The organism is Kribbella sp. NPDC003505, from assembly GCF_040610875.1.
Classification (GTDB): domain Bacteria; phylum Actinomycetota; class Actinomycetes; order Propionibacteriales; family Kribbellaceae; genus Kribbella.
Map to the genome: position 1 here is coordinate 1 of NZ_JBEXNA010000019.1, position 113,884 is coordinate 113,884.

The 113,884-nt window shown below is 65.4% G+C and carries 113 protein-coding genes, 9 pseudogenes and 1 riboswitch (1 of these 123 cut by a window edge); of the genes and pseudogenes, 78 read left to right on the forward strand and 44 right to left on the reverse strand.

Going from position 1 to position 113,884, the window contains the following annotated elements; translation table 11 throughout:
- Positions 1-1,506: 1,506 nt before the first annotated feature.
- A complete protein-coding gene (locus ABZX12_RS40675) occupies positions 1,507-1,752 on the reverse strand; it encodes a hypothetical protein (RefSeq protein WP_355700972.1) in 246 nt (81 codons plus the stop codon).
- Here ABZX12_RS40675 and ABZX12_RS40680 point away from each other — a divergent pair.
- The 3 genes from ABZX12_RS40680 to ABZX12_RS40690 are packed head-to-tail and all read left to right on the forward strand — an operon-like array spanning position 1,655 to position 5,184.
- Positions 1,655-3,652: an MMPL family transporter gene (locus tag ABZX12_RS40680; protein ID WP_355700963.1), complete on the forward strand. Its 1,998-nt coding sequence runs from the start codon at positions 1,655-1,657 to the stop codon at positions 3,650-3,652. The genes ABZX12_RS40675 and ABZX12_RS40680 overlap by 98 nt on opposite strands.
- A 43-nt stretch (positions 3,653-3,695) precedes the next feature.
- Complete coding sequence (locus tag ABZX12_RS40685; RefSeq protein WP_355700828.1) at positions 3,696-4,124, forward strand: GNAT family N-acetyltransferase; 429 nt, start codon at positions 3,696-3,698, stop codon at positions 4,122-4,124.
- 34 nt (positions 4,125-4,158) lie between these two features.
- A complete protein-coding gene (locus ABZX12_RS40690; protein ID WP_355700829.1) occupies positions 4,159-5,184 on the forward strand; it encodes a hypothetical protein in 1,026 nt (341 codons plus the stop codon).
- 19 nt (positions 5,185-5,203) lie between these two features.
- On the opposite strand, the gene ABZX12_RS40695 is transcribed toward ABZX12_RS40690, so the two are convergent.
- Positions 5,204-5,380 carry a hypothetical protein gene (locus tag ABZX12_RS40695; RefSeq protein ID WP_355700830.1) on the reverse strand — a complete coding sequence of 59 codons (177 nt, stop codon included), beginning with the start codon at positions 5,378-5,380 and terminating at the stop codon, positions 5,204-5,206.
- 68 nt (positions 5,381-5,448) lie between these two features.
- Positions 5,449-6,129 carry a DUF5937 family protein gene (locus ABZX12_RS40700; RefSeq protein WP_355700831.1) on the reverse strand — a complete coding sequence of 227 codons (681 nt, stop codon included), beginning with the start codon at positions 6,127-6,129 and terminating at the stop codon, positions 5,449-5,451.
- Positions 6,130-6,545: 416 nt separating this feature from the next.
- Between ABZX12_RS40700 and ABZX12_RS40705 the strand changes: the two genes are divergently transcribed.
- On the forward strand, positions 6,546-7,775 hold the full coding sequence (locus ABZX12_RS40705; protein WP_355700964.1) for an MFS transporter: 1,230 nt from the start codon (positions 6,546-6,548) through the stop codon (positions 7,773-7,775).
- Here the strand turns inward: ABZX12_RS40705 and ABZX12_RS40710 are convergent.
- On the reverse strand, positions 7,713-8,345 hold the full coding sequence (locus tag ABZX12_RS40710; RefSeq protein WP_355700832.1) for a LysE family transporter: 633 nt from the start codon (positions 8,343-8,345) through the stop codon (positions 7,713-7,715). The two genes, ABZX12_RS40705 and ABZX12_RS40710, sit on opposite strands and share 63 nt — an antisense overlap.
- Before the next feature lie 268 nt (positions 8,346-8,613).
- Here ABZX12_RS40710 and ABZX12_RS40715 point away from each other — a divergent pair, with 268 nt between their 5' ends.
- The gene (locus ABZX12_RS40715; protein ID WP_355700833.1) at positions 8,614-9,423 is read left to right on the forward strand and encodes an IclR family transcriptional regulator; all 810 of its coding nucleotides are present in this window, start codon (positions 8,614-8,616) and stop codon (positions 9,421-9,423) included.
- 64 nt (positions 9,424-9,487) lie between these two features.
- Here ABZX12_RS40715 and ABZX12_RS40720 read toward each other — a convergent pair whose 3' ends face one another.
- Positions 9,488-11,137 carry a hypothetical protein gene (locus ABZX12_RS40720; RefSeq protein ID WP_355700834.1) on the reverse strand — a complete coding sequence of 550 codons (1,650 nt, stop codon included), beginning with the start codon at positions 11,135-11,137 and terminating at the stop codon, positions 9,488-9,490.
- 290 nt (positions 11,138-11,427) lie between these two features.
- Between ABZX12_RS40720 and ABZX12_RS40725 the strand changes: the two genes are divergently transcribed.
- The gene (locus ABZX12_RS40725; RefSeq protein ID WP_355700835.1) at positions 11,428-15,267 is read left to right on the forward strand and encodes a glycoside hydrolase domain-containing protein; all 3,840 of its coding nucleotides are present in this window, start codon (positions 11,428-11,430) and stop codon (positions 15,265-15,267) included.
- A 106-nt stretch (positions 15,268-15,373) separates the two neighbouring features.
- Positions 15,374-16,510: an enolase C-terminal domain-like protein gene (locus tag ABZX12_RS40730; protein WP_355700836.1), complete on the forward strand. Its 1,137-nt coding sequence runs from the start codon at positions 15,374-15,376 to the stop codon at positions 16,508-16,510.
- Here the strand turns inward: ABZX12_RS40730 and ABZX12_RS40735 are convergent.
- Together ABZX12_RS40735 and ABZX12_RS40740 are read right to left on the reverse strand one after the other, a co-directional pair.
- Positions 16,503-17,477: a sugar kinase gene (locus tag ABZX12_RS40735; protein ID WP_355700837.1), complete on the reverse strand. Its 975-nt coding sequence runs from the start codon at positions 17,475-17,477 to the stop codon at positions 16,503-16,505. The two genes, ABZX12_RS40730 and ABZX12_RS40735, sit on opposite strands and share 8 nt — an antisense overlap.
- Complete coding sequence (locus ABZX12_RS40740; RefSeq protein WP_355700838.1) at positions 17,474-18,124, reverse strand: 2-dehydro-3-deoxyphosphogluconate aldolase; 651 nt, start codon at positions 18,122-18,124, stop codon at positions 17,474-17,476. The genes ABZX12_RS40735 and ABZX12_RS40740 overlap by 4 nt, the downstream gene beginning before the upstream one ends.
- A 132-nt stretch (positions 18,125-18,256) precedes the next feature.
- Between ABZX12_RS40740 and ABZX12_RS40745 the strand changes: the two genes are divergently transcribed.
- Positions 18,257-19,063 carry an IclR family transcriptional regulator gene (locus ABZX12_RS40745; RefSeq protein WP_355700839.1) on the forward strand — a complete coding sequence of 269 codons (807 nt, stop codon included), beginning with the start codon at positions 18,257-18,259 and terminating at the stop codon, positions 19,061-19,063.
- 18 nt (positions 19,064-19,081) lie between these two features.
- Here ABZX12_RS40745 and ABZX12_RS40750 read toward each other — a convergent pair whose 3' ends face one another.
- A complete protein-coding gene (locus ABZX12_RS40750) occupies positions 19,082-19,549 on the reverse strand; it encodes a RidA family protein (protein WP_355700840.1) in 468 nt (155 codons plus the stop codon).
- Positions 19,550-19,814: 265 nt separating this feature from the next.
- On the opposite strand from ABZX12_RS40750, the gene ABZX12_RS40755 reads away from it, so the two are divergent.
- The 12 genes from ABZX12_RS40755 to ABZX12_RS40810 all read left to right on the forward strand — a co-directional run bounded on the left by ABZX12_RS40755 (position 19,815) and on the right by ABZX12_RS40810 (position 31,121).
- A complete protein-coding gene (locus ABZX12_RS40755) occupies positions 19,815-20,819 on the forward strand; it encodes a Gfo/Idh/MocA family oxidoreductase (protein ID WP_355700841.1) in 1,005 nt (334 codons plus the stop codon).
- Positions 20,816-21,535, forward strand: coding sequence for a creatininase family protein (locus ABZX12_RS40760; RefSeq protein WP_355700842.1), 720 nt, complete (start codon positions 20,816-20,818; stop codon positions 21,533-21,535). Before ABZX12_RS40755 ends, ABZX12_RS40760 begins: the two co-directional genes overlap by 4 nt.
- On the forward strand, positions 21,532-22,296 hold the full coding sequence (locus ABZX12_RS40765; RefSeq protein ID WP_355700843.1) for an amidohydrolase family protein: 765 nt from the start codon (positions 21,532-21,534) through the stop codon (positions 22,294-22,296). The genes ABZX12_RS40760 and ABZX12_RS40765 overlap by 4 nt, the downstream gene beginning before the upstream one ends.
- Positions 22,293-23,177 carry an amidohydrolase family protein gene (locus ABZX12_RS40770; protein ID WP_355700844.1) on the forward strand — a complete coding sequence of 295 codons (885 nt, stop codon included), beginning with the start codon at positions 22,293-22,295 and terminating at the stop codon, positions 23,175-23,177. The genes ABZX12_RS40765 and ABZX12_RS40770 overlap by 4 nt, the downstream gene beginning before the upstream one ends.
- A complete protein-coding gene (locus tag ABZX12_RS40775; protein ID WP_355700845.1) occupies positions 23,174-23,941 on the forward strand; it encodes an amidohydrolase family protein in 768 nt (255 codons plus the stop codon). The genes ABZX12_RS40770 and ABZX12_RS40775 overlap by 4 nt, the downstream gene beginning before the upstream one ends.
- Positions 23,942-23,955: 14 nt before the next feature.
- The gene (locus tag ABZX12_RS40780; protein ID WP_355700846.1) at positions 23,956-24,948 is read left to right on the forward strand and encodes a dihydrodipicolinate synthase family protein; all 993 of its coding nucleotides are present in this window, start codon (positions 23,956-23,958) and stop codon (positions 24,946-24,948) included.
- Between the two features lie 64 nt (positions 24,949-25,012).
- Positions 25,013-26,353 (forward strand): extracellular solute-binding protein, encoded by a 1,341-nt coding sequence (locus ABZX12_RS40785; RefSeq protein ID WP_355700847.1) that lies wholly within the window; start codon positions 25,013-25,015, stop codon positions 26,351-26,353.
- 10 nt (positions 26,354-26,363) lie between these two features.
- The gene (locus ABZX12_RS40790) at positions 26,364-27,242 is read left to right on the forward strand and encodes a sugar ABC transporter permease (RefSeq protein ID WP_355700848.1); all 879 of its coding nucleotides are present in this window, start codon (positions 26,364-26,366) and stop codon (positions 27,240-27,242) included.
- A 121-nt stretch (positions 27,243-27,363) separates the two neighbouring features.
- Positions 27,364-28,158: a carbohydrate ABC transporter permease gene (locus ABZX12_RS40795; RefSeq protein ID WP_355700849.1), complete on the forward strand. Its 795-nt coding sequence runs from the start codon at positions 27,364-27,366 to the stop codon at positions 28,156-28,158.
- A gap of 28 nt (positions 28,159-28,186) precedes the next feature.
- Positions 28,187-29,515: a histidinol dehydrogenase gene (gene hisD / locus ABZX12_RS40800; RefSeq protein ID WP_355700850.1), complete on the forward strand. Its 1,329-nt coding sequence runs from the start codon at positions 28,187-28,189 to the stop codon at positions 29,513-29,515.
- On the forward strand, positions 29,512-30,276 hold the full coding sequence (locus ABZX12_RS40805; RefSeq protein WP_355700851.1) for an SDR family oxidoreductase: 765 nt from the start codon (positions 29,512-29,514) through the stop codon (positions 30,274-30,276). The genes hisD and ABZX12_RS40805 overlap by 4 nt, the downstream gene beginning before the upstream one ends.
- A 14-nt stretch (positions 30,277-30,290) precedes the next feature.
- A complete protein-coding gene (locus tag ABZX12_RS40810; protein ID WP_355700852.1) occupies positions 30,291-31,121 on the forward strand; it encodes a 3-hydroxyacyl-CoA dehydrogenase family protein in 831 nt (276 codons plus the stop codon).
- A 51-nt stretch (positions 31,122-31,172) separates the two neighbouring features.
- On the opposite strand, the gene ABZX12_RS40815 is transcribed toward ABZX12_RS40810, so the two are convergent.
- The gene (locus ABZX12_RS40815; RefSeq protein ID WP_355700853.1) at positions 31,173-31,616 is read right to left on the reverse strand and encodes a 6,7-dimethyl-8-ribityllumazine synthase; all 444 of its coding nucleotides are present in this window, start codon (positions 31,614-31,616) and stop codon (positions 31,173-31,175) included.
- A 64-nt stretch (positions 31,617-31,680) separates the two neighbouring features.
- Positions 31,681-31,842, reverse strand: a riboswitch (FMN riboswitch).
- 1,024 nt (positions 31,843-32,866) lie between these two features.
- Here ABZX12_RS40815 and ABZX12_RS40820 point away from each other — a divergent pair.
- From ABZX12_RS40820 to ABZX12_RS40865, 10 genes and pseudogenes are all read left to right on the forward strand, one after another.
- Positions 32,867-33,085, forward strand: a complete 219-nt coding sequence (locus ABZX12_RS40820) for an RICIN domain-containing protein (RefSeq protein WP_355700854.1) — start codon at positions 32,867-32,869, stop codon at positions 33,083-33,085.
- A 56-nt stretch (positions 33,086-33,141) separates the two neighbouring features.
- Complete coding sequence (locus ABZX12_RS40825; protein ID WP_355700855.1) at positions 33,142-33,714, forward strand: RICIN domain-containing protein; 573 nt, start codon at positions 33,142-33,144, stop codon at positions 33,712-33,714.
- Between the two features lie 200 nt (positions 33,715-33,914).
- Positions 33,915-34,175: an RICIN domain-containing protein gene (locus tag ABZX12_RS40830; protein ID WP_355700856.1), complete on the forward strand. Its 261-nt coding sequence runs from the start codon at positions 33,915-33,917 to the stop codon at positions 34,173-34,175.
- Between the two features lie 17 nt (positions 34,176-34,192).
- A pseudogene (locus tag ABZX12_RS40835) lies at positions 34,193-35,420 on the forward strand (IS3 family transposase); the annotation flags it as partial.
- Positions 35,421-35,877: 457 nt separating this feature from the next.
- Entirely contained in the window at positions 35,878-36,213 is a 336-nt protein-coding gene (locus ABZX12_RS40840) for a hypothetical protein (RefSeq protein WP_355700857.1), read from the forward strand.
- The gene (locus ABZX12_RS40845) at positions 36,210-37,163 is read left to right on the forward strand and encodes a hypothetical protein (protein WP_355700858.1); all 954 of its coding nucleotides are present in this window, start codon (positions 36,210-36,212) and stop codon (positions 37,161-37,163) included. The genes ABZX12_RS40840 and ABZX12_RS40845 overlap by 4 nt, the downstream gene beginning before the upstream one ends.
- Positions 37,164-37,329: 166 nt before the next feature.
- Complete coding sequence (locus ABZX12_RS40850; RefSeq protein WP_355700859.1) at positions 37,330-38,235, forward strand: hypothetical protein; 906 nt, start codon at positions 37,330-37,332, stop codon at positions 38,233-38,235.
- A 576-nt stretch (positions 38,236-38,811) separates the two neighbouring features.
- Positions 38,812-39,063, forward strand: a complete 252-nt coding sequence (locus ABZX12_RS40855) for a hypothetical protein (RefSeq protein WP_355700860.1) — start codon at positions 38,812-38,814, stop codon at positions 39,061-39,063.
- Positions 39,064-39,145: 82 nt separating this feature from the next.
- Complete coding sequence (locus ABZX12_RS40860; protein ID WP_355700861.1) at positions 39,146-39,346, forward strand: hypothetical protein; 201 nt, start codon at positions 39,146-39,148, stop codon at positions 39,344-39,346.
- Positions 39,347-39,493: 147 nt separating this feature from the next.
- The gene (locus tag ABZX12_RS40865) at positions 39,494-40,042 is read left to right on the forward strand and encodes an RICIN domain-containing protein (protein WP_355700862.1); all 549 of its coding nucleotides are present in this window, start codon (positions 39,494-39,496) and stop codon (positions 40,040-40,042) included.
- Between the two features lie 623 nt (positions 40,043-40,665).
- On the opposite strand, the gene ABZX12_RS40870 is transcribed toward ABZX12_RS40865, so the two are convergent.
- The 4 genes from ABZX12_RS40870 to ABZX12_RS40885 form a co-directional block, all read right to left on the reverse strand.
- On the reverse strand, positions 40,666-40,923 hold the full coding sequence (locus ABZX12_RS40870; protein ID WP_355700863.1) for an RICIN domain-containing protein: 258 nt from the start codon (positions 40,921-40,923) through the stop codon (positions 40,666-40,668).
- 275 nt (positions 40,924-41,198) lie between these two features.
- Positions 41,199-41,717, reverse strand: a complete 519-nt coding sequence (locus ABZX12_RS40875; protein ID WP_355700864.1) for an RICIN domain-containing protein — start codon at positions 41,715-41,717, stop codon at positions 41,199-41,201.
- A gap of 373 nt (positions 41,718-42,090) precedes the next feature.
- Positions 42,091-42,771: a hypothetical protein gene (locus tag ABZX12_RS40880; RefSeq protein ID WP_355700865.1), complete on the reverse strand. Its 681-nt coding sequence runs from the start codon at positions 42,769-42,771 to the stop codon at positions 42,091-42,093.
- A gap of 1,220 nt (positions 42,772-43,991) precedes the next feature.
- Entirely contained in the window at positions 43,992-44,534 is a 543-nt protein-coding gene (locus tag ABZX12_RS40885; RefSeq protein ID WP_355700866.1) for a hypothetical protein, read from the reverse strand.
- A 144-nt stretch (positions 44,535-44,678) separates the two neighbouring features.
- Between ABZX12_RS40885 and ABZX12_RS40890 the strand changes: the two genes are divergently transcribed.
- From ABZX12_RS40890 to ABZX12_RS40900, 3 genes and pseudogenes are all read left to right on the forward strand, one after another.
- The gene (locus ABZX12_RS40890) at positions 44,679-44,945 is read left to right on the forward strand and encodes an MMPL family transporter (protein ID WP_355700867.1); all 267 of its coding nucleotides are present in this window, start codon (positions 44,679-44,681) and stop codon (positions 44,943-44,945) included.
- 61 nt (positions 44,946-45,006) lie between these two features.
- Positions 45,007-45,327, forward strand: a pseudogene (locus ABZX12_RS40895) (GNAT family N-acetyltransferase); the annotation flags it as partial.
- An 83-nt stretch (positions 45,328-45,410) separates the two neighbouring features.
- Entirely contained in the window at positions 45,411-45,908 is a 498-nt protein-coding gene (locus ABZX12_RS40900) for a hypothetical protein (protein WP_355700973.1), read from the forward strand.
- 19 nt (positions 45,909-45,927) lie between these two features.
- Here the strand turns inward: ABZX12_RS40900 and ABZX12_RS40905 are convergent.
- Together ABZX12_RS40905 and ABZX12_RS40910 are read right to left on the reverse strand one after the other, a co-directional pair.
- Positions 45,928-46,182: pseudogene (locus ABZX12_RS40905) on the reverse strand (YciI family protein); the annotation flags it as partial.
- A gap of 104 nt (positions 46,183-46,286) precedes the next feature.
- On the reverse strand, positions 46,287-46,523 hold the full coding sequence (locus ABZX12_RS40910; protein WP_355700965.1) for a hypothetical protein: 237 nt from the start codon (positions 46,521-46,523) through the stop codon (positions 46,287-46,289).
- A 316-nt stretch (positions 46,524-46,839) separates the two neighbouring features.
- On the opposite strand from ABZX12_RS40910, the gene ABZX12_RS40915 reads away from it, so the two are divergent.
- From ABZX12_RS40915 to ABZX12_RS40980, 14 genes are all read left to right on the forward strand, one after another.
- Positions 46,840-47,286, forward strand: coding sequence for an RICIN domain-containing protein (locus ABZX12_RS40915; RefSeq protein ID WP_355700966.1), 447 nt, complete (start codon positions 46,840-46,842; stop codon positions 47,284-47,286).
- Positions 47,287-47,380: 94 nt separating this feature from the next.
- Positions 47,381-47,935 (forward strand): RICIN domain-containing protein, encoded by a 555-nt coding sequence (locus ABZX12_RS40920; RefSeq protein WP_355700868.1) that lies wholly within the window; start codon positions 47,381-47,383, stop codon positions 47,933-47,935.
- Positions 47,936-48,035: 100 nt separating this feature from the next.
- Positions 48,036-48,302, forward strand: a complete 267-nt coding sequence (locus ABZX12_RS40925) for an RICIN domain-containing protein (RefSeq protein ID WP_355700967.1) — start codon at positions 48,036-48,038, stop codon at positions 48,300-48,302.
- The gene (locus ABZX12_RS40930) at positions 48,299-48,412 is read left to right on the forward strand and encodes a hypothetical protein (RefSeq protein ID WP_355700869.1); all 114 of its coding nucleotides are present in this window, start codon (positions 48,299-48,301) and stop codon (positions 48,410-48,412) included. Before ABZX12_RS40925 ends, ABZX12_RS40930 begins: the two co-directional genes overlap by 4 nt.
- Positions 48,413-48,738: 326 nt before the next feature.
- Complete coding sequence (locus ABZX12_RS40935) at positions 48,739-48,855, forward strand: RICIN domain-containing protein (protein WP_355700870.1); 117 nt, start codon at positions 48,739-48,741, stop codon at positions 48,853-48,855.
- A gap of 56 nt (positions 48,856-48,911) precedes the next feature.
- Positions 48,912-49,481 (forward strand): RICIN domain-containing protein, encoded by a 570-nt coding sequence (locus ABZX12_RS40940; RefSeq protein ID WP_355700871.1) that lies wholly within the window; start codon positions 48,912-48,914, stop codon positions 49,479-49,481.
- Positions 49,482-49,666: 185 nt separating this feature from the next.
- Positions 49,667-50,464, forward strand: coding sequence for a hypothetical protein (locus ABZX12_RS40945; protein WP_355700872.1), 798 nt, complete (start codon positions 49,667-49,669; stop codon positions 50,462-50,464).
- Complete coding sequence (locus tag ABZX12_RS40950) at positions 50,464-51,678, forward strand: hypothetical protein (protein WP_355700873.1); 1,215 nt, start codon at positions 50,464-50,466, stop codon at positions 51,676-51,678. Before ABZX12_RS40945 ends, ABZX12_RS40950 begins: the two co-directional genes overlap by 1 nt.
- A 318-nt stretch (positions 51,679-51,996) precedes the next feature.
- Complete coding sequence (locus ABZX12_RS40955; RefSeq protein WP_355700968.1) at positions 51,997-52,116, forward strand: RICIN domain-containing protein; 120 nt, start codon at positions 51,997-51,999, stop codon at positions 52,114-52,116.
- Positions 52,117-52,160: 44 nt separating this feature from the next.
- Complete coding sequence (locus ABZX12_RS40960; RefSeq protein WP_355700874.1) at positions 52,161-52,721, forward strand: RICIN domain-containing protein; 561 nt, start codon at positions 52,161-52,163, stop codon at positions 52,719-52,721.
- A 44-nt stretch (positions 52,722-52,765) separates the two neighbouring features.
- Positions 52,766-53,014, forward strand: coding sequence for a hypothetical protein (locus tag ABZX12_RS40965; protein WP_355700875.1), 249 nt, complete (start codon positions 52,766-52,768; stop codon positions 53,012-53,014).
- A 32-nt stretch (positions 53,015-53,046) separates the two neighbouring features.
- A complete protein-coding gene (locus ABZX12_RS40970; protein WP_355700876.1) occupies positions 53,047-53,820 on the forward strand; it encodes a hypothetical protein in 774 nt (257 codons plus the stop codon).
- Positions 53,821-54,520: 700 nt separating this feature from the next.
- Positions 54,521-55,744, forward strand: coding sequence for an ATP-binding protein (locus ABZX12_RS40975; RefSeq protein ID WP_355700877.1), 1,224 nt, complete (start codon positions 54,521-54,523; stop codon positions 55,742-55,744).
- Positions 55,745-55,971: 227 nt separating this feature from the next.
- Positions 55,972-56,145, forward strand: coding sequence for a hypothetical protein (locus tag ABZX12_RS40980; protein WP_355700878.1), 174 nt, complete (start codon positions 55,972-55,974; stop codon positions 56,143-56,145).
- A gap of 525 nt (positions 56,146-56,670) precedes the next feature.
- Here ABZX12_RS40980 and ABZX12_RS40985 read toward each other — a convergent pair.
- Positions 56,671-57,837, reverse strand: a complete 1,167-nt coding sequence (locus tag ABZX12_RS40985) for a hypothetical protein (RefSeq protein WP_355700879.1) — start codon at positions 57,835-57,837, stop codon at positions 56,671-56,673.
- 1,905 nt (positions 57,838-59,742) lie between these two features.
- Here ABZX12_RS40985 and ABZX12_RS40990 point away from each other — a divergent pair.
- The 4 genes from ABZX12_RS40990 to ABZX12_RS41005 all read left to right on the forward strand — a co-directional run bounded on the left by ABZX12_RS40990 (position 59,743) and on the right by ABZX12_RS41005 (position 62,281).
- A complete protein-coding gene (locus tag ABZX12_RS40990; RefSeq protein ID WP_355700969.1) occupies positions 59,743-60,669 on the forward strand; it encodes a helicase-related protein in 927 nt (308 codons plus the stop codon).
- A 229-nt stretch (positions 60,670-60,898) separates the two neighbouring features.
- Entirely contained in the window at positions 60,899-61,372 is a 474-nt protein-coding gene (locus ABZX12_RS40995) for a type IV toxin-antitoxin system AbiEi family antitoxin domain-containing protein (protein ID WP_355700880.1), read from the forward strand.
- Between the two features lie 232 nt (positions 61,373-61,604).
- Positions 61,605-62,111, forward strand: a complete 507-nt coding sequence (locus tag ABZX12_RS41000; protein WP_355700970.1) for a nucleotidyl transferase AbiEii/AbiGii toxin family protein — start codon at positions 61,605-61,607, stop codon at positions 62,109-62,111.
- 26 nt (positions 62,112-62,137) lie between these two features.
- Entirely contained in the window at positions 62,138-62,281 is a 144-nt protein-coding gene (locus tag ABZX12_RS41005) for a hypothetical protein (protein ID WP_355700881.1), read from the forward strand.
- Positions 62,282-62,634: 353 nt separating this feature from the next.
- On the opposite strand, the gene ABZX12_RS41010 is transcribed toward ABZX12_RS41005, so the two are convergent.
- The 4 genes from ABZX12_RS41010 to ABZX12_RS41025 all read right to left on the reverse strand — a co-directional run bounded on the left by ABZX12_RS41010 (position 62,635) and on the right by ABZX12_RS41025 (position 65,624).
- On the reverse strand, positions 62,635-63,177 hold the full coding sequence (locus ABZX12_RS41010) for a pyridoxamine 5'-phosphate oxidase family protein (RefSeq protein ID WP_355700882.1): 543 nt from the start codon (positions 63,175-63,177) through the stop codon (positions 62,635-62,637).
- Positions 63,174-63,680, reverse strand: coding sequence for a hypothetical protein (locus ABZX12_RS41015; RefSeq protein ID WP_355700883.1), 507 nt, complete (start codon positions 63,678-63,680; stop codon positions 63,174-63,176). The genes ABZX12_RS41010 and ABZX12_RS41015 overlap by 4 nt, the downstream gene beginning before the upstream one ends.
- 347 nt (positions 63,681-64,027) lie before the next feature.
- Positions 64,028-64,297 carry a hypothetical protein gene (locus ABZX12_RS41020; RefSeq protein ID WP_355700884.1) on the reverse strand — a complete coding sequence of 90 codons (270 nt, stop codon included), beginning with the start codon at positions 64,295-64,297 and terminating at the stop codon, positions 64,028-64,030.
- 367 nt (positions 64,298-64,664) lie between these two features.
- Positions 64,665-65,624, reverse strand: a complete 960-nt coding sequence (locus ABZX12_RS41025) for a hypothetical protein (RefSeq protein ID WP_355700885.1) — start codon at positions 65,622-65,624, stop codon at positions 64,665-64,667.
- A 122-nt stretch (positions 65,625-65,746) separates the two neighbouring features.
- On the opposite strand from ABZX12_RS41025, the gene ABZX12_RS41030 reads away from it, so the two are divergent.
- From ABZX12_RS41030 to ABZX12_RS41040, 3 genes are all read left to right on the forward strand, one after another.
- Positions 65,747-66,166 (forward strand): hypothetical protein, encoded by a 420-nt coding sequence (locus ABZX12_RS41030; protein WP_355700886.1) that lies wholly within the window; start codon positions 65,747-65,749, stop codon positions 66,164-66,166.
- 202 nt (positions 66,167-66,368) lie between these two features.
- Entirely contained in the window at positions 66,369-66,698 is a 330-nt protein-coding gene (locus ABZX12_RS41035) for a hypothetical protein (protein ID WP_355700887.1), read from the forward strand.
- 44 nt (positions 66,699-66,742) lie between these two features.
- On the forward strand, positions 66,743-67,021 hold the full coding sequence (locus tag ABZX12_RS41040) for a hypothetical protein (protein ID WP_355700888.1): 279 nt from the start codon (positions 66,743-66,745) through the stop codon (positions 67,019-67,021).
- Between the two features lie 259 nt (positions 67,022-67,280).
- Here ABZX12_RS41040 and ABZX12_RS41045 read toward each other — a convergent pair whose 3' ends face one another.
- The 6 genes and pseudogenes from ABZX12_RS41045 to ABZX12_RS41070 all read right to left on the reverse strand — a co-directional run bounded on the left by ABZX12_RS41045 (position 67,281) and on the right by ABZX12_RS41070 (position 71,131).
- A complete protein-coding gene (locus ABZX12_RS41045; RefSeq protein ID WP_355700889.1) occupies positions 67,281-67,910 on the reverse strand; it encodes a hypothetical protein in 630 nt (209 codons plus the stop codon).
- 129 nt (positions 67,911-68,039) lie between these two features.
- Entirely contained in the window at positions 68,040-68,252 is a 213-nt protein-coding gene (locus tag ABZX12_RS41050) for a hypothetical protein (RefSeq protein ID WP_355700890.1), read from the reverse strand.
- A gap of 265 nt (positions 68,253-68,517) precedes the next feature.
- On the reverse strand, positions 68,518-69,432 hold the full coding sequence (locus ABZX12_RS41055) for a hypothetical protein (protein WP_355700891.1): 915 nt from the start codon (positions 69,430-69,432) through the stop codon (positions 68,518-68,520).
- A gap of 484 nt (positions 69,433-69,916) precedes the next feature.
- A complete protein-coding gene (locus tag ABZX12_RS41060; RefSeq protein WP_355700892.1) occupies positions 69,917-70,396 on the reverse strand; it encodes an IS3 family transposase in 480 nt (159 codons plus the stop codon).
- A gap of 124 nt (positions 70,397-70,520) precedes the next feature.
- A pseudogene (locus ABZX12_RS41065) lies at positions 70,521-70,823 on the reverse strand (IS3 family transposase); the annotation flags it as partial.
- Entirely contained in the window at positions 70,820-71,131 is a 312-nt protein-coding gene (locus ABZX12_RS41070; protein ID WP_355700893.1) for a transposase, read from the reverse strand. The pseudogene ABZX12_RS41065 and the gene ABZX12_RS41070, both read right to left, overlap by 4 nt.
- A 118-nt stretch (positions 71,132-71,249) precedes the next feature.
- Here ABZX12_RS41070 and ABZX12_RS41075 point away from each other — a divergent pair.
- Positions 71,250-71,546: pseudogene (locus tag ABZX12_RS41075) on the forward strand (RICIN domain-containing protein); the annotation flags it as partial.
- A gap of 129 nt (positions 71,547-71,675) precedes the next feature.
- Here ABZX12_RS41075 and ABZX12_RS41080 read toward each other — a convergent pair.
- Positions 71,676-71,855 (reverse strand): annotated as a pseudogene (locus tag ABZX12_RS41080) (IS1380 family transposase); the annotation flags it as partial.
- A gap of 207 nt (positions 71,856-72,062) precedes the next feature.
- Between ABZX12_RS41080 and ABZX12_RS41085 the strand changes: the two are divergent.
- Positions 72,063-72,296: pseudogene (locus ABZX12_RS41085) on the forward strand (epoxide hydrolase N-terminal domain-containing protein); the annotation flags it as partial.
- Positions 72,297-72,348: 52 nt separating this feature from the next.
- Here the strand turns inward: ABZX12_RS41085 and ABZX12_RS41090 are convergent.
- Together ABZX12_RS41090 and ABZX12_RS41095 are read right to left on the reverse strand one after the other, a co-directional pair.
- Positions 72,349-73,392, reverse strand: a complete 1,044-nt coding sequence (locus ABZX12_RS41090; protein WP_355700894.1) for a hypothetical protein — start codon at positions 73,390-73,392, stop codon at positions 72,349-72,351.
- 37 nt (positions 73,393-73,429) lie between these two features.
- Positions 73,430-73,645, reverse strand: coding sequence for a hypothetical protein (locus tag ABZX12_RS41095; RefSeq protein ID WP_355700895.1), 216 nt, complete (start codon positions 73,643-73,645; stop codon positions 73,430-73,432).
- A gap of 41 nt (positions 73,646-73,686) precedes the next feature.
- On the opposite strand from ABZX12_RS41095, the gene ABZX12_RS41100 reads away from it, so the two are divergent.
- From ABZX12_RS41100 to ABZX12_RS41120, 5 genes are all read left to right on the forward strand, one after another.
- Positions 73,687-74,010 carry a hypothetical protein gene (locus tag ABZX12_RS41100; RefSeq protein WP_355700896.1) on the forward strand — a complete coding sequence of 108 codons (324 nt, stop codon included), beginning with the start codon at positions 73,687-73,689 and terminating at the stop codon, positions 74,008-74,010.
- A 539-nt stretch (positions 74,011-74,549) separates the two neighbouring features.
- Complete coding sequence (locus tag ABZX12_RS41105; protein ID WP_355700897.1) at positions 74,550-76,160, forward strand: PD-(D/E)XK nuclease family protein; 1,611 nt, start codon at positions 74,550-74,552, stop codon at positions 76,158-76,160.
- Positions 76,161-76,198: 38 nt separating this feature from the next.
- The gene (locus ABZX12_RS41110; protein ID WP_355700898.1) at positions 76,199-77,281 is read left to right on the forward strand and encodes a hypothetical protein; all 1,083 of its coding nucleotides are present in this window, start codon (positions 76,199-76,201) and stop codon (positions 77,279-77,281) included.
- A complete protein-coding gene (locus ABZX12_RS41115; protein WP_355700899.1) occupies positions 77,281-80,520 on the forward strand; it encodes a hypothetical protein in 3,240 nt (1,079 codons plus the stop codon). Before ABZX12_RS41110 ends, ABZX12_RS41115 begins: the two co-directional genes overlap by 1 nt.
- A gap of 3 nt (positions 80,521-80,523) precedes the next feature.
- Entirely contained in the window at positions 80,524-83,061 is a 2,538-nt protein-coding gene (locus tag ABZX12_RS41120) for an RNaseH domain-containing protein (RefSeq protein ID WP_355700900.1), read from the forward strand.
- A gap of 103 nt (positions 83,062-83,164) precedes the next feature.
- Here the strand turns inward: ABZX12_RS41120 and ABZX12_RS41125 are convergent, their stop codons facing one another.
- The 4 genes from ABZX12_RS41125 to ABZX12_RS41140 all read right to left on the reverse strand — a co-directional run bounded on the left by ABZX12_RS41125 (position 83,165) and on the right by ABZX12_RS41140 (position 86,103).
- Positions 83,165-83,845 carry a hypothetical protein gene (locus ABZX12_RS41125; RefSeq protein WP_355700901.1) on the reverse strand — a complete coding sequence of 227 codons (681 nt, stop codon included), beginning with the start codon at positions 83,843-83,845 and terminating at the stop codon, positions 83,165-83,167.
- Positions 83,846-84,118: 273 nt separating this feature from the next.
- Positions 84,119-85,003: a hypothetical protein gene (locus tag ABZX12_RS41130; protein WP_355700902.1), complete on the reverse strand. Its 885-nt coding sequence runs from the start codon at positions 85,001-85,003 to the stop codon at positions 84,119-84,121.
- Between the two features lie 268 nt (positions 85,004-85,271).
- Positions 85,272-85,676 carry a nuclear transport factor 2 family protein gene (locus ABZX12_RS41135; RefSeq protein ID WP_355700903.1) on the reverse strand — a complete coding sequence of 135 codons (405 nt, stop codon included), beginning with the start codon at positions 85,674-85,676 and terminating at the stop codon, positions 85,272-85,274.
- Positions 85,654-86,103, reverse strand: a complete 450-nt coding sequence (locus ABZX12_RS41140; protein WP_355700904.1) for a DUF6463 family protein — start codon at positions 86,101-86,103, stop codon at positions 85,654-85,656. The genes ABZX12_RS41135 and ABZX12_RS41140 overlap by 23 nt, the downstream gene beginning before the upstream one ends.
- 574 nt (positions 86,104-86,677) lie before the next feature.
- Here ABZX12_RS41140 and ABZX12_RS41145 point away from each other — a divergent pair.
- Positions 86,678-86,842, forward strand: a complete 165-nt coding sequence (locus tag ABZX12_RS41145) for an RICIN domain-containing protein (protein ID WP_355700905.1) — start codon at positions 86,678-86,680, stop codon at positions 86,840-86,842.
- A gap of 126 nt (positions 86,843-86,968) precedes the next feature.
- Positions 86,969-87,568 carry an RICIN domain-containing protein gene (locus ABZX12_RS41150; protein WP_355700906.1) on the forward strand — a complete coding sequence of 200 codons (600 nt, stop codon included), beginning with the start codon at positions 86,969-86,971 and terminating at the stop codon, positions 87,566-87,568.
- Positions 87,569-88,149: 581 nt separating this feature from the next.
- Here ABZX12_RS41150 and ABZX12_RS41155 read toward each other — a convergent pair.
- The 5 genes from ABZX12_RS41155 to ABZX12_RS41175 all read right to left on the reverse strand — a co-directional run bounded on the left by ABZX12_RS41155 (position 88,150) and on the right by ABZX12_RS41175 (position 92,658).
- Positions 88,150-88,971, reverse strand: coding sequence for an aminotransferase class III-fold pyridoxal phosphate-dependent enzyme (locus ABZX12_RS41155; RefSeq protein ID WP_355700907.1), 822 nt, complete (start codon positions 88,969-88,971; stop codon positions 88,150-88,152).
- 127 nt (positions 88,972-89,098) lie between these two features.
- Positions 89,099-89,638, reverse strand: a complete 540-nt coding sequence (locus ABZX12_RS41160; RefSeq protein ID WP_355700908.1) for an RICIN domain-containing protein — start codon at positions 89,636-89,638, stop codon at positions 89,099-89,101.
- Between the two features lie 75 nt (positions 89,639-89,713).
- A complete protein-coding gene (locus ABZX12_RS41165; protein ID WP_355700909.1) occupies positions 89,714-90,271 on the reverse strand; it encodes an RICIN domain-containing protein in 558 nt (185 codons plus the stop codon).
- A 1,101-nt stretch (positions 90,272-91,372) separates the two neighbouring features.
- Positions 91,373-91,663, reverse strand: a complete 291-nt coding sequence (locus ABZX12_RS41170; RefSeq protein ID WP_355700910.1) for a hypothetical protein — start codon at positions 91,661-91,663, stop codon at positions 91,373-91,375.
- 215 nt (positions 91,664-91,878) lie between these two features.
- Positions 91,879-92,658, reverse strand: coding sequence for a metalloregulator ArsR/SmtB family transcription factor (locus tag ABZX12_RS41175; protein WP_355700911.1), 780 nt, complete (start codon positions 92,656-92,658; stop codon positions 91,879-91,881).
- 270 nt (positions 92,659-92,928) lie between these two features.
- Here ABZX12_RS41175 and ABZX12_RS41180 point away from each other — a divergent pair.
- From ABZX12_RS41180 to ABZX12_RS41200, 5 genes and pseudogenes are all read left to right on the forward strand, one after another.
- Positions 92,929-93,811 (forward strand): annotated as a pseudogene (locus tag ABZX12_RS41180) (IS256 family transposase); the annotation flags it as partial.
- Positions 93,812-94,113: 302 nt separating this feature from the next.
- Positions 94,114-94,587, forward strand: coding sequence for a transposase (locus ABZX12_RS41185; RefSeq protein WP_355700912.1), 474 nt, complete (start codon positions 94,114-94,116; stop codon positions 94,585-94,587).
- 863 nt (positions 94,588-95,450) lie between these two features.
- A complete protein-coding gene (locus ABZX12_RS41190) occupies positions 95,451-95,573 on the forward strand; it encodes a hypothetical protein (RefSeq protein WP_355700913.1) in 123 nt (40 codons plus the stop codon).
- A gap of 696 nt (positions 95,574-96,269) precedes the next feature.
- A pseudogene (locus ABZX12_RS41195) lies at positions 96,270-97,179 on the forward strand (IS5 family transposase).
- A gap of 314 nt (positions 97,180-97,493) precedes the next feature.
- Complete coding sequence (locus ABZX12_RS41200; RefSeq protein WP_355700914.1) at positions 97,494-98,222, forward strand: hypothetical protein; 729 nt, start codon at positions 97,494-97,496, stop codon at positions 98,220-98,222.
- Between the two features lie 355 nt (positions 98,223-98,577).
- Here the strand turns inward: ABZX12_RS41200 and ABZX12_RS41205 are convergent, their stop codons facing one another.
- Positions 98,578-99,522 (reverse strand): sigma-70 family RNA polymerase sigma factor, encoded by a 945-nt coding sequence (locus ABZX12_RS41205; RefSeq protein ID WP_355700915.1) that lies wholly within the window; start codon positions 99,520-99,522, stop codon positions 98,578-98,580.
- Between the two features lie 181 nt (positions 99,523-99,703).
- Positions 99,704-100,117 (reverse strand): hypothetical protein, encoded by a 414-nt coding sequence (locus ABZX12_RS41210; RefSeq protein ID WP_355700916.1) that lies wholly within the window; start codon positions 100,115-100,117, stop codon positions 99,704-99,706.
- Positions 100,118-100,963: 846 nt separating this feature from the next.
- On the opposite strand from ABZX12_RS41210, the gene ABZX12_RS41215 reads away from it, so the two are divergent.
- Both ABZX12_RS41215 and ABZX12_RS41220 read left to right on the forward strand, forming a co-directional pair.
- The gene (locus ABZX12_RS41215; RefSeq protein ID WP_355700917.1) at positions 100,964-101,770 is read left to right on the forward strand and encodes an MBL fold metallo-hydrolase; all 807 of its coding nucleotides are present in this window, start codon (positions 100,964-100,966) and stop codon (positions 101,768-101,770) included.
- Positions 101,771-101,779: 9 nt separating this feature from the next.
- On the forward strand, positions 101,780-102,208 hold the full coding sequence (locus ABZX12_RS41220; protein WP_355700918.1) for a helix-turn-helix domain-containing protein: 429 nt from the start codon (positions 101,780-101,782) through the stop codon (positions 102,206-102,208).
- 524 nt (positions 102,209-102,732) lie between these two features.
- Here ABZX12_RS41220 and ABZX12_RS41225 read toward each other — a convergent pair.
- Together ABZX12_RS41225 and ABZX12_RS41230 are read right to left on the reverse strand one after the other, a co-directional pair.
- Complete coding sequence (locus tag ABZX12_RS41225; RefSeq protein ID WP_355700919.1) at positions 102,733-103,242, reverse strand: hypothetical protein; 510 nt, start codon at positions 103,240-103,242, stop codon at positions 102,733-102,735.
- A 136-nt stretch (positions 103,243-103,378) separates the two neighbouring features.
- The gene (locus ABZX12_RS41230) at positions 103,379-104,536 is read right to left on the reverse strand and encodes a S1 family peptidase (protein WP_355700920.1); all 1,158 of its coding nucleotides are present in this window, start codon (positions 104,534-104,536) and stop codon (positions 103,379-103,381) included.
- A gap of 390 nt (positions 104,537-104,926) precedes the next feature.
- On the opposite strand from ABZX12_RS41230, the gene ABZX12_RS41235 reads away from it, so the two are divergent.
- The 5 genes from ABZX12_RS41235 (at position 104,927) to ABZX12_RS41255 (ending at position 109,710) form a co-directional block, all read left to right on the forward strand.
- Positions 104,927-105,073, forward strand: coding sequence for a hypothetical protein (locus ABZX12_RS41235; protein ID WP_355700921.1), 147 nt, complete (start codon positions 104,927-104,929; stop codon positions 105,071-105,073).
- A complete protein-coding gene (locus ABZX12_RS41240; protein WP_355700922.1) occupies positions 105,070-106,008 on the forward strand; it encodes a haloalkane dehalogenase in 939 nt (312 codons plus the stop codon). The genes ABZX12_RS41235 and ABZX12_RS41240 overlap by 4 nt, the downstream gene beginning before the upstream one ends.
- Before the next feature lie 102 nt (positions 106,009-106,110).
- The gene (locus ABZX12_RS41245) at positions 106,111-107,775 is read left to right on the forward strand and encodes a hypothetical protein (protein WP_355700923.1); all 1,665 of its coding nucleotides are present in this window, start codon (positions 106,111-106,113) and stop codon (positions 107,773-107,775) included.
- Between the two features lie 142 nt (positions 107,776-107,917).
- Positions 107,918-108,781 (forward strand): NAD(P)H-binding protein, encoded by an 864-nt coding sequence (locus ABZX12_RS41250; protein WP_355700924.1) that lies wholly within the window; start codon positions 107,918-107,920, stop codon positions 108,779-108,781.
- Positions 108,781-109,710: a haloalkane dehalogenase gene (locus tag ABZX12_RS41255; RefSeq protein WP_355700971.1), complete on the forward strand. Its 930-nt coding sequence runs from the start codon at positions 108,781-108,783 to the stop codon at positions 109,708-109,710. Before ABZX12_RS41250 ends, ABZX12_RS41255 begins: the two co-directional genes overlap by 1 nt.
- Positions 109,711-109,987: 277 nt before the next feature.
- Here the strand turns inward: ABZX12_RS41255 and ABZX12_RS41260 are convergent, their stop codons facing one another.
- On the reverse strand, positions 109,988-110,398 hold the full coding sequence (locus ABZX12_RS41260) for a helix-turn-helix domain-containing protein (RefSeq protein WP_355700925.1): 411 nt from the start codon (positions 110,396-110,398) through the stop codon (positions 109,988-109,990).
- An 81-nt stretch (positions 110,399-110,479) separates the two neighbouring features.
- Here ABZX12_RS41260 and ABZX12_RS41265 point away from each other — a divergent pair, with 81 nt between their 5' ends.
- Positions 110,480-111,385: an NmrA family NAD(P)-binding protein gene (locus ABZX12_RS41265; protein WP_355700926.1), complete on the forward strand. Its 906-nt coding sequence runs from the start codon at positions 110,480-110,482 to the stop codon at positions 111,383-111,385.
- Positions 111,386-112,585: 1,200 nt separating this feature from the next.
- Complete coding sequence (locus tag ABZX12_RS41270) at positions 112,586-113,092, forward strand: DoxX family protein (protein ID WP_355700927.1); 507 nt, start codon at positions 112,586-112,588, stop codon at positions 113,090-113,092.
- 12 nt (positions 113,093-113,104) lie between these two features.
- Here the strand turns inward: ABZX12_RS41270 and ABZX12_RS41275 are convergent, their stop codons facing one another.
- Entirely contained in the window at positions 113,105-113,401 is a 297-nt protein-coding gene (locus tag ABZX12_RS41275; RefSeq protein WP_355700928.1) for a hypothetical protein, read from the reverse strand.
- A gap of 178 nt (positions 113,402-113,579) precedes the next feature.
- Between ABZX12_RS41275 and ABZX12_RS41280 the strand changes: the two genes are divergently transcribed.
- Positions 113,580-113,884, forward strand: the start of a protein-coding gene (locus tag ABZX12_RS41280) for an SDR family oxidoreductase (RefSeq protein WP_355700929.1). The gene runs 424 nt beyond the window's last position; only the first 305 of its 729 coding nucleotides appear in the window; the start codon lies at positions 113,580-113,582; its stop codon lies beyond the right edge, outside the window.

The following is a 113,884-nucleotide window of genomic DNA, read 5'->3' on the forward strand; positions in this document are numbered from 1 at the left end:
TTCCACTGGCTAGGGATGAGGGCGGCACGCACCAGCCGAGGCGAGCGGACAAGACAGTGATGGGTGCCTGCTGGCACAGGCTCCTATGAGGTCACAGACCCCCTCGTCCGGTGAGTGCACGTGACCCCCGCAGCGGTCGACCGACATATCCAATTCAAGACCGAAGTCAGTGAGTGGTCGAGTCAGGACGACCACTGCGGGGGACCACACCCATCATCCTCACTGTGAGTAGTACACCCGCTATAGCGTTGTGAACCGCGCGGGCAGGTGTACGGGAATCAGCGCCGCCGCTGTGACGAACGGGCAGCGGCGATCCTGTGGGACGGCAACTCGGACGCGTGGCCAACTATTCGTTCGTTCGATCGCTGCGGACCAGCAGTGAGTAGGTGTACAAGCTTGTCGTCTGGAGTGGCAAGTTCCTGGCGATCTCCGACGGCGATCGGAACAGCGGCGCCCGAGCGAGATCCACTGGGGAAGAACGTGCCGGCATCGGGACGACTGGGCGGTGAAGCCACTGGTGATATTGCGGATGCCGTGATCCGGCGGCCGACTAATACTGACAGGTGTCCCGACTTCCCAACTGTGACGACCGCGATCGTTGCGGAACGTCGCGACGGCCCAAGCCCCCTTCGGGCCGTGTGAATCCCGGGGCGCCTTTCCCTCCTGGCGCCCCGGGACTCCAGAGGACCGGTCGAGCCTGTGGTTCTGCGCCGGGCGGCGGGCAACTCTCGTACACCAGGGGTGGTGCTCGATCGAGGACGGAAAGCCTCAGGAAGTCCGGCGTCCGCACGGCATCGACAAGCGTCCAACTGGAGATCGACGTGGCCTCACGGGCGACACCGGGTAGATCCTGCCCCAGACGGTGCCCATCGAGTCAACGTGGCGCCCTTCCCTGGGCCCGAAGGTCTGCAGAGCCGCGAAACCAACGCGGAGGCTCGCGGGGTTGTCCGAGGTCGGTTGATGCGCGGTGCCACGAGCCCCCAGCTCGAACGTCCTGACGCCATCGGCCCGGCGGCCGAATCACCCATCGGCAGTCCGCCGCCGAAAGAGCTGCCGAGGATGCTGAGGTCAGCGTCGGGCGCACCGCCGTAGTGGTAGTTCAGTCGTCGCCTCCAGGCCGTTGATGGGGAGAACCACCACGTCGGCTGGTGACTCCCCGAGCTGTCCGCAGCGCCGTTGAGGTTGCGTCCGCCGAGGGCCCGCCGAACCGAACGACAACCTTCGTGGACAGGCCCGCTCGCGCAGAGCGGCCGCGCCCAGCGGGCCGCGTCACACCTCGCGGGATCGGCCTCGATGCAACGGCAGCGCAGTTCCTCGAAGTCGAACTCGGGGAGGAACGCATCGAGCCGGCCGGCGACGGCGAACTGCGATCTACGAACCATGGTGCCAGCGGACATACATCCCGGCAGCGTGGCATCTGTCATCTCGCCGGTCCGCGGAGGACGGCGCGGTGGTCCGTTGTACTGGCGATTTTGCTGATGCCCTGGTGACGGACGGCGGGAAGTATCAGGCTGTGCTGAGTTCGCTGTGGTCCGTGGTGTCCCACCGGCGGTGGAAGTGGGTTGTCGCCGCGATCTGGATCGTCGTTCTGGTCGGGACCTCCGCGTATTCCCAGAAGTTGACTGATGTCCAGAACAACGAGGCGACCACCTTCTTGCCGAGGAGTGCCGAGTCGACGCGAGCGGCGCAGGAGCTCGAGCGGTTCCAGAGCAGGGATGCGCTGTCGACGGTGGTGGTGTACGAACGTCCCACCGGTCTGTCGGCGGAGGACATCGTCCGGATGCGTGAGCAGGCGGCGACGATGGGACACCTGGAGGCGGTCACTGGCCGGGTGGCCGGTCCGTTCGTTTCGTCGGACGGTCGGGCCGCGCAGACGATCGTCACGTTCGACATCGGTGCCGAGGGCTGGTCCGCTATGACGGACAAGGCCGACCAGCTGCGCTCGATCGCCCGGATTTCCGGTGTCGATGTGCACGTCACGGGGCCTGGGGGGCAGGCCGCGGATTCCGCGGAGGCGTTCGAGGGCATCGACTCGACCCTGCTGTACGCGGCCGGTGGAGTGGTGATCCTGCTGTTGTTGTTGACCTATCGGAGTCCTGTTCTGTGGATCCTTCCGGTCGTTTCGGCTGTTGTCGCTCTGACGGTGTCGCAGGCGATCGTGTATCTCGTGGCCGAGCGGGGGCATCTCACGGTGAATGCCCAGAGCCAGGGCATTCTGACCGTGCTCGTCTTTGGTGCGGGTACCGATTACGCGCTGCTGCTGGTTGCGCGGTATCGCGAGGAGTTGCATCGTCATCTCGACAGGCACGTAGCGATGGCCCGTGCCCTTCGCGGGACGGCGCCCGCGGTCATCGCGAGCGCAGCCACTGTGATGAGCGGCATGCTGTGCCTGGTATTCGCCGAGATGAACTCGACGTCCGGGCTCGGTCCGGTCGCGGCAATCGGGGTCGCGGTCAGCCTCCTCGTGATGTTGACCTTGCTGCCGGCGCTCCTGGTCATCACCGGGCGCTGGGTGTTCTGGCCACGGCGTCCGGCCATCGCGACCGAGCGACGGGATGAACAGGGGATCTGGGGACGGGTCGGGCGGTGGATACTCCCGCGCCCGCGTCCGGTGTGGATCGCGACCGCCGTTGTCCTGGGTATCGCGGCAGTGGGTGCCTTGCGGCTCGACGCGTCCGGGCTGCCGGCGGCCGAGGCGTATACCCACACCGTGGACTCCGAGCTCGGTCAGCAGGTGCTCGATCGGCATGCCTTCCGGTCGGCGGCCATCCCGATCCTGGTTTCGACCGACGCCGCGCACGCAGACGCCGTACGGGCGGCGATCAGCGAGTTGGGCGATCGTGTGCAAGCAGGCGCGGCCGTTGTCCGGGACGGCGAAGCGTACGTGCCGGTTGCGATCACGGCTGAGCCGTCGTCGCAGTCCGCCTTCGACGATGTGCGACAGATCCGTGCCGCGGCCCATCGCGTGCCGGGCGCGGACGCGCTCGTCGGCGGTCAATCGGCCGTGCTCCTCGATATCCAGGAGGCGTCGGCGCGAGACGATCGGGTACTGATTCCGTTGATCCTGGCGGTCATCATGCTGGTGCTGATGATTCTGCTGCGGGCGTTGTTGTCGCCGTTGCTGCTCATCGGGACCGTCGTCTTGTCGTACGGCGCGGCGCTGGGCCTGTCCACGCTGCTCTTCCGCGAGATCCTCGGGTTCCGGAGCGCTGACTCGTCGTTTCCGTTGTATGCGTTCGTGTTCCTGGTTGCGCTGGGCATCGACTACAACATCTTCCTGATGTCCCGCGTGCGCGAGGAGACACATCAGGTCGGTACGGTCGCCGGGTCCGTCAAGGCCCTGGCCACCACCGGCGGGGTGATCACATCGGCAGGGCTCGTGCTGGCCTCCACCTTCCTGGTGCTCGCAACCCTTCCAGTTGTCGCGTTCGTCGAGATCGGCGTCGCCGTCGGCATCGGCGTCCTGCTCGACACCTTGGTCGTCCGCTCGATTCTTGTCACCGCGCTGAACCTGGACCTCGGCGCCCGGATCTGGTGGCCCAGCCGGCTCGACAGATCCCGGCGACCGTCCAGGGACGGCGCTTCCCCGCTACACACAGATGAAGCACATGGTGCAGCCTCCACGGACGACCACGAGACCGCACGGGGCTGACCGAGGAGAATCGATGGGTTCGGCAAACAAGTCGGGGAGCAGGATGATACGGATCGAGGACCGGGTCGACGGGTTCAGCCTGGGTGACCTGATGTCGCTGTTCAGTTCCGCGTGGTGGACGGCGAACCGGACCGTCGAGGAGACCGAGCAGATCCTCCAGGAGTCAGACATCGTCGTGGCCTTGGTCGAGTCGTCGACCGATCGGATCATCGGCTTCGGCCGGGTCCTGACCGACTACGTGCACGTCGCGTTGGTGCTTGACGTGGTGGTTGCTCCCGAGTATCGGGGTTCAGGCTGTGGAGCGGCGTTGATGGACGCCATCGTGGAGCATCCCGAGCTTGCCGACGTACGGAGCATCGAGCTGATCTGCCAACCAGACCTGATTGCTTTCTACAGCCGGTGGGGATTCACGAACCAAGCGGGCGGCTCGCTTCTCATGCGCCGAACCGCGCCAATCCGCGTAGAGCGTTGACGCACAAGACCTACCAGACAGGCGAGAGGTACATATGTCAGACGTGCAAGAAGTCGTCGCTGAGGCGCAGCAATCGTTTGTACAGGTGCACCAGTCGCTTGCACAGTTGGCTGGGCTGGTCCGCATGGTCGTGCGCGATGCCCGTTCGCGGAACTGGGCGCCCGAAGTACAGCCGAGGGACGGCTTCGAACGAAGGCTGGCGGTTGCGGTCGACCAAGCCGATCAGGAGGGCGTGTCGAACTTCGATTTGGTGAAGCCTCTGTCGGCTGTCGATCCGGACTGGGCTGCGGTTGCTGGTGGAATGATCGGCAGAGCTGCCTCGCGGCACCCGAAGTTCGCGGACGAGGTCGCGCGTCAGCTGCGTCCCGGCGAACTCACAAAGGCCATCAACTTCAGCCGTGCGAATGCCACCTTGCAACAACTGACGCCAGGCTCTCGGGTATCCACGAGTACGCAGCGCGCCGACCAGGACCGCGGCATGGCAGCAGACAGGCCGGCCGACTGGGTTCTGCGGACCGGGCTGGATCAGCTGTACGTCGATCCCGACTCGCGCGATCCGGCGGTGGAGGCTGCCCGGTTGTTCGTCGGCGGCCTCGCCGAACAGACCGAGCAGAGCCACAGCGAGGTCCTGGAGGCATTGTCAGACCCTACGCTGCCGGTCGATCAGACTCTGCGCAAAGCCGCCGAGATGCTGCACGACGGACCGAACGGGAAGGACGCGACGGCGGTAGGAACGAACGATCCGCACAGGGAGCAGCGGATCGGCGGTGTCGAGGACGCCATGCGTGCGGCGGCCACCGCCGAACTGTTGGACGTCCACCAGCGGCTCAACAAGGCACGACACAACCCCGGACCCGACGCAGACATCCCTACCGGCGCCAGCATCGGCGTAGCCGGCATCCAAGCCGCGACCGAGCATCTGAAGCTCGCGAAACATGTGCAGACCTACTCGAAAACGTATGGCGTCGACACCGCGACGCGTTCACACGGTTCGGACCGACCGCCTGCAGCCGGGAACGCCATCGAGTCGCGGAGACCATCCCGAGAGCTGGACAAGTGAACAGGTATCACGGGGGCAATCAGCGAGGCGATGCGGTGGTACCGCCCGGATACATGCCGGTGAACGACGGGTCGACTCTGCAGGGCTGCACTTCGGTCCTTCTCCAGACTTCGCCGGTCTTGTAGGGCTCGATCGCGAGCCAGGCGTCCAGATCCGCTCGCGTCGGGAAGTCGAGGACCAGCAGCGAACCGATCATCTCGTCCTGGTGCGCCGTCGTAAGCCACGAGCAAGAACTGGATCCGGTCTCCATGTGCCGGCACGAGGTCAAAGCTCGTCAGGGAGGTCGACAATTGTGTCACCGCGGGCGGTCCTCGCGTGCCAAGCGTGGTTGCCGACCCGCTCGGTCGATACCAGGCCGGCCGCGCGCAGAACGGTGACGTGGTGGGTCGCTGTCCCCGGGCTGATGTTGAGCGCGGCAGAGATGTCCGTCGTCGTCGTGGGCAGGGTCAGCTGACGCAGGACGGCCGCTCGGGTCGCCCCCATCAGCTGGTCGAGTCCCGCGAACGATGACATTGTGCCGAGCATGCCGGCGTTTCGGGCGGGGTAGTAGATGGTCGGCCGCCAAGGCAGGTCGGAGCCGATGTGTACAGCGGGCCAGCTGAAGACGCTCGGTATCAGCGTGAGACCACGTCCCTCGCAATCGATGTCGAGGCCGTGGTTCGATGGGAACCGTTCGATCGCATCTCCGGTCCACGAGAGGGACGGGTGGAGGTCGTCGATCACGGCGCGCAGCCCGCGGGTCGCCAGTTGATGCGAGCGGTGCCGGATTTCGCCGCCCAGGATGAAGTCACAGCGCGGCCAGAACTCGGCGACCGCCGAGTTCCAGAGACGCTGCCACGCGTCGGCCAGCGAGTCCCGTGCGGACTCCGGGTGGTCGAGAAGCTCGCGAACCGACGCCTTGTATCCACCGCCGTCGCGGACCGCCAACGCCAGTTCGTTCGACATCTGCTGAATCGTCGTCGCGCGGATCGCCGAGGCCACCGTGCCGGGGTCGGACAAGTCGGGTTGAACCAGGAAGTCCGGAACATAGCCTACTTGGCCGACCAGAGTACCGAGCAATCTGACGTCCCTTGCTGGAGCGGCCGACCTGATCCGGGTCAGGGCCGCTCGATGCATCGGGCGGCCGCGCGAGCGCAGCAGTGCACGGACGATCGACACGAGTTCGTGGCCCGGCGAGATCGCGAACCTGACGTCGACCAAGGCGTCCGGGCCTAGCCGGAACTGGTCACGATTTTGACCCACGTCAAAAGAGTGCGAGGCAGGCGTCACGATGAACCACCATGGCAGGCATGACGAACTCGGCCCGGCTCGAGCTGCGGCGGGGCATCCCGGTGGATCCTTCCAGTGCCTGGCTCGGCCTGATGCAACTGACCAAATCGGTCGGCGAAGGGTGTACGGCGGTCGTCCTGGTCCTGTACCTGATGCGTGTCCGAGATCTCGATGGGCCGACGACGGCGCTGCTCGTCACATTGGCCGGGGTGGGCGGGATGCTCGGTTCCGTCGTGATCGGCAAGGCGGGCGACCGGATCGGGCACCGCACCGCGATCCGATGGTCTGCGCTCTGCGCTGCGCTGGGCCTCCTGGCGATCGTCCTCGTCCCGACCGTGTGGTTGCTCGCCGCAAGCCTGTTCGTCGTGGCGGCTGCCGATCGCGGCTTGTCCGCGGCCCGCAACGCGGTCGTCATGTCGCTCCCGATCGCCGCCCGGGTTCAGCTCCGGGCCTACCTGCGTGTGGTGCTCAACGTAGGCTCGACCGCGGGGGCTCTCGCCGGAGGGGCTGCGGCCGCGGTCGATGCGGAGCCGGCCTACGTTGGCGCGCTCCTTCTCGATGCGTGCACCTTTGCTGCCCTGCTGGTCATCGCCGGGCGCCTGCCACTCGGGCCTCAGACGGAGGTGCGCAGGCCCCCCGCCGGCTCTCGGAGCACGGGCGGTCAGCCAGTCCATCGGAACCTGTACTTTCTCTCCGCCATGGCCATCCTCGCGTGGTTCAGTGTCAACTTCGAGACGATGGGACTGGTCGTGGCGGTGTGGCTGATCGGTGTACATGCGGCGCCACCGTGGACCGCCTCCCTCGCGCTCGTGGTCAACACAGCCATCGCGTCGTCGTTCCAGTTGCGGATCGCGCGCCGCGTGACCGACGTTGGATCCGCTGCCCGGGCCATCTGGATCTCGTCGGTGTGGATCGCGGCTGGATTCGGCATCCTCGCCTTCGTGCCGTCACTGCCCAGGACGGCGACCGTGGCGCTCGTCGTCCTGGTGGTCGTGGCCGCGCTCCTCCACGCGGTGGGCGACATGCTCGGGTCGGCCGGGCAGTGGGAGATCATCATGAGTCTGGCTGAGCCGAGCAGGCCGGGGGAGTACCAAGGCGCCGCCGGATTGCTGGTCGACGGGTGCCGCGCTGTGGCGCCCCAGGTGGTGACACTCACCTTGGTGGAGCACGGACCGGGCGGCATGCTTGTCCTGATGCTCTCGTTCGTCCTGGCCGCAGGCTCTCTCCGTCTCGTCATCCCTAGGAAACGCCTTCCATCGCTACGAACCGGCGACCAGCAGGTGCGTCGCGAGTCCAGTGATCACGCAGGCGGAGGCAAGTGAAGTGATCAGCCGGCCGTGGCGACCGGTGAGCACACGACCGAGCAGCGCGCCGCTGCCGGCGAGGAGCAACTGCCAGCTGGCAGAGGCAGCGAACGCCGCGGTGACGAAGGCCGCGCTTTCCCAACGGCTCGTCGCCGTCCCGCTCTGGCTGGCGAGTACCAGTGCAGCGAAGTAGATGACGGTGATCGGATTCATGATCGTGATCGCCAGCAGCCCGAGGTAGGCCCGTACCGGACTCATCAATGCCTTGTCCGCCGCCCCTGCGACCTGGCCGGTGCGGAACTGGTGAATGGCAGTCATCGCGCCATGGAACGCCAAGGCCGCGAGTACTACGGCGGACACCCATTGCAGTGGAGTCGTGATCGGTTCGATCAGCGGGACGAGGGCCGAGCCTCCGATCGTCGAGACCAATGCGTACAGGCCGTCCGCGGTCGCGACTCCGAGCGCAGCACAGGCACCCACCCACAGTGTGGTTCGAGCAGTGAGGGCCACGAGATAAGTCGCGACGGCTCCGACCGGCATGGCGATGCCATATCCAGCCAGGAGTCCCGCCATCACAGCCGTCCGCATGCACCGTGTGCCTTCGACTGCAGCGGACGGTCAGAAGAAGGACACCTTCGACTCGTGATGCTCATCTTCCGATCAAAACGCAGCTGCACGCGACACCGCATCCGCGACTTCGCCGGTTGCGGGAGCCACGCACCGTCGCGAAGGTAGTTCACTGGGTGAGGTAAACCGCGGTCCGGTAACAGGTGAAGACTCGGAAACATCTTCGGCTTTTCGGAACGAATTCGGTGCGGGCTGACCAGCAACGTCCGTTGCCGACTACCATGAGCACATGCGTACTGGAGCTTCGGCAGAGGAATCCGGTCGGGCGCACTCGCCGGCCGTCGATCGGACGCTGTCGGTCCTGGAGACACTGGTTCGCGCCGATTCCGGCATGACCCTTACGGCGCTCTCCAAGGCGACGGCGATCCCGTTGGCGACCTGCGCCTCTATCGCGTACTCGCTCGAGCGTCGCGGCTACGCGTCACGCCGGATCGTCGGGCGCAGTCACTTCTGGAAGGCCACCATGGCGCTGTACGGACTCGCCGTACAGCTCACCCGCAACGTGGATCTGGCGACCGTCGCCCAGGAGGAGATGCAGGAGGTCGCCGATGCGCTCCACATGCCGGTACACGTGGGTGTGCTGAACGGCGCGTCGCTCATCTATGTGGCCAAGGCGTCCAGTCCCGGCTTCATTCAGTTCGATACCTACCCGGGCAAGATGCTGCCCTTCAATCTGACGGCCTTGGGGCGGGCCATCGCTGCGCACCTGCCCGAGAGCGAATTGGAGCCCCTGCTTTCGGGTCTGGTGCCCGGACACGGTCCCAAAGCGGGATCGGCGGACGGTGAGCAGTTCCTGGTACTGCTCGAACAGGTGCGGCGGTACGGCTACGCCGTCGAGGACGAGGAGGACGAGGCGAACATCGGCTGCGTCGCGGTGCCGTTCTTCGATGCCGGAGGCCACGTGGCCGGAGCGGTGGGAGTCACGGCTCTGTCGGCGGTCCTCGATCATGAGACAGTCCTCGCGGTTGCCACCCGGCTGCGCTCTCTGGCTGCACTCTTCTCGGATCGGCTCGGAGACGTGCGGGCCGACGCCGGCTGATCGGGTGCAGCCATGCCGAGCGACAGGGAGGAAGCCGCTCGGCATGGGGGCCAGCGCAGCCAGGTCATTCCGGCCGAAAATGCCGACGGACCGTCTCGAAGATCCGCGACGACTCGTCCTCGTGGTAGAGGTGGATCACGGCGTTCAGATTGGCAACTCCTGACACCTTCCAGCCGCCGGACTGCTCGAAATCAGGGTTCGCGATCTCGAAGCCCAGACTCTGGAAATGGTCGAAGGCGACGTCCACCGGGAAGTAGCTGACGCCGTTCTTCTCCAGCAGACGCACCGTCAGCTCTGCGCTGGTCTTGCCCCGGAGGATGTCGGTCACGTCGATCCGGCCCTGCCAGTCGTGGCCGTTGACCCAGACTCCGGGTAACTGGTCGGTCGCATCCCGCTCCCAGATGACCTGACCATCGAGAAGCACCTGCTTGGCGTGGTACGGAGCAGGGCCGCCATCCTGTCCGTCGGTCTCCCAGAAGGACAGTTCGTACCGCGGCGCGTCGGGGTCGACAGACACGACTTGAGTGGCCACCGCAGCCTCGCCGGCGTGGGTCGGTGACCACGCAGGCAGATGCAGGCTCAATCGGCCGTCTCCCCACATCCCGCCGCGACGCAGGTCGTGCTGGCCATCGCCGTCCAGAGGCGTGCCGTACGCGATGATGCCGTCGAGGTCTCCGGATCGGACCATTGGCTCGGCGAGGCTGAGTGCCTCGTCGACGTAGCCGGCCGTCGGCGGAAGCATGGCCGCGAGGTACCGGTTGGCGTAGGCCATGAAGACGAGTCCCAGGGCACGTGGCTTGGTCAATGCCAGCAGGTCACGGATGCGGTCGTCGGCCGTCGAAGCCCGGTGATTGTTCCAGTTCGGGTCGTCAAGGAAAGGGTAGATGATCCCATCGAGGTACGGAGCGTACTTGTCCAGGAAGGCAGGATTACTCGCCGCGGAGAAATACGTGGTCAGGTAGAAGCCGAGGTCAGGATTCGTTTGCTTGGCCAGTTGGGTGAACGTCTGCACGTACTCTGGAGTGAAGAGCGCGGCGTTACCTGGGATGCTGAAGTCGTCGATGGCCCAGGCCGACAGGTTCTGGTAGCGACTCGACAGTGCGGAGATCTCCCGTGCCCAGGCGATGAAATCGAGCTTGAAGGGCCGCGAGCACCGCCCTGCCCGCAGCCGATCGGCGCTGTCCGAGCACTCGGTCGGCGGCACGAGATAGACCCACACGTCGATGTGGGCCCTGTCCGCGGCTGGGAGGAACTCCAGCCTCAGATCGTCCCAGTCGGTCGGCGAATCCCAGATTCCGTACACGTAGGTGTTAACCCCGAGATCCTTGAGGCGTTTGACCAGCCGGGGGGTGTCGATGTGCAGGAAGCCGTCGGAGCGGGGGGCGGTTTCCCGTACGTCGGCGCCGATGGTGTTGCCGCCAGTCATCGTCGCTTCGACGCCTCCATCTGGAAGCCATGGCGTGGCTCCGCGCGAGACGGGCGGGCGGCTCGTAGATTCCGGTGTTCCCGTGACCTTCGCCGGTCCGCCCAGACCGAGGGACGCAGCGTCGACCGTCCGTTGCGACACGGGGCGGACATCCGCCGGCGGAAGCTCCCCGTCCGATCGTTGGTCGGTGGCTGACAGCGGGCCGGCACGCATCCCCGACATGGCACCGAGCCCGACAGCGAGGCTGGTCAGCGCGACCGCCACCTGATGTGGTCGCCATCCGTTCATAGGCGGACTCCCTTCCTCCAAGATTAAGGAGATGTTTTCGAGATACTATGCATCAACTAGCGTGCGGTATCCAGTCCCGCGCGACTGTCCGTCTGATCGCGGACTTCGAGCAATCACGGCGGTTGCGCGGCATCGAGAGGCGGCACGCACAGGTGATCTCGGGCCTGGCCGACCGCACGCCCGGGGTCTTGCGGGCGGATGGCGATCGCTCTATCTTCGAGTTACCGATGCTAGCTTCGAAATATGGAGGCATTATGGTCGCTGCCCCATCGCCCAGACCAGCGTCCGCTGTGGCGCGCACCGCACGGCACCGGACGCTGCTCCTCGTTGTTCTGGCTCTCGTCGGCCTCGTTCTGCCGCCGACTCACCTCGCTGCCGCCACTCCGGCGAGCGTCGAGACTGCGAGCGTCGACGCGTGGACGACCTCGTCGTACGCCAACGTGTTCCAAGACGCTGTGAAACCGCCGGGTGCGGACCCTAGCTACCGACTGGTCGTGGCCCGGAACGAGTACGAATCGTTCCAAGTGCTGACGCGCAGCGCCGAGCCGTTCACCATCACCGGCGTGACGGTCCCCACGCTCACATCGGGAGCCAACACGATTCCGGCCGCCAACATCGTCTACAACTTCGTCGAATACAAGTATCTGAGCGGCAACTCCAGCCAGCAAACCGCGAGCGAGGTTGTGCGCACCGGAGCCGGCTGGTACCCGGACCCGCTGTCGAACCAGACCACGATCGGCGTGGCAGCCAACAGCACCCAGCCGATCTGGGTCACCGTCTACACGCCGAAGAACACTGTGGCCGGCGTCTACACCGGCAACCTCGTGGTGAACGCAGGCGCCGCGGGCAGTTATACCGTACCGTTGAGCGTCGAGGTCAACGCCGTGACCTTACCTGATCCGAATTCTGTCGATGCGGGCTTCAAGTACATGCATCACCAGCAGATCGTCGGACGATGGTTCGACGACGCAACGGTCAGCAACCACAGTATCGACGAGATATTTCAGCAATACGGATACGATCGCTACACGACCGCATGGTGGAATGTCGTCCGCGATATGGCTAAGCGGATGAAGGCGCACCGCCAGAATGTGCTGTTCGTCAACAGTCAGCAGCTACTTCTCGACAGTGGCACCACGGTCGACGCCAATGGAACGTACGATTTCAAATGGGGCAGGTTCGATGAGTACATCGAGTTCTTCATTAACGAAGGCGTCGTACGGGGCCTCGAAGGTGTGCATGTCGGATCGATTCAATATCCGTCTCCGGACCCCAGTACTTGGTACTACAAGACGTACATTCTCCAAATGGTCAATGGAGAGATGGGATCCACCAACGTCACCTACAACTCAACGGCAGCCACGGACTGGATCAACCAGTACCTGCCGGCGCTGAAGGCCCACTTGGAGTCTCGCGGATGGTTGGCGATGTGGCATCAGCATCTCGGCGACGAGGCGAGCAACCTGACCGCCCAGAATCAATACAGTTGGTACCTCACCAAGGCCAACGCTCTGGTTCCCGCCATGCGTGTCGGAGATCCGGTGCTGGATTACGCAGGCGCGGAGCGTGCCGCCAACGGCGGTGCGGACGTGGTCATCCCGATCGAGCATGTCTATCAGTCGAACCCGAGCTACTTCGAGGGCCTGCGCGCATCGGGTAAGGAGATCTGGGTCTACAACTGCGAGAGCCCGGCCACCGGCTACCTCAACCGCTTCATCGACAAGCCCGTATGGCAGCAGCGCTCGCTGGGATGGGTCCTCTACAAATGGGGAGTCGACGGCTACCTGCATTGGGGCTGGAACCTGTGGGAGAGAAAGCCGCCGAGCGATCCCGAGGTCCTGTACAAGGGAGACTTTGCGACCGTCTATCCGGACCCTGGCCAGAACTCGGTCACCATCAAGGGCTCCATTCGATGGGAAGCCAACCGCGACGCAGCGGAGGACTGGGAGTTGCTGAATCTGGCGAGCAAGAAGAGCCCGAAGCTGGTCCAGAACATGATCGGCGCGATCGCCGAATCCGCTTCGTCGTTCACGACGAACATCGACGACATGATTGCGCGGCGCATCGACCTGGTCCGCATGGCGGCCGGTGCGAACGTCTTTTCGAATCCGATCGGCAACGAAGTGAATCCCTTCGTCACGCGCGCCGGCGGCCAGTACCGTCTCGCTGCGAGCATCGGCAATCGCATATACATCAAGAGTGCCTCCAGGCTCCAGGACGTGTCTGCCGCAGCGCCTGAGTACGTCTGGTCGGCAGCGAGTGCAGGCATGAGTCTCGGCCAGAACGCCTGGGTCTCCAGCCTCCAGTACCTATCTGGTCGCTGGTACCTGTACTTCACCGCCGACCAGCGGATGTACGTCCTCGAAGGCGGGACCAACGCGAGCGACCCACTACAAGGCGGGTTCGTCTACAAGGGTCAGCTGCGCGACCCGAACGCAGACTGGTGGGCGACCGATGGCGTCGTTCAGGTCATCAACGGCACACCATATTACGTGTGGTCGGCATTGCCGAGCGGTGCAGCTACGACTACGTATACCTACATTGCCACCATGAGCGACCCGTGGACTCTCAGCTCGCAGAGGATCGAGATCTCCCGACCCGACCAGGCCTGGGAAGGGTCCACCAACGCGGCGCCGCAGTTTGTGGCGCGCGACGGTACGTTCTCACTGGTGTACTCGGCCGGCGACGCGGGCTCGGACAGCTACGCCCTCGGTCGCCTGACCCTTGCTTCAGGTGCGAATCCGCTGGCGAAGACCTCCTGGACCAAGGCGGCCGGACCAGTCTTCAAGTCGGACGGCCAGACGTTCGGACCGGGGAAGGCCAGCTTCACCACTTCTCCGGACGGTACCGAAACCTGGATGCTGTACCACGCGCGGAAGTACCAAGGGTCAGGCTGGGAACGCAATACGCGCGTGCAGCGCGTTGGCTTCGATGCCTCCGACAACCCTGTGTTCGGGAGTCCGCTGCGCGCCGGTGCCGCCATGGTAGAGCCCGCCGGGTCGACGCACTCCGAAGGGGTGTACGAGGCCGAGGACGCTACGCTTGTGGGCAAGGCTTCTGTTGGCACCGAGAGCAACGCATCGCGCAAGAAGGTTGTCTATGGCATCAATCTGGACGGCGACGGGGTCAAGTTCTCGTTCACCGTCCCGGCCGCCGGCGCATACTGGCTCAATGTCCGCGCGGCCGCCGGATACGCCGGGTCTACTCACCAGGTCGTCGTCAACACCGACGACGCGCGAACGCTGGAGTATCCGTTCCGTGGCTGGAACAACTTCAACACCGTAGCGATGCGTGTCAACCTCAAAGTGGGCGACAACGACATCTACATCATGAAGGGAGCGCAGCACGCCGAAGTCGACTGGATCAGTATCACCGATCGCATGGAGGGCGAGGACGCGGTGCTGGGTGGTGACACCCTGCGCTGGCCGGAGAGCGATACGTCGGGCGGCGAGGCCGCGGCAGGAATCAACAGCGCCGGAAGTTCGGTCGAGTTCTGGACCAATGTGCCCGCCGGAGGGACCTACGTTCTCGATGTCGCCAACAGCACCGGCTATACCGGAGCCAGCCACCAGCTGTGGGTCAACGGAACTCAAGCCAAGGATCTGTTCTACGCCAACGACGGCTGGAACGACTTCGTCACCAAGGCGAGCAACCTGGTCACCCTCACTGCTGGGACGAACAAGATCAAGCTCGTCAAGGGCGCCAACTACGCCGAGGTCGACTACATCACGCTCCGGCCGCTGGGCAGTAAGTACGAGGCCGAGGCAGGTACCCAGGGCGGCATCGCCAGCGTCGGTACCGAATCCGAGGCATCCGGTGGTCAAGTCGTGTGGCAGATCGATACGACGGACAGCTATTCGCAGCTGAACGTCACAGTACCGACCGCGGGCGCTTACACCGTGAACGTCCGCGCTGCCAGCGGGTCGGCGTACCCCGGGCCAGACCATCTCGTGTATGTGAACCCGAGCGGTCCTACGCCTCAACTGCTCGTGCCGTTGCCGTATCGCTCGATCGACTGGAACCGGTTCGCGGTCACCTCGTTCCGAGTGCGTCTGAATGCAGGTAGCAATGTTCTGAGGTTCGCGAAGGGTAACGAGTATGCGGAGATCGACTATGTCGAGATCCAGTGATTCGATGACCATCTGAGGGGTGCCGGGTCCGCCTGTGACCAGCCGGCGGGCGGACCCGTGCTACTTTCCGTAGCAGCTGGCAATGACAGCAGAAAGGGCCCCTGTTGTGAACTCTCGCAGCGCGACCATCGTTGCGGTCAGCACGTATCCGATCAGTCCGGTCGTTCTCCCCGACCTGGTCGTGAAAGGTGCCCGCGGCACACACGACCGCTCCGACTTTCTGCTCGTACGGATCCTCACGTCGGCCGGCGTCGAAGGGTTCGGCGAGGTGAGTGCGACGCTGACCTGGAGCGGCGAGGACTCCGTGACAGCCGGCCGTGTCATCGACACGGCGTTGGCGCGGGCGATCATCGGTCAGCCCATCGCCGGTCCAGCCGTACTGTCGAGGCGGATGGACGCCGCGCTCGCGGGCAATCCGTTCGCGAAGGCCGGTGTATCGACGGCGATCTGGGATGCCTGGGCGCGCACGCTCGACGTCCCGCTGGCTCACGCCCTCGGGGGAATCCATCGGACCAGCGTGCCGGTGAAGTGTTCCCTGTCCGGCGACGGACCGCGGCTGGACGAGACATTCCACGCCGCGACCGCCGCGGGATTCGGTGCTTTCAAGGTCAAGGTCGGCATGGACGTCGACACCGACACCGCTCGACTTCGGCGTGCGCGCCGGCTCGCGGGGCCGGACGCGTTGATCGGCCTGGACGCGAACGGTGGCTACAGTCCTGACGAGGCAGCTCGCGCACTCGCGGCCTTTCGGCCTAGCCGTCCGGCCTTCTTCGAGCAGCCGGTGCGACCGGAGAACCTCGACGGAATGCGTGCGATGCGAGGGCTCGGACTACCCGTCATCGCCGACGAAAGCGTCTTCGGGATCGACGACCTGAGGCGTCTCATCCTGGCCCGCGCCGCCGACGTGGCGAGTGTGTACGTCGGTAAGTCGTCCTACCTGGAACGAGCGATGTCGATGGCGCATACCGCGGCTGCTTTCGACGTCCGAGTCGTGCTGGGCTCGAACGGCGAGCTGGGGCTCGGGGCCGCGGCGCAGACGCATCTGGCCTGCGCGGCGCCGTCACTCGACGACGCGATTCCCTCCGACATCATCGGTGCGCTCTACTACGAGGAGGACGTGCTGGAGACGCCGCTGCCGATGAACGGCGCCACCGTGTCGCTACCTGACGCACCGGGGCTCGGAGTGGACCTACGACCGGATCTCCTCGAGCGCCTGCGTCGCGCCGACCGCGCGCTCACCTGAGCGTTGCACCGACGTCCTCACGCAACAGGGCCAGGTCCGCGGGCCGTGGAAGGCCCTCCCAATCTCCGCGCCGGGCGACCGCGAAGGCTCCGGCCTCAGCTCCCCGCTGCAGCCGTGTGGACACGTGCCGACCCTCGACGAACGCGGAAAGGTAGCCGGCCACGAAGGCGTCACCCGCGCCGATCGGATCGACCTCGCGAATGGTGAGCGCATCCACGTGGGTGGAGCCGACCTTCGTATGGCAACTCGCCCCACGACTGCCTCGAGTGACCACGAGCTCCTCGACGCCGGCGTCGAGGAGCTCCCGTGCGACCGCGGATTCATCGGCGTCCAGGGCCGAGCTCGCGAGTGCCAGCTCGCTTTCCGACGCGAACACGATGTCCGACAGCAGCGCAAGCTGATGGATGGTCTCTTGTGCCTCTGAGATCGGCCAAAGTCGTTGTCGGTAGTTCACGTCGAAGGAGACCTTCGCTCCGTGCTTCCTGGCCAGTCGGATGGCCTCGAGCAGCGCACCTTGCGGACCGTCTCCGAGCGCAGCGGTCACGCCGGTCAGATGAACCAACCGCGTGTCGGGAGTCCAACCCCGGCGTACGTCGTCCTCGCCAAGAGTCGACCCGGCTGATCCGGCACGGTGGTAGTCGACCTTGACGATCCGGGGGAGGGGCTCAGTGAAGACGACAAGGCCTGTCGAGCGATCCGTTCGCCGCACTTGGGGTTGCACCCGCTCCGCGCACAGCGTGCGTTCGACCAGGTCACCGAACGCGTCTCGACCGAGAACGCCGATCCACGTCACTCGATGCCCCAGGCGTGCCAGCCCGATCGACACATTCGTCTCCGAACCCGCGATCGAGAGGTGCCCTTGCCGACTGTTCAGGTCACCACCCTCCGAGCGGATCGCCCCCATGGATTCACCCAGCGTCAGCACCCTCACCGGAAGCGGCGCTCCAGTCAGGTCGATGCGGCTCAAGAATCTCCTCCTGTCGAAGAGTCGTCCCAAGCGGCGACGTACGCGCGGGCGAGTCGATGCAGTTGCGCCCAGTTGCGCTGGGCAATGACCTCGTCGTTCACCAATCCGGACCCGATGCCGACTGCCGCACAGCCGAGACCGGCGTAGACAGCCGCAACGTCCACGGAGCAGTTACCGACTGGCATCAGCGGTACGTCGGGCATCGGCGCGCGGACAGCGCGAATGTAATCCGGGCCGCCAATCGCGTGAACCGGAAAGACCTTGACCAGGCTTGCGCCGCTCTCGTACGCGCTCTCGATTTCAGAGGGGGTCAGAGCGCCGCATGCGATCGGCACACTACACCCGACTGCTGACGCGAGAACCTCCGGACGGGTCGTCGGAGTCACCAGGAATTGAGCGCCTGCTGCCAGCGCGTCCGCGACCTGAGACGGGCGCCGTACGGATCCGGCTCCCACGCGCATCGGGACCGTGGTCCGCCACCGTTGCAGCGTTGCGAGACATTCGGGTGTCCCCAGGGTGATCTCGACGAAGCGGACACCTGCATCGGCCAGGACATCGGCGATCTCGTCCGGGGCGGGTGACTTCAGACGGACGATCGCCACGACGCCGGACGGCGACTCGAAGGCGTTCGTCCCGGGAGACGTCATGGCTTGGTCATCCAGCGAATCAGCATGCGAACAGCCTACCGATAGCCTCTGCGATTTCGAAGTCTACTTCGAAATTTCGTAGACGCGCCGATCTGAGGCGGATATCTGCAGTCAACCGCGTACAGTGGCTGCATGTCCTCCAGAGTTTCGAAAGACGACCCGGGGAAGTACTCGCCCGCGGTCGACCGGACCCTTGCGGTTCTCGAGGCGCTGGTTCAGTCGGACGGGTCGCTGACCCTCACCGCCCTGGCCAAGGAGACCTCGATCTCCCTAGCTACTTGTGCATCGATCGTGCACTCGCTCGAGCGCCGCGGTTACGCGTCGCGCCGGATCGTTGGGCGCAGCCATTTCTGGTCCGCGACCATGGCGTTGTACGGGCTGGCCGTCCAGTTGACGCGTAACGTCGATCTCGCCGGTGTGGCACAGGAAGAGATGCAGACCCTCGCCGATGAGCTGCGCATGCCGGTCCACATCGGCGTACTGAACGGGCCCTCGATCGTCTATGTGGCGAAGGCGAGCAGTCCTGGGATGATCCAGTTCGACACGTACCCGGGGAAGACGGTTCGCTTCAACCTGACGGCTCTAGGCCGGGCGATCGCAGCCATGCTTCCGAGTCATGAACTGGAGCCGCTGCTCGAGCATCTCGCCGCCGGCCACGGTCCGAAGGCGCGCTCAGGTGGCCGCAAGGAGTTCCTTGCTCTTCTCGATCAGGTCCGACGCTACGGCTATGCGGTCGAGGATGAAGAGGACGAGGCGAACATCGCTTGTGTCGCCGCCCCCTTTGTCGGCCCCGAGGGGCATGTCGCCGGTGCGGTCGGGGTGACGACATTGGCCGCCGGGCTCGACACCGAAGTCGTCCTGCGTGTGGCCACCAAGCTCCGGGGCCTTGCCGCGGTGATCTCGGATGGCCTGGGCGGCGTGCGGTCCGACGCCGGCTGACAAGTCCGGCGATCCGGGCTATGAGCCCGGGCGTACGCGTACGGCGACTTCGACCTCGACCGTACTGCCGGTCGGCAGGGCGGCGACGCCGATCGCGGAACGCGTGTGGATGCCGATTTCGGTCCCGAAGACGTACTGCAGGTAGGCGGTCGCGGCGTCAGCCACGATGTGCTGCTCCGTGAAGTCCTTGTGGCTGGCAATGAAGACGGTCATGCGGACTACCTCGACGACGTCGTCGAGCTCGATCGCGGTCGCCAGTGCGGCGATCGCGTTGCGGGCGCACTGCCAGGCCGCGGATCGAGCGGTGAGCAGGTCGACATCGACGGGGACCTGGCCGTTCGCGACGTTCGCCCCATCCAGGTGTGCGGTTTGTCCGGAGGTCAGGACTATGTCGCCGATCCGCGTGCACGGGGCGATGGCTGGTCGGCTGCCGTCGACCGGATCCGGCCCGGCGGGTGCCGAGAGATGGCGGGTCAGAGCGTTCAAGGCAAGCTCCAGCTTCAGGTATACGAAGACCACTTCTTGAATACGGGGCAATGTACGGGCATCCCGACACGCGGCACAAGCTCACTCCGGCTCAGCTTGCCATTGACGAGAACTGCACTGACGCGCTGAAGTCGAGGTATCGGAAGGTGGGTGCAGAGCTGGCGGTTGGAGCCGAGCGACTCTCCAGTCGCACCGGCCGCCGCCGTCTACATCATGATATCCTCAGAATCTCGCATATATATTCGATATAGCGAACGGAGTGAGTATGGCCAGACCTGGCGTGGCACTGGTCGGTCTCGGAGCGATCGGGATTGCGGCGCACCTGCCCGCCCTCTTACGCTCCAGCGACCTCAAGCTCGTGGCAGTTGCGGACGTCGATCCGGACAGATTGGCAGATCCGGCGTTGCCCTCCGGCACCGACCGGGTGACGGGAATCGGACCGATCTTGGAGCGCGACGACGTTGCCGGCATCGTCCTGGCTACGCCGCCTTGGGTGACGCCGGAGCTCGCAGTTGCAGCGGCCTCGACGGGGCGGGCGGTCCTGATCGAGAAGCCGGTCGCCGTCGACACGCAGGCCGCCCGAAGGTACGACGCGCTCACGCCGGCCCAGCGATCGAGGATCCAGGTCGGCCTTGCGTACCGCCACGACCCTGCGATGGTCGAGTTGCGACGACTGATCGAGGAGGGTCGGCTCGGGTCGCCGTTGCTGGTCCGCGCTCACATCTACGACGAGCTTGCTGTCGGCAACGTCGTCCATGACGAGCTCATCCGGGCCACCCTGCAACGCGGCACTCCGGTGATCCACGAAGGCGCGCATGTTCTCGACTGGTTGCGCTACCTGCTCGGCGTCCCCGGTCAGCTGCTCGATGCCTGGTCTCTGCGGACCTCGTCAGCTCTGCCCGCCGACAACGTCGTCGGAGCGCGGCTGAGGTATGGCCCGCACACGGTCCTGCTCGAATTCGGCTGGTACACCGCAGCGCTCCCGACCACTCAACTGACGGTCACCGGGGAGTTGGGTACGGCGACCCTGGACGGCTTCACCTTCGATCTCACCGTGGTGACGAGTGCGGGCTCGATGTCCACTCGCTATCAGCCGGATCGCACGACCCGCTGTTTCGACCTGCAGGTGGCGCGCTTCGCTGCGCTCCTCAACGGTGCGACCGCCGACCCCGATCTCGACGGGGGTCTTCGTGCGCTGCGCCTCGCCTGCCACATCGCAGACAGCGCCAGGCAATCTGGTGGACCGAGCCTGAAAGCAGTCCTTTCATGATCAAGAGATGGGCCGATTGTCCCCGCCAGGAACTGACCGACTGTCTGCCGCGCGGCCTGGTCGTCCTCGCCATCGGGGCCGTCGAGCAGCATGGGCCGCACCTTCCGACCGGCACGGACGCGTTGGTGGTCACCAGCTTGGTGAACCGAGCCGCCGAGCTCGCCGGCGATCGATGTCCGGGCGACGTGATTCTCGCGCCCGAGGTCGCCGTCGGCGTCTCGGCACACCATGTTCCGTTCGGTGGCACCCTGTCGCTGTCGCCGGCCACGATGCTGGGGCTACTCGGCGATCTCTTCGACTCGATCGCCGCGGCAGGTGCGAGCCGCCTCCTCGTGGTCAACGGTCATGGGGGCAACTCCGGCATCCTTCGAGCCGCCGCGGGAGCGGCCGGCGCGCGCACCCGGATGAAGGTTGCGTGTCTGGACTACTGGGCGCTCCTGCCGAGCAGCCCGACCATGCCGGGTCATGCCGGTGAATTCGAGACGGCGCTCGTCCTGGCACTTATGCCAGACCGCGTTCGGGACACCCCGACTCGGGACCAAGCACCGACGTATCCGGCAGTGCGCGGCGCCGAGGTTCATACACAGGAAGGTTGGGCCACGATGGACGGCTTCAGCGATCTGCCCCACCGAGCCGGCAAGGAAGCCGGTGACGGCTTCTTCCGCGACCTCGCCGACGCCCTCGCCGAGACGATCGTGACGGCGGCGGCGCTGTGATCGACTTCCACACGCACACACCGGCCTGGCACACGGCCACCCTGCTGAACGGGACGCCGTTCGGTCCGGACGATTTCGTCGGGTTCATGGATCGCGCCGGCATCGACCGTGCGGTCGTGCTCGCGCACGACGGCCTGTTCCGCTCATCGCCGCAGGCGAACGAGGAGCTGGCCGAATTCGTTGCCGCCTATCCCGATCGGCTCGTCGGCTTCGGTACGTATTCGCCGCGGCATCGTGAGGCGGTGGACGAGATTCGTCGGTGCTTCACAGAGCTCGGGCTGCGTGGGATCAAGTTGCACCCCTGGTTGCAAGGCTTCAGCGTCCACGAGCCTGAGGTGGATCGGCTCGTGGACGCCGTAGCCGAGCACGGCGGCATCGTGCTCAGCCATGACGGCACACCCCCGTACTCGACGGCCGGTCAGTTGGCTGCGTTGGCCTCGAGACATCCCACCGTGCCGCTCGTCCTCGGCCACGCCGGACTTCACGACCTTTGGCGCGAGTCACTGGCGGCGATCCAGGAGTACGAGAACGTCTATGCCTGTCTGTGTGGTACTCCCCCGTATGCCTCGCGCCGGATCCTCGAGGCCGCACCTCCGGGGAAGGTCGTCTTCGGGACCGATGCCGGACTATCGGATCGAGTGAGCCAGGACTATGCGGTCGCTCGCATTCGCGAGATCGATCACTGGGGCATCGAGCCAGACCTGCGCCAAGCGCTCCTGTTCGACAATCCCCGACGACTTCTGGAGGTTGGTAGCGCATGATCGTCGACGTCCACACGCACACACCGACGCACCGAGAACCGGTCGCACCGGAGGATGTCGTGTCCTTCCTGGGTTGGCGCACCGACAGGCCGGTCGTTACATCGAACAGTTGGGCAGACCACGCCGAAGCCACTGCCGCGGCAGATGTCTCGATCGTGTTCAACATCGCTGTCGACGATCCGGTGGCGTCGACCGGACTGGATTACGACCCGGCGGTGACGAACACTGCGACCGCCGAATTCGTGGCGGCGGATCCAACGTCCCGGATCGGGTTCATGTCCGTCAACCCGTGCCGCCCCGGCGTCTGGGAGGAAGTTCAAAGGGCGCGGGATCTCGGTTTGGTCGGGGTCAAGCTCGGCGCGAACTATCAGGAGTTCGAACCGCTGTCCGATCCAGCGCTCGAGTTCTACCGGTATTGCGAGCGAGAGGGACTGCCGATCCTGTTCCATCAAGGGGCATCTCCGATCAGGCACGCGCCACTTCGTTACACGCACCCACTGATTACCGACGAGATCGCAATCGCGTGTCCTGAGCTTCGGATAGTGATGGCACACATGGGGCATCCCTGGGCACGCGAGACCGTCGTGACGATCAGGAAGCACCCCCACGTGTACGCGGATGTCTCATCGATCTACCTCCGGCCGTGGGTCCTGTACGAATCGCTGATGTTCGCCGTCGAATGGGGTGCGGCCCACAAGTTGCTTCTCGGATCCGATTTCCCGATCGCTACGACTGCTGAGGCGATCGAAGGCCTGCGGAGCGTCAACGCGATCGTTGACGGCACTGCTCTGCCTCACATCCCAGAGGAAGTCGTCGACGCGATCGTCAACGCCGACGCCCTTGGACATCTCGGGCTGACGAGGCCAGGAGCAGCATCGTGAGAATCGACGCACACGTTCGTATCGGAGTTCAGCGTGAGGCCGAGCTCAGCCCTGAACTCTTGCTCGCCCGTATGGACGAATTCGATATCGACTGCGCCCTGATCGCTCCGGCCGAGGGCCAGATCGCGTACTACAACCGTGAAGGCAACGACGCTGTCATCGCGGCGTCGGCTCGGTCCGGTGGTCGATTGCTCGCCTACGCCGTGGCCACTCCGTGGTCGGGTCGGGCTGCCGTCACCGAGCTTCGCCGCGCTCAGGATGGCGGCGCACGGGCGCTCTGCGTCGACTCGGCGCTGCAGGGCTTCGACCTGCTCGACGGGACGATCGAGCCTCTGCTCGCCGTGGCAGCCGAAGCGGGTTGGCCGGTGTATGTGCGTACCGGAACGCCTCCAGGGCACTTGCCGTTGCCTACCGCAACGCTTGCGCGCCGGCATCCAGAGCTGTCCTTCGTCATGGGCCGCAGCGGGGCGACCGACTTCTGGGCGGACGCCGGCCCTGCCCTGCGCTCTGCCGAGAACCTGTATGGCGACACGTCGTACGCCCCTTGGGACACCTTGCTCAGTGGACTGGCAGCAGATCCGGAGATCGGCGCGAAGCGGCTTCTGTTTGCAACCGACCAGCCTTACGCGACGGTCGCCGGCGAGGTGGCCCGGATCGCCGACTGGCCGCTGTCGGACGACGACCGAGCTGCTGTCTTCGGCGGCACCCTGCTGAGCCTCCTCGGCGAGGCCCGAGTTCCATCCTCCGCACCCGAACGACTCTGAAAGAGAGACTGTAGATGCCGCATCCGACGGACCGCCTGCCTGAGAGCTCGCGTCGCCCCACACTCGGTCTGGACGCCGCTGACCTGTTGCGCGGCGTTTCACCAGTACTGGAGACACCGTTCACCGAAACCGGCGACATCGACGTGGATGGATTCCGGCGAGTGGTCAACCATGTGTTGAGCACCGGGGTCTCAAGTCTCATGTACCCGGGGTTCGCCAGTGAGTACTACAAGCTTGACTCCGGTGAACGAGAAGAACTGGTAGGCATCCTCATCGAAGAGGTGCGGGCCCGACCGGCTGTCGCCGCGATCATCGCCGTTCAGGATCATGCGACACGGCTCGCGGAGATCAGCGCAGCGGCGGCTGCCGCCGCGGGTGCGGATGCGATCAATCTGCTGCCTCCACACCTGCTGAGCCCGCCCGCACAAGCCGTCGAACAGCATCTGCGGTGCGTTCTAGCCGCTGTGCCCGACACTCCGGTCGTGGTGCAGTACGCGCCGACGGAGACCGGAACGAGCTTGTCGCCGCAACGGTTGGCGCGCATCGCCGTCGACCATCCGAACCTGGCTCTCGTCAAGGTCGAGTCGAGCCCGCCGGGCCCCTTCATCGAGGCGTTGCTCGCCTGTGACCCACCGTTGCCGGCGTTCGAGGGGTATGCCGGAGTCCAGCTGCTAGACGCCTTTCGGCGGGGTGCGGTCGGGACGCAGCCCGGATGCTCATTCACCGAGATCTACGTGGAGATCTGGCGCCGCCTCTCCGGCGGTGACGAAGCAGGGGGAGCGGCGTTGCATGCTCGACTCCTGCCCTACATCTCGTACTGGATGCTCGACACCGAGACGATCAACGCGGCGGAGAAGCTCATCTCGTTCCGGCGAGGCCTCATCGAAAGCCCGCTGTGTCGTGCGCCCGCGCATCGACTCGACCGTCAGGAAGTGGCGATGGTCGATCGGTTCCTCGAAGAGTTCGCTGATCTGCTGGTCGGTCCCGGCGATCGGTTGCTGGCGTGATCGCGCATCGCTATAGTACGAGATATAAGAACTATTTCTCTTATCTCGAAGATTAGGAGAGGTCATGAAGCGGAGAAAAGCCGCACTGCTCGCCACTGTCACCTCCGCCACGCTCCTCCTCGGGGCCTGCGGAGGTAACGGCGACTCCAAGCAGGACGCGGCGAACGCGGCAAACTGGCGCAACGACATCTCGGCTGGGCAGATCGAAGCGGGGGTGCTGCCTGCCAAGGGCACTCCCGGGCTGACCTACCTGGAGGGTCTGGCGAAGAAGATCGAGACCGAAGTGCCCGGGAGCACGGTGAAGCTGACTTTCGCGAACACCGAGGCGCGTCCTGGACTGGAGCAGCGGTGGCGTGGAGGCAACGGTCCGGATGTCGACTACGGAATGTTCGACGGCACGAACCCCGCGCAGTTGGTCTGGGCGGACGACGGCGCGCTGCTGAACCTTCGTCCGTACCTCGAACAGAAGGATCCGGCCACGGGCAAGACGTGGCTCGACGCCTTCTCACCGGCCGCACTGGACTTCATGACCAATCCCAAGGACAAGGGCATCTACGGGGTACCGACGGAACTCTCGACACAGGTGCTCTTCTACAACAAGGGAATGTTCGACAAGCTAGGCATCACGCCGCCGACGACTTGGGCGCAGTTCGAGGCTGCTGCCGACAAACTCCTGGCGAGCAAGGTCGCGCCGGTCGCGGTCACGGGTCTCTTCCACCCCTACATGGGCATGTGGAGTGACAACCTATGGCTTCGCACCGTCGGCTGGAAGAAGGCGAATGCAGTCCTGGCCCGTAGTGAGGGGAGCCTCTCGGACGATCCTGGTTTCCTCAAGGGACTCGAGATGCTCCAGGCGATGCGTGACAAGAAGTACTTCGCCCCGGGTTTCGAAGGTACCGATTTCACTCCGGCGCAGGCACAGTTCTTCCAGGGCAAGACCGGAATCATCTTGATGGGCAGTTGGCTGGTCGGCGAGATGAAAGACGTCATTCCGGCCGACTTCGAGATCGGCGTGCTGCCGTTCCCGAGCGTCGAGGGCGCGTCGGGCGACCAGAAGGCGCTGATGTCGGCGGCTCAGCTGATCTCCGTCAACGCCAAAGGCAAGAACATCCCGTTGACCCTCAACTGGGTCAGCAAGATCACGAGCGCCACGGTGCAGACCGAGCGTGCCGAGAAATTCGGCGAACTGTCGGCGGTCGTCGGTGTCCCCAGCCCGAAGGGCGTGACTGGCATCGATCAGGTGGTCGCAGGCGCAGATCCGTTGGTGCCGCGCGAGTTCGCAACCGCCGGGACCAAGGCGCACGACCTCATCTACTCGGAGATCGCCAGGCTCATGTTCGGTCAACAGGACGCGAAGGAGACGCTGAAGCGGCTCGACGAGGGACTCGCCCGACTCAAGAAGTAAGGATGGAACGATGTTTCGCAGGGCGCAGCAACGCCTGATAGTCCCCTTCGTACTGCCGGCCCTCGGATTGCTGACCGTCTTCTTCCTCTACCCGCTCGTCAGGACCTTTCAGATCTCGATGAGCGAGTACAGCCGGACGGGCCGCGCGACGTTCGTCGGCGCTGAGCAGTATGGTGAACTTCTGCACGACAGCCAGTACCTCTCCGCGGTCCAGCACGCGCTCATCATGGCGTTCGTCGGCGGAGCCATGCTCTTTCCGCCGGCGATCGCGGTGGCCTGGGCGTTTCATCATCGGCTGCGCGGAGAAACCTTCTTCCGGATGGCGATCTTCTCGCCGGTAGTGCTCTCGGTTGCCGTCGTCGCCCTGATGTGGAAGTTCGTGATGCATCCCACGCTCGGCCTGATCAACCCGCTTTTCGATCGGCTGGGACTCGGAGACATCATACCGATCCTGCTCGGCAACCCCCATACCGCACTTCCGGCAGTCACCTTCGTGGCCGTCTGGCACGGCATCGGCGTTTGGATCGTGCTCATGTCCGCGGGCTTCTCCAGGCTGCCGACGGATGTGATCGAGGCCGCCAGGATCGATGGCTGCGGGGAGTGGCGGACCTTCTGGCACGTGATGCTCCCCCTGATGAGAGATCTCCTGAGAGTGCTCGTGATCCTGTGGTTCGTCCAATCGCTGCAGGCCTTCGCCTTCGTCTTCATCATGACCAGCGGAGGACCGTTCGGTTCGTCCGAGATCCCGGCCACGCTGATGTTCCGCACCGCGTTCGACCAAGGCGACTTCGGATACGCGGCGGCGATGGGGATCGTCCTCGTCGGCCTGCTCCTGGTGGTGGCCGGGACGCTGAGCCGCCTCTTGAAGCGGAGCAATCTTGAGTACTGAAATCGGAGCCAAGACGTCGGCCCGGCACAGTCGGCCGGTCCGGCGTGTATCAGGTGTTGAACCGATCGGAAGTCGCGAACGAGCGACATACCGGCCCTTCCATCTGACCTTCTACCTGCTGATGGGCACCATGTCCTTATCAGCGATCCTGGCCTTCGTCTGGATCATCAACGCTTCGCTGAAGACCAATCGGGACTTCATCGGCACTCCGCCCTTCTCCATCACCAAGACATTCAGCTTCGGTAACTATGCGCGTGCCTGGGAGGACGGTGGGGTCGCGACCTTCTTCGCCAACAGCGTGCTCGTCGCTGTTGCCTCGACTGTGCTCGGCGTCGGACTTGCCGTCCTGGCTGCTTACCCGTTGGCCAGGATTCCGTTCCGGGCGAGCGGGTTGGTGCTCGGGATCTTCGTGCTCGGGCTCGCTGTGCCATGGATGGTCACCTTCATTCCGCTGTATCTGACGCTGCAGGACCTGGGACTGCTCGACAGCCGGCTGGGACTGGTCCTCGTGTACGCGACCTACAATCTGCCGTTCAACGTCTTCGTGATGGTCGGTTTCACCAAATCGTTGCCCTCGGAGCTCGAGGAGGCTGCGGCCGTCGACGGCGCCGGTCCGGCGCGTACGTTCTTCTCGGTGATCCTGCCGCTCCTCGGTCCCGGTGTCGCCTCGGTGACCATCATCAGCTTCCTCAACAACTGGAACGAATTCTTCTACGCCGTGGTGTTCATTCACTCCGAAGGGCACATGACCCTGCCCGTCGGGCTGTGGCGCCTGAGTCAAGCCGCCGAGTACGCGAGCAACTGGGTCACGCTCTTCGGGGCGATGATCATCACCAGCATTCCGGTGCTGGTGATCTTCTCCTTCCTCCAGCGTCACATCACAGCGGGTCTCACCGCAGGCGCCCTCAAGGGCTGACCGCGCCGCCACGAAAGGGATTGCTACCTTGCCGCAGTATCTGAAGGTGCCGAGCAGCACTACTTCCAAAGACACCGAACGCCTCCGCGCCGTCAGGGAGACGGTGTCCGAGGTCATCGCGGACGTCCGGGAGAACGGCGACGCTGCTGTTCGCAAGTACTCCGAGAAGTTCGATCACTGGTCTCCTGAGAGCTTCCGGCTCAGTGAAGACGAGGTCGCGCGCATCGTCGGGTCGGTGCCCGAGGAGGTGACTCGCGACATCGTGGCGGTTCAGGACCGGGTCCGCCGCTTCGCTCAACTTCAGAAGGACTCGCTGCGGGACTTCGAGGCCGAGACCGAACCCGGTGTTCGCCTCGGGCAGAAGAGCATCCCGGTTGCGGCGGCGGGCGCCTACGTGCCGGGCGGACGGTACCCGCTCGTTGCCTCGGCCCACATGACGGTGGTGACCGCGAAGGTAGCCGGGGTCGAACGCGTCAGCGCCTGCACGCCGCCGATCCGCGGCGAGATCCCCGCCGCCACGATCGCCGCCCTGCATCTGGCCGGAGCCGATGAGATCTTTCTCCTCGGCGGTACACAGGCCGTCGCGGCGATGGCCCTGGGGACCGAGACCATCGAAAAGGTCGACCTGCTCGCCGGGCCGGGGAACGCCTACGTGGCCGAAGCGAAGCGGCAGTTGTTCGGCGAGGTCGGGATCGACCTGTTCGCCGGCCCGACCGAGACCCTTGTCGTCGCCGACGAGTACGCCGACCCTCTCGTCGTGGCCGTCGACCTCCTCAGCCAGGCCGAGCATGGACCCGATTCACCGGCGGTGCTGGTGACCTCGTCGGAAGTCATCGGTCGACAGGTGCTCGACCTCGTCGAGGAACTGCTCGAGGACATGCCGACGGCCGACTTCGCCGGCCCGGCCTGGCGAGACTTCGGACAGATCGTCGTCACCGACGGACTCGAGGAGGCTTGGCGGGTCGCCGACGCCTTCGCGTCGGAGCACGTCCAGATCCTCACCGCCGACCCGCGGGTCGCACTGGAGACGATGCGGAACTTCGGCGCGATCTTCCTCGGAGAGGGGACGTGTGTTTCGTACGGCGACAAGGTCATCGGAACGAACCACACACTGCCGACGCGCCACGCTGCTCGGTACACTGGCGGCTTGTGGGTCGGCAAGTACCTCAAGACCGTGACCTACCAGGAGGTTGTTGACACGACTGCCAGCGCGAAGCTCGGCGAACTGTGCGGAAGGGCGGCCAGGGTCGAGTTCTTCGAGGGCCATGCCCGGTCCGGAGATATCCGCGCGTGGAAGTACGCCGGGAAGGACCTCGACTGGCTCCCGGCGCGTTTCGTGCGGGGTCAGGAGCTGTGATCGACCGGATCGCCGGACGTACCGCGATGGTGACTGGCGCCGGAAACGGTCTGGGCCGGGCTATCGCTATCGGCCTCGCCGACGTGGGAGCCCGCTTGATCCTGGTGGGACGATCGCGGGACAAGCTCGAATCCGTGGCCGGCGAAATTGGATCCAACTGTCTCGTTGCAACCTGCGACACCGCCGACGAGGTCCAGGTCGGGAGACTGGCTCGGCAGGTGGCCGACGAGAACGTCTCGATCCTCGTCAACAACGCCGGGATCGCCGGGCCGGTCGCGCCCCTGACAGACGTCGATGTCACGGACTGGGACGAAGTCTTTGCGGTCAACGTACGCGGCGTGTTCCTCATGTGCCGCGCCTTCGTGCCTGCGATGGTCGACAACGGATCCGGCGACATCATCAATGTCGCGTCGGTCAGCGGAAAAAGACCCTTGGTACGAAGGACGCCTTACGCCGCGTCCAAGATGGCTGTCATCGGCCTCACGGCGACCTTCGCGCACGAGGTCGGCCGCTTCGGAGTGAACGTCAACAGTCTGTCGCCGGGGCCGGTCGCCGGGCCGCGAATGGATCGGAACTTCGCGCTCGACGCGGCCGCGACCGGCCGGACACCGGAAGAGGCCGAGGCGGAGTTCGTCGGCCGGTCGGCATTGGAACGGATGGTCACGGAATCGGAGGTGGCCGATGCGGTCGTCGCGATGCTGCACATGCCGGGGTTGTGTGCGGCGGACGTTGACCTGTCGGCGGGCATGGTGGCCCGATGAGCGCAGATCAGCACGTGGCGGTGCTGGGCACCGGGCTGATGGGTTCGAGTATCGCGACGCTGCTGCGGAAGTACCGGTACCCCGTCCGATGCTTCGATGCGGGATCGCGGCCTTCCGTGCAGGGGGACTCGGGCTTGGTGATCTGCGACTCGATCGGCGACGCGGTACGAGACGCGTTCCTGGTGATCGAGGCGGTTTTCGAGGACATCGGCGTCAAGCAGGACGTCTATCGTGAGGTCGAGCAACACAACACGATCGCGCCGATCGCCTCGAACACCTCGTCGTTGGTGCCCAGTCTCCTGTCTGCGGCGATGGACAGCCCCGAACGGTTGGTGGTTGCGCACTTCTTCAACCCTGCCGACCTCGTTCCGCTCGTTGAACTGGTACCGCATCCTGGCTCCTCGGCCGACGCGGTCGAGACCGTGCGATGCGTTCTCGAGTCGATGGATCGAACGGTGATCTCACTCGACCGCGAGTGCCCGGGATTCGTCGCGAACAGATTGCAGGCGGCCATCGTGCGCGAAGCTCTGGCGCTCGTTGCCGAGGGCATCGCCACCCCCGAGATGATCGACACAGCAGTGACGAGCTGCCTCGGCGCCAGGTGGGCTGTCGCCGGCCCGCTGCGCACAATCGACTCGGCCGGGCTCGACGTATGGCAGGCAATCTGCGCGCAGTTGTTTCCTATCTTGTCGGCGGTGAACACGAGGTCGCGGGCGATCGATGAGCTCGTTAGCCGCGGCCGCTTGGGGATGAAGGCGGGGGAAGGCTTCTTCGAGTACACGGAGGAGGACGTCGCGGCCCACCGCAGCCGGCTGGAACTGACTCTGCGGAGGCCGACGATCTGACGGACCTGTGCTCGGCCACTGCCCAGCCGAGGCAGTGGCCGAGCAGCCGGGTCAGACCGCGGCGGTGAGCGTTGTCGCTGCTGCGTCCGCGAGTTCTTCGCCCTTGCGAACGAAGTGTTGCAGGAAGTAGGAGCGATGCTCGTCGTGCTCGTGGTAGTTGTGCGGAGTCAGAACGGCCGAAAACACCGGAGTGTTCGTCTCGAGCTGCACTTGCATAAGCGCTTGTACGACGGTTGACGCGACGAAGTCGTGCCGGTAGATGCCGCCGTCGACGACCAGTGCGCAGGCTGCGACCGCGGCGTACCGCCCTGAGGTCGCGAGTCGTTTGACCTTGAGGGGGATCTCGAAGGCGCCGGGGACCTCGATGACGTCGACCTGAGGAAAACCGCGGTCGGCCAGTCCGGTCCGGAAGGCCAACACCGCTGAATCCACGATATCGGCGTGCCAGCGAGCGGCCACGATGGCGACTCGGTGATCTGTGGGTGACTTCGTCATGTCTCTCCTTTTCGCGATGTCACCCAGGGCGTCAAGACGACCGCCAGGCGCAGCTGCGCCCTTGGTCGGTTCTCTTTCATCCGGACTGTGACCGTCGGCTCCGGGATCGCACCGGGATCTGCTGACCCTCTGCCCGACTGGGCGGAGGCGCTCGCGGGCTTGTGCGTCCGGATGGCCGGGCGACATCACCGCCGGTGGGGAGTTCCACCCCGCCCTGAGAACGTTGTGATCGGAAGATAGCACGAACTCGCAGATCGTGGCTGCTGCCCTTGTTCGTGGCATCGGCCGACGGCATGTAGCTGGTTGCTCTGGGCAATGTGTTGGAGGCTGGGCTTCCGTTTCGCGGATGGCGGGACTGGCGATCTTGCCGATGCCGGCGGAAGTCACCCTACCTAAAGTCAGCATGGCTTACTCCCCGGAGGTCTCGCCAGGCGCTGATCTCCCGGGCCGGGAGATTGAGTACTGCTGCAGCTCGACGCGTGCCGATCGAACGGGTCCGCGCATTCCTCAGACTTGCCGGCGGTGTGGATCACTTGGCCGTCCGCCCGAACGCGTCCAGGGCCGAGAAGGCCCTGGCCAACCGCTCGAGGTCCAGCGGGGCAGTGTCAGCCGTGGCGACTCGTAGTCGATGCATGCCTGCTACTGCCCGATGCAACCGATCCGGTCCGGCCCATTTCCAGAGCTTGTCACGGTGAGTCCTGGGACGCGCTGGAGACGTTGAGACCCGCGGAGAATTGAAGTCGCGGTCGGCTGCGAAGCACGCAGGATCTTCGCAAAGAACGGGAGTCGCGTCTTGTGCGTGACTCCTGGACCTGGCGCCGAGGAATGGCGATCGGTCATTTTGCGGATGCCAATGCGACTCGGGCTGGCTCACGATGGCACAGCTGCGATGCCATGGCGATATCGGTCCTCATGAACCGCGGAGGAGGTGGACCCGCCGCTCCGTCGACCGGCTGTGCGGTTGCGGCGCGGTCGCACAACATGCCCAGAGCGCTGTCGGAGGAGAGGTCGCGCATGGAGATCACCTGGTTCGTCAACCCCCGGAGTGCCGCGGTGATGGGGGTGGCTGCCACGATCACTGCGATCGTGATGTCTGCGGGCACCGCGTAGGCAGACCCGGCCGGTACGTGAGGATGCAGAACGTCGAGACCCGCCGGCACCTGACCATCGGTCATGGCTCCACTCCCGATGGAGCTCCTGCGAGATTGCCTGGCCATCCCCCGCGGGCAGCCGGGCGGATGGGCACCGGCGTGATTCAGTGGCGGTGCGCGACGAACCCGTGTGACAGCAGCCTCGGTTTCTACGACCAGCGCTGGTGGATGCAGCGCGACTCCGTCCTGGGCGGCTACCAGATCAGGAACGTCAACAGCGAAAGGTGCTTGGCGATCCTCAACGGCAACACGACCCCGGGCGTCCAGGCGATCCCGCGGACCTGCGCCAGCGACCTGGATCAACGGTGGTGGATCTGACGGCCCTTCGGCTTCCACGTCAGCGGAGAACCCTTTCGGAACAGAGAGGTATTTGAGTGAGGATCAATCGGTTCATCGGCGTCCGCAGGGTCGTCGCCGCGATTGTCGTGGCGGCTGTCACGGTTACCGCGATCGTAGTACCGGCGGGCACCGCTCAGGCAGTCCCAGGTATCGCCGTAGTCATGGTGAACATGCAGTCCGGACGGTACCTGACGATCGGCAACGCCTCTCACACCGACGGCGCCCCGGCCATCCAGTGGACGTCGCTCCCTGGGTACGAGCAGCGATGGAACTTCGTCAAGGTTCGCGACGAGCAGGAAGACTACTGGGACGAGTGGATCATCACGAACGCGCACAGCGGTGATTGCCTCGCGATCCCTGCAGGGAGCGGCGCGGACGGCGCTGGAGTCATCCAGTGGACGTGCGCGACGAACCCGTTCGATGGTCGCCTCGGTATCGACGACCAGCGTTGGTGGATCTGGTACGACTGGCTCTTGCGTGGCTACCGGATCATGAACCTGAAAAGTGGAAAGTGCCTGGCGATTCCGAACGGCACCACAGCCCTGGGAGTCCAGGCGATTCAGTGGTCGTGCGCCGACGACCTGGATCAGCGGTGGTGGATTTCCTGACCGGGTCCACCAGCAATCACGCCGCAGCACCGGTCGGGCCGTCTGTCCAGAACGCTTTCGGAGAATGGGACTCGTAGAAAAATCAGTCGGTTCATCAGCGCTCGCAGAGTTGTGGCCGCGGCTGTCGCGGCAACGGCCACGCTCGCTGCGATCGTGGTACCCGCGGGCGCCGCGCAGGCGGACCCCGGTTTGGAGTGCGAATGCGGAACGCCGAGACCTTCCAGTATCTGACAGTCGGCAACGCGTCGCATGTCGACGGTGCGCCCGCGATCCAGTGGACGTCGCTCAGCGGGCTGGAGCGGCGATGGGAGATGCGAAAGATTCACGACGTACCAGGAGACTCGTGGGACGAATGGATCATCCACAAGAAGCACAGTCACGACTGCCTGGCCATCCCCGAGAGCAGTACGGGCCCCGACCCTGGTTCTTGGACACGCTTACCCCAGCAGTTGCTGGGGTAAGCGAGATGATCCTGACCATGGCCCGCAAGAACTTCTCCGAACGGTTCCGTCGGCAGGCCGTCGACTTGTAGAGGCCACCCCGAGCGCGACGCTGAAGGGCATCGCGGCTGATCTCGGGGTCGAACGGGCGACCCTGAAGCGTTGGGTCGACCAGTACGGAACGGGCAAGCAGACGACCGCCGATGGGACCATGACCGCCCGCCGCATGAGCAGCCGAGCAAGCGGCTGGTGGTCGCCGTCGGGGCTGGAGACTGCGGAGGAGAAGATCGCCCGTCTCGAGGCGGAGAACGCCGCGTTGCGGGTGGAGAAGACCAAGCTCAGCACTGAGCGGGAGATCCTGCGCCAGGCGGCTCGGCTAAGTACTTCGCCGGGGACACCCGCTTCCAGTTCGTCGCCGACCACTCCACCACCTCCTGCGCTGACCGGAGTGTGAAGCGGCTGTGTGAGCTCGTCGAGATCGAGCGATCGTCGTACTACGCCTGGCTGAAGGCCACTCCCGTCCGGCAGGCGCGGGCCGCAGCCGATGCTCAACTCGCCGACCGTATCCGGTCGATCCACGACGAGGACAACACCGTCGGCGCGCCGCGGGTGACCGCGGAGCGCAACGACGGTGCTCCCGCAGGTCGGCGGGTGAACCACAAACGGGTCGCCCGCGTCATGCGCGCGCACGGCATCCGCGGCTACCAGCGCAAGCGGCGGGTGAAGACCACGATCCCCGAGCCGGCCCATCAGAAGGTGCCCGACCTGCTGAACCGAGACTTCACCGCCGACGCCCCGAACCTCAAATACGTCGGGGACATCACCTACCTACCGCTTGCCGACAGCAACAACCACTACTTGGCCACGGTGATCGACTGTTACTCGCGCCGCGTGGCCGGCTGGGCCGTCGCCGACCACATGCGCACCGGGCTTGTCACCGACACACTCAAGGCCGCCCAGGCAACCCGCGGCAGCCTCACCGGAGCGGTATTCCGCAGCGATCACGGGTCGGTCTACACCTCCAAGAACTGCGCCCGCCTCTGCCACGAGCTGGGCGTCACCCAGTCCATGGGCGCCATCGGAACCAGCGCCGACAACAGCCTCGCCGAATCCTTCAACGCCACCCTGAAACGCGAGATCCTCCAAGAACACAACACCTGGCCAGACGAGACCACCTGCCGCCGCCAGACCTTCTACTGGCTGGCCCGCTACAACACCCGCCGCCGACACTCCTGGTGCCGCTACCAATCCCCGAACACCCACGAAAATGCCAGAAGATCCGGTGTCGAGTTCGCCGAGATGGCGTTCCTGACACTCGGCCTGGACGAAGCCCGGGCTCGGGACCGCATTGCCGTTGAGGGTCGGTTGGGGCGAGATACATCGCCGAGCGAGCCTCGGCGAGGCCCCGGCCTGTCAGAAGCTCCGGAGACTCCGGCGCGCCGTTCCACCCGGTCGAGCAGCCGAGCGTTGCCAGGGATACCCGGTCCGCCGGGGCCCGAACCCCGCTGAGATCAGGTTTCCGTGGGGCGTCCGAGTCGTCGCAAGCACTACCGGCAGCCTCCGCCCGCAGATCAGCGCGTCAGGACGGCCCGATCGTCGTCTCGGGCGGCTGGTCTGAGGTGGGTGCCGATGCGTCACCTGCTGCCGAACCTCATCGAGGAGGCACCGCGGGACTGGCGATGTCGCCGATGCCGTGGCCGGACAACCGCGTTGGGATGGGGGTGTGAACAGCCGCATTCCTGGTGCCTGTGATGTGAAGGCGTGGACAGAGGTTTCGATGGATTACGTGGCTTTTGACTCGGCGCGGCGGGAGGCCGTTCGGGGGTGGTGGCGGGCGTTCACTGATCCGGAGGAGTTGGCCGCTGCGGTGGATCGGTTACAGGACCAGGCGGCGGCGATCGACGACGAAGTGGATCGGGCGCGGGCGTATCGGTACTTGAAGACGCTGGATGACCTGGTCAGCGAAGCCCGGGCGCCGGAGTGCGAGCCGGTGCGACGCGCTGAGGATGTCTTGCTCGGAGCGTCCCGGTTGGACGGGACGTCAGCGGGGCAGGGATGACGGATGGAAGCGCCGGGCTGCGCGTGGACGGCGAGGTGCCGGATGTCGGCGATGGATTGTGGGAGCGGCTGTGTGACGCAGTTGCGGCTGAGTCCGGAGCGGACAGGTCGTTGTGGAACGGGGTACTTGTGTACCTCGACCCCATGGCGGCCAGTTTCGGCGAGGTACGGCGCGACGGTTCGATCGCTCTCCATCGGGAGTTCGTCGTCGAGCCGCTGCAGCAGATGTACACACCTCCGGGACGATCGGCCCCGACCAGGCCCGTGGACCGATTCGCCGTCCTCAGACCGTGGATCGAGCGTCGCGCCGCGTTGAAAACGGTCGTGCACCAGTTCACACACCTTGCTGTGTCCCAGGACAGCCACTCACAGGCCGGGGTGCCCGGTAGGTGGCATTCGCAGATCGCGGAAGGCGTCACCGAGGCGTGGGCTCATGCCCGTCTCGACAGCATCGCCGACTGCGTGTTGCCCCCGGAGTTGGCCGACGGGATCAAGTACGTGGGTTGCGCGCACCAATATCCGGACTGGGAGCCGGCGGCACGAGCCTTCGCGGATGAGATCGGGGCCCTGACCCACGCGGGTGGTGACGAGGCCGAACCTGGAGCAGATGGTGATGAGGTGCTGCGTCGGATGGTCAGCGAATCGAGTCAGACGATGGCACGTGCGGCGGCTGACCTTTTGTTCGATCGTTCGGCTCTCCCGTCACTCGTACCCGCTGACAGGCAAGCGGCCGTGCGTCGGAAGATCACCAATGTCATCGACAAGGGTTTCCAGGACCTGCCCTCGCGTGATGGGCGCGCCTGGAACCGACGCGCGATCGCCGAAGCGGCCGGCCTGAAGATCGCGGCTGCATCGATAGATGTCGTCCGTACGGCGGAGGACCGGTTTCGTGGTGGCGTTGCCGTCGATCGTCATCCGAGTAGCCCCATCGTTGGTCCTCCTCGAAGGTAGGCACTCCAGGACTGGCGATCTCGCCGATGCCTTCACAAGGGGGACGAAGCTGGGATGGGGGTGTGAACAATCGCATGCGCGTTGCCGGGTGCCCGTGCCCCGGATCCTCCGGGAGAGAATGTTGGCGGGATCAGGCGGCCGTGGGCACGGAAGCCGCGGGCCTGGGATGACCGATGGATATGTCCGGCGGGCGGCCGGCTGCGAGGTTCCGGATGTGGGGGATGGGTTGTGGGAGCGTGTGCGCGATGCGGTCATGGCTGAGTGTGGTGCGGACAGGTGCCTGTGGAACGGGGTAGTCGAGTACGTCGAGGCGGGGGCTGAGGTCGCCGGAGTGGTCGGGCTTGATGGTTCGCTGCGACTGCATCGCGACTTCGTTGTCGAGCCCCTACAGGAGATGTACGCACGCTGGGAACGATCCGCTGGACCCGATCTGTGGATGGAGCGTCGCGCCGCATTGCTGACGGTGGTGCACGAGTTCACCCACCTCGTCGTTCCCCGGGAGCATGATGGTGCCCCCGGGGTGGTCAGCATGTTGTACTGGCCGCTCGAAGAAGGGGTTACCGAGGCGTGGAGTCATGCTCGTCTGGATCGCATCGCGAAGCGGGTGTTGCCGCCGCAGTTGGCCGCTGGGATCGAGGGCGTCGGTGGTTGGCGGGAGTACCCGGATTGGGAGCCGGCAGCTCGGGCGTTCGCGGATCAGATCGGGGCCGAGCTGGGCGTGGACGGTGACGAGGTGTTGTGCCGGATGGTCAGGGAATCGAGTCTGACCATGGCGCGTGCTGTGGCCGACCTGCTGTTCGACCACTCGGCCCTCCCCGCAGTCATGCCACCCGACCAGCAGGGGACCATGCGTTGGGACATCGCGGCCCCGATCAACTGGGGTTTCCAGGATCTGCTGTCCTTGAATGGCTCCGTGCATGTCACGAGTCGACGTGCGATCGCGCGTGGATCCGGCCTGGAGATCGCCGATGCGGCGGTCGAGATCGTCCGTAAGGCGGAGTTCCGGCTTTGCGTCGGCCCTGCCGTTGAGCGTCCGTCGAGTCGAACTCCATCGCCAGGCAGCCAGGGCTGAACGCGTTCGCGAGGCAATGGCCCGATCCGCGGACCGAGTGAGCCGCGGGTCGATCGTATGGACTTGTGCTCATCGGGAGCGGCGTCGGCCGGGCGATTCGTCGAGCCCGCTCCGGGTACGGCAGGAGGCCTGGCCGGCCCGGCGATTGTGCGGATGCGAGTGCACCGGTGAGCGTCGGACACTGCTGAGCCGTTCAGCGGCGGCCACGCGGATGAGACCGCCATCTGGCCGGCCCGCCTGGGGAGACACGAGTTTCCCCGGGTCGGCTCACCCTCGACGAAAGCGAGAGACGAATGCGCGGGACGCCGGCGGCCGCTGTGGTCGCTGGCCTCCTGTTGGCGACGATGGGCTGTGACGCTGATCGGGAGGACGCCGACGACCGCGCGGCGACCGTGGCTCCGAAAGCATCCCGGTCTCCACCTCCGGCGGCGAGGCCGAGGCCGGTGCCCGTGCTCAGTACCCGCGGAGCCGAGTAGGTGCTGAAGCGCTGTCTTCCGGCGATCCGCCAGGCGAACACGAAGCTGGATCCCGCGCGGGCCGCGAAGGTCGAGACGGATCAGCTCTGAGGTCCACAGCGTGCAGTACAGCGTGTACCGGAAGAACGACTTGAACTATCCGCAGGTCAAGTACGTCGGAGCGCTGGGTGCGGCGTCGCTGCTCACCGGCTATCCGAAGTGGTTCTTCACGGCCGCGACGGATTTCCCGGCGGTCGTGGACGCAGGCGATGCCCGACTGGCGACCCCGCCGGGTAAGGTCGCCGCGGTCCTGGCGAGGCGCTGCGACCGTGGGAAGCAAGAGCCCGTACGCCAAACAGTTCACGCAGGATGACGCGTTCCAGTCGGTGCTCCGCAAAGTCGCCGACCATCGGAGTGCCTATACGAGCAACGGCTGGGCCGGGACGAGCCGGGCCGTGGATGCGAAGACTCCGGTATATGCCTTGCGGACGAAATCCGGCGGTGCGCTCGTCTGGTTCGGGCTCGATCTGCTGCACTCCTATCGCAACCGGGGCGATATCACGATGGTGTGGGATACCGGTGGTGCCGGCGACAAGCATCACGGATTCGGGTTGCCGTCGGAGCTCAAGTCGTCGATCACGCGGCAGGAGCGCTGAGCTCCGACAACCTGCCGACGCGTGATCACGCCTGGTGATCCTACGGATGCGGGTGCCGGGGTTTGTGGCGAAGACTGCTGAGGCGTTGAGGACGACATCATGTGTCACTTCGCAGGTGCCCATATTGTCTTGGAGAAGAGGTCCTGAATGACGATCACCCGGTTCCTCAGCAGCCGCAGGATCGCGTCCGTGGTGGTGGCGGTGGCTGCCACGATCGCCGCCGTGGTGGTGCCCGCAGGCACCGCGCAGGCAGACGGCTTCGACCTATGGATGCAGAACATCGAGACCGACCAGTACCTGACGATCGGGAACGCTTCGCACACCGACGGCGCAGCCGCGATCCAGTGGACCTACCTCAGCGGCTATGAGCAGCAATGGGACTTCATCAAGGTCACAGATTTGCAAGGTGACGACAACGACAAGTGGATCATCCGGAACGCTCACAGTCTTCAGTGTTTGGCGATTCCCGCGAGCAGCCGCGTGAACGGGACCGGGGCGATCCAATGGCCCTGCCTCGCTGTCGATGACCAGCGTTGGTACTTGAGACTGGACTCGTACCTGGGCGGTTACAAGATCGTGAACGTCAACAGTGACAAGTGTCTGGCGATTCCGGAAGGCAGTGATGCCTTGGGCAAGCAGGCGATCCAATGGACTTGCGCGCAGGACCTGGATCAGCGGTGGACGTTGTGGTACTGACCGTCCGGGAACGCCCGGCACCGTACTAGCGGCCTCCGCCGACAGCCTCATCCGGCTCAGTGGCCGGGCCGACGATAGCCAGTAGGGCAACTCGGCGTCGTCGGCCCTGGCCACCGCGGCGGAGGACTGCGGATAGCTGTCAACGCCAAGGCTGATGTGGGTGCCACCCGCTACGCCGGCAGCGTTCGAGCGGTCCCAATGGGCCGGAGGAGGTGAGTTGAGCACCTGGACGCTCTTCTGCCGCGTCAGGCCCTCGAGCCGGTCGAACCGGACGTGCCAGTAGCTGGCCCAGGCGTCCGGGTCGCAGTCCCACGGGATCGCGCCGACCCCGTTTGCGCAGTGCAGCCAGTGTGCCCAACAGACCTCCTCGAATGGTGCGCCAAGTGGCGCTCAGCGGTCGGTATGCGCAGGCAGTCCTCGCCGCCGGCTCGGGGACCCGCATCAGCAAGATTGCTGGGTCCTCAGCAGTTGAAGCGTGCTGATGGAACTGCGCTGTCTGGTGTAGTCACCGCGGCGATTCACTGCGCTGGAGCATGCCTCCGCTCCAGCGCAGGGCAGACGACGGGCGTTGGCAACCGCGATTGACGTGCGTCACAACGAAGAGGAGATCGACGACGCCAGCCTCAATGACCCCGTAGCCGGGTGAGTCGCGGATGTGGTTGGTGCTGGCATGTGTCGTGGACCAGGGTGTAGGCCGGCGACGCTCTTGGGTGAGCGGCACCAGTCAGGGCTCGACGTACTTCGTGGCGGTTCGGCTGGCATTTGGCGCCGAGGATCCACTGCTGGTCCGGGTCGTTGGCGCAGTCCCACTGGATGGCCCGGATCCCGCTGGTCGAGTTGCCGTTGGGGATGGCCAGGCATTTGCCACTCCAGACGTTCACGAGCGGAACATCGGCGTGCCGTTGTGAGTCGAGTCCAGCCGGACGTACCAGTAGTTAGCCCAGGCGTCCGGGCTGCAGTCCCCATTGGATCGCGCCGGCCCCGTTGTAGAGCGCGCCGTCGTTGATACCTTCGCACCTGCGATAGCCCGTAGCTCGACCACTGCCGGGACGGACGCTTGTGCCCGCCCAGCCGACACGACCGTCGACGCCAGGAGGGCGGCCGCATCAGCAAGATCGCCGGGAGCGCTTCGAACGGGTGGGCCGTCGTTCGGCGTTCAGGCGGCGATGTCCCACAGTTGGTCCGGGTCGTTGGCGCAACTCCACTGGATCGCTTGTATTCCAAGGGTCTTGCTGCCGGCGGGGATTGCGAGGCACATGCCGCTCCAGACGTTCACGAGCCGGTACAGTGGTGTGCCGTCCTCGACCCATTCCAGCCGGACGTACCAGTAGTTGGACCAGGCGTTCCAATTGCAGTCCCATTGGATCGCCCCGGCCCCGTTGTAGAGCGCGCCGCCGCTGATCCCGGCGCACCTGCCGCTCTCTCGATTGACGATCCAGTAGCGGTCGTTGTAGTCGCCGTCGGCGTCGACCTTCTTCACGAATCTCCAGTGCGTCGCCCACGATCCGTCGTCATCCCACTGAACCACCTTTGCGCCATTGCTGGGCCCCGGGGTCGCCAATATCCCTCGGCCTTCCCAGTTCCTGATCTTGGTGTAGGTGTTCTCCGGCGGGACGGACGCTTGGGCCTGACCGGCCGAGACGACCGTCGACGCGACGATTGCGACCGCAGCCATCACAACCTTCAACTTCCGCGCTAGACTGAGCATGCAAGGATCTCCTTGGTTGATGCGCCGAGTGGCACATGACAGCGTTCTCGCTGCGGCCATCCTCGCCGCCGAACTCGTGTGCTCGCATCAGCAAGATTGCTGGGGGCAACGGGGCCAACGTGCTGTCCGCGGTAGTCCGGCTAGCGTGGCGACCGTTCCTTGGGGTCCTGCAGCGACCAGTTGTCGTTGATGTCCCACAGTTGGGCCGGGTCGTTGGCGCCGTCCCACTATGACGAGTCGCCGGCAAGGGTCGCGCTGGTGGTCCCCGGAGAAGCCTTGCAGGGACCGACGCCTCCACCCAGTACGCCGCGGACGGAGACGACGGTCCCTCGCGCTTGATTCAGCTCGGCAGCTTCGCCGCGGCCATGCGGGCCAGCCTGTCGAAGTTCGGCGCCGCCATGCCCGGACCGTAGCCGCTGAAGGCCAGGACCGAGACCGTGCTGCCCCGCAGCGTGATCGCGTACGGGAAACCACCGGCCTCGCTGCCCGGGTCGTTCGGCAGCGGATAGTCATACCAGCGGATCACCCGGGTCGGACCGGCCGCGCCCTTGACTACCCGGTTCTCAGTGATCTTCCGCGCGTGTGTCGGCACCGGCTTGCTTGCGGTGCAGGTGAGCACGGTCTTCACGATCGAGTAGTACGCCGCTTTGGCCGCAGCAGGGGTCCGGTACGCCGTGACATGCTGACGGCCGTAACTCGCGATGTTCTCGCCGGTGTACGCACGTGCCAGCCGAGACGCCACGTTCCTGCCCTCGGTCGAGTACACGCCACAGTACGTGCGGTGCAGCAGGCCCCTGTCGATCTGTACTGACCATGCCACCTTCGGGTCGGCCTTCCTGACCTCGGCAACGGTCACCAGGTGCCTCGCCCGGCTGAGAACCGTTCCGCTCGCCGCGGTAGCTGCCTGCCCTGACGTCTGCTCGGCGCTCGCTGCCGGAAGATTGCCATAAGCAACTGCCGCCAGCCCGATAGTGGCGAGTCCCGCTGTTACCGCCTTCCAGCGCTTGTGCAGATTCCTCATCGTCTCGATACCTCGATCGTTAGTTGCTTGACTGTCTAGGTCATGAGACGGAGCTCTGTTCCCACTAGGTTGCCGAGACTCTTGCGAAGCGACCACTCCGTGACACTCGGCTGGAACCACCAGGCCGGCGGGAGCTGGGACGACCGCTCCAAATGGCCGGTTCGATGCCGAACCCGGCTTCAGAAGCCCAAATGAACGACATGCCCGTGCCCCTGCAGACCTGGTTGTCGGCGGCGTGATGTCTGGCTGCAGGGTGGCCATGACCGGTGGTGCGGCGTCGTAGCGGCCGCCGGTCGACCACCCGGGTGCGCGTCCACAGCCACGCCGCGATCGCGACGTCGATCGCGTAGCGGCGTCCAGTCCGGCGAACTCTCGCCGGATCGCCGACTCCGACGGCCGCATCCACGATGGAAGCCCAACGCTGCCAGGAGATCCGCGCCGCATCGGCCACCCACTGCCCGATCGCAGCAAACGACTTGGCGCTGCAATGGCTGGCGCGGATCAGGCGCCGAGGCCATCAACTCCAACAAGACAGACCGCGATCCATCAAGCATCGGTTGCGGACAGGCGGCGGCGGTGCGCGAACGCCCAATCAGCCGACTTGCCGAGGCCCTCTCTCGCTCAGCATCCGACGAAGGCACGCTGTTGAATCAAAGCTCCCTGCCGCGCTTTCCCCTGTTGGCGGCATGTGTCCCCTTGGCAGCAGGTGTCGCCTCGGCAGCAGGTGTCCCTTTAGCAGGTGGGACAGCTGCTGCCTTCTTTGCTTCTGCTGCCTCGGCATCTGCTTGCGCTGCTTTCGCTGCTTTCGCGTAATCCTCCGTGCGCGTGGGATCAAAGCCAAACCGTCTGTGGGCCTCGGTGTGGAGAAAGTCGCGGACTATCTCTTGGTTGAGCCGTTCTTTATCTGTCGCCACGAGAATTCTCCTCAGATTATTGCGGCCACAGATGTGGCCGACCGACGTGTTGCTTGTTGGGGGCGAGCGTTGGGCGTCGCGCACTGGGTCTGGTCCTATACAGACCACATCATCCCTGGTCAGGAGCACCTTTCACATCAACGAGGCATCCTTCACGCCCGCGTCGACGCCAAGGGGGCAGCCGCAGCAGCCACAACCTTCAGCTCCCTTGCTATACCTGAGTGCTACGCGTCGGCGATCATCGTCGCCGAAATCGGGGCCCGCATCCGCAAGATCGCCAGGCTCGGCCGAAATTTGGCAGGCCGTTCAGCCGGCGAGGCGGCCTACTGCGTCGAGGAGGTTACGTTGCGCAACGGAGGTTCTCGGCTGGTCCAGAAGTTGATGGATCCGGTGGCAGGGCCGTACGGCTGGATCGGTGCAGGCTACGCGGGTGGTGATGCACAGTCGGGTTCCGTTCTGCGAGGGGAGGAGCTCGAAGGCGGTCAGACGTTTGATCCAGCCGGGTTCGTCGAATCGAATGAATGCGTCGATGGTCGCGACTTCTTGAGGTGACGTCGGGCGCCAGGGCTGTTCGATGACGGCGGAGAGCGCGAAATGATTCTTCTGGTGTGCGAGCATGGTCAGCGGTCGGCAGGCCAGCAGTGACAGCAGCGCCTGAGACGGTGGCTTTCCGCGCACGGCGGTCCATCGCCGGGCGAGGGCAAGGTCGAGTGGCCGTACGTCCATGAGGCCGCGCCAGACCTCCTCGGGGTCGGCCTCGATCCAGCGGCAACGCAGTTCCTCGAAGTCGAACTCGGGGAGGAACGCATCGAGCCGGCCGGCGACGGCGAACTGCGATCTACGAACCATGGTGCCAGCGTGCACACATCCTCGCAGCGCGGCATCTGTCATCTCGCCAGTCCACGCGAGCGGCACAGCGGTCCGACGTACTGGCGATTTTGCCGATGCTCTGGTGACGCGTGGCAGGAAGTATCAGGCTGTGCTGAGTCCTGGGTGATCACATCGGCCGGGCTTGTGCTGGTCTCCACTTTCCTGGTGCTCGCGACCCTTCCGGGTGTGGCGTTCGTCGAGATCGGTGTCGCCGTCGGCATCGGCGTCGTGCTTGACACCTTGGTCGTCCGCTCGATTCTTGTTACCGCGCTGAACCTGGACCTCGGTGCCCGGATCTGGTGGCCCAGCCGGCTCGACAGGTCTCCGCGAGCGTCCAGGGACGATGCGTCGATACACACGATGGGCCACCATGAGACCGCACGGGGCTGACCGGGGAGATCGGATGATACGGATCGAGGACCGGGTCGACGGGTTCAGCCTGGGTGACCTGATGTCGCTGTTCAGTTCCGCGTGGTGGACGGCGAACCGGACCGTCGAGGAGACCGAGCAGATCCTCCAGGAGTCAGACATCGTCGTGGCCCTGGTCGAGTCGTCGACCGATCGGATCATCGGCTTCGGCCGGGTCCTGACCGACTACGTGCACGTCGCGTTGGTGCTTGACGTGGTGGTCGCTCCCGAGTATCGGGGTTCAGGCTGTGGGGCGGCGTTGATGGACGCCATCGTGGAGCATCCCGAGCTTGCCGACGTACGGAGCATCGAGCTGATCTGCCAACCAGACCTGATTGCTTTCTACAGCCGGTGCGGATTCACGAACCAACAGACAAACTGTCCGACTGGGTTCTGCGGACCGGGCTGGATCAGCTGTACGTCGATCCCGACTCGCGCGATCCGGCGGTGGAGGCTGCCCGGTTGTTCGTCGGGGGCCTCGCCGAACAGACCGAGCAGAGCCACAGCGAGGTCCTGGAGGCATTGTCAGACCCTACGCTGCCGGTCGATCAGACTCTGCGCAAAGCCGCCGAGATGCTGCACGACGGACCGAACGGGAAGGACGCGACGGCGGTAGGAACGAACGATCCGCACAGGGAGCAGCGGATCGGCGGTGTCGAGGACGCCATGCGTGCGGCGGCGACCGCCGAACTGTTGGACGTCCACCAGCGGCTCAACAAGGCACGACACAACCCCGGACCCGACGCTGACATCCCTACCGGCGCGAGCATCGGCGTAGCCGGCATCCAAGCCGCGATCGGGCATCTGAAGCTCGCGAAACATGTGCAGACCTACTCGAAAACGTATGGCGTCGACACCGCGACGCGTTCACGCGGTTCGGACCGACCGCCTGCAGCCGGGAACGCCATCGAGTCGCGGAGACCATCCCGAGAGCTGGACAAGTGAACAGGTATCACGGGGGCAATCAGCGAGGCGATGCGGTGGTACCGCCCGGATACATGCCGGTGAACGACGGGTCGACTCTGCAGGGCTGCACTTCGGTCCTTCTCCAGACTTCGCCGGTCTTGTAGGGCTCGATCGCCAGCCAGGCGTCCAGCTCCGCTCGCGTCGGGAAGTCGAGGACCAGCATCGAACCGATCATCTCGTCCTGGTCATCCACGATGGCGGTGCCGAACAGCATGTGCCCGGCCGCCACCATCTCGTTGCCGAGCGCGAGGTGGTCAGCGCTGCTTTCCGGCGCTGGTCAGGCGCCTGATCGTTTGCGCCGTCGTAAGCCACGAGCAAGAACTGGATCCGGTCTCCGTCGTGCTGTCGGGGGTGTGGTTAGAGCTTGGCGAGGTCGCGGAAGAAGCCTGGGTAGGTCTTGGCGACACATCGCGGGTTGGCGATCTCGATGGCGGGACTGCGGAGGCCGAGCAGAGACAGGCTCATGGCCATTCGGTGGTCGTCGTAGGTGGCGAACCGGGTCGGTGCGGGGAGGCCGGGGTGGACGGTGAACCCGTCGTCGTGCTCGACGGCGTCGATACCCGCCCGGCGCAATTCCGTCACGATCGCGGCGATCCGATTGGTCGCCTACGGTCAGGCTGCTGCGTGCCCGCCTGGACCCGAATTCGCGGATGGCTGACGAACGGAACTGGTGACTTTGCGGATGCCAATGCCGCTCGAGCTGACTCACGATGGCGCACGGCGATGTCGGTGGTGCCGTTGCACCGGGGTCGTACAACAGCGAAGAGCACAGTCGGAGACGAGGACTTATATGCGAAGAGCGCGGTTCATCAACGCCCGGAGGGCCGCGGTGATGGCGGTGGCAGCCACGATTACGGCGAGCGTTGTGCCCGTGAGTACCGCCCAGGCCGACCCAGGTTGGCAGGTGAGGATGCAGAACGCCGAGACCCGCCAGTATCTGACGATCGGCAATGGTTCCACCGCGGATGGAGCCCCCGCGATCCAGTGGACCTCGCTTTCCGGTAACGAGCAGCGGTGGAACATCCGCAAGGTCCAGGATGTGCTGGGGGACTACTGGGACGAGTGGGTTATCGAGAACTCCCACAGTTACGACTGCCTGGCGATCCCCGCAAGCAGCACGGCGAACGGCACCGGAGCGATCCAGTGGACCTGTCTGACCAACCCCGAGCGTGGCGGGGTCGGTCTCGATGACCAGCGTTGGTACGTGCGGCACGACTCGCTGCTCGGCGGCTACGAGGTCGTGAACGTCAACAGCTACAAGGCTCTGGCGATTCCGGGCGGCAACACGACCCCGGGCACCCAGGCGATCCAATGGAGCCGCGCCGACGACCTGGACCAACGGTGGTGGATCTTCTGACCAGCCGGCCGGTGACGCCGTTCTCGACTCGTTCCCACGTGAGCGATGCCGGCAAATCCTTTGCCCAGAACGCCCTCTGGAGAAGAGGTCTTGAATGAAGATCAATCGATTCATCGGCGCCGTTGTCGCGGTGGCGGTCGCGGTGACCGCGATCGTGGTACCGGCGACCACCGCGCAGGCGGTCCCGTCGTGGAGCGTGTCGATGATGAACGGCGAAACCGACCGGTATCTGACCATCGGTAACGGATCCTCCAGCGATGGCGCCCCAGCGATCCAGTGGAGCAAGCTCGAAGGGCAGGAGCAGCTATGGGCCTTCACCAAGGTTCGTGATGTGTCCGGGGACGACTGGGACGAGTGGATCATCACCAACGTGCACAGTGGTGATTGCCTGGCCATCCCTGCGGGCAGCCATGCGGATGGCGCCGGAGCTATTCAGTGGACCTGCGGCACGAACCCCTTCGACGGTAGTCGCGGCATCGACGACCAGCGCTGGTATGTGCAGAGCGATCCCGTCTTGGGCGGCTATCGGATCAAGAACTACAACAGCGACAAGTGCCTGGCGATCCCGAACGGCAATTGGACCCTGGGTATCCAGGCGATCCAGTGGACGTGCGCCGCCGACCGGGACCAGCGGTGGTGGCTCTTCTGACTCGCCCAGCAGTCACCAGGCGAGCAGTCCCTGTTGGACAGTCTGTCCAGAACGCTTTCAGCGAGGGGAAGTTGTATGAGGATCAATCAGTGCTGCGGCGATCCAGTGGAGCTGGCTCCCCGGATACGAGCAACGATGGAACCTCATCAAGATGACCGACGACCCCGCCGGGCCCGACTGGGATGAATACATCATCACCAACGCACACAGCGGTGACTGTCTGGCCATCCCCGGCGGCAGCTTTAACTCTGGCGTCGGAGCGATCCAGTGGACGTGCGCGACGAACTCGAGAGACGGCCACCTCGGTGTCGATGACCAGCGCTGGCGCGGGCGATACGACCGATCCTTGGTGGCTACCAGATTGTGAACTATCGGAGTTACAAGTGCCTGGCGATTCCGAACGGGGTCGCGACGCTGGGCGTCCAGGCGATCCAGTGGGGCTGCGCCAGCGACCTGGACCAACGCTGGTGGATCTGACCCGCATTCAGCTCTCCACGTCAGCGGAGAACCCTCCGGGGGACGGGTATTTGGGTGAGGATCAATCAGTCCGCCAAAGTCCGCAGGTTTGTGGCTGCGGTTGTCGCGGCGGTGGCCAGGCTCGGCGCCGTGGCCGGTACCGCTCGGGCCGCCCCGGGCATCGCGGTGAACATGGAGTTCGGACGGCAGACTTCATCGAGGTCCACGACGATCCACAAGACAGCTGGGACGAGTGGATCATCGCGAACGCGCATCGTGGAGATCTCCTCGCGATCCCCGCAGGGAGCGGCGCGAACTACGACTTGGTGCTGCGCGGCTCCCGGATCATGAGCTTCAACAGCGACAAGTGCCTGGCGATCCCGAACGGCAACATGAGCCCGGGCATCCAGGCCATCCAGTGGTCGTGCGCCGCCGACCCGGACCAGCGCTGGTGGATCTCCTGACCCATCCCATCAACCACCGGAAGCGTAACCAGAACATCTTGCAGAAGGAGACGTCTATGAAGAATAGTCGGCTCGTCAGTGCCCGCCGAGTTGTCGGTGCGGTGGTGGCATTCGTGGCCACGCTCGTTTCGTTGGTTGCGCCAGCGGGTGCTGCGCATGCGGATCCCGGCGATTACGTGCGGATGCAGAACGCCGAGACGCGCCAGTATCTGACCATTGGTAACGCCAACAATGGTGATGGTGTCCCGGCGATCCAATGGACCTCGCTCAGTGGGTCCGAGCAGCGCTGGACCTTCGTCAAGGTTCATGACGTGGCCGGGGACTACTGGGACGAATGGGTCATCAAGAACGCCCACAGCGGCAAATGCCTGGCTATCCCCAACGGCAGCACTGCCGATGGCGCCGGTGCGATCCAGTGGACGTGCGGAACGAACCCCAGAGGCGGCGAGGGCATCGACGACCAGCGCTGGCTTGTGACGTGGGACGTGATCCTGGGCGGCTACCTAGTCCACAACTTCCGCAGTGACAAGTGCCTGGCGATCCCGGCCGGAAACACGACCCTGGGTGTCCAGGCGATCCAGTGGTCCTGTGCCAACGACCTGGATCAACGATGGTGGCTCTTCTGACCTCCCGCTGAGGTGGCACACGGTGGTGCAGCATTCCAAGAATCGTCGGCGAGGAGAGAACTGCATGAGGATCAGACGGATCATGAACGCCCGCTTGCCCTGTTCAACTCCAGTGCCCTTGCGTGTCCTGCTTGCGAAGGGGCCCGTGGGGAACTTCTCCTGCGGCCGGCAGATCGGGGAGCGGGATGAGTGAGGAGGACGAAGACAAGTCGGTTTTCGGGCCGGGGTTTGTGGCGTCTTGCATTGTTGTTGGTGCGGTGCTCGTGTGTGGTGTATTGGTCCTGGTCAGCGGCCGGACCTCGGATGGCTCTGGTACTCCATCCAGCGGTACGGCGTCCTCCGCGCCGGCTCGCGGTTCAGCGGAGGTGACGGCGAGCGCGACCAGCAGTTCCGGGGGTACCCAGCCCGTTTCCAGGTCGACCGGCGGATCCGGTCGGGCGACCGCGAACGGATGTAGACTGCCGGTTACGGACCAGGCGATGCCGACCAAGGCGCCGGCTGCCGACAGTTGGGAGGTCAGCAGGCGGGTCGTCGTACCTCGGTCGAAGACCTACGGGCCTGCCGGGACCGACGCTGACGGTTTCCGGCGGTGTTTCGCCCACTCGCCGACGGGCGCCGTGTTCGCGGCGTACAACGTGGTCGCCGCGCTTGCTGACCAGCGGCAGGTGGTCGCGACCGTGCAGAAGCTGATGGTCCCGGGGGCGAAAGCCGATGCCTTGATTCGGGAGTTGAGCACGGCAGAGCCGCCGACCAATTCGCCCGTCACCCAGGTGGCGGGTTTCCGGCTCCTCGATGCCGGGCGTGACCGAGCGACCGTGCTAATCGCCGTGCCGGTTCAGACCGGTTACATGAGCCTGACCTTGACGCTCGTCTGGTACGCCGGTGATTGGCGAGTGCAACCGCCGCCGCCTGGCGAACCGGTCGGGGCGCCGTTCTCGCAACATCGTGATCTTGACGACTTCGTGACTTGGACTGGTGTCTGATGTGCGGACCGGCCGATCTGAACTGCCACGTCGTCTATGGGTTCACCGAGGTTATCGGCACCGCTTTCGACAAGGTGGCCCAGATGATCGGCGACGGTGCGATCGATGCGATGAACGGCGTTGCCACCATCTGGATCAGCCAGCCCACTCCGAAGGTGGTGAACGACGCAAGCGGCCCGCATCCGACGAACACCGCGATCGTGGACTTCCTGCAGGGCAACACGCTCTGGATCTCGGCGTCGGTCTTCACGGTGGCCGTGCTGGCGGCGGGAATCCGCACCGCATGGGAGCAGCGGGCTCAGCCGCTCCAGGCGTTGCTGAAGGCATTACTGATCTTCGTCGCTGTCAGTACGCTGGGGTCGATAACCCTGCAGTTGCTGGTCGAGTCGTCGGACTTGCTGGCCGAGCACATCATCGAGTCCGTGCATCCGGAGGACAGCACGTTGGGGCGCGATCTCGGCACTCTGATCATTCGGGCCGGCCTGTCTCCGGTGACCTTCGACCACGCGGCGAGCCTGGTCGTCATGCTGGCCGGAGTGTTCGCGATCCTTGCCGGGCTCGTCCAGGTCGTGCTGATGGTGATCCGCTCCACGATGTTGATCCTGCTCGCGGGCACCTTCCCGCTCGCGGCCGCCGCGACCAATACCGAGATCGGCCAGAACTGGTTTCAGAAGTACTGTGGTTGGACGCTGGCGTTCCTCGCCTACAAACCGGCCGCGGCGCTGATCTACGCCGCCGCGCTGAAGATGAACGAGAACGGCTTCGGCGGGTCCGGCGACGGCTTCGTCCAGACCGCGACCGGAATGATGATGCTGCTGCTTGCGATCCTCGCGTTGCCCGCGCTGCTCCGATTCATGGTCCCGCTGACGGCTGCGGTGGCGGCCGGGAACGCCGGGATGGGGATGGCGGCCGCCGCCGCTGGTGGATTGGCCACCGGCGCGATCAGCGTCGGCCGGGTGGCGTTCGGGGGTGGATTCGGCGGCTCTGGCGGTGCCGTGCCGAGTGGCGACGCGTCAGGCGCGGTCGGGGTCGGCCCCGCCGTAGCTGGCGCGGCGGTCAACGGCGCCCAGAGGATGGCGGACGAAGTGGCCGGAGCGACCGCGCAATCGACTGGAGAAGGCGGCGACGGGTCGGTGTTACCGCCGACTCCTTCAGGCCCGATGCCCAGAGGCAGGCCCCCCGAGCCCGAGGGCCCCAGCGGCAGTTGGGGGTAGGCGGCCAGTTCGCGACCGGGCTGGCGCCGTGGCGCGGGAGGGTGCGGAAGACGGACAGCGACAAGCGTCTGCCGATTCCGTCAGGCAACACAAACCAGGGCGTCCAGTGGATCGCCGGCCAAGTAGTACGTCCCGAACGTATTCGGAGAGGATTTGTACGAAGATCAGCCGATTCATCAACGTACGTAGGGTTGTGGCCTCGGTGGTGAGGGTTGCCGCAACGGTCACCGCGAGCCTGGTGCCTGTAGGCACCGCGGCGGCGGACCCCGGGGACCACGTGAGGATGCGCAACGCGACCCAGTCCTGGGCGGCTACCGGATTATGAACGTCAATAGCGGCAAATGTCTGGCGATTCCTGCCGGGCAGTACGAACCGGGTGTCCAGGCGATCCAGTGGACCTGTGCCTACGACCAGGACCAACGATGGTTGCTGTACTGACCCACGTGTCCCTCTGCCCGGACTCTTGGAGAAGAGGATCTTCCATGTTCAAGACTCGGCTCGTCGGTGTCGTGGCCGCGGTGATGGCGGTGGCCGCCACTACCACGATCGTTGTGCCTGTGGGGACCGCTCACGCGGATCCGGACTTTAGCGTGCGCTTGCAGAACGCCGAGACTCGTCAGTATCTGACCGTCGGTAACGGATCGACCGCTGACGGGGCACCCGTGATCCAGTGGACGGCCCTGAGCGGCTACGAGCAGCGATGGAATTTCACGAGGGTCGAGGACGAGGTCGGGGACGACTGGGACCTGTGGGTCATTCGGAATGGTCACAGTGGTGACTGCCTGGCTATCTCTGCAGGGAGCAGGGTGAACGGCACGGGCGCGATCCAATGGCCCTGCCTGACCGATCGCTACGGCTATCCCGTGGGGCTCGATGACCAGCGCTGGTACGTACGACACGACTCGGTCCTTGGTGGCTACCAGATCGTGAACTACGCGAGTGACAAGTGCCTGGCCATCCCGGGGGGCAACACGACCCGGGGCATCCAGGCGATCCAGTGGACCTGCGCCTACGACCCCGACCAGCGATGGTGGATCTTCTGATCTGAGCGCGCGAAGCACGTGGCACGGAGAATCGGATTGGCCGAATGAGCGGGCAGGAACATGAGGCGGCTCGCGAACGGCAGTTGCGAGCAATTGCAACTCTCGACCGGGTATTCGGAATGTCGGCGCCGGTTGCGGAGTTGCTGGATGCGGCACGCCAAGGGATCGAAGAGATCGACCGACTCTCCGAGACCGCCGAATCACCATCCGAAGAGATGGAACTGCTGGATATGAGCGAGCCGCTCGAGCAACTCGTCGAGGAGCTCGAGGCCATGGTGGGCGAAGTCTCGTAGCAAGACACCGCCTGTAGACGGGGGATAAGGCAATGGCTGAGGCGGATGTGCTGGATCTGCTCGGGCGGTTGCATTCGGCGGTCGCCAGTCGGCTGGGGATCGAGGATGCGGCGCCGCCCCGGCACCGGTTTGCCACGTGGGGCCGGACCAGGGTGCGTCGGGACGGGTCGCTTCAGATTTGGCGGCGTGATGCGACCGCGCTGTCGATCGTGGTGCGGCAGGGTGCGGGTGCCATGGACACGGCGTCAAGGGCACGTGCAGTCGCTGCCTTTGGCAACGTTACGGCAGCGTGTGTCCAGCAGCTGACCAATCCCGATGGTGCCAGGCAGGCCCACTTCCGCGTATCGGTGGCGAAAGAACTGGCCCAGGACGAACTCGGAGCCGCGGCGGGTGGTGGTCTCGCCGCAGCTGCCGTGGTCAGCGTCCCACCAGCGGTGACGGTGTGGGTCTCGCCGTCGTGGCCGCTGATTGCCGGGACGGCGGGTGCGGCGGTGGCGGCGGCTCCGGTTGCCTCCGCGTGGCTGTCTGCGCGGCGGAGCGACGTGTTGGGTGGCGGGATCGACAGAGCCTGGGTACGAGCTCAATTCGACAGCATGGGCGATGAGCTTGGGGTGGCCGATGTCGTTGCTTGGCGGGACGATCAGGGCGGACGCCGGGCTGATCCGTCGCTGCGTACTGCTCAGGAGATCTGTGTTCGGCTGGGGCAGTACACGGGTTTGGACGCGCGGGATGTCCTTGGCCATGTCGTCCGGAGACTTCCGGACGAGCGTGCCGGTGCGATGGTCGACCTCCTGAGGGGAACGTAGCCGCTTGCCACCACTGTCAGATGACGCGCGGGGGCGCGCGATCGACGCCATGATGCTCGGTATCAAGCGAGGGGAGCGAAGTCCGGCCGGCGCGTTCGGCGAATGGGTCGTGGACGGCGCGGCCGCGGCCATGGTGCGCACGAAGGAAGGCGCGAGGCGCGCATTCGCAGATGGCTTCCCGCATGCGACACCGGAGATCGTGAACGAAGTGTGCAAGCGAGGACTGGACGAGGCGTGGCAGACGGCGTTCTTGGCCGTCCCGCCGCCAGGTGCGTCGGCGCCGTCGGCCGCCGTGGAGAGCCGGCCAGCAGACGTCTCTCGCGGGCGCGGCCTAAGCCAACGGCGGCCCGATGGAGGCCATTCGCTCCGCTGACCCGGGCGAGTCGTCATGCGCCACAACACGACCGGGGACGGATCCGGGATAACTACTCGCGTGGCCTGGGCTGTTGTGCGGCGCCAGGTGCGGCGCCAGGGACTCGAACCCCGAACCCGCTGAATTCCAGTTGAGGGTGATCGTCGATTGCCGATAGTGCGCGAAAGCTCTTACTGGTAACGGGTTCGCGGGTAGTTGCATGCGCGTCGGTTCTCATCGTTGATCATCCTCGCGCGCTGATTGAGGTGCTTAAAGAGGTGAGTGGCGGACCCTGCCGCCGCCTGCGCCTGCTGCGTCGGGTCCTCCAGGTCGAGGCCTCGTCCTGAGTTGCACGCCATCCTCGGGCCGCGTCGCTGGCTACAGGGAGTGTCGAACCAGAGCGGCAAGAGCACCCTGGTGCGGCTGGTCGGGGCCGCGGTGGACGCGGAGTGGTACACCTTTGACGACAGCGGTATCCGCGAGGCTGCCCGCGAGGATCCCAGGGACTTCGTGGCGGGGTCGAAGCCGATGATCATCGACGAGATCCAGCCGCTCCCGGAGCTTCTGTTGTCGATCAAGGCACGGGTCGACGAGCGATCGGTGCCTGGTCAGTTCTTGTTGACGGGGTCGGCGCGGGTGCTGGGTCTGCGGACGTTGCCGGATGCGCTTCCGGGGCGGATGGAGACGATCGAGTTGTGGCCGTTTGCGCAAGGTGAGATCGACGGCAGACCGGATCGTTTCATCGACGCGATTTTCACCCATGGCCCGGACTTGCGGCACGGGTCTGATCTCGAGCGCGCCGACTACGCCGACCGCGTGGTGCGGGGCGGTTTCCCGGAAGCGGTTGCGCGTGATCAACCGCGCCGGCGGCAACGATTCTTCGACTCCTACGTCAGCAATCTCATCACCCGTGACGTCAGCCAGGTCGGCGAGATCGAGAAGGTCGGCGAGATCGAGAAGGTCGGCGAGATGAAGAAGCTGGTCCGGTTGATCGCCGCTCGTTCTGGCGGTCAGTTGGTGATCAATGAGCTGGCCGGCAAGGCGGGGCTGGCGAATCACACGGTCGCGCGGTACGTGAGCCTGTTGCAGGAGATCTTCTTGATCAAGCTGATCCCCGCCTGGTCGCGCAACCTCAGTACCAGAGTCACCGGCACCTCGAAGGTCGCCGTGACCGACTCGGGGATCGCGGCGAACCTGGTGGGAGCCGACACCGCCCACTTCAAGCGACCAGGGAGCGCGTTCGGCCCGCTGCTCGAAGGCTTCGTATTGATGGAACTCGCCAGGCAACAGAGCTGGAACGACACGCGTGTGGACCTGTATCACTACCGCACCCGCGACCAGGTCGAGGTCGACGCCGTCCTGGAGAATCGCCGCGGACAGGTGGTGGGCATCGAGGTCAAAGCATCTTCCACCCCACGCTCCGACGACTTCCGCGGCCTGCGGCATCTCCAAGATCGACTCGGCGACGACTTCATCGCAGGCCTGGTCCTGCACACTGGCCAGCACACTCTCCCCTTCGGCGCCAAATTGCGTGCTATGCCGATCAGCGCGCTGTGGGAACTGGAGCCGTGATCCGGCCGCGGAGGTGACTCTCCATACGGAGAGTCCGAAAGCCGTGTCGTCCGATAGAGCGCGGGCGGAATTCCTCTTCGGGTTGCAGCCGATCCGCGGACGGTTTGGCGCATGGCGCCGACGCGCTGCGCTGCGTCGTAGGCCGGTACGGACTCGACTGGTGCGGCCTCGCACTGCTCGAGGTTGAGGTCGAAGGGTTCTGGCCGCGTACTCCGAGACGACGATGAGTGGGTTGGAGACTGTGGGCCGCGGATGCCCTGCGGTACGACGATGTATACGGCCGCCGGGATGTCGTCGCTCAGATCGCGCAGCGCGAACGCAGACGCGCCGCGGACGACGCGTGGGATGCCCGTGTGTCAATCGCCGGCAACCAGATCGAGGTGTCCGATCCGGGCGTCTGAGCGCCGGTAGACATCGCCCGAGAGCTCATTCGCGACGCCTCCGCTGATCAGCGTCGGCAGATTCCGCGACCGCGGACCGGCCCGGCGCGCCTGCCCCGCGGTCAAGTGAACGGCACCGAACGCGGGCGGCGCGCCACCACAGACGATTCGGCAATCTACGGTGTATAACAGCGTTCTCAAGCCAAGGGCAGTCATCTGCAACGATTGTGCCCAGTCTTCGGGACAAATGTTGTCTTCAATCTCCGCGCGTCCGGAAGCTGGGCGAGCAAGTGGGGCTGTGTCGTCGTGAACTGGTTGTCGCCGGACCCCAGACACCGCCCCAGTGGCTGATCTGGTCAGGCAAGCGAAGTCAGCGCGTTCTGGCAGGCGACACCCTCGGCATTGCTCGAGGTTCCTGTGACAGCGGTGAGTCCTCGGAGCGTCCGCCAGCGGATCGGTGGTGGGTCGGGCCCAGGACCCCGGCGGTCGGCCCCGATGAACCCACCTGGGCAGAGGCACTCGCCGACCGCGGGGTGTGGATCGAGTTCAGATGCCGGCACGGTTGAGGCGTTCGATGAGGCTGGGTTTGCGTGCGTGTGTTTGGCGCAGGGTGCTGGAGCGTTGCATGAAGGTTTCGTGACGGTCGTCGCGTTGGGCGAGTGTCTGCAGTTCGGTGAGGAGCGTGACGGCGGCGTTGTACTGGGCGGGTTTCCGGGTGGCGATCAGTGCGTCGACGCGCGACCATGCGGTGTCTTCGGTGGCGGCCAGTTCGTCGAGTCGTCGTTCGTGGGCCTCGCGGCGCGCCTGTTCCTGGCGTGCCGCCGCTGCGGCGCGTTGGGCGGCTGACCGACGCTCGCGATCGGCCCGCCGGCGCGCCGCAGCGTCGAGGAGACCGGCTACGGTGCGGCGGGTTGGGGCGGAGATGACCGTAGCAGTCTCGTCCCGGAAGCGGCGGAGCAACTCCATTCGTACCCGTGCGGCCTCACCCTGGACGACCCGTTGCAGGAGCCGGTCTTTTTCGGTGATCAGCAGGTGGGCCACCCAGTCGGCGAGGTCGCGGGGATTGTCGGGGATCTCCTCCAGCGGTGGAGACGTTTGGGCGGCGATCGCGAGCAGGTCGTGGTCGAGGCGGAGGAAGTCGGACAGTGCTTGCTGTGCGGCGGTGAGCCTGCCCAGCCCGGGCGGGACTGGGGGTTCGAGGTCGTCGTCGGCGCCGGGGTCGAAGACGTCCTCGTCGCGTTCCCAGGTGCCGTAGGCGGCGAGCCATGCGAGGTAGAGCGGCCGGTGGTCACCGGCGGCGAGTTCGGCTCGGACTCCGACCATCGCCGATAGCAGCGTCTCGGCGTCGTAGTCGACATCGAACTCGCCTGCGTCGTCGTCACTGGTGAAGTCGAGTACGACGAACTCGTCCGCGATCCAGGTGCTCAATTGGTCGCCGGCGCAGTATTGCTCGACGACGGCGGGGTCGAGCAGGTCGCATGGCAGGCGGAACATGACGCGGTGGGTGCCCCAGTTGGTCAGATGCAGGTGTGCGTCGTAGTAGTGCTCGATCAACTGGTTCGGGTTGCCGCGGAAGTCGGCCCAGTGGTACTCGTTGACGAAACTGGTTGCCGTGATCCTTGCCCGGGTGGACAGCGACCGGACCGCGGCCTGCTCGTCATCGTCCAGTGGCCGGTCGATCGCCAGGAACTCGTAGTACTGGTACTCGCTCACTGCTCATCCAGTTCGTGGTTGAACGGATCTGTCCGGAAGCTGGAGTCGTCTCCCAAGTGGAAGCACAGATGACCCTCGATCGACTCGTGGTCGGCAAGCGCTGCCCAGCCGCGTCCGCTGACTTGGTCGCCTTCGTCGACGCCCTTCCAGGTGAAGTCGACAGCGGGGCGGCCGTCTCGCTCGGCCGGACGGCAGTCGAGCCCGCCGCGGACCGCGATGAACCCGAGCTGGCCGGTCCCGTCCTTGGCGAACTCGATGAAACCCGGTTCGACCAGGTCGATGGCGTCGCGGTCCCATCCACTCATCTCAACGATCCGCCATCGCCCGATCCGAGCCCGGTTCGCCATGGGCGGCAGCATAACCATCGCATCGAGGCTCGTTGCCACTCCGGTGCTGTCGGGATGACCAGGTCATCCTGGCAGGATGGTGGTGTGAGTCTCGGTGACGGTCGCGATGGTGGCGGCCCGGATCTGCGCCATGAGTTGTCCGAGCTGCGGGCCGAGCGGGATCGGTTGCGGGTGGAGAACGCGCGTCTGTCGCGTCTGCTGGAGTTGCGGGGCGAGGACACCACGCCTGCGCCTGAGCAGCTCGCGGCGCCCGTGGGGCCTGGCGGGCTGGTGTCGATGGCGGGCTCGACGCCGCAGCAGAAGCTCGCTCTTTACCTGGACCTGTTTCGTGCCAGGACCGATACCTACGCCAGGCGCTGGGAGGACCCGCGGACGGGCAAAAAGGGGTGGATGCCCGCGGCGGCGGGTGGGTGGCGCAAGGGCATGACCCGCGCGACCGCGCGTCTGCTCCCGCTGACGTCGGAGGTCGTCGCCGAGCACCTGGGCGCGAGGTCGCGGCAAGACCTGTTCATCGGCCTGTACCCGATGCTCCCGAACAACACCTGCTGGTGGCTGGCTGCCGACTTCGACGGCAAGACCGCGATGCTCGACGCCCTGGCGTACGTCAAGGCCGCCCGAACTGCAGGCGTCCCCGCTGCGCTGGAGATCTCCCAGTCCGGTGCCGGTGCGCACGTGTGGATCTTCTTCACCGAGGCGATCCCCGCGCAGACGGCACGCGCAGTCGGGACCGCGCTGATCCACGAGGCCATCCTCCAGCGTGGCGCGATGAGCCTGGGCTCCTACGACCGTCTGTTCCCAAGCCAGGACGTACTGCCCAGCTCTGGCCCTGGCAACCAGATCGCTGCACCGCTCCACGGCAGCCGACGCAAGAACGGGCTCACGCTCTTCCTCGACCCGGCCACGCTGGAACCGTACGAGGACCAGTGGGCGTTCCTCTCCACGTTGGATCGGCTCACCCCAGGTGACGCCGCCCGTCTCGCCCGCAAGGCGTCGCGCGCCGCCATCGGCCACGACGTCACGACCCTGGCACGAGCCGAATCTACCAAGGTGCACCCGCCCATGCCCCCGGTTCTGCACGCCGAAATCGCCGCCGGTCTGGTCCTGGACGCGACCGCCCTCCCGCCTGCTGCTCTTGCGACTTTCAAGCATGCCGCATCGATGGCGAACCCGAAGTTCTATGAGCTGCAACGGCTGCGCAAGTCCACCTGGGACACCCCGCGGTTCGTCACCGGCTACGACCTGACCCTGGACGAGAAGCTCGTCTTGCCTCGCGGTCTCCGGCACCTGGTCACCGGTATCGTCGAGCGCAGCGGCGCCCGCCTCGACGTCACCGACAACCGGACCGCCGGCACGGAGATCGACGTCGCGCTCATCGGCGAGCTCACCGACCGGCAGGCCGTGGCAGTCGGTGAGCTGCTCGCGCACGACGACGGCGTCCTGGTCGCCCCGCCAGGATCGGGCAAGACCGTCATGGCATGCGCAATCATCGCCGAACGAGCGGTGTCCACACTGATCCTGGTCGACCGCAAGGGCCCTCGCCGACCAGTGGCGCACCCGACTGACCGAGTTCCTCGGCCTCAAACCGGGACAGGTCGGCGGCGGGCGGAACAAACTGACCGGGATCGTCGACGTCGCCATGCTGCCCACCCTTGCCAGACACGACGACGTCGCGAACCTGACCGCTGGATACGGGCAGGTCATCGTCGATGAGGCACACCATATCGCCGCAGCCGCGTACGACCACTCGGTCAAGAAGATCGCCGCCCGGTACTGGCTCGGCCTCACTGCCACCCCCGACCGCCGCGACGGGCTCGGCGAGCTCCTGCGCTGGCAACTCGGACCGGTCCGGCACACGATGACCGATGCGATACCCGGGACGCTAGCCGAAGCAGCCGACACCAGCGCAGGACCAGCACGATTGCTGCACCTGCATGAGACCACGTTCACCGCGGCAGACATCGATCAGGACGCCCCGTCACCGATCGCCGAGGCACACCGGGCGCTCACCGCCGACCAAGACCGCAACGAGCAGATCCTCGACGATGTCCACGCCGCTCTCAGCCAGGGGCGCAACTGCCTGGTGCTGACCCGCCGGGTCGCCCATCTCGAAACGATCATCGCGCTCTTGGCCGGTCGTGGCCATGAACCGCTTGTGCTCCAAGGGGGCATGCCTGCCAAGGACCGACGTGCGGTCGTCGAACGACTCACCGACGCCAGGGCTGGCGACGGTGTCCTGGTCGTGGGCACCACACCGTTCGTCGGCGAAGGGTTCGACGCACCGGCCCTGGACACCCTGTTCCTCGCGGCGCCGATCTCCTTCGACGGCCTCCTGGTCCAGTGCGCCGGACGAGTCGTCCGCCCCGCACCCGGCAAAACTGTCGCCGAGGTCCACGACTACCACGACCCGCTCGTCCCGCTGCTGGCAGCCTCGCTCCAGCGACGCATGCCCGGGTACAAGCGGCTCCGGTTCGACCGGGACCGATGACGCCCTCGCCACTGGGCACGGTCGCCGTGCAAAGACCATCAGGTCAGCCTGGCCGATGTGCAAGGTTCCGCTGGTGCCGCCCTGGAACTGCTGCGTACGAGGATGGACCGTTCCGCGAGCAGTTGCTCGACCTCGTTCGAGACATTGCAGAGACCCGGGCCTTCGGTCGAAATTCCTCTGCACTAGGGATGTTGGTGTTTAGGTTTCCTGCGTGGGAGGTGTTGCTGCGATGCCGACGATCGATGAGTTGCTGGCTGAGTTGCCCGACACGTTCCGCTACTCCGAGGCGTTGGGGCAGATTAGCGAGCGTCAGCTTCGTAGGTTGCTCGCGGACGGTTGGATCACGGTTGTCTCGCGTGGTCTGTACCGAAAGAGCGAGTGGCTGGGCGACGATGGCTTAATTGAGATCGCCGCCAAGTCGCCGCGGGCCACGATCTGCTTGCGTTCGGCGCTGGCCAGGCATGACCTGATCGACGATATTCCGGCTGAGCTGGACATTGCGGTTCCCCGTGGATCGTGGATGCCGGAGACGATGGCTCCGGTTCGATGGCGAAGCTTCGATCCGGCTACGTTCTCGATCGGGCGGGGACTGCTGGACATCGGGGGTGGCCGTAGTATCGGGATCTACTCCGCTGAGCGGAGCATCGCTGATGCCTATCGGCTGCGGCATCTTGAGGAGCCGATCTGGCGAACGAGGCGCTGAAGCGTTGGCTGCGCCGGGGAGGTCAGCCGTCGGAGCTGCTGCGGAGTGCGAAGGCGTTTCCGCGCACGATCACGCCGTTGCGGCAGACACTGGAGATACTTCTTTGAGCCGAATCTCACGGGGAACGCCGGCGGGGGACGCCTAGCTCGACCTCAAGAATCAGGCGCAGCGGACAGGGCGCACCACCCAGGAACTGCTTCAGCTCTATGTCCCTGAAGGGTTCCTCGCCCGGCTGGCCGCCAGCGACCTGCGCGACAGTTTCGTCCTCAGGGGCGGTGTGTTGCTTGCCGCGTTCGATACGCGTCGCCCGACCAAGGACGTCGATCTTGCCGGGATCAAGGTGGTCAACTCCACCGAGATGGTGCTCGATCTCGTTCAGACTGTCCTTCGTGTTCCGGTCGTAGACGACGATGGCATCGAGTTCTTTCCCGAGACTGCTACCGCCGGCGTCATCCGGGACGAGGAGCAGTACTCCGGCGTACCGGAAGTGCCGAGCAAGACCGGCTCTGCTTCGCGACTGCCATCGTCGACGGAAGGATCACCATCGCCGGAACCAATGCGGCAAGATCGATCGGACAACGCAGCGATATTGCATCGACAACCTCCCACCCTGATACCCTCCGGTCGAACGCGTCGGGCTATCACCCCAGCCGACCGTAGGTCGGTCCGACGATTGGTGGCATCAGTGAGATCGCCAGTTCCAGGGACCGTTCAGGCGCGCCGGCAGAGCCTGACATGAGGTCGGATTGCCCTAGCGTCGTGGTTGTGAGCGAACGTGGCAGCCTGCCCCCGGAGATGTCGGACTACGAGCGCAAGCGATGGACGGAGTTGCAGGCGCACCGGGCAAAGAAGGCCGAAGTACGATCTGCCGATGCCACCGAATCTCAAGCGACCACCTGGCGCGTCTGAAGGCGACGATCCCGAATAGTCCGGGGCTTTCCCGACTGGCGAAGTTGCCGATGCCACCGATCCCCGCGCCTGCTTATGGTTAAGGAGATTGATGATCGGCTCGGCGGGTTCTCGATTTCGAGTGCTGAGAGTCGATCTCGCCGAGGTGTGGGCTTTGCTGGCTCACGACCCCGGGCGATTGCCGGATCAGTCTCCGGCTGCTGACCACGGCCTGACCCTCCCATGCGGGGCCGTGCAGGTTCCGGGGTGCTTACTTCACAGCACCCCGGAACCGTTGGAGGATCCGGGATGCCGCGGCGCTCGAACTGGTTCGCCGAAACTGCTTGCTTAAGGCAATCGAGCGAAGCAGCGCTTCACTGCGGCGCGGCTGGATGCCATTCGCCGGCGGTCTGTTCGAGCCGGAGGGAGCGTAGTCCGAACGATCCGGGGGCGACGACCGCTCGGCCGTCCCAAACCTCCATCGCTGTCGGCCGACAGGTGACAACGATGTAGTCGGACCGGTCCGGACCCGCCGGCCAGAATGCGCGCCACGAAGGCTTGAACCGAGGAAGTCCGGCCGCCGGCCAGTCCTCGATCGTCGCGTCACACTCGAGACTGACGCAGCTCACCGCTCCTTGGTAGACGAGCAGGCAGCGGCCGGTGCGGACGATGTCCGCGATCTTCCGCGAGGTCGGGTCGGTTCCGAACTGGATGAGGCCGTCGCGGGTTGGACGGAACGGCTCGAGGACGCGTGCAGCGGGTCCATGCTCCGTCTCGGTGACGAACATGCAGTACTTCGTCCGACGGACGTTGGCCATCGCGACCTTCACAACCTCTGCGGGCGTGTCGATGCGGCGGCGCAGGGCCCAGCGACGGTAGACGAGCCCGAGCCGTTCGGAAATCGCGACGGTCTTCATGGCATCTGCTCCGATACTCGACTCGTGATGATCCGCGGTGCCGCCCACCGGTGCCCGACGCCGAGCAGTACCCAGATCAGGCGCCCGATCACTGGTCGTTCGAAGTTGAGGACGGTGAGCAGCACCCTGCGTGCATTGTCGCGGTTGCGCCCGATCATCGTCACACGCACGAAGGACAGTGTCGCTTCGAGGCGAACCTCGGACTCGTCGGTATGGACCATCCGGAACGGTCCGCTCCGGCCGGCGGTCGGAGCCGCCTGCTTTCGCGAGCCGAATCCGCCGATGACCCGCTTGACCCAAGCCGGTGTCAGCTCGAGGCCGGCGCGGACCCAGGCTTCCGGCCGGCAGACGTCACCGAGGGGAACCTGCACCTCGAATGCGTCGGCGTAGTCGTGGGGCTCAGGAGCAGCGAGGCAATCATCGATACCGATGCGGCGTACCTGGCTCCTCAGCGCGTCGCTCATGAAGTCCTCGCTCCGGTCGGTGATGATTGCAACATACATACATGCGTGTATGTCGACAAGCTTCGGCAGCAGCGTGCGCTTGAAGTCACATGCGGCATTGGCTGTCAGCGGCCCAAGCCACCCGGTCGCCGCGTGGGGCTTGAGCTGCGGTGGACTGGGCGTGCGCCATTACCGATGTTGGCTACGGCCTGCGAATGGTCCGCGGCGGCGGAAGGCGACGAGCACTCGCCACTGCTCGCAAATCATCTCGTTGAAGGCGTCCTGGCCGCGGACCATCCCGTCCAGATCGATGGACCGCGGCAGCACCGGCGCGGCATCGAAGATCCGGGTGTGCGCGCAAGCCGGAAGCCACGCAGCGTTGCGTCGCTGCCACGTTTCATCTCCGGTCACTGGATCAGGTAGTACGCGGCATCGATAAAGGCTTGCTGACCCTCTGAGGCGTGCGGATCGAGTCCTCCGGTCCTGGCGCGCATCGCTTCCAGGTCGGCCAGGGCCTCGAACGCCGCGTGGCGCAGGACCCGGTGGCCTGAAGTAGCCGTGTGCGTCCGCACCTCATCGGGGCCCGCACCCGGCCCGAAGCCGCCCGCAAAGAAGACGAGTGAGTTCCCCGGAATCCTCCGTCCACTCCGTACCTCGACCATGTTCTGAAGCTCCATCCTTCCAGTCGTCTCAGAGCGACCCGTTGCAGCATCGTCAGGACCCGGAATGCAGGCGACCCGTATTCCACGTGACGTATTGCCGGCGGACCCGGCCGCGTCCGGACCCCCTCCCTGGCCACCCGGTATCGCCAGTCCGTGACGTGCCGGTAAGCACGCTCGACGGCGGCGACTCGCTCTGCCTCGGACCCAGCCTCGCCCAACGCGTGGTCAAGGAGATCAAGGGCCACGTTCGCCTCACCGGCTTGCACCGTCGCGAACTCACCCAACCAGTCCCAAGAAGCGGATTGGTCGTCGTCTTCACAACGTCGGGCGTTGGAGAACTTGCTCGCCCCGCCCACCCCTGGAACGCAGCCACCAGCCGGCCTCAGCGACCGACTCCGCCTGGCCGCCGCGTCGTGGGCCCGCCTCGGTGGGTGGGGCGCTCGCCGTGTCCCAAGGAGGCGTTCTCCAGCACGGAGTGGGATGGGAGCATGGTCAACTGCTGACGCATGACTTCGCTGAACCCGTCCTGGCCTCGGACCATCGCGTCCAGGTCGATTGCCTGCGGCAACACTGGCGTCCTGTCGAACAGCGACGTGTACGCCGCGACCAGGAAGGGTCGTACGGTTGCGTCATTGCCGCGGCGCATCCACGGACCTTGGAAGACGTAGTACGCGGCGTCCGAGAATGCCTGCCGAATCTCCGGATCCCCGGGTTTGAGGGGCCCGGTCCTGCGACGCTGTGCTTCCAGTTCGGCCAAGGTCTCGAACGCGGCGTGTCGCAGAACCTCTCGGTCAGCCTCAACTGCCGTCCGAACCTTCACCTCGGCGGGTCCGTAGAGGCGCGGCTCGAAAATCAGCACATTCCCGTTGACGGTGCGCCCGTCGCGCAGGTCGACGATGTTCTGAAGCTCCTTGTAACCCTTCGGAACTTCCTCGGCCATCGTCAACCGCTCCAGAGCGACCTGTTCCAATGTCGTCAGCAACTGGAACGCCGGCGACCCCGGCTCGGCCGCGGTCGGTGTGAGGCGGTAGCGCGTGCACCGACCGATCGGAGTCCGGAACGGCTCGAGCTCGGCGTCCGGGGCCCGCCGACCGATCGCCGCCATCTCGAAGCGCCATTTGGCGGCATGCTCGAAGGCGCTGGCGAAGACCGCGACTCGCTTATCCTTGGTGGCGGCCAGGGGCAATTGCTCATCCAGCAACCGGAGCAGGACGTTGGCCTCTGTCGCCTGCAGCGACGCGAACTGGCTCACCAGGTCGCGCCGGTAATAAGACGCTCGGGTTCTGAGGATGTCCGGCGTCGGGAAGCTCAGCTCGGCAATTCTTTCACCAGCACCAGTCACGCCGAGATGTTATCGCGAACCCGTAAGCCGAGGTGACGAGTTCGAGCTACCGACCATGCCTGTTCTGCAGGACCGGCGATCTTGCGGATGCCGTGTTGGAGCGGCGGCGCTGGGATGAGGGCATGCACGGCCGAGTGTGCGTGGTCCCGGCTCTCCAGGCGGCGTATCTCGTTACGGCCCGTGGTTCTACGGTAGGTGAGGTTCAGGTACTGACGATGAGCTCGGTGGATTACGAAGTCTTTGATTCGGCGCGGCGGAAGCTCGTGCGTGCGTGGTGGCGCGAGTTCACCGATCCGGAGGAGTTGGCTACCAGGGTGGCTCGGCTACAGGTTCAGGCAGCTGCGCTCACGGACGAAGAGGATCGAGCCCGGGCGTACCGGTACTTGAAGACGCTGGACGACCTGGTCTGCGAAGCCCGTTCACCGGAAAGCGAGACGGGCGGACGTGCCGAGGCTGTGCTGCTCCGAGCCGGCCGGCCCGCGTCGGAGGTGAAGGGTTCTCCGATCGAGAGAATCGAGCTCGACTCCGCGGATCTGAGATGACGGATGAAGTCGTTCGATCCCGCGGGGGGAGCGCGGTTCCGGACGTTGGTGATGGGCTGTGGGAGCGTGCGAGAGACGCCATCGCGGTTGATACCGGCGCGGAGCGGTCATTGTGGAACGGGGTCCTGGAATATCTGGATCCCGAGGTGGAATTCGCCGCGGAGGTGCGGCGTGATGTTCCATGTACCTCCATCGGGAGTTCGTGGTTGAGCCGCTGCAGCGGATGTACGCACGTCCCGAACTGTTCACTGTCCAAGATCCGTGGAGCGAGTGTCGCGCAGCGTTGACGACGGTCGTGCACGAGTTCACCCACCTTGCCGTTCCCCGGCACCATGACCCTGCCGCCGGGGCGGTGGTGAGCATGCTTCTCTGGCCGCTCGAGGAGGGGGTTACCGAGGTCTACAGCCGTGCTCGCCTCGATGACATCGCCGACAGTGTGCTGCCGTCGGATCTCGCTGCGGGGATCAAACAGGTTCGCTGCTCACACGAGTATCCGGACTGGGAGCCGGCGGCGCGGGCCTTCGCGATCTGATCGGGGCCGAGTTTGACGTCGATGGTGACGAGGTACTCCGGCGGATGGCGAAGGAATCGAGTCAGACGAAGGACTGCGCGGCGGCCGAGCTGCTGTTCGAGCGTTCGGCCCTCCCCACACTCGTGCCACCCGAATGGCGGGAGTCCACGTGTCAGGACATCGCGACGACGATCAGGTGGGGCTTCGCGGACCTGCTTCGGCTGGATGGTTCGGAGCCCGCCAGCAATCGTCGCGCGCTTGCTCGAGGATCCGGATTGGAGATAGCCGACGCCGCGGTCGAGGTCGTCCGTACGGCGGAACGCCGGTTGCGTGCTAGCCGGTGAGACCCTGTCGACTCGCGAAGCCGAGAACGGGTCGCTGACGTGAGGGCGCGGCTGAGCAAACCTGCCGCTGGAACTTCAGTGTCCGTGTCGCGCTGACTATCGGGTGTGGCCCGCTGACCGGCGAGAACCTGGCGGGTAATGGTGCGACGATCTGGCCGACTCGGTAGGACGGCCGGATGGTCGAGGCCCGGGAGCTACACCGGAGGTCCGCCAATCGGCACAAGCGTGGAGGGTCTTCCAAGGGTAAGGTCGCATGTGCTCAGGCAGCTCCCAGTAGGCGGGACCTCGAGATGGTAAGCGAGACACTCATTGCCGATAGCAATCTGACGTTCACAGCGAGGAGCGCGGGTTTGGTGTCGACCGGCTGCCCGGTGTCGCTGATCCACTGCAACCCGTCCTGGAACTTGCCGATCGAGTACTCCCGGGGCGGACGTCCCAAGGTGTCGATGAGGTGGAATTCATTCTCGGCGTCGAAGACCAGATTGTCCTTCCCGCGCCCAGCGAGAAATTCACCGGTCAGGCGAGTGTATTCGCGCGCCGCGCTGAGAAACCGTCGCGCGGAGTCGGCGAGTTCAGGTCTGCGCTGCGTCGCGGCGACGAACTCGGCCACTGTGTTGCCTGGGCACAACCGACCGAGCAACTCCGCATCGAACCCGGCAGGCAACGAGCGTTCAAGCCACCTCCGGCCGGCTCGGGTCAGGTCCGCCTCGGACAGCTGTTCCGGCGCACGCAGACCGATCGCGAGACCCGTGCCTTCCCGCAGGGGCCTCCATTCCTGTACCGCGACGGGAACCGGAATCACATACCGCTCGTCAGGATCGATGACCTCGGCGAAACCAAGCTCCCGCAGGACCCGGCCAGGAAACGGGAAGTCGACGACTCCGCACATTCGAGGGATCGAGTGACGTCGCCGAACGCCGGTCGGGCGCGCTTGGCGTCCCACCAATGCACCTTGACCAACACCCCGAATACTGGTCGGCCGCGTAGACCAACTGCTCGTTCCCGCGGGCATAGAAGGTCAGCTCGAGACCGGGAACCGTTGCTCCCCAGGATGCACACCAAACGTGCGATCGTTCGCTCGCCTGCTGGTCAGATCCTCCGTGGAAGGAATGCGACCGGTCTGCTGCGCCACCAGCAGACCCGCTTCATCATGAATCCGGCGCAAGCTCAGCGCGGTGACACGTCGCCTCCGAGTCCACACGTCGGACGCGACCCCGTCTTCATCGTCCATCGCTGTCAATCCTCCGTGCGTGAGTCGCGTTCCTTGGCCGTGCTCAGGATCTGCGCGCGGTCGCTGCCCTGCCGGAGGCGGGTGCAGTCGTTGGGTCTTCACACGGTGATCACAGCCCAGCTGGCGGCCTTCGGACTCACTTGACCTTCTCGGCCCCGTCGCGAGACCGACGGCGGAATCCCGGGCCCAGCTGGTGGTTGCCAACTGCCGACCGGCCCTTCGTGGTCCGTCTCGCACCGGTTGGTACGAGACGGACCACGACTGGTCATTCGCCGTTCAGGTAGTCAGACTCCGGGGCCCAGCGGAACTGGATCGGGTTTCCGAAGCTCGCCGGAACGGTGCCGACGGTGTTGATCACGGTCATCGGGCCGTTCGCGTGCCCGACGGCGTACAGCGCACCCGTCTTCGCCGCGTCGTTCACGGCCAGCAGGAGCGAGCCGTACACACCGCAGCGGTTCGCGATCAGCGTGCGCCCGGACCAGCCGCTCGCACGGACCTGCTTGACCACCGGCTTCATCGGTGACGTGACCGGGATCCGGATCGTGTACAGCGCGCCGGCGCGGGTGTTGGCCAGGAAGGTGTCGTACGTTGCGGTCTGGCTGATCAGTGCCATCGACTTGACGGCCGAGAACCCGGCCGCCGACCCCGCCGCCTGGAAGCCGGGGGCAAGCTTCCACCGGAAGAGAACACCGTCGCCTCGCAGGCCGTAGAAGTGCGTCCGATCTGGCAGGTCCGTGTCGAGCGGGCGGTGGAACGATCGCTCGATCAGCCGGAACGGCGTCCAGCCGCCACCGACCCGGATCGTTTTGCCTGGGTCCGACGGGTCCATCTGGTCCGAGCCGTTGATGCTGTAGCCCCGGGAGTACAGGCTGTCCCCGATGACGACGTAGCCGTTCCGGGACGAGCCGGGGACCATCTCGTTCGGGGTGTCGATGAACATGGAGGTCAGCCGCACCGCGCCGGCCGGGAACACGTTGGCTGTGGTCCGCTGCGTCCCAGCGGTGGGCGGAACGGTCGACGTCAGCGTGCGGTAGGTCTGACCGCCGGCACTCGTCACCGAGCCGGCGTTGAGCGTGCATGCGGCCGTCGTTCCGGTCGGCGTCGCGGCTGCGGTCGAAGTTGCCAGACTCGCCACAGCCAGCACTGCGGCACTCGCGAGTGCCGCCGTGTGTCGAAACATGAAGGGTTTTCCTTTCGGTAGAAGAGCTGTCTTCACACCTTCGATGCGGCGCCACGCGATTGGGTTGTGTCCAGCTCGCAGCTTTTCGAGTAATTTCTGCGATCGGCCGATTCATTGCACGCCGCAACCAATGCGGCGAGATCTCTTCCTCAGTTGAGATCTGAACTCGCGGCATGTTGCGTCTGCGTGAGGAGATGCGCGGTCGATCGGCGATAGACCACATGTCCATGATTGTCTCCCGGGCTGAGCGGTCGCATCCGTAAAGTCGCCGGTGTGCTGGACCGGGGCCGGGATGGAAGGGTGGGCACCGAGGCCGCGCCGGTGTCGGATCTGGCGACTTTGCGGATGCGGAAGCTGGGTTCCGTACCGAAGACTGCTTGATCGTTCACGCGGGACATGACGGATCGGCTCAGGAGGCCTGATTTCGCATGGTTGGTGTATGAGGTTGACCCGGTTTGACGGACAGGGTTGGTGTGGGGTCGGTTCACGCTACCTGTTGGCGGGGGGCGTGGGTTGATTCGTAGGTGGCGGGGCTGAGGTAGTCGAGGGTGGAGTGGCGTCGGCGGGTGTTGTACCAGCCCTCGATGTAGTCGAAGATCGCGCTGGTGGCGGCCTTGCGGGTCGGCCAGGCGCGGCGGTGGATGAGTTCGGTCTTCACGGTGGCGAAGAAGGATTCGGCGACCGCGTTGTCCCAGCACTGGCCCTTGCGTCCAACTGATAGTCGTACGCCGGAATCCCTTGCCAGGTTGGCGTACTGGACGGATGTGTATTGACAGCCGCGGTCGGAGTGGAACACGACGCCGGGGGCCGGCCGACGCCGGTTGATGGCGTCACTGAGGGCGTCGGCGACCAGGTCGGTGCGCAGGTGGTCGGCGGTTGCCCAGCCGACCACGCGGCGGGAGGCGAGGTCGATCACGGTGGCCAGGTAGCCAGCCTTCCCAGGTCTGGATGTAGGTGATGTCACCGCACCAGCGGGTGTCCAGCGCGGCCGGCTGGCCCGGGGCGACCGCGAAGTCGCGGCCGATCAGGTCCGGTCGGGCCGGGGCGGTGGGGTCGGCGACGGTGGTCGTCTTCCACCGCCTGGGAGTTCGGCCGCGCCGGTCGACGGTCCGCATCAGCCGGGCGACTCGCTTGCGTGAGCAGCGTTCGCCCTGGGCCTGGAGTTCGTGGTGCACCCGCGGCGATCCGTAGGTGTGTCGGGAGTCGTCGTGGATCGCGGCGATCCTGCTAGTCAGCTCAGCGTCGCGCTGCGCACGTGGCGAGGGCGCTGCGGTCCGGTCGGCGTAGTAGGCGGAACGAGAGACCTGCAGCAACTCACACGCCCGCTTGACGTTGTGGTCGCCTTGCTTCTCCGCCTCGATGAACGGGTAGCACGTAGCTGCCCTGGTCACCGGGTCTCTTTCGCGAAGAAAGCCGTGGCCCGCTTGAGGATCTCGACATCCTCGCGGAGCCGGCGGTTCTCCCGCCGCAGTTGCGCGAGTTCGTCTTTCTCGCTCGTGGTCAGCCCGCCGTCACCGGTGCCGGCGTCGCGCTCGGCCTGGTGCAGCCACTGGCGGACCGCGGTCTCGGTCAGATCAAAGTCCTTCGCGACCTGACCGACCGAGCGGTCGCCGCGCTGGCACAGCTCGACGATCTCGGCCTTGAACTCAGGCGTGAACGAACGACGAGGCCGCGGCTTCTTCTTGCCCATGGACTCCATGATGAACATCCTCCCGGAGCACAAGCTCCTGATCTCGGATGTCCGTCAAAACGGGGCAGGTCCAGTAGGGACGAGGCGAAGACTGACTCGTGCTGTGGTGGCTCCTGTTGCCACGCTGATGGCGCTGCTGGTGCCCGTGGGTGAGGCAGAGGCGGGCCAGATCGCGATCCAATCGGTGCCGTCGGGTTACTGGAACATCAGGAACAGGAAGACCGGCAAGTACCTGTCGACTGCCGGAACCGGCAACGGGGCGAAGGTGGTTCAGGATCCGTTGGACGGTGGGCTGGATCAGTACTGGACGTTCGTCAAGAAGGTCGATGTGTCTGGTGAGGACAACGACCGTTACTGGATCATCAACAACCTCGATGGTCGGTGCGCCGGTATCAGTGGTGGTGGCTTGCACGACGGGGCGCCGGCGATCATGTGGGACTGTAACCAGAATGCGTGGGCCAACTATTGGTACGTCCGGGTGGATTGGTACGAGGGCGGTAGCCCCGCCGGCAGCACGACGTCTGGTACGCAGGCGATTCAGTGGCGCTGCGCCGACGACCCGGACCGGATCGTGCGTTGCCCGCTCAGACCGCCACGCAGCCACCGCGGCCGACTGCGCACCCTGCAGCCCCGACACCCGGACCGTCCGCTGCAACAACAACCCGCCGGCCGACGACACCAACGACCCACGGACCGGATCCAGAACCACACCACGAACCACGTTAGGCTTCACCTACGGAGTGCCTTTCCGGCAGGGACCTTCTTGAGCTTCGACAACCCACGAATCCCAGCCAGGACAGGCACTTCCGTGCGTTACGCGCCGTCCTCAACCACTACAAGGTGAAATCTCGAGGCTAAGTCACTTGACCAAGAGGGTTTCGGATCCAGGCGCCAAGGACGGCACGGAGGGAGACGGCGTTGCCGCGGGAGGCTTCGGGCCCGCACGCGCCTTCGCCGGTGGACGAGGGGAATGGGGGACTGGTACTACGGCGTCTCGGACAGCTATCTCCGTGAGTTTATCGCCTACTGGCGGGACGGCTACGGCTGGCGCAAGGCCGAGGCCGGTATCAGCGCCTACGAGCACTACCAGGTGAGCGTCGCCGGTGTCCCGCTGCACTTTATGCGGAAGCCTGGCCGCGGCCCTCGCCCAATCCCGTTGATCCTCACCCATGGCTGGCCGACGACCCCGGGGGCTGGTCTGGCGACGGCGCGTAGACTGCGCGCCTTCAGAGGTCTTGGCTGGGCCCTGGCCGTCTCGGGGTGTTCCGCGGCTGGGTTGACCGAGCGCTTCCCGCCGATGCGCGGGGGTCGGCTGCGGCCCCTGCGGGGGCCTGCGCGCCGAACAACGTGGCGGGGGTGAGCGCGGCGCCGCGGTCGTGATCACCGGGGTCCAAGGAAGGGCCGGTCAACTCGAACCTCCCGTACTCGACCGTGCAGGTGCCCGCCCGATCCATGCCGTAGAGCGCAAGCGTGGTGAGACCATCCTTGAACAGCGCCGGCGGCGGAGTCAGGTCGGAGAAGTCAACCTGACTGCCACTGACCTTCGGCCAGGCGAGTGTGATGTGCGGGCTGAATCTGTTCCAGTCCGGGTGCGACGTCGTCGGTCCGATCTCGTTGAACCCGTAAGCCAGATATTGCGCGAGCTCCTGTCCACCGGGGTCCTCTTTCCGCAGGCGCTCCACCGTTTCGGCGATCGAGTCGCCGGCCGGGTCGGACTCGCGCAGCCTGCCGGCACGAACCGGTTCGACCGACTCCAGAACCGGGTTCTGCACCCGCTGCCAGGACTGTGACCACGGGAAGTGCCACTCCACGGCACCCTGCGGGTTGAGCCGGAATTTTCCGGCGTCGGGCCGGATCGGGCCGGCAAGCCGGCTCAGTCGCTGGGTCCGCGCCTGCAGTTCGGGGATCTGCGACGGATCAGCGGGAAACTGTTCGATCGTGACGTGGGGTTCGCACGGGCCATCGTGGCCCGAACCCGGGAACGGTTCACCGAGCACGAAATGCGATCCGCCATTCATCCGTTCGGCGAGGATCGCGCTGACCTCGCAAGCCCATCTGCGGGCTTCGTCCGGCAAGAGTAGAGCTATGTCCAGCGTCATCAGAGGCATTCGCGGATCGTAGCGGGCCTGGAAATTCTGGAACAGCACGAAGCCAAGCCGGGTCTCGTCACCGACGAGGACGCCCTCCCCAGTGCATCGGTCCTGCAGCGTACGACGCAGTGCGAGCGCTGCCACGGACTTGCCCTTGTCCTGCAAGTCGACAAGACGCATGACGCCGGCTTCGACCTCGGGAGTGGGCCGCCGTCGGTCAGCACGGCGTACGGGATGTCTGGGCAACCCCTGCTGTGCGGAAGGCGACGACGCACGCTGTCTTGCAGTCCGACGATTCGTCCGGGCCGTACATCGCGACCGAGTTGATCTCCGGGCAGACGACGGCCGATCGGATGCGCCTGCGCGGCGCGACGAGCTCCGCCGGGTCACCGAGGTGGGAGTCCAGCTCGTCGAGGCGCTCCGAGTGGTCCATGCGGTCGACCTTGTTCACCGTGACGTCACCTGGAGAACGTGATGATCGGGCACGGCGGGCAGATCAAACTCATTGACTTCGGCAATGCAGTGCGCAGAGGGGACGCAGCGGCGGGGCACAGCATCGGGACCTGGGGATACGCCGCCCCTGAAGCGGTCGGCGCCCTGCCGAACTTCGTACAACTGCTTCCCGACCCGGCGGTGGACTGCTATGCGGCCGGGTTGACCCTGCATCAAGCCGCAACCGGACGACTCATCTTCGAGAACCCGACCGACTGCTGGGCACAGATGGACGCTCGGGTACCGCGACTGTCGCAAGTCCTGGACAAGGTACCCCCGAGCTCGATCAGTTGCTCGCGGACATGACCTCCAAGGACCCAGGTGATCGACCGACTGCCGCGGAGGCATCGGTCATCCTGCGGGAGATCACTGGCGCGCGGGACGCGGTGACTTTCGGACGTCTGCGTCTCGTGCCACGGGATTCTGCGTTCGGGTCGTCGATCCTCTCGCCACCACCAGCGGTCGACGCAGATGTCGAGCGTCGCCGCATCTCGATGAGCGGCCTGCGCCGGCCCGCCGCGCGACGAGTGCGAATGCAGGCTGGTCGTTGTCGGGCACCTATCCGGCCCGCGACCTCGGTGCGGTCGAGACCAGTCGCCGCTACGAATCTGTCATCGACAGAGCAATGACGAAGCTTGGGAGGACTGGCCGCATCACTGATGCGGCCCTCCTGATGGTTGTGCAATCTGGCGTTGTTGGCGCGTCGGCCCACCATGGCGGGCGCCATAGGCATCGTGCGGCTCGAAAACCCGGTCGATGGGCGCTACCTTGAGCAGATGGAGTGTTGCTGTATGTGGTCGTCTCGGTCCTGTCGGTGAGGTTGGCCCGTGACTGGGGGATGGGTCATGCCGCCGGGGATGGCGGGGAGTCTGAGCCTGGTGAGGGTTCAGCCGAGCAGTGCTCGCGGGAATGCGGCGGCATGTCCGCAGTTCCTGGCTGCGAAGGCACGGCCGCTGGTCGTGGCGCGGGCACCAACTGTCAAAGCGACCGGCCTCGAGACCTTTGCCCTTTCGCCCGTGATGGACGCGCTGGACTCAATCGAGTATTCGGGCTGCACCGTCGAGGAGGCGCTGGCCCGGCTCCGGCCGGAAGGGCGTGGCAAGGCGCTGCACCCAGGTCTGCGCACCTGGGTGGAGCACGCCACGCGCCGTTTTCTCGAGGTATCTGACCGGCTGACGACAGCCGTCGGCTCCGCCCTCGATCCGACGCGTGACGAATGGATCGTGCGCGTCGAGACTCGGGAATCGGTGGTGTACGAGATCTGCGCCTGGGGCCGGCGCTACGTCAGTGCGGACGGCACGGTCAGAGAGCTGAGAACCCTGAAGCACAGCGGCCGCGGCGGTGACCGTACTCCGGCTTCCGAGGTCGCTGTCGCCGCATTCGTGCTTGCTCAGGGCGGTACGCGATCGGCCGATCCCCGACGCGGAGTGGATCGGGACGGACGCGTACGGCGCGTGCGTGTGGTGGAGGTCGGCTGTACGGATGGTACGAGCACCACGCTCTTCGACGGATCGGTCGAGGAAGCCCAGGCACTCTACGATGAACACGGCCGGCCGCAGTTGCGTGAAGCTGTCGACGGTGGTGAGTACCGACCTGGCCAGGACTGTGTCAAGTGCAAGCTGATCGAGGTCTGTCCGGTATTGCCTCGTGGACCTGGCATCTTGGGACTCGCGAGTCCCAGACCGGGCCGCGCGACCTGGTCGGTCTCGAACGGCCGGACGTACGAGACCTGCCCTGCGCGTGACCATCTCCGGCGGCTGAACCTGCCCCGAGACTTCGCCGTGGAGTACGGCGAGTCGGCGGCCCGTGGCCAGGCGGTCCACAGTTGGCTGGAGAAGCGTCACCGTGAGACACCGGTCCGCGCCTGCCGGCCGTCCGACGTTCCTGAGGCATCGACCGTTCTGCAGATCGATCGGTGGTGCGTCGAGGGCTCGGAAGCAGTCCTCGCGCATCAGATGCTGGGTGATCACTCGGTTGTCTGTCCGCTGGCCGACGTCGACCCGGACACCGAACCGTTGCTAGAGGAGACGCTCGTCGTGTACGACGAGGCAGCGAACGTGATTGTGCTCGCGAAGGCCGATCTCTTGTATCGCAGCGGCGGTGCCTGGGCCCTCCGAGAGACGAAGACGACCACGGAGATGGGATCGAACGGTCTCCTGTGGAGGTACCCGCAATTGGCTCTCGGGCTCGTTCTCTTCGCCGCGGACGTGTTGCCGGGGTCCTCCAGGGGACGCGTCGAGTTGGAGCGACTGACGCCGCGCGGCGCGTTGCTGGACGTTATGGCAGCCGACGATCCCGCCCTGCTGGCAGAGGCTCGCGCCGTGGTGCGGGAAAGTGTCGGTGCCTGGGGTCAGGATCTGACCATGCCGGCAAAACCGGGGCGTCATTGCAGGTCCTGCGAAGTCGTTCGGTGGTGTCCGGAACGAATGGCGACGGGGGAGGAGGCCTCTCGGTGACAGAGCGATCAGGCGGTGCAGGTCGTGAAGCGCGAGTTGTGACGGCGGCGCTGAGGGCTGCGTGTGCGTGGAGCCTTCGCACACAGCACGCAGGCGCGCTCCGCGAAGTCGGGCGGATGGTGGGCGTCGTGATGGAGGTCGCCGGCCCTGGCCGAGGTGTGAAGGCGCCGCTGGAACTGATAGCTGCGGCTCGCGCGCCGCTTGGCGAGTTGCTCGAACAGGTCGGCCTGCTGGAGTGCGACCCGGCGGTCCGGGACCTGCCGCTGCTGGACGACGCGGACGAGCTGACGGACTTCGCGTATGACGTAGCCGTCGAGTATGCGCGGCCGTTGATGCCGATGCTCGAGTCCGCTGAATGGCTGCCGGCGTGGACTCGCCAACGGGCGGAGCAGATCGAGAACGATGCCTTCAGGTCGTTGGTCAGTACCGGCAAGCCCGCGGCGTACACCGCCGCCCGCCGGTTCCTCGTCGAGAATCCCGCCGGCCGGCGAACCGAGATCACCGATCGGCTCTCACGCCTCGGCGTCGTCCTGAAGTACGAAACTTTGGACCGCCGGCAGATCTACCGTGATGGCGACCACGAGTGGTGGTGGCCTTGTCCGGTCTGTCGCTGGCCGATGGCGGTGGAGGGACGGTATCTCCGCTGCCGCTACGCGCGGCATGCGGCGCGGTTCCAGTTGCAGCCGGGCGCGAAACGGCCAAGGCTTCTGCGCGTTGGCGACGGCGCGACCCGAGCCGTGTCCACCGCGGAGCCGGCCGCCGATGTCGTGATGGTGCCCGATGCCGTCTGGCGCTTCATCGTTGTCCCTGGCGCCACCGAGCTGAGGCTTTGCCGGGAGTTGGAAGCGCTGGGGGCGAGTGTGGAGCTCTGGCCCGACATGGACACGTACGATCTCCACGTCAGCGCGGGCGATCTGGTTCTGAGGCTTGATGTCAAGGAGCGCACGTCGGTCCGCGCATTGATCGACGACCTGCGCAAGCGTCCGCCGCGGGCCGACGTGTTGCTGCCGCAGCCGCTTGCTCACCAGGCCGAGAACATCTCCGGAGCTGGACTTGCTCTGATCGTGCGCACGGAGCGAGACGTCAAGAAGGCAGTCCGCCGAGCCCTACGGAGGAGCTGATGAGTCTCCCTGTACTTCTGCAAGCAGCAGTAGGGCTGGCTACCGAGTTCTTCCCGGCGGAGCAGTCCACCGATGGTGTTCGGCGTACGACGTCGGGTGCGGTCTGTTTCGTCCTGGACGGTCACGTAGACGCCTGGGACCGGTGGCCGTCCCTGTCCGAGGACGATTCGACCCGCTTCGGGCGCCTGTGGCGATACCGCCGCAACGAGCTGGCGAACAGCGAATTCGCCGCGCAGACTCTCGAGAACCTGCTCATGACGGATCGGTTGAAAGGCTGCTCGCCTGCTCCAGACTTCGGGGCAACCGGCGTGATCGAGGTCGCGCCCGGATTCGGCCTCCGCGAGTTCGTCGACCTCAGTCTGGACGAAGCCGAAGAATCCCGTACGGCGTCCCGCTGCCTACCTGTGGCTGCGGCCGGGCCCCACACCGCCCAAACCAGGCTGGCCGGTGCGCAGGCAGGATCGGGGCGTGTCATCGCTCTGGAGTACGAGATCCTGCCGCATCACGTGGACGGGCTACCGGCCGCTCCACAACTACACGACGCGGAGCCGCTGCCGCGCTGCTCGGTGCCACTCGCTGACCTTTCGTCGATTGCGGCCCGGCTGGATTCGGCCGAGGGACGAGCCCGCGCCGACGGGAACGCCTACCGGACGAACGCCGTCGAACGCTTCCGGCAACAGATCCGGGCAGGCGGTGGAGTGGCCGTGGATGAGCTCGATCTGGCCGCCGGACAGCTCAACGAGTTGCTTGCGTACACGGGATTCGGCAAGTCGGTCGTTCTGATCGAGTGCTTGGCCTGCTGGGCGGTCGAGCGCGGTGTCAGCGTCTCGTTCCTACTGCCGACGAACGCGGAGGTACTCCGTGCCGCGGCGCGCATCGAACATGCGCTCGAGGTGCTGGCGATCGACGGATCGGTGACGCCCCTGATGTCGCCGAGGTCGATGTTCGAAGAAGCCGAGAAGGCGGATTCCCGACCGAGCTCGGACGGTCCCGGAAGTGAGTGGCTCTGGACGAAGCTCGGGTACGGTTGCGCGCTGAGCGCGGTGGCCATGGCCGATGAGGCTGTGGATTGCTGGCAGCCGGGCGCGGAGCCGTGCCGCACTCTTCGCGTACCTGCGCATGGCCGCAGACGTGAGCAAACGGTGAGCTGCCCGTGGCGGACCTCGTGTGACAAGTTCAAACTGGTGCGAGCAGCCTGCGCGGCCGACGTCATCGTCACCTCCCACTCGAACTTTCAGGTCGGGCGGTTGCAGACACCGGTCGAGGACGGCCGTGGCATCTCCGACCAGATGACGGTCGAGGAGTTGATCCTTCGCCGTTCGCAAGTGGTCGTGATCGATGAGGTCGACACCTTCCAGCGTATGGCGGTCAAGCAAGCCGGCCGGGGGCTGGAGCTCGACCAGGCGCGCAAAACCGACACGGTGCTGCGGACCTTCGATCGCGAGTTCGGCGCCAACCTCGGCCAGCTCGGTGAGGAGGTCGACGCACGGGTCCGCGACGCGCTGTATCTGGTCAGATATCTGGCTGAGAACTACGTGAGTCACATGACCTACTCGAGGCTGGACGTCGCTGCACCTGACTACGCTCGACGACCTGGCCCGACGCGGCATTGGATCGTCCCACGACGGTGGGACTCGTGGCTCACGGCGCGACTGTTCAACCTGCCGGAGGATGTCGCGGTCACAGCTCAGCAGTTGGTGATGTTCCGCTCTCTCTTCCTTGACGGGGACGACATCCAGGCAGACGAGCCTGCCGTGTTCGCTCAGATCCGACGACATCTCGCCGACGTGTGCACCGCCGGGCATGGTGGCACCGCCATCGCGACGGCCCGAGCCGAGCTCGACCATGCCTTGGAAGGGCTGATCGCCGATGAGCGCGACGTCATCATCAATCGCCTGATCCGCCGGGCGATCCTCGAACGCATCCGGGTGAACCTTCACCGGCTGATGGCCAACTCGCCGCAGTTGGTGGCGGCAGGAATCGAGTCGACCCAGACGATCGCGGACGCGTTGGGGCCGTACGGGCGCTGGCGAGTGACGCCGACCGGACCGCTCGGACGGTTGCTCTTCGCTTTCACGGAGTATCACGACGAGACGGGCCGGGACGTCACGAGGCTGACGTCGGCGGCGTTCGGTGGCGACCCGCATGTGTACGTCACGGGCCTGGGCGATACGACATCGCTGGCCCTTGCCAGGCTGCGGAGGATCGTCGTCGGGCTGTCGGCGACCGCCTATTTCCCGTTGGCGCCGCATCATCATGTGCAGGTCGAGCCTCGCTGGTGGGTGCGTGACGACAATCCCGGCTCCGTCACCATCCGGACGGTCCGCGTACGGGATGACGACGGTCGTGTCCTACGGATCTCCGGCGTCGACGGCAGGCGACGCCACGCTGTCACCCAGGAGCTCGCGCGGCGACTGTGGGACCAGCAGCTGGCCGCGGAGCTGCAGCGCCTTCGCCGCGACGATCCCGACCGAGCTCGGGTCCTGCTGGCCACGACGTCGTACGTCGGCGCGCGCCACGTCGCCGAGGGGCTGGCGATGGCGGGCGTTGCCCCGAACCGTATCTGCCTCGCCGTCCAACCGACTGCGGAGTGGATCGGAAGCGCCGATTCGCCGGCTGTCGACACCGGGCGGTGGCGCGAGCTCCCGGCAGACCGGATCGAGGACTTCGCGGCCCTCGACGGATCCGACGTGCTCATCGCACCGCTGGCCAGGGTGCAGCGCGGCGTGAACATCATCGGTGCAGGCGACCGCTCCGCCCTGGGGTCGGTCTGGCTCATCGTGCGGCCGATTCCGCTCCTCGACGAACCGGACGAGCTGGTCGCTCACCTGCAGGCTCGAGCGCTGCTGGAGAGCCCGGCGGCCAGCGCGACACCGTTGGAGGTACTGGCCGAGCGTCGCGACATCGCCGGCAACTACTTCGAGGAGATCGTCCGGCGGCCGCCGTACTTCTCGAGCCAGCCCAGGCTGGCCAGGCTCGGTGTGATCGCCGAGATCCTGAACGGTGCGATCCAGCTGATCGGAAGGGCCCGTCGTGGTGGTACGCCCGCGGCGCTGCACCTTGTGGACGGAGCTTTTCACGACGCCTCGACCGGGCCGGACTTCCCGGCTCTCGTGCGCATGCTGTTCGAGGAATGGGATGGGTTGTTGGTCGGCTCCCGCATGTCCGACATCTACGGAACGACGCTCGAAGCGTTCCGCGAGTACGCGAACCGGGTCGAGTCGAAGGAGGGTCTGTAGAAGATGCTGACCACGCTGTCGTACCGGCTTCCCAGAGAATCGGTGGATCGTGTCCTGGGTTCGTTGACCGCCTACCAACTGACCGCCGAGTTCCAGCAGGCGTGGGACCGGCTGCCCGTCCGGCGCCACAAGGCCGGTCCGTCGAGGACTCCGCCGTACCGGTCGTTGTCGGTTGCGTTGCGTGCGGCAACCGGTCAGCCAGTTGCGTTGCTCGTGAGTCGCGATCCGGGCGACGAAGGGACCGACCCGAACGGCGCCAAGCGCCTCCTGCTGACATCGAAGCCGATCGGCTACCAGTTGCCGATCGCGGTGCGGACCTGGGAGCGCTGCGTCCGCGGAGGCGACCCGGTCGACTCGCTGTCGTGCCTGCTGCCCGATCCGGAGCCGGCACGTCGGGTAGCGGAGTATCTGCGTTATCGCCGCAATGCCGTCCCGCTGGCGCCGAACTGGGTCTTCAGAACGGCAGAGTGGCAGGTCATGAGGCGCCTCGCGGGCAGTCGCCTTCCGATCGACGGCAGGCCTCCGCTCGCCCTCAGGATGGATACCGATGGCAGCCTGATCACTTGGGCCCAGGAGGATCTGATCCGCTATCCGACGAACCAGTCGCGTGGTCTTGCCCGGATTTCGTTGACCTTGGCGACGCATCCTGGTTGTGATGACCTCGTCCTGCGCTTCGATGCCCACCACTCGAGACTGCGGCGGGATTGGCCAGGAACACGGAACGCCTGGATAGATCGTGATGACCCGGCCGGCCCGATTCTGCGGCTGCCGGTCCGGGCTTGGAAGGACCGGGAAACGGGCGAAGTCAACGTTCGACTCGCCACACACGTACCCGAAGTCCTGGCGGCTTGCGAGCTTGATCCGATTCTGCTGCCGCACACGTTGCCCGACGAGCCAGGATCGGTACGACCGCAAGCCGGAAAGGCCTGGGGCAACTCGCTGGGGAACGGGCTGGGCGCGCGCTTCATGCTGCGTTTGCACGAACACATCTGCGATCAACTGCCTGAACTGGTGCCGCTGGCCTGCCCCGAAGATCCCCGGATCAAGCTCGCCCAGCGGGTCACCGGACGCACCGCGCAGGGTCTGACCGCCCGCATGGTGCTCGGGAGTGGGTTCGAGAAGGTTCGCATCGTTTGTCTTTACTCGACGCTTGACGCTCGCGCCAGGATGGTCACCGAGTTGCGCGAGCTGGCGCCGCGGGCCGGCGGGCAGATCGAGGACGGCGCCGAGGTGGCCCTCAACGAGCGGCTGACGGCCACGATGATCAGGCAGCCCGAACTGCTAGCACATGGCTATGCGAACCGAGCCAGGTTGATCGGCGGGCTCGATGCGCTGCGAAGCCGCCCCGGCGACCTCGCCGCTGCATGGCTGGAGACCGAGTACCACCCGGAAGTCCCGGTGGTCGACGACTCCAAGGACCACCTCCGTCGTACGCTCGCGGCCGCGGGCATCCCATCGCAGTTCCTCGCCACCGAGCCTCGGGTACTGCCCGAAAAGGTCCGTCCCATGCCGGAATCGAGCAAGCCGCACGCGGCCACGGCCGCGATGCGCGATCTGCTCCGATCGGCGGGCGTCATCGATCACCGTCTTCCCAACGCGCTGACGTCTCCTCGACTTCAGCACCGCCTCGATCGGCCAGCACTCCTGGTCGGGCTGCATGTCAGACGCCAGCAGACGGGCTCCGACGAGAAGCCATTGGTGCTGACGATGGTCGCGATCGAGGCGACTCCGACGGCGGATGCGCCTTGGCGAATCCGTATGTCCAGCACGACGTGCAGGCAATGGCATCCGATGGGTACGGCGCTCGCACGCTTCCACGCTGGACCGATCGGTGATGCGTCCTTCGGGCGGAGTGAGACAAAGTCGGTCCAGGTCCGCGAGTTCGTCGAGGAACGGCTTCGGCAACTGGTGTCAGCAGCAGGCGGCGAGCTCCCGGTGATCATTTTCGCCGACGCGACGGCTTCGCGCACGCTGTGGTCCGGCCTCAACAATCAGAAATTCGGGGAAGGGGAGTTGCCCGGCGACACGCTGGTCGAGGCCGGACACGATGTGGCTGTCGTTCGCTGCGACGATACGGGGAGTGGGGGAAGCGTGCGTCCCGTGACTCGAACCGATCGCAAGAAGCGGCCGGCCGACCCGCTGCAGCCGGCGGCGCCGGGTCGCGCGGTTTACCGCCTGGACGACTCGACCGAGCCCGTATGGATCTTCCCGGGCGTGTCGAAGCGCTACGCCGCCAAGGCAGGACGCACTGGTGCGCTCTACACGCGATGGACGCTGCCGAAGGACGACTACCAGGCGATGAAGTTGCGTGAGCCGTGGCATGCGTACACCGCGATCGAGATCGCAGTCGCCCGGCCGGGATCTTGGGATCCGGTCGCCCTCGCCGCCTTCGCCGCCCGACTCTGCGAGCAATCAGTGTCCTGGGATGGCCGCACCAGATCACCGGTCCCGCTCCATCTGGCCAAAGCAGCGGACCACGATCACCCCTACTACCGGACCTCAGAAGAGACCGAGGACGACGCGAACCCAGACGACTCCTGACGACACCGGATCCGTCTTCACAGTGAGGGCACCGCTGGTGCGGTCGGACTCGTAGCCCCCGCCCAGGCTGCCCCGGACGGAGGCTACGGTCACTTGCGCTGACTCAGCTTGGCAGTTTCGCCGCGGCCATGCGGGCGAGCCGATCGAAATTCGGTGCCGGCATGCCCGGACCGTAGCCCCTGAAGGCCAGCACCGAGACGGTGGAGCCCCGCAGCGTGATCGCGTACGGGAAGCCACCCGCCTCGCTGCCCGGGTCGTTCGGAAGCGGGTAGTCGTACCAGCGGATCACCCGGGTCGGGCCGGCCGCGCCCTTGACCACGCGGTTCTCGGTGATCTTCCGGGCGTGCGTCGGCGAGGGCTTGCTCGCGGTGCAGGTCAGCACGGTCTTCACGATCGAGTAGTACGCCGCCTTGGCCGCAGCCGGCGTCCGGTACGCCGTCACGTGCTGGCGACCGTAGCTGGCGATGTTCTCGCCGGTGTACGCCCGGGCCAGCCGGATCGCGACATTCCGGCCTTCGGTCGAGTACACGCCGCAGTAGGTGGGATGCAGCAGACCCCTGTCAATCTGGATCGACCACGCCGTCGTCGGGTCGGCCTTCCTGACCTCGGCCACGGTGATCATGTTCCTCGCCCGGCTGATAACCGTTCCGCTCGCCACCATGGCCGACTGCCCGGCAGCCTGCTCGGCGTTCGCGGCCGGAAGGTTGCCGTAAGCAACTGCAGCCAGCCCGAGAGCGGTCAGTCCCGCCGCGGCAGCTTTCCAGCCCTTGCGCAGTTTCTTCATCGTCTTGGTTCCTCCAATGTTTGCTTCGCTTTCTACAATCCATGAGATGGCGCTCCGCACCCGTTGGTTTGCCAGAATTTGCGAAGCGATAACTCCGTGACAATCGCATGGCCGCCGCGGGCGTCCCCTTGAAGTTCCGCTTAATGCTGGAACCCGGCTTCCGGACGGCAATCACCGACACGGCCGCGCTTCCAGTGCACTGCAAACGGGATCACCGCACCGGCCCCGCCGCATCACGCATCTCGAGCAGTGCGCCCCGCCTCACAGCCGTCTTCAGCGTTCCCAGTGCCGATTGTCCGCGCCGGAGCGTCGTCGATGCTCGATGTGTGAGTAGCCTTGTGAGGCGGTGTCCACGTCCATCCACTCGCCAGATCGGCCAGTGGTCGGGTAACCAGCCGCGCGAAGGCGACCTGCGTCATGCGATCGCGAATGTAGTTCTTGTACGTCTGGTTCCAGACCAGCAAACTGTAGCGTGGTGGGATTTCGATTGCTGCCCGCAAGCCATCCTGTACCGTCGCTGAGCGCGAGACCGCTGAAGGCGAACTTGTCGGCCGAGTTGACGACGCAGTCGAGCGCGGCGTGTCGTTGGTCGAGCTGGTCAAGCGGCACGGCCCACCGTTCGCTCGGGCTGAGTGCTGCCGACTCCTCGCTCGAGTCCGCGAAGGCCGAATCGGTGCCGAACAACTCGATGCTCAGGTCGTACGTCCGACGGCCGTCCGCACGCGAGAACACCGAGACTTCGGGCACGGTCGGCTCAGCGGTGACTCCAGCCCCATCGAACGACTCGCGGAACTCCTCGGGCGTGAAGTCGAACACATCACCGACCTGGACCGCGGTGTCCCTCCGCAGCGGGTCCTCGTCGAACGAGCCCGGATAGTACGGCTCGGCCGCGGAATCGACCACCGCGACGAACTTGTCCCAGGCGTCCCGGGTGTCGATGGTCTGTGGGCCTTCGTCGTCGACGTAACGGAGCATGCCGTCGCCCTGCAGGTCATGCAGAGCTTTGCGGCACTCGATCTCCGGCGTGTTCTCTGCGAACACGATCACGGTCGGGTCGATGTTCAGGCGCCTCAGCCACAATGCCGGCATCTCGTTGACGCCGGCGAAGTGCACCACACCGGTCTGCAGGTCGCCGCCCTGGACGCCGAACGAGTGCAACGTCTGGAAGAAGGCCTGCGTAACGGCGATGTCATCCGCGATGACGTGCCCTAATTGCGGCGCTGGTACTCTCCCGCGTTGAATTCGCCCCAGGGGGCACGCGTCCGCGTTCGTCTGTTCGTGTTGCTGCTGTTCTGGTGTGGAGCACCATCCGAGCCGTCACTGCTTGGCATCGCACCTCAATCCAAGGAGTTGGGTACCTGCTTGCGCTGGATGCGGCCTCGACAGGCCGCGGACCCCAGCTGTGGAAGGCGAAACAGAGTGAGCTTCAGCTCGCCGGGCGGATCGAGCGTCGTGGGACGAGGATGGCCATCGCCATGGCGAGTGCGGTGACGGCGCCCAGTGGGCGGATCATGACCGTGAGCTGGGCGATCTCGCCGGAGTCGTTCACGGTGACCGGATCGCACCCTTCCAGCTCCAGGCCCGCCACCTCGGCCTTGAACATCAGGGCGTTGCCGGCACCGTCGTCCGTTCGGAGCTCAGATACATGGCGGAAGTTCTCGAGAACACCGGCGATCGCGTAGAGGACCGGCGCGACGGCGGCTCGGCCCTTGTACTCGCGGAGTACGACCGGACAGTGCAGCACAACATCCTCGGCCAAGAGTGCCAGGGCCGCCTCGATGTTCCTCGCCTCGATCGCCGCTTGGAACTCAAAGGCGACAGGAATCGCCACTCTGACCACCGTGAGCCCGAACTCCGCTCGATGAACCACGCTCCGCACGATTGATCCGTGCCCGCCACGCAACGGCGAAGAAGTGCCAGAATCCGGACACTGGATTCATCAGCACGTCCCACGCGCCGACGACTATCATCAGTGTGGCGACTCCGCGCGGAGTCGCACCGTGGGCACGTTCGATCGCATGGAGGAGCAGACCGAAACCGATGAGGAAGATGCCGGCGGTCACGTACCAGAAGCCGGCTGCCCACAGATCGGACTTCGCTCCAGAGTCGCCGAATCCGGGGATGCTACGGAGCAGGAGCCTGACGCCTCCCGGATAGGTTGCCTCGGTCATCACGAGATGGAGCACACCGACGACGACAGTCCAGGCGCCCGCCCTACCGAACTTGGCCATTCGGGACAACGCGCAGCGAATCCTCATACACCGATCGCAGCGCTGTCGGCCGGATCACCGCATCAGCGAGATCGCCGGTTCATCGCACCGGTCGCGCCCGGCGATCCTGCGGATGCGGTCGGCGAGTTCCGGGTCCAACACTCCGAGCACGCACAGACGCGAACCATCGGAGCGTTCGGTTATGCCCTCCAGGGCTCGTGGCTACATGGATTTGAGGAGGCATCAGGCGGGCTGTCGGTGTAGTGAGGATGCGGAAGCTCGCCGCGGTTGCGGTTGCTGCGGTAGCGATGGTCGTGGTCGGGCTGGCTCCGACCGACCAGGCGGAGGCGGGCCGGAACGCGATGCAGGCGGACATCGGCAACGGGTACCACCACATCAAGAACAAGGAGACGACGAAGCATCTGGGCACCTGTGGCGTTGGCAACGGTGCGAAGGTGGTCCAGGACTGGCCGAACTACGTGGCCGATAACGACCGGTACTGGATTGTCAACCGGTCGCAACTGAAGCGCGCAGGTATCAGTGGCGGTGCCCTGTACAAGGGGCTCCCGCGATCCTCTGGGACTGCAAGCCGGATGCCTGGGCGAACTTCTGGTTCGTGCGAGTGGACTGGGTTGAGGGCGGTGAGTACGTGTACCGGCTCGTGAACGTCTGGAGCGGCAAGTGGCTGGCGATTCCCGGCGGTAACCCGAACCCCGGAACGCAGGCCATCCAGTGGGACTGCGCGAACGATCCGGACCAGCAGTGGTGGTTCGTGCGGCCGGCATAGGTATCCGCGGGGGCTCAGTACCACGTGCCCTGGTGGTATTGCGGATGCGACCGGGTGGTTCTGCACCTGAGACCGCGACTCGGAGAAGCCGTCCGGCTGAGGTTGGCCGCAATCGTGGCGGCGGGTGTGGTTGCAGCTCTGGCGTCGACGGTTGCGCCGGCTCGCCAGGCGGAGGCCAATTCCCCGGTCGAGGACACGTATCGCCTCGTCCAGAACAGGGAAACAGGCCAGTACATGGCGGCCACCGGCACGAGCAACGGCGCGAAGGTGATCCAGACGTCGTACGACGGTACGGCGGATCAGTACTGGCGGTTGGAGAAGATCGTCGATGTGCCGGGCGGCGACTACTATGACCGCTACTGGCTCCGCAATCGCACCGGCAGGTGTGCGGGCATCGGTAGCGGCGCTCTGTACAACGGTGCTGGGGCGATCCTTTCGGACTGCAACCCGGACGCGTGGGCCAACTTTTGGTTCGTCCGGTCGGTATGGACCAGCAACGGGTACGCGTACAAGCTCGTCAACGTCTGGAGCGGCAAGTGCCTGGCAATTCCCAACGGGGATCGGCACAACGGCACCCAGGCTTCAGTGGACCTGCGCCGACGACCCGGCTCAGCACTGGTGGCTGTAGGCCGGCCGTCGACAAGGTCAGCGCGGCCGGTGCTGCCGCTGGCGACATTGCGGATGCCGTGGGTCGCCGGACTGGCGAAGACTCTGTGGTGTTCCTAGATGGAGACTAGGACGTGAAGTAAGTGAGCCGAACTGGTCGTCATTTGGTACACGTCGCAACTGCGACGACCGCGGTCTTCTGCGGAGCGTCCCTACGGCCCATCCCCCTTGGGCCGTAGGGATCCCGGGGCATTGTTCCTTCTTGGACCTCCCCCGGGGCCTCCGGGGGAGGTCCAAGTCCAGGCTTCCGGTTGAGATGCGCGCTGCCTGCTGGCCGTGAACAGGAGATGCGGCAACTGCTCGGAGATGTACGGCCTGAGAACGACGAGCGTCGCTTGCACCGCGCCGAGGAGCCTGCTGAGGTCCTGATCGGTCATGGGCAGTGACAAGGGACATCAAACCGTGAGGACCGATCCACACGCCTTCGTTCAGCATCTCGACGCAGAAGAGCTCGGTCAGGTCCGAGAGCTCTGCTCGGCGGATCCATACCTCTCCAGGCGTTCGCGGCGGCGGGGACCCCCCACCGTAGATGCAGCAGGGAGCCGACGCCATCCAGTTGGAGATCGATGCCGGCTTCACGGGCGACCTCGGGTAGGTCCTCCATCAGCCGGGAGCCCATCGCGTTCAACCTCGTGACCTCGTCAGGTCCGAAGGTCTGCAGGGCCGAGAGACCCACCAGAAGGCTGACTGAGTTTTCCGAAGTCGGTCAACGCGTGCTGCCAAGGACCGGGCCGGTCAAGCTCGTACTTCCGGACGACATCGGTACGGCCACCGAAGCCACCCATGGACAGTCCGCCGGCGACAGAGTCGCCGACGACGGTCAGGTCGGGATTGATGCCGAAGGTCGTCTGCGGCGGTCCGAGCCGGAATGTCCTGCTCTCGTCGAAGATCAGCAAGATGCCCAGCTCCGCCGTGAGCCTGCGAAGCTCGCGAAGATGGTCCGGCTCGCCGGACAGGCAGCCGGACTCGGGCAGAACGGGTTCGACAACTGCAGCCGCGAGATTCGGCGCGTGCCGTCGCAGGAGCGCGGTCGTCGTTGCCAAATCGTCGAAGGGGAGAACGACCACATCCGCCAACGAGCCGTAGATGGTTGAGTGCCGGAGGTGGTGGGTGCTGCCCTCAGTCGTAGCGATCAACCTGCGGCCGGTGAATCCCCGTGCTGTCCGCAGCGCCATCAAGGTCGCCTCCGCGGAAGAACCGGCGTACCGGACGACCTCCATCGACGGGGCCCGCTCACGCAGGACCGCCGCGTGCTTCGCCACGAGCTCCGAAGGCGCTCCGAGAGCGCCACCGGCCCAAACCTGAGTTACTACGGCGCCGGCGAGAGCCCGATGCGCGTGACCGTCCTGATCGTTGTTCAGATCCAGGTACTCGTTGGTGTCGACATCGGTGACCATACATCCGGCGCCATGTGACATGAAGAGCGGGTAGGGCGCGATCTCGTCGCGGACCGCCCTGCCCACTTCGCCGGGCAGGTGGGCTTTCGCGTCCCGATACAGGAGAAGTGACGACGGAGTCCGCCCAAGTAGCGCTGAGGGACATCTGTCACGACGATCGCGGACCGACGGTTCATGATGATTCGGCCCGACCCTAGCCGATGATGTCCCACAGTTGGTCCGGGTCGTCGGCGCAGCTCCACTGGATCGCCTGCGTCCCGATGGAGAGATCGCCGCCGGGGATTGCCAAGCACTTGCCGCTCCACACGTTCACGAGCCGGTACAGCGCGGTTCCGTTCTCGAACCGGTCCAGCCGGACGTACCAGTAGTTGGCCCAGGCCTCGGGGTTGCAGTCCCACTGGATCGCGCCGGCGCCGTCGTTCAGAGCGCCGCCACTGATGCCGGCGCACCTGCCGCTCCACTTGTTGACGATCCAGTAGCGGTCGTTGGCCTCACCGTCAGCGTCGACCTTCTTCACGAATTTCCAGTACTGATCGGCTCCCCCGTCGTAATCCCATTGGATCACCTTCGATCCATTGCTGGCTCCGGCGCCCGTGAGCGTCCACCATGTTTCCCAGTTCCTGATGCGGCTGTAGGAACTCTCCGGCGGGACCGATGCGTGAGCCTGACCGGTCGAGACGACCGTCGACGCCACGGCGGCAGCCACGGCCGCCGCAACCTTCAGCCTGTTCATTACACTTGACTTGCTCAAAGGGCCTCCTCGATTGATGGCGCTGGGGTTGAGCGTGAATCACCTCCGGGCCGAGGACTAGCCGCCAAGGGTCCACAGTTGGTCGGGATCGTCGGCACAGCCCCACTGGATCGCCTGTGTTCCGTTGCTCGTGCTGCCGGCGGGAATGGCCAGACACTTGCCGCTCCACACGTTCACGAGTTGATACAGAGGGGTCCCGTTCTCGAACCGGTCCAGCCGCACGAACCAGTAGGTGGCCCAGGCATCGGGGTTGCAGTCCCACTGGGTCGCGCCTGCGCCGTTGTAGAGAGCGCCGCCACTGATGCTGGCGCACCTGCCGCTCCACTTGTTGACGATCCAGTAGCGGTCGTTGGCCTCACCGTCAGCGTCGACCTTCTTCACGAATTTCCAGTAGCCGTCGGTCTGCCCGGCCGTGTACCACTGAACCAAACTTGCGCCGTTGAAGGTTCCGGAGGCCGCCAGCAAGCCTCGCGTTTCCGCGTTCATGATCTGGCCGTAGGAGCTCTCGGGTGGGACAGATGCTTGCGCGTGACCGGCCGAAAGAACCGCCGACACCATGACGGCGGCCGCAGCCGCCGCCACCTTCAGCTTCCTTGCTATGCCTGACTCGCTCAACAGGCCTCCTCGATCGATGCGCCCGTGGGCGCAGAACGGACCGTCATATACCGGCAATGATCTTCGCGGCCTTTGGCGGTCGCATCCGCAAGATCGCCGGGTTCCACCCGAGCCGAAACGCCCTGCCGCGTGCTGCGTTCTGCGCGATCCTTTTGGCCTGGCGCCAAATGCCGACAAGGTGCCGCGTCGCCGACAGCACAACTCGCCATCCACGACCCGGCACCTGTCGATTTGGATACCTCCTGAGAGCCGGCTACCCCGCCGCCCCTGATTTGCCGGATGCCGCCCGATCCCTCAACCCAAGGACCCGATACAACCCTCCGAATCGCCCCCCGTCACCTCAGCAACGAAAGCTATCTTCCTTGTCCGGCCCCGCGTTGCTTGTCCCGTTTGGCTTGCTCCCGTCGCCGTGCCGCCGCCGCCCGTTCCGCGCGGTCGGTGGTCTCGACGGCTGCCGCGATCGTTTCTGTGCTCACGACACCAGGTGCCGCCTTCTTCGGGACGGCCGCCTCCGCAACCAATTTCTGGAGTTTTGCGAGCTCTGCTTCGGTAGGTTCTTTTGCTGTGCCATTATGCAACCATTCCCTTTTGGAAGTTAAATTAGCCTGGGCCCAACCGCGGGCTCCGTCAAATTTCCCCGACAGTGTTATGGCCGCGTCGTCCGAACGGCGGTTCATACCACCGGAGATTTCGACGGAACCGCCCCTGTGGGAGCGATGGTGCGGCAGTCCGGCATCTCGGCGCACAATCGCTTGACGGGTCCGAGACGGATGGCCCTCCAACGACCGGTGCTGCAGCCGTTGACCGCCTGCGTTCCATTCCTTGAGCCGCGTCCGGTCTTTTGTGCATCGGAAATTTCGCTGTGGACCCTCGTAGTCGCATCTGCAAGATCGCCGGAGTCAATTGAAACGCGGGTGTTTCCGTCGGCCGGCGACGGCGCCCACTGGGCGTCGATCCTCTGGTTCTGCTGTTCCGGGACTGGAGCCTGCGGTATTGCGGGCTGTGAGATCCTCGCGATGCTGGACGCCCGACAGCCCGAGTTACACGACGAGGCCGCGCGGCAGTCGTTCCACGACGCGGCATACCTTCTCTATCAAGGACCTAATAGTGCTTTGTCAGATGGTGTTCGGGTAGGGGCGTTGGGTTCGTCGTCACGCGTGCGAACTCCTCGCCCAGGTCGTAGCCCAGGCGATAGTGAGTATGTTCAGCCGCCAGCCGCCAGCCGCCAGCCGCCAGCCGCCAGCCGCCAGCCGCCAGCCGCCAGCCGCCAGCCGCCAGCCGCCAGCCGCCAGCCGCCAGCCGTCGCGGAGCAGAACTTTCCGAGACGGGCGGCGCGTCCCCAGAGCGGTCGATCAGAGCCTCGTCGGCCGCCTCTGATTGTTCGTCGGTCACAGAGGCAGTCTCCCTCTCAGCGGCTGACTGTGCACGATGCGCAGATCGCCGTTCGGGGCACAGACGCGGCGGAATGATCCACGTAGAGGCCCGCGCTCGAACAACTGACTCGCGTCGGGCCGCCGGCCGCCGGGTCAAGGCGATAATGTGCATCGCTTCGCGATCGGGCAAGCTCGAGCTGTAATCCTAAAGCCGTCGGCCAGAGGCGCTGCCCATCAGTGGGAGGGGGCCGTAGAGTGGGGCATATCCCACGGCGCCTCCGGGAGCGCATGCCCGGTTTCGATAAAGGACTTCAGGTTAGAGATCACCGCCGTCCAACCCGCGGCAGCCTCGTCACGTTCCGCGTCGTCAGCAAGGTTCTCGTGGATCAGAGTCAGTCGCACGATCTGTCCGTGGGGCTCTATATCGAAAGTGACACGGGAAGAGTCAGCCGTCTCCTCGTCTCCCGGCGCTAGCCAAGTCGAGACCAGTCGTCTCCCTGGCACGCTCTCCAGAACAGTGCCAACAACGTCAGCAATACCGGTGCCGTCAGTGCGCCGGTGCTCCCATCGAGACCCGGGGTTCCAGTCCGACACGTTGCTATGCCCCCAGTACGCCGCCGTCAGTTCCGCGTCCGTCAGCACCTCCCAAACTCTCTCCGGTGTGCTCTCGATATACGTCACGTAGACGAATGAGGGCGTGTAATTCATGTCTTCCTCCGCTTGATGCTTGATGGAACTCAACATTCGAAGTCGTGGTCGTTCGAACTTGTCTATCCACCGCTCCTGGATCTCGTACAGCGGAACGGGGTTGAGGAAGTGCAGCTTCTCCCGTCCCCGCCGCAGTGTGCTGATCAAGTTGCCGGCCTCAAGAAGGGCGAGATGCTGCGTTGCGGACTGACGCTTCATGCCGATGCCGTCACACAGCTCTCCAAGTGTCTGACCGTTCCGCTCACGGAGTCTGTCCAACAGGCGTCGGCGAGTGGGGTCGGCCAACGCCTTGAAGACCCTGTCCATGTCCGAAGACTGCACGTTTCAGGGTAATGCAGGTATATACCTGCATGTCAAGGCGGCGGCCTGCGCAGAGTAGGTCAGTCTCGCTCTCAGCGCTCCAAGCGGACCGCCCGGAGCACCATCAGCTCGTCGCCGTATCGTCGGCGAGCGCAGCCCGTTTCACCGGTACTGCGTACGGCTGCCGCTCACGTCGATCCGCGCGGCGAGGCTACGGCGGGTCGTGCTCGGAGGACTCGTGGCTCGGGGACATGCCGGCGTCCTACTGCCAAGCGGAGCCGCAAGGTCGACGACCTGGTCAAAGCGTTGGCTGCGGATTCGGGGATCTCGAAGTCGGAGGTGTCCAGGATCTGTGCCGAGCTCGACGTGGAGGTGGCGGCGTTCCGGAACCGGTCGCTTGCCGAGCAGCCGTTCCGGTACGTGTTCCTGGACGCGACGTACTGCAAGGCCCGCGTCGATCACCGCGTCGTCTCCCAGGCGGTCGTGGTGGCCACCGGGGTCGCGGCTGACGGGCCGTGAGGTGCTCGGGTTCGATGTCGGGGACTCCGAGGACGGCGCGTTCTGGACCGCGTCCTACGCAGCCTGAAGACCCGCGGCCTGCATGGGGTCCAGCTGGTCATCTCCGACGCCCAACGCCGGCCTCAAGGCCGCGATCCAGGCCGTCCTGCTCGGCGCGGCCTGGCAACGCTGCCGGGTCCACTTCCTGCGCAACGTGCTGGCCCAGGTCCCGAAGGGCCACGCCGAGATGATGGCCGCCGCGATCCGCACCATCTTCGCCCAGCCCGACCCCCCGCACGTCCGCGAACAGCTAGACATGATCGCGACCATGCTGGGCCGGCAACTGCCCAAGGTCGAAGCCATGCTGCGCGACGCGGCCGACGACGTCACCGCGTTCGCCGACTTTCCGATCGGCCACTGGAAGTAGATTAGGTCGACCAACCCGGTGACACGCGTGAACAAGGAGATCAAACGCCCGACGTCGTCGGGGTGTTCCCCAACCCCGGCCGCGCTCCTGCGGCTGGCCGGCTCGATGCTGGTCGAGACCCACGACGAATGGCAGGTCTCCGAACGTCGCTACCTATCCGAAGGCTCCATGGCCCTGCTCGACACGACAACGCAACCAGCCGAGGAGGTAGCGCCGACCGAACTCCTCACGGCACGATCTGAGGTTTGCCACCGGCCGGTCTCGTCACCGTTCCCGCTAGCCAAAGGGCGACAGGACCATGATCATGCTGGACACCGATGCGCACAAACGCAGTCATACAGTGGTAGCCGTCGACGGTCTCGGAAGGCAGCTTGGCACCAAGACCACCGAGGCCACGACCACCGCCGAGCATCTGGAGCTGATCCGTTGGGCTGATCAATTCGGCTCCGACCGGACCTGGGCGGTCGAAGACTGCCGGCATCTGTCGCGGCATCTGAAGCGAGACATGCTCGCGGCCGGGGGAACGGCTGGTCCGGGTGCCGCCCAAGTTGATGGCCCACGCCCGAGACGCTGGCCGAAGCTATGGAAAGTCCCACCCGATCGAAGCGCCCGCGGTGGCGCGGGCAGCGCTTCGCGAGCCCAGCTTGCCGACGGCCCACCGGGATCCAGCCTCGCGTGAGCTGCGCCTGCTGGTCGATCACCGTGAAGACCTGATTGCCGCGCGGACACGGCACATCAACCGGCTTCGCTGGCACCTGCACGAGATCGACCCGGAGTGGGATCCCAGTTCCCGCTGCCTGACCGCGTTCAAGCACCTCCGCGGCGCCGCCGACAGGCCCACCGGTCACGACGGCGTCATCGCGCAGATCGCCGCCGATCTCGTCGAGCGAATCCGTCAGTTGACGATCGACATCGACAACCTCGAGACCGACCTCGATCAGAGCACCAGGCGTTCAGCGCCGGTCACACCCACAAGCTCGGGACTCAGGATCTCAGTACTCGAGCTGTAGTCCCTGACCAGTGATCTGGTGTGTGACACCGCGTGGACGGGCCTGCCGGTTGATCCGCTGGGCGCTCGCTGGGCGGACACCGGCGATGTTGTAGATGCCGCAGCGCGGTCAGATGCCTAGGGTCACGCATTGTCGGGTCTGTGGGCGTGCATGGGCGTCGGCGTCCAGTGCGGCGGTGAACCGACGATGTCCCGGGATGGCATACACCGCGACATGACCAGCAACGCGCAGGCCAAATCTCGAATGTAGAAATTGAAGAGGGTTCTCTGGACGGAGGAAAGAATTGGCAACTAATAGAGAAGATCCGAAGAAGGCTGCTGAGGCGAAGAAGGCTGCTGAGGCGAAGAAGGCTGCTGAGGCTGCGGGGGTGAACAGGACGTCGACTGATCTCGAGAAGCAGCAAGTGGCGGACTGGAACGCTATTCGAAATGACCGTGATCGCGAACCCAAGTCTGCGGAAGGCAGATGGGGCCCCGCAGGGATTTCGGCCGCTGAGTCGAGCCTCGTAGAACTCGGTCGGACCAGCGTGGGGGAGCCGCCTTCTTCGCGGCTCCCTCCCGTCCGCTGGCTCCCGGCAAGGTCGTTGCCTAGGGCTCAGGCCTGGGGGCTTACCGGTGCGTGGCCGGTGAGGCTTGGACGGAAGTTCTCAGACTCACCGTCCCTCCGGAGAACACACTCCTCAAGTCGTCTTCGCGCACCGCGGCCATTCGCGATGCAACGCCCCTCGCGGCGCTGGCTCCCCGACGCGGACGTCGCGGGCGACAGCGGGAGGTGCTGTCGTACTTCGCGACATCACGACGGCGGCCGCGTCCGGGCGGCTGCCGGAAGCGCTGCGGTGGACGGAGCAGCATCCACAGGCCGGGATGCTGCTCGCCCTCGAGGCGGTCAGTCAGATCGTGGTCGTCAAGTACCGTCTGATCACCGCTGCTCTCGCCTGCTGCAGACTCGCCATGCCCGCGCTGATCCTGGGCGCGATCCACATCTGATCAGGGCTTCCAAGGGGCGGTGGCGACATCTGTCGAGAAGGAACTGCAGTGAGTACCTGCGCCAGGGCGCTGGACGTTGATATCAGGCAGGTCAAGTGGGATCGCCAGGAAGTTTCCCGACGACCAGTCGTCGACCTTCAGTCGCAACTTCAGATCTGGCGCCCAGATGAACATCATGTCGGGTGTGACTTCGCGCTGTAGTTCGACCAGAGCCCGCTTCGCGGCGAGAGGAGGATGAGACAACCCGCACCTGGGTGAAGGCGTCAAGCGTCAGCAGTTCGATCGCGAAGCGAGCGGGGGCCGCCAATCAGACTCACTGTTCACGATCGCAGGTGCCTGGCCACGGGATTCAGGGAGGCGCTCAGCACGTGGCTGGCGCATGCGGCCGCAGAACCGACGAATCGGCCAACGTCCAGCCGGTTGACTGAATTTTCGGCATGCCCGACGTCCCACCTCATCTGGGCCGATTTCGCTTGAGCCATGAACACGAGGTGAGGACCGTGGCTCAGGGCGCGCTTACGGCGAGGCCGCCCCGCGGCTCGGGCGTGTCTGCTGGGCCTTACCCCCGGTTCTTGGACACGGTGGTGGATTTATGCCGCTGCCGAGAGGGTAGCGGTGTAGCTGGTCTCGTAGGTGTTCGGGGATTGGTAGCTGCACCAGGAGTGCCGGCGGGGGTGAGTGGTTGATGATCGATTGGTGCCTCGTTCGGGTGTGATTTCTGATGAGTTGTGGGCGGTGATCGAGCCGGTGCTGCCGTCGGGCGCGGGGCGGCGAGGCCGGCCGTGGAACGATCACCGGTTGACGCTGGAGGCGATCGCGTGGCGGTTCCGGACCGGTGCTCCGTGGCGTGATCTGCCGGCCGAGTTCGGTGCCTGGCAGTCGGTCTGGGAGCGGCACCGCCGCTGGTCGATCGATGGCACCTACCAGGAGATGTTCGCCGCGGTGCGGGTCGCCGTACCCGCCGGCGTAGACGCTGACCGGCTGGTGGAGTTGATCTCGGTGGACTCGACCAGCATCCGCGCTCACCAGCACGCGGCCGGCGCCCGCTTCCACGAGCACACAGCAACAAACACAGGGGGCAGGATCGAATCACAAGAATCTGCCCAGGAACCTGCCGGGCGAGCCGGCTGACCATGCCCTGGGGCGTTCTTGTGGCGGGTGGACGACCAAGATCCATGCGCTGACCGACCAGTTCTGCAGGCCACTGACCGTAGTACTGACACGGGGCCAGGCAGGCGACAATCCGGTACTCGCGCCGCTGCTGGCCGCACACCGCACGACCGGCGTCAATGCCCGCTTCCGGTTACTGGCCGACAAGGCCTACTCTCACCCTTCGACCCGCAAACACCTGCGAGCGTTGAGGATCCCGCACACTATCCCCGAACGATCCGACCAGATCGACCACCGCAAGTCGAAGGGTTCAGCCGGCGGCAGACCGCCCGCCTTCGACGCCGCCATCTACCGGCATCGCAACACCGTCGAGCGCGGCTTCAACCGCCTCAAACACTGGCGCGGTATCGCCACCCGCTACGACAAGTACGCCCTCACCTACCTCGGCGGCGTCCTCCTCGCCACGATCATCACCCATCACAGCATCAACAATTAACAGACACGCTCTAGTCATCCACTCGCCCCTAACCTGCGCTGGTCGCCGACAGCGTGGCGACCGCGGCAGCCTTCACGTAGGCGCGAAGGCCTCGTACCCGCTGCCGCTCCCGGATGCGGGCGAAGAGGACGTGGGGCCGATGCGCGAGCTGGGGGAGCCAAGCCCAGCCCTGTGGCTGGCTGAGTCGTGTTGTGACCGGGAAGTTGTGATGGCGCGACCTTGGAGGGCATCCCTCGAGGCATTGGTAACACAACACCCGCTGCCACCGATCTATGTGCGAGAGGAAGTCAGTACGCCGGCGATCTGGGAGACGAATGAGCAACAAGACCCCTAGCGTTCAGAAGGGCCAGGCACGGGGGAATCGTCGGTCGACGCCGCCGGTAGCACCAATGCAGACGGCACGGGTACCGGTGCCATCGAAGATCGTCTCTGAGTCAGACGATGGGAGGTGGGGGAAGTGGCGCGTTGCAGTACTGGTCGCTGTCATCACCGGGTTTCTAGGACTGATTGGCGTCGGAATTACCGCTCTGGTAACGCTCAGGAGCAGCTTCGAGCAGGCTGACGCGGCGCGAGATAGCAGTCGCGAGCAGGCCGATGCTGCGCTTAGTGGCACACGCAGCCAGATCGATGAGAATCGGGCGTCTGCAATCCGCGATCGGCAGTCCAAGGTCTACGCGGCCTACCTCAACGCCGCCGTGGCGTACCGGGACCGAACCTATAGCACCGGGCAAACGGTCAAGGCCAACAAGGGAAAGCCATACAGCACGAACTTTGTCGCGTTGGCGCAGTACAACGAGGCGCGCAGAGCTTTCCAGGACCAGGCCAACCAGGTAGCCATCTACGGCAGCACGCAGGCATGGGACGCGCACCTCCTCGTCGCCAAGGCAATGCCTGCTCCGCTCAAGAAGGGCAACGTGACAGGGCCTGACTATGAGGCCTTCGGCGTCGGCTACCGCAAGTTCGTCATCGTGGCCTGCGTTGACGTCTCGGGAAAGACCCAGCAACAATGCGAAACCGCACAAGCTGTAGGTGCCACCAGGTAGCCTGCGGAAGCCCTCGATCGGGAGCCAGGGATCTGTGCGACTTGTTCAACGGGCTGCTCGGGGGCGCAGGCGCGGCCTGCGCGTCGGCGTCGACAGTCAACCGACCAGGCCGTTGCGGTGACTGGGCGCGGGTGACCAGCCGCAGGAACGGCTGTGATCTGGCCGCGAGGGAGTTCGGCACGCAGTACGACTGGTCACCCTGTGCGGACTCTTGCTCGCCTGACGGAGGTGCATCAAGACCCGGGAACTCAAGGTGCCGGCGCGGGCGCTGCGGTGGTCATGGTCAGCACTGGTCAGTTGTCCGGCGGGCTCATGGACACCGGGACCTCGCTGATGCCTCGTCGCACTCCGAGTTTCACCTGACATGGGCCAACTTGTCAGGGTTCGAGACTAGGAAGATTCCACTGATCTGCCCGCTGTCCGGGGACAGGTCGAGCGACAGGGCTGCGAAGGGCGCATCGCCGCGGAAGAACACCGCCGACGGCACGCCGTTCACCTCCCGGTGCCGGATGTCGAGTCCACCGGGGAAGCGGCCGACCCCGGCGGCGAGGGCTCGTGCGACCTTGCTTTGCCCAAGGATCGGATACTGACCTGCGGCGGGCGCCTTGCCGCCGCCGTCGGCCACCAGGATCACGTCGGGTGCCAGCAGTTCCAACAGCGCCTGGACGTCACCACCGGCGGCTGCGGCGAGGAACCGCTCGGTGACCTGCTGCCTCAGCCGCGGTTCTACGGCGTACCTCGGCCGGCGGGCCTCGACGTGCTCGCGAGCGCGATGTGCCAACTGCCGTACCGAGACGTGACTGCGGCCGAGGATCTCGGCCGTTTCGGCGTGGCCGTAGCCAAACACCTCGTGGAGGACGAATACGGCGCGCTCGAGCGGTGTCAACGATTCCAGCACCACCAGCAGCGCCATTGACACCGACTCCGCGCGCAGAGTGGTCTCGACGGCGCCGTCTGTGTGCACGCCTGAGTCCCTCGTCGTCTCATCGACGAGGGGTTCCGGCAGCCAGGGGGCGACGTACGTCTCTCGCCGACTGCGAACGGCTGCCTGGCGGGCCAGAGCAGTGTTGACCGCGATCCTGACCAGGTAGGCACGGGGGTGGCTAATCTCCGCACCGGTGACCGATTGATTGCGTGTGTCCCAAGCGAGCCAGGTCTCCTGCAACACGTCCTCGGTGTCCGAGACCGTTCCCAGGATGCTGTAGACGATGGAGAACAGCAGCTCCCGATGCTCGACGAAAGCGGCCGTCGGCGAGCTCGCGTCCGACTTGTCCTCGCCGTCAGACTTCTGATCCGGCATCCTGAGATCCCTCCTACCTGTTGCTTCGACCGCACCCTTAGAGCTCCACGGTCCGCTGTGTGTGACATCCAGACCACAACTGTGAGACAAATCGCAGTCACGGCTCGCCCAGCGGAACTGCGAGCGCGCGGTCGGCCGGAGCCGGAGCTCCTGCGCGGGAGCAACCGAGCGGCACCCCAATTCAGCACGTACGTCGTCCCGCCACGCGGGCGATGCCGCAAGCAACCGACAGGTGTTCGTCGTACGCCGCGTCATCCGGAAATGGCGCGAGCCACGTGAGAACCGTCTCGACGCGCAGCGGCGCAAGGAGAAAAGTTGCTCGTAGCAACGAGTGTCCGGAAGCTCGCCGCGGGGCAGCTCCGCTGCCGGTGGGAACGGGCAGCACCCGGGCAGTGAAGAACTCCGCGAAGCCGGCCTCGGACGGGTCGAGCTGGTAGACGGCTCCGGCACTCACGGGACGGGGATCTCCGGTCGCGCCTACCGGCCGCAGCGGTGCGTTGAGGTCGAGGCAGTCCGGTCCAAGCAAGATGGGTTTGAGCAGGCGTGCATTGTCCGAGACGAGCATCGTGGCGTTCACCTCGTCCCGCTCAGCCATCCAGATCGGACCGGTGTAGAGAGCTCTCAATGCCTCTCCCTGCTTCGGCAGGCTGCTGAATCCGCGCAACCAGACGAGGAGTACGCACTTGCAAGTGCGTACTTCCCTGTGGAGAGTGACTCTCCGATAGTGAGTGCATGAATTCGTCGCAGGCCACGCCGTCCTGGATCCACCAGGAGTTGGTGCTGGGATTGAGTGGCATGGCTGTGATCTCTCAGCCTACCCGGCGGCCCCGCTGACCCAGGACGTCGCACAGACGTTCCCGGCCGCCGGAAGCCCCGCATTGTTCGGCGTCGCATCCGGCATCACGGGGCTGACAGGATCCGCGTCGCCGCCGCAGCCGTCATCAGATTCGTTGCAAGGCACCCTGCCGCCGAACCGGCAGCCGCGAGCCGGCGGGCTCATCAGGTCCGGCTTCCTGCCGGCCGTCGTCGTCGCTCAGGCGGCTGGACAGGCCGGTGCCGGCACGGTTGGCCGGCGGGCCCTTCTGGCCGGATCCGCAGGAGCGTACGCGGTGCCATCCATCATGCTCTCTTGGTACTGCGTGGCAGCCGAGCTCCATCGTCCGCGTCCAACGATGTGGACTGTCGGCGCCCCGGCGACGACACTGCTGCGCCACGATTGGTGGGTCGGTCTCCGTCTCCCCTGCGCCGTCGCCGCCGCACTGACCGTTGTGCATTTGCTGGCGGCAACGATGCCGGCGCGTGACGTCCCCGGCGGGGACGTAATCCATCCAAACGAAAGGAACCCGTAACCATGTCTCGCCCTGCGGTCCGGACGCAGATCAGCGTCGGCGCCACCACTGTCACCTACCTGTCCGACGGATACGCCTGGCTCAATCCGGGCGTGTTTTTCCCGGCCAGCCAACCTGATGGATGGGCTACCCACGCGGCGTTGCTCGATGAGCGGGGCTGGTTCCCGGTGAGCATCGGCTCGTTCTTGGTCCGCACACCGGAACGCGTGATCCTGGTCGACCTCGGCCTCGGCACGGTGGACTTCTCCATCCCCGGCGTGGCCGACTTCCACGGTGGCGATCTGCTGAGGGCCCTCGCCGCGGAAGGCTTGAGTCCCGTGGATGTCGACACAGTCATCTACACGCACCTGCATCACGATCACGTTGGCTGGACCACCAACGTCGCGCCGGCTCCCAACGCACGCGAGGCACAGCGCGTCTCCGGTCTGACGTTCGCCCGGGCCCGCCACTTGGTGAGCAAGGCCGAGTGGGCGCATTGGGCGGGGACCGCCGAGCTGGTGGGCCCGGATCCGGTAGCCGTTCAGGCACCTCTTGCCACTGTGATCGACCACATCGACGACGGCGCCGAGGTCGCACCGGGTGTTCGGATCCTGGCAACCCCCGGTCACACCCCTGGGCACAGCAGCCTCCAGGTGACCGACCCGAGCGGTTCGGACCCCAGCCGGGTGATCATCCTCGGCGACGTGATGCACTGTCAGGTGCAGGTCACCGAGAGTTCGTGGACCTTCGCGTTCGATGTCGATCCCGACCAGGGGGTCGTCACGCGCGAGCAACTGCTCAGGAAACTCGAAGACGAGCGCACGGTCTTGGCCGGTGGCCACTTCGCCGGCAATGTCTTCGGCCGGGTCCTGCCCGCCATCGCCCGCCGCGTTTGGTCCAGCGGCTCGGTTTTCGGATAGCGTCAAGTTATGCGCACGCCCCGAACGCGCCGACCTCGGCCGGGAACTCCCGGCCGGGTGTTGGCATGTCTACCCGATGGCCGTCCGGCCGATGTGTACAGCGCTCCTTGCCCCTCGCGGCAGGCTCTGGACCGCATCGCCGACAAGTGGACCGCATTGATCGTCGGATGCCTGTCCACCGGTCGCAAGCGCTACAGCGAACTGCGCGCCGCCATCGAAGGAGTCAGCGAGAAGATGCTCACCCAGACGTTGCGCAGCCTTGAACGCGACGGCATTGTGGAGCGCACCGTTCACGACAGCATGCCCCCGAAGGTCGAGTACGAGCTCACCCCGCTCGGACATACGTTGGCGCGCCCCCTCGCAGCTATCCGCGACTGGGCCGAGACCCACATCAACGAGGTCAATGACGCTCGTGAAAGGTACGACGGCGGCAGCTGAGTCACGTCCTGTGGTCGTGCCGATAGCCGGCGTGTCTACGGCCGAATTCAGGCTTGAAGGTAGCGGCGACCTCGACGTCCGAGGTGACCCAACCTGGCCGCGCCGTCGCAGCGCTACGCCGGGCCGGCAGATGGTCCCATGATGCCCGGTAGCCTCGACCGGCGTCCGCGGCAGGAGTTCTGTTGGCGAGGCCCGGCCCGATGGGTCGTGGGGTTGTCATCGACTTGCGGGTTCTGGTCGGAGCCGCCGGTGACCCGCCTTCCCGGGGATGGTTGCGTGTGGCGGCGGCTTCGACCTGGGTTACGTCGGCTGAGGGTAGGTGCTTTGCTCAGATGCCGCGTGGGCCGGGATCGGTAGTCTTTGCCGCGGTAGTGCGTGTTGCCGGTCGAGCGGCCGCGTCGGTGCGGGCGATTCCTGCGGTCGCGCGTGGTGCCGTTTGGGCTCCCAGCGCGTGCTGGACGCTTCGAGCGAGCCTGTCCTGTTCGAGGATCCGGTTCATCTCTCGGATTGCGGCGTCTGCGGTCTCACGCCCGAGCCGCACGCCGTAGGTCCTGTCGCCGGACCTCGGCGGCTGGCCGAAACGGCTGTCGAGCAGTCGCTGGCTCATCGCGTGCCGCACGTTGTCGATCTTGGCCGGATCGGGCCAATTGGTAGAGACCTGACCCCCCACGATCGGCGGCCTCGACGATCGAGGTCGCCGCTCGCTCGAGCGACATGCCGGCATCGGGCCGGGCCAGGTACGCGCGCACGTTGGGCAGCGACTCGTGGTTGTCGATCCAATGCCCGACGTCCTCGGGGCGCATGTACTCCTCGGCCAGCCGCTCGGTGAACCCGTTGACCAGATCCCCGAGCGGACCCGAACGCCCCGCACAGGCATTCATCGCCGCGTCGGACCATGACACCTGCTCGCCAGTGGCCTCGTAGACGCGCAGCTGCGTCGCGGACGCCGCCGCCTCGACTGCCGTGTGGAACCACACGTCACTCGACGTATCACGATACGCAGCAGCGGAACGCTCGTTCGTTGTCTCAGACAAGATAGTCGTCCTCAGTGGTCGGTTGTGGCCATGCTCTTGACGTATGACCACCGGAAACGCCTGCCGCGCCCTGGTCTTGTTCGCGCAGTATGCGGACACAGGACGGACGACCTGTGGATCGCGTTGGGCACTGTGGTCAGTAGACAGCCAGGTTGTAGGTGTCGAGGACCGGCTGGAGTGGTTGATACCACGTGCGCTCGTCGGAAACATTGTCGCTGCAAGCGCTGACGTTCGTTCCACCAGAAAGCTCACCAAGTGCAGTGGTGCCGTTGTACAGGGGCCCGCCGCTATCGCCATTCAGGGCGCAGTTGGTGGTCTTGATGGTGTGGTAAACAGTCTCGCCGGAATCCCACGTGACTGTGGTATCGACGAGTAGAACCTGTCCGATCATGTCGTTGCTGACCCCACCCGCACGGCTCACCGACTCGCCGTCAAACGGCAAGCGGGAAACGTAGATCTGCTGCGTGTTGTGATGCACGGTTCCGTAGGCGACAACAGAACTGTGGTTGTACTTGATGATGCCGTAGTCGTTGCCCGGGTAGCTGGATCGGATGGTGTTGCCGAGGAGTTCGCCGCTCCACCCCTGGTACCACGTGGTGAAGTTGTTGGTGCAATGCCCGGCTGTGATGATGTACCTGTCGCCGCTCGAGTTCGTCACGTTGAATCCGAGTGAGCACCGGGGCTCCTGGTGTCCGGCGATCGCAACGGACATCATTTCTCCGCCGGTGCTGTAGGTCTTTGCGCCGATCTTGCCATGGATACGATCGACGCGAACCGCGTCGCCGAACTTGGCGGCGACAGCGTTGATCTTGGCTGTGTCGGCAGCGTTGACCGTGCTGTCCAACTCCACGGAAACCTGGTTGGTAGACGGATCTACTCCCCACGAGGTGCCACGGACTCCGGCGAGCTTGTCGAGTTCCTTGTGGATCGACTTCAGCGTCGCCGTGCTGTATCGGACTGACTTGGCCACACCTCCGGCTGCGCGGACGGCTTGTGCTGCGGCCTGGTCCGTGACGGCGACGACGATGAAGCCCTTGGCGTCGAGGTAGATACCACCCGTGCGCGTTTCGCCGAGAGACTCTGCTAGCGAACGCGCGTTCTTTCCGCTGATCCCGCCGGTGACATGTACGTCGGACGTGTCGACGGGCGCTGCGGAAGACGCGTGCCCGGCAGACGGGACGAGCAGAGGACCGGCCGACATGCCGACGATCGCGACTGCCGCAAGCATCCGTCCACACGCGCGACGAACGCCGGATGAGAACCACAACGCCGCTCTCATGTGATTTGCGGTCACAAGAAGCTCCTTGACTCGAATCCAATGCTCAGGCTTCCCTCGCCTCTGGCGAGGTGCCTGCGCCATGCCGGAGATTGAGAGGCGGAGACAGACTTGGGTGTGACATGGCGGGGCGTGATCTATCGCACGTCCGGCATCGCTCCCCTCCCAGAACAGTCGAACTGCGACAACGCGGGTCGCCGCGGGCCGGGGAGGACCCGATCGAGATCTGGCTCACATCTGGGCTGATCGACGTCACGTCGCCAGCGCCGCAAGGCTCTCAGGGTCTGTCCGGGCCGCCCGCAGCACTGAAATCCCTGCGAGGTCGGCCGAATCCAAAGGCAAGGACAGTGATGATGAAAGAAGAACCAGTGGATGGCGCAGGGGCATCAGACAGCCGGCAGATTCCCGATGGAAAGCGTGTTGGGACTCGGCGCCGCGCACTCCTCGCCGGAGCGGCAGCGCTTTCCGGAGCCGCTGTGGTCGGCGCGGTTGCCGGTCGGCCGGCGACCGCTGACGTACGAAGCGGCTCGACGCCAGACGCCGAAGGGCGCGTGATTCGTACCCCTGATGCGCGCTTCGCCGGCCTGTCCGACTACCCGTTCACGCCGCACTACGTCACCATCGACTCCGGCGACGACGAGGGAACGCCGGTACGCGTGCACTACATCGACGAGCGCCCCACCGACCCGGCGAAGGCGTCGGGGGAGACAATCCTGCTGCTCCACGGCAATCCCACGTGGAGCTACCTGTACCGGCACGTGATTCCTCCGCTGGTCGCGGCGGGTCACCGCTGCGTCGCGGTTGACCTCGTCGGCATGGGCAAGTCCGACAAGCTCACGAACCGTTTCATGTACACCTACCGCAACCACGTCGACTGGCTCCGCAAGGCTGTCTTCGAGCGGCTGAAGCTCGACAACCTCACGATGGTCTGCCATGACTGGGGCGGGCTCGTCGGCATGTTGCTGCTCGCGGAACATCCGGAGCGATTCCGCCGGGTGGTCGCTTCCAACACGTCGGGTCCGCGCGAGGGCGGTCCGGATCTCGGGCCAGGCTGGGGTTACCTTGCGAAGTTCATGCAGTTCACGCAGCGAATCGAGCAGTTCGAGCCGGGTGTGGTCGTGGAGGACTTCACGGTCAGTGAGCTGAGCTCTCGCGTGCGCGCGGCGTACAACGCGCCGTACCCCGGTGACCGGTACCTGCACGCCGTACGCCGCTGGCCCCTGCTGATCCCGATCACGGCCGACGACGAGGCCAACCCGATGATCGGCAAGGCGTGGGAGAAACTGGAGACACTGCAGACGCCGTTCCTGTGCGTCTTCAGCGACCAGGACCACGTCACGCGTGGAAACTACACCCACCTGAGCCTGCGAATCCCCGGGGCGACAGGTCAGCCACACGTCACGATCAGCGGCGCCCATCACTTCCTGATGGAGGACAAGCCGGCCGAGTTCACGCAGCCGATCCTCGACTTCATCCGCACAACGAGATAGCGCAGAGCGGTCTGTGGAACTCATATAATATGAGACTCGTATTATCTGTCGTCTCCGGCCGGAACTACTTCGGCCCGTACCGTTGTCATGGGAGCTAATGCGATGCGTGCCGTCAGGATCGTCCTCGGTCTGCTGTTCGTGCTGGTGGGCTTGCTGGTCACAGTTGCCGGTGCAGTCGCAGGGTTCTGGCTGGTCGGCCCTGACGATACTGTCGAGACCGGCGAGCAGCAGCTGTCCAGCAAAGGGCTCGCAGTCGTGACCGTGCCGCACGTACTCGACCGACACGGCCCGACGCTCCACGTCACGGCCTCAGCGGCGGACCGGCGGCCGGTCTTCGTCGGTGTCGGAAGTGACTTGGATGTCACGAGTTACCTGACCGGCTCCCTCCACGGGAGGGTGGTTGGTCTGTCGCTGCCGGTACGGCTCGAAACCGACAGCGTCCAAGGAGCATCGACCCCGCTGTCTGCGCCCGACAGTCTCGACTGGTGGGTCGTCAAGTCGAGCGGTGCCGGCAGCAGGTCGATCACTTGGCCGATGACGGACGGCCGGTACGGCGTCGTGGTGATGAACGCGGATGGCAAAGCCGAGGTCGACGCATCAGTGAATCTGGGTGTCGAGTTGGACGGAGCGTTTGAGACGGCGTTGTTCGTGCTTGGTGGTGGTCTCGCGTTGGTCGTGTCCGGGCTCGCGCTGATCCTGCTGGGCCGCGGTCGACCGCGCCGTCCGGCACAGCTCGGGCCGGACCGGGCCAGGTCCGGCCCGGCGCCCGGCAGCGAAGTACGAGGTTCGGCTGTGCGGCGCGTGTCGGCGATCGCCTCGGCGGCCGCGGCGCTGTTGGTGATGGCCGGGTGTGTCGCCGTTCCCGAGGTGAACACTGGTCGGTCGATGAGCCGACAAGCGGTGACACCGGAGGCTGGCGTGGCGGTCATCAAGCACTACAACGAGGTCAACAACCAGGCGAACCGAGCACGCGACGGGAAACTGTCGGAGACGATCGAGGCGGACTCGGTGCTGGACTCGACGTTGGCCGGATTCGCCGTCGATCGCGCGCTCGACCCGGTCGATCGAGTCAAGGCCGAGCCATTCGTCTATGTCGTCCTCAAGATCGGTGCACCGCAGTTCGATGCTTATCCGATGCGATTCGTCGCCACGTCGGGTGTCTCCACGGACAAAACCGTCCGTCACCTCGGGGTGTGGCAGCGGCGGGATGCTGGAAGTCCTTGGCTCATGACGTACTCAGCGTATCCATCGGCCGGTACGCCACTGCCTTCGTTGGACGGACTTCGAAGTCCCACGAAGGCCGACTGGAACAGGCTGGCGGTGCCACCGAAGAGCGCGTCGGAAGCCTTGGCTCAGTACTTTGGTGACGGGCCCAAGTCGGCGAAGGCGGCTGCCTTCAGTGCTTCGGTCGACACGACTCGATTCCTGGCGGAACACGCCAAAGAGAAGCTCCAGGACACCAATCGGCCGTACATCTCCGCCGTGTCCGACACGTTCCGGATCGCCCGGGATCCACTGATGTTCGTCACAGGATCCGGAGAAGCCCTCGTTTTCGTCACACTCACCAACCGCTACGTGGAGCAGATCAAGCGCGGAAGCTCGGCCTGGTGGGCGACGGGCGAAGTGCTCGCCTTTAGCAACAAGATTCGATTCACGGAGGCGCTGACGCAAGACGTCCAGTACCAGGTCGCCTTCGTTATCCCACCCAAGGGCAGGATCCGAATTCTTTCCGTCGACGGTCAACTCGTCGACGCGGGCGGCTACTGAGGGGCCGTTCTGCGGGAGACCTTCAGGAGCTTGTCTGCTGTCGACTTCCGAAGTGATTCGAACATCAAATAGTATGGATTCCGTAGTTTACGAATCGCAGGCACGCCGATTTGGTACGTGCTTGCCGTGTGAGGGAGCGCATTTGAGTGTTGTTGTCACTGGGGCGACCGGGGTCGTCGGACGCCCGATCGTGCGGGCGCTGAAGGATCAGGGAGTTTCTGTTCGAGCCGTCGCGCGGTCGGTGGGAGCGTTCGCGGGAGTGCAGGGTGTGGACGAGGTCGCGGCGGATTTGTCCCGGCCGGAGACGCTCGCACCAGCACTGCAGGGAGCGAGCGCGCTGTTCGTACACCCCCGTGCGGTGGGCGAGAGCGCAGGCAAGCTGATGGCGCTGGCGGCGGAGCACGGGATACAGCGGGTGGTCGTGTTGTCGGCGATGAACGTGGACGACGATCCGGTGTACCAGCCGTCGCGGTTGAACGGCGACCGCAACAAGGAGGTCGAGGAGGCCGTCATCGGCAGCGGGCTGCCGTGGGTGGCTGTGCGGGCCAGCTCCTTCGCGACAAATGTTGTCGGCATGTTCGCCGCTCAGATCCGGGCGGGCGACGTCGTGCGTGGCCCCTACGGGAACTTCGCCGAGTCGCTCCTCCACGAAGCCGACCTGGCCGCTGTGATAGCCCGCGGTCTTCTGGATGACGACCTCGACGGGCGCAAGGTTCAGGCGACCGGTCCGCAGTCGTTGACGCACGAGCAGATGGTCGCTGTCATTGCCGAGGTTACTGGACGACAGCTTCGTTTCGAGGAGGTCCGACCTCAAGTGGCTGCCCAGGGGCTCATTGCGCACGGTCTGCCGGAGCCGTTCGTGATCGCCTTGATGGAACGCTACGAGCGCGGAGTGGGACGCCCAGCCGATGTGACTGACGAAGTGGCCCAGATTCTCGGACGCCGATCCCTGACGTTTGCGGACTGGGTCGTCGACCACGCCGATGCGTTCAGCCGGGAGGCGTGATGACGATAGAGAGTCGGCGTACTCCGGACGCCCGCTTCGTTGGCCTGCCCGACTATCCGTTCGAGCCGCACTACCTGGCGATCGACGCCGGTGACGGTGAGGGGACCAAGCTTCGGGTTCACTATGTCGACGAGTGGCCGGGCGAGGACGCATCTGGCGAGACGGTGCTGCTGTTGCACGGCGAGCCGACGTGGAGCTACCTGTATCGGCACGTGATCCCGCCACTCGTAGCGGCGGGCCACCGCTGTGTGGCGCCCGATCTGGTCGGTTTCGGAAAGTCCGACAAGCCGAGGAATCGCTTCGACTACACCTACCAGGCCCACGTCGAATGGCTGAGCGAGACGGTCTTCGACCAGCTCGATCTGCATGATGTCACGATGGTTTGCCATGACTGGGGTGGACTGCTGGGCCTGCGGCTGCTCGCCGATCATCCGGATCGGTTCAGCCGCGTCGTTGCGACGAGCACTTCACTTCCCACGGGGGACCAAGATCTTGGGAGTACCTTGTCGGTCTGGTTGCAACTCAGTCAGCGCGCCAATCCGTTCAGCGCCGGTGCCGTCGTCGAGCGCGGTGCCGTCACCAAGCTCGACCCGGCAGTCAAGGCGGCGTACGACGCTCCATTCCCCGACGAGAGCTACCTGCAAGGTGCGCGACAGTTCCCGTTACTCGTCCCGCTCACACCGTACGACGAGGCGTCGGAACCGAATCGCCGTGCCTGGTCGGCGCTCCGGACGCTGGCTGTCCCACTCCTGTATGCGCATGCGGAGCACGATTGGGGCGTTGGCGATGGACGGGCGGCGTTGCGCGACGGTGTTCCGGGCGCACGAGAGGTGATCATCGAACAAGCCGGGCACTTCGTGCAGGAGGACCGCAGCGCCGAGGTCGCTGAGGTGATCGAGGGGTTCATCCGAGACACCGCACGGGGATAGCGGACGACCGCTGGCACGGCTGAAGTGTGGTCATCAGCCTGTCAGCACCTGGCGTCGTGCCCTGTGAGCACTCTCCGGCTCGTGGTGGTCGTCCTTGGCGTCCCGCCGGGCCGCCCTCCGAGCTACGAGCTCGGCGAGAAGAGCCGGCCAGAGGCGTGGCCCAGGGGCTCGCTGGCAGACGCTTGCACGAGCAGATCAGGTACGGGCGCCGAAGACCGCCTGTCGTCTCGCTGCGGACTCGGACGACAGGCGGTCGGGTCGTCGGCGTGCCGTCAGATCACCTGACGTTCGCCGCGTCCCATTGCGTGCGCGCGTCGGCGATGGCGTCTTTGTGGTCGCGAGACCAGTCGGCGAGGTCGAAGACGGTCTGGGCGAGGCTCCGGCCTATGGCGGTGAGTCGATAGTCGACCTGCGGGGGGATGGTCGCGTAGGCGATCCGCTCGACCAGGCCGTCTCGGCTGAGACGTTTGGTGGTGAGCGTCAGCATTCGTTGCGAGATCCCTGGAATCGCGCGCTGCAAAGCGCTGAACCTCCGTGCACCTTTCGACAGCTCGACGAGCACCAGCACGGTCCAGCGGTCACCCAGCCGGTCGAGAATGTCGCGGATCCCGCAGTCGTCTGTGCCACAGGGGCCATGTGCTGAGGTACCGCCGACCTCGGAAGTTACCGCGGTGTTCGTGACCGACATGAAAGTGCCTCCTTATGGATAAGTCCGAGTTCAGGGATGCTCGGACACGTCTTCAATCGATGTAACGCTAGGAGCTGCGAAATGATTCTCGTGACCGGCATCTCCGGGGCACTCGGGAGCTTGATCTTTGACGGCCTGTCCGCCCGCGGCGACCTCGAGGTCGTGGGCGGAACCCGCCGCGGTGACGGGACCGGCAGGAGACGGATCGACTTCGACGATCCCGCAACCTTGGTCGACGGGTTCGCGGGCGCTGATGTACTGGTGTTCGTGTCAGCCGGCTATGCCGAGGACGACGTGGTGCTCGCCCGCCATGGAGCGGCAGCCGATGCGGCGGCTGCGGCAGGAGTACGTCACGTGGTCTACACCAGCCTGGCCAGCTCGGGGGATTTGATGTCGATAGCCCTCGCGCATCGATGGACAGAGGCACGCCTGGCCGCCGCGCCGTTCGACGTCACCGTTCTGCGCAATGGCTTGTACGCCGAGGTCCCAGCCGGGCTAGCGGCTGCCGGCGCCGTGTCAGCCGCGAGTACGGGTGTCTTCGCGGCAGCATTGGGCACCGGAAAGGTCTCGGTCGTAGCCAGGGAGGATCTCGCGGACGTCGCAACGCGAGTGGCCGCGGACATCGACAATGACCTCGCCGCAGGGCGGCGCAGCCGGCACGCGGGCCAGGCGTACGAACTCGAGGGCATCACCGCCATCGGCGGCGACGACATCGCCGACATGATCAGCAGCGCACTGGACCGGCCGATCGAGTATCGAGCCGTGTCCCTGGCGCAGGCTCGCCAGGATCTGGCGGGCAGTGGACTGGAGCCATATCAGTTGGCACACACGATCTCGCTGTTCTCCAACGTTGGCGCTGGGCTCCTCGAAGCCACGTCAACTGATCTGACCACCCTGCTGACCAGTGAGCCCCGACCTGTCCGTGAAGCGGTCGTTGAGGTAGTAAAGGCAGGCGGGTACCAGTCACAGAGCATCGCCACGAAGTAGAGGCCGCGCGAATAGCGTTCTGCTGGGTTTCCACCTGTAGTGGAATCAGTCTGCCGCCAGTTTTCGGTGGGGATCTCGCGGCGGCGACGCACCGTCGGAGGAAGTCGGCGATCAGGTCGAGCTCTTCATCGCTGTAGCCGCCGCGGATCTTGTCGGCCGCGGGTGTTCATCACGGCAGAGACGGGACCCGCCGCAGTTCGCTCCTTGACAATGCGGCTGGTCACGCTGTGCCTGTCCGTCAGGCCGCGGTGCCGCACGACCCAACCTCCGCGCTCGAGCCGATTGAGGATTCCTCTCATGGTGGCCGGATGCGTGCTCGCTGGGCCAGCGCATTCCGCGACAAGACTCCGTCCATGGCGAGAACATCCAAGCAGTCGAGCTCGCCGTCCTTGAGGGCGAGACGGTACTCAACCTGATGGTTCAGCAGTGCCAGTTGAACACGCGGATCCCGCAGCGCCGCTCTGATCGCGGCACTTCGGGACGTCGTCCTCGGCTTCGGTGCTGCGCCGAGTACTCATGGGTGGAGCGATCGCGGGGACTGGGTCACCGAGGGGACCTATTGTCCAGTCGGAGGATTCGCGACCGGGATTCTTGCCACTGGCATCACCGCCGCAGGATGCGGCAGGAATGCTCAGGCGAGCAAGTCCGTGACACCGCCGTCGGACCCGGTCTGAGCCGACTCGGTTCGAGTCATCGGCGTTGACAGTATCGCAACTTCCCAGTGCACGATCTGTGACAGGTAATACGGAATCCATAATATATGAAGTGTAGACTATCCGGGTAGATGTGGCCGAGTGGTCAGGATGACTACCTCTTGAGATGGGTCTCACATCCTGCCGATGTCACACCATCAGCGGCCATTGGCTCTTGGGATGGGTCGGACATCGCGTGTCGGGAGGAGGACATGGAGAGCCCACGACTTCCATGATGGACTGCGCCGGCGCAGGTCCATCAACTTTCGTGCGCACTGCTGCCGCAGTAGCGAAGAAACGGAAGGCGCGCGAATGGGCCGCGTGTGTCGCACGACAGATTCGCAACCGACACGACTCGCTCGAACTTCGCCTGGAGACTGCTCCACCCGGTGCAGGTCCGATGAAGAGGCTTGCATACCGCGTGGGCATTCAGCTCGACGCGGGTGGCCGACCGGGACTGACCGCGGTCTCGTATCGATATCTCATCCCAAATCAAGGAGACATCGCAATGCTCGATATCACCGTCTGGATCGCCGGGGGCTTCCTTGCCCTCTTCTTTCTCGCCGCCGGCGTGCCGAAGGTCGCCGGCAAGGGCATCGACCGCTGGGTCGGCTTTGACCAAATCCCGAGAGGCCTCACCGTCTTGATCGGCTTCTCCGAGATCGCGGCGGCGACTGCTCTCATCGTGCCACTCCTCATCAATGAGCTCGAGTGGACCACACCGCTGGCAGCTCTGGGAATCGGCGTCATTTCACTGATGGCCAGCGGATTCCACCTCCGCAACCGCGAATGGCTGGCGACGCTGGAAACCGTCTTGTGGGCGTCACTCGCAGGGTCGATTGCCGCGGCGCGCTGGGACGAGCTGTCGACGGGACCGTCGATCCCGAAGGGCGTTCTCGTGCCCATGCTGCTCGTGTTGGTGCCGGCGACGATCACCAACCTCGTGTTCCTCACGCGGGCCACGACTCCCAAGAAGCTCGACGATCGTCGCGGGCTTGCACCCGCCGCCAACTAGGTCGAACGTCGATCAGACTGCGGAGATCCCGATGGAAACCGTCCGCTGCAGACTCCCTGCTGCTCCACATCTCGGTTCCTCGGCACTGCTCGGCGGGCTGAGGTCACAGGCGCGAGAGGAGACCAGGAAGGTGACCGAACTGGTGCGCGGCGGAGTCGGGTTGGCAATGCCCGCCTCGCGCTCGTCGGCGTCATCGAGGCAGACGGCGGAACCATCGACGTGGCGAAAATCGGTGTCACAGTCGTCATCTTCGTAGTTAGCTCTCGTGGGCAAGCGCCGTGAGCGGATCCGCAATGGCTTGTGGATCATGATGTTGAACCTTCGGCGTCCGCCTTCGTCCCGGTTCAAGAGCAGGCATTGCCTGGTGGGTGGCTGACGGGTGAACAAGGCCGTCGATGACGCGGTCGAAGATCAGCAGCATGTCCGATCAGTGGGCACGCGTTTCATAAGCTCGTTCATTTGATGTACCAACTAATTGGGAGATGGTATGCGGGAGAGAGTCGCGATCGTCACCGGCGGCGGGCGTGGTATCGGCCGTGCCACAGTGTTGCGATTGGCTGCTGACGGCCTGAGCGTGGTGGTCAACTACCGCAGCGATGCGGAGGCAGCTGGGCAGGTTGCGAAGTTGATCGTCGAATCTGGTGGTGCCGCCGTCACCCATCAGGCGGACATCGCAGATGTGGCAGGAATCCGCACGCTCTTCGATGTCGCCGAGAACACCTTCGGTGGTGTCGACGTCGTCGTCCACAACGCGTATGCGATGTACAACAAGCCGATCGCCGAGGCGACCGA

Bases quoted from the DNA above. Each gene is read 5' to 3' on its own strand.
- ABZX12_RS40935 (WP_355700870.1), top strand. From the start codon at position 48,739: ATGAGCTTCAACAGCGACAAGTGCCTGGCGATCCCGAACGGCAACATG.
- ABZX12_RS41270 (WP_355700927.1), top strand. From the start codon at position 112,586: ATGCTCGATATCACCGTCTGGATCGCCGGGGGCTTCCTTGCCCTCTTC.
- ABZX12_RS41160 (WP_355700908.1), bottom strand. From the start codon at position 89,638: ATGAACAGGCTGAAGGTTGCGGCGGCCGTGGCTGCCGCCGTGGCGTCG.
- ABZX12_RS40965 (WP_355700875.1), top strand. From the start codon at position 52,766: ATGAGCGGGCAGGAACATGAGGCGGCTCGCGAACGGCAGTTGCGAGCA.
- ABZX12_RS40875 (WP_355700864.1), bottom strand. From the start codon at position 41,717: ATGGCTGCGGTCGCAATCGTCGCGTCGACGGTCGTCTCGGCCGGTCAG.
- ABZX12_RS41275 (WP_355700928.1), bottom strand. From the start codon at position 113,401: ATGATCCACAAGCCATTGCGGATCCGCTCACGGCGCTTGCCCACGAGA.
- ABZX12_RS40740 (WP_355700838.1), bottom strand. From the start codon at position 18,124: ATGACGTCTCCCGGGACGAACGCCTTCGAGTCGCCGTCCGGCGTCGTG.
- ABZX12_RS40790 (WP_355700848.1), top strand. From the start codon at position 26,364: ATGTTTCGCAGGGCGCAGCAACGCCTGATAGTCCCCTTCGTACTGCCG.
- ABZX12_RS40885 (WP_355700866.1), bottom strand. From the start codon at position 44,534: ATGGTTCGTAGATCGCAGTTCGCCGTCGCCGGCCGGCTCGATGCGTTC.
- ABZX12_RS40710 (WP_355700832.1), bottom strand. From the start codon at position 8,345: ATGCGGACGGCTGTGATGGCGGGACTCCTGGCTGGATATGGCATCGCC.
- ABZX12_RS41045 (WP_355700889.1), bottom strand. From the start codon at position 67,910: ATGTGCGGAGTCGTCGACTTCCCGTTTCCTGGCCGGGTCCTGCGGGAG.
- ABZX12_RS41010 (WP_355700882.1), bottom strand. From the start codon at position 63,177: ATGAAGACCGTCGCGATTTCCGAACGGCTCGGGCTCGTCTACCGTCGC.
- ABZX12_RS41205 (WP_355700915.1), bottom strand. From the start codon at position 99,522: ATGCCGGATCAGAAGTCTGACGGCGAGGACAAGTCGGACGCGAGCTCG.
- ABZX12_RS41175 (WP_355700911.1), bottom strand. From the start codon at position 92,658: ATGGACAGGGTCTTCAAGGCGTTGGCCGACCCCACTCGCCGACGCCTG.
- ABZX12_RS41140 (WP_355700904.1), bottom strand. From the start codon at position 86,103: ATGAGGATTCGCTGCGCGTTGTCCCGAATGGCCAAGTTCGGTAGGGCG.
- ABZX12_RS40865 (WP_355700862.1), top strand. From the start codon at position 39,494: ATGACGATCACCCGGTTCCTCAGCAGCCGCAGGATCGCGTCCGTGGTG.
- ABZX12_RS41015 (WP_355700883.1), bottom strand. From the start codon at position 63,680: ATGTATGTTGCAATCATCACCGACCGGAGCGAGGACTTCATGAGCGAC.
- ABZX12_RS41090 (WP_355700894.1), bottom strand. From the start codon at position 73,392: ATGCGTCTTGTCGACTTGCAGGACAAGGGCAAGTCCGTGGCAGCGCTC.
- ABZX12_RS40960 (WP_355700874.1), top strand. From the start codon at position 52,161: ATGTTCAAGACTCGGCTCGTCGGTGTCGTGGCCGCGGTGATGGCGGTG.
- ABZX12_RS40720 (WP_355700834.1), bottom strand. From the start codon at position 11,137: ATGAACGGATGGCGACCACATCAGGTGGCGGTCGCGCTGACCAGCCTC.
- ABZX12_RS41040 (WP_355700888.1), top strand. From the start codon at position 66,743: ATGGCGAAGGAATCGAGTCAGACGAAGGACTGCGCGGCGGCCGAGCTG.
- ABZX12_RS41115 (WP_355700899.1), top strand. From the start codon at position 77,281: ATGAGTCTCCCTGTACTTCTGCAAGCAGCAGTAGGGCTGGCTACCGAG.
- ABZX12_RS41265 (WP_355700926.1), top strand. From the start codon at position 110,480: ATGATTCTCGTGACCGGCATCTCCGGGGCACTCGGGAGCTTGATCTTT.
- ABZX12_RS40995 (WP_355700880.1), top strand. From the start codon at position 60,899: ATGCCGACGATCGATGAGTTGCTGGCTGAGTTGCCCGACACGTTCCGC.
- ABZX12_RS40880 (WP_355700865.1), bottom strand. From the start codon at position 42,771: ATGAGGAATCTGCACAAGCGCTGGAAGGCGGTAACAGCGGGACTCGCC.
- ABZX12_RS41210 (WP_355700916.1), bottom strand. From the start codon at position 100,117: ATGGCTGAGCGGGACGAGGTGAACGCCACGATGCTCGTCTCGGACAAT.
- ABZX12_RS40685 (WP_355700828.1), top strand. From the start codon at position 3,696: ATGATACGGATCGAGGACCGGGTCGACGGGTTCAGCCTGGGTGACCTG.
- ABZX12_RS41190 (WP_355700913.1), top strand. From the start codon at position 95,451: ATGCTGCTCGCCCTCGAGGCGGTCAGTCAGATCGTGGTCGTCAAGTAC.
- ABZX12_RS40745 (WP_355700839.1), top strand. From the start codon at position 18,257: ATGTCCTCCAGAGTTTCGAAAGACGACCCGGGGAAGTACTCGCCCGCG.
- ABZX12_RS40915 (WP_355700966.1), top strand. From the start codon at position 46,840: ATGCAGAACGCCGAGACCCGCCAGTATCTGACGATCGGCAATGGTTCC.
- ABZX12_RS40850 (WP_355700859.1), top strand. From the start codon at position 37,330: ATGACCGATGGATATGTCCGGCGGGCGGCCGGCTGCGAGGTTCCGGAT.
- ABZX12_RS41100 (WP_355700896.1), top strand. From the start codon at position 73,687: ATGATCGGGCACGGCGGGCAGATCAAACTCATTGACTTCGGCAATGCA.
- ABZX12_RS40715 (WP_355700833.1), top strand. From the start codon at position 8,614: ATGCGTACTGGAGCTTCGGCAGAGGAATCCGGTCGGGCGCACTCGCCG.
- ABZX12_RS41105 (WP_355700897.1), top strand. From the start codon at position 74,550: ATGCCGCCGGGGATGGCGGGGAGTCTGAGCCTGGTGAGGGTTCAGCCG.
- ABZX12_RS40945 (WP_355700872.1), top strand. From the start codon at position 49,667: ATGAGTGAGGAGGACGAAGACAAGTCGGTTTTCGGGCCGGGGTTTGTG.
- ABZX12_RS41245 (WP_355700923.1), top strand. From the start codon at position 106,111: ATGCGTGCCGTCAGGATCGTCCTCGGTCTGCTGTTCGTGCTGGTGGGC.
- ABZX12_RS40940 (WP_355700871.1), top strand. From the start codon at position 48,912: ATGAAGAATAGTCGGCTCGTCAGTGCCCGCCGAGTTGTCGGTGCGGTG.
- ABZX12_RS40950 (WP_355700873.1), top strand. From the start codon at position 50,464: ATGTGCGGACCGGCCGATCTGAACTGCCACGTCGTCTATGGGTTCACC.
- ABZX12_RS41260 (WP_355700925.1), bottom strand. From the start codon at position 110,398: ATGTCGGTCACGAACACCGCGGTAACTTCCGAGGTCGGCGGTACCTCA.
- ABZX12_RS40695 (WP_355700830.1), bottom strand. From the start codon at position 5,380: ATGATCGGTTCGCTGCTGGTCCTCGACTTCCCGACGCGAGCGGATCTG.
- ABZX12_RS40780 (WP_355700846.1), top strand. From the start codon at position 23,956: ATGCCGCATCCGACGGACCGCCTGCCTGAGAGCTCGCGTCGCCCCACA.
- ABZX12_RS40830 (WP_355700856.1), top strand. From the start codon at position 33,915: ATGCGGAACGCCGAGACCTTCCAGTATCTGACAGTCGGCAACGCGTCG.
- ABZX12_RS40845 (WP_355700858.1), top strand. From the start codon at position 36,210: ATGACGGATGGAAGCGCCGGGCTGCGCGTGGACGGCGAGGTGCCGGAT.
- ABZX12_RS41050 (WP_355700890.1), bottom strand. From the start codon at position 68,252: ATGGACGATGAAGACGGGGTCGCGTCCGACGTGTGGACTCGGAGGCGA.
- ABZX12_RS41070 (WP_355700893.1), bottom strand. From the start codon at position 71,131: ATGGAGTCCATGGGCAAGAAGAAGCCGCGGCCTCGTCGTTCGTTCACG.
- ABZX12_RS41235 (WP_355700921.1), top strand. From the start codon at position 104,927: ATGGAAAGCGTGTTGGGACTCGGCGCCGCGCACTCCTCGCCGGAGCGG.
- ABZX12_RS41255 (WP_355700971.1), top strand. From the start codon at position 108,781: ATGACGATAGAGAGTCGGCGTACTCCGGACGCCCGCTTCGTTGGCCTG.
- ABZX12_RS40755 (WP_355700841.1), top strand. From the start codon at position 19,815: ATGGCCAGACCTGGCGTGGCACTGGTCGGTCTCGGAGCGATCGGGATT.
- ABZX12_RS41220 (WP_355700918.1), top strand. From the start codon at position 101,780: ATGCGCACGCCCCGAACGCGCCGACCTCGGCCGGGAACTCCCGGCCGG.
- ABZX12_RS40815 (WP_355700853.1), bottom strand. From the start codon at position 31,616: ATGACGAAGTCACCCACAGATCACCGAGTCGCCATCGTGGCCGCTCGC.
- ABZX12_RS41030 (WP_355700886.1), top strand. From the start codon at position 65,747: ATGCACGGCCGAGTGTGCGTGGTCCCGGCTCTCCAGGCGGCGTATCTC.
- ABZX12_RS41055 (WP_355700891.1), bottom strand. From the start codon at position 69,432: ATGTTTCGACACACGGCGGCACTCGCGAGTGCCGCAGTGCTGGCTGTG.
- ABZX12_RS40970 (WP_355700876.1), top strand. From the start codon at position 53,047: ATGGCTGAGGCGGATGTGCTGGATCTGCTCGGGCGGTTGCATTCGGCG.
- ABZX12_RS40770 (WP_355700844.1), top strand. From the start codon at position 22,293: ATGATCGTCGACGTCCACACGCACACACCGACGCACCGAGAACCGGTC.
- ABZX12_RS40920 (WP_355700868.1), top strand. From the start codon at position 47,381: ATGAAGATCAATCGATTCATCGGCGCCGTTGTCGCGGTGGCGGTCGCG.
- ABZX12_RS40705 (WP_355700964.1), top strand. From the start codon at position 6,546: ATGCAACTGACCAAATCGGTCGGCGAAGGGTGTACGGCGGTCGTCCTG.
- ABZX12_RS40785 (WP_355700847.1), top strand. From the start codon at position 25,013: ATGAAGCGGAGAAAAGCCGCACTGCTCGCCACTGTCACCTCCGCCACG.
- ABZX12_RS41095 (WP_355700895.1), bottom strand. From the start codon at position 73,645: ATGGACCACTCGGAGCGCCTCGACGAGCTGGACTCCCACCTCGGTGAC.
- ABZX12_RS40760 (WP_355700842.1), top strand. From the start codon at position 20,816: ATGATCAAGAGATGGGCCGATTGTCCCCGCCAGGAACTGACCGACTGT.
- ABZX12_RS40690 (WP_355700829.1), top strand. From the start codon at position 4,159: ATGTCAGACGTGCAAGAAGTCGTCGCTGAGGCGCAGCAATCGTTTGTA.
- ABZX12_RS40700 (WP_355700831.1), bottom strand. From the start codon at position 6,129: ATGTCGAACGAACTGGCGTTGGCGGTCCGCGACGGCGGTGGATACAAG.
- ABZX12_RS40795 (WP_355700849.1), top strand. From the start codon at position 27,364: ATGGGCACCATGTCCTTATCAGCGATCCTGGCCTTCGTCTGGATCATC.
- ABZX12_RS41120 (WP_355700900.1), top strand. From the start codon at position 80,524: ATGCTGACCACGCTGTCGTACCGGCTTCCCAGAGAATCGGTGGATCGT.
- ABZX12_RS41020 (WP_355700884.1), bottom strand. From the start codon at position 64,297: ATGGAGCTTCAGAACATGGTCGAGGTACGGAGTGGACGGAGGATTCCG.
- ABZX12_RS41125 (WP_355700901.1), bottom strand. From the start codon at position 83,845: ATGAAGAAACTGCGCAAGGGCTGGAAAGCTGCCGCGGCGGGACTGACC.
- ABZX12_RS41200 (WP_355700914.1), top strand. From the start codon at position 97,494: ATGAGCAACAAGACCCCTAGCGTTCAGAAGGGCCAGGCACGGGGGAAT.